Source organism: Kosakonia sp. BYX6 (genome assembly GCF_038449125.1).
In the GTDB taxonomy this organism is placed as follows: domain Bacteria; phylum Pseudomonadota; class Gammaproteobacteria; order Enterobacterales; family Enterobacteriaceae; genus Kosakonia; species Kosakonia calanthes.
On sequence record NZ_CP151800.1, the window covers coordinates 2801687 to 2917029 of the forward strand.

At 54.6% G+C, this 115343-nt stretch carries 111 protein-coding genes, 2 tRNA genes, 1 other RNA gene and 1 pseudogene (2 of these 115 running past the window's edge); 42 read left to right on the forward strand and 73 right to left on the reverse strand.

The window, feature by feature from the left end; all coding sequences use genetic code 11:
- Both potC and potD read left to right on the forward strand, forming a co-directional pair.
- On the forward strand, positions 1–239 hold the end of the coding sequence (potC, locus tag AAEY27_RS13165; RefSeq protein ID WP_342321037.1) for a spermidine/putrescine ABC transporter permease PotC. The gene continues 553 nt to the left of window position 1, outside the view; 239 of the gene's 792 nt are visible here — the last part of the coding sequence; its start codon lies beyond the left edge, outside the window; it ends in the stop codon at positions 237–239.
- On the forward strand, positions 236–1285 hold the full coding sequence (potD, locus tag AAEY27_RS13170; protein WP_342321038.1) for a spermidine/putrescine ABC transporter substrate-binding protein PotD: 1050 nt from the start codon (positions 236–238) through the stop codon (positions 1283–1285). The genes potC and potD overlap by 4 nt, the downstream gene beginning before the upstream one ends.
- A 66-nt stretch (positions 1286–1351) precedes the next feature.
- Here potD and AAEY27_RS13175 read toward each other — a convergent pair whose 3' ends face one another.
- From AAEY27_RS13175 to AAEY27_RS13185, 3 genes are read right to left on the reverse strand one after another with little or no spacing between them, the layout of a single operon-like run.
- Entirely contained in the window at positions 1352–2704 is a 1353-nt protein-coding gene (locus tag AAEY27_RS13175) for a sensor histidine kinase (RefSeq protein WP_342321039.1), read from the reverse strand.
- On the reverse strand, positions 2673–3359 hold the full coding sequence (locus AAEY27_RS13180; protein ID WP_342321040.1) for a response regulator transcription factor: 687 nt from the start codon (positions 3357–3359) through the stop codon (positions 2673–2675). The genes AAEY27_RS13175 and AAEY27_RS13180 overlap by 32 nt, the downstream gene beginning before the upstream one ends.
- The gene (locus AAEY27_RS13185; protein WP_342321041.1) at positions 3359–4117 is read right to left on the reverse strand and encodes a MipA/OmpV family protein; all 759 of its coding nucleotides are present in this window, start codon (positions 4115–4117) and stop codon (positions 3359–3361) included. The genes AAEY27_RS13180 and AAEY27_RS13185 overlap by 1 nt, the downstream gene beginning before the upstream one ends.
- Positions 4118–4313: 196 nt before the next feature.
- Between AAEY27_RS13185 and AAEY27_RS13190 the strand changes: the two genes are divergently transcribed.
- Genes AAEY27_RS13190 through AAEY27_RS13200 form a run of 3 tightly spaced genes read left to right on the forward strand, consistent with a single transcriptional unit; the run spans position 4314 to position 7176 of the window.
- The gene (locus AAEY27_RS13190) at positions 4314–5078 is read left to right on the forward strand and encodes an alpha/beta hydrolase (protein WP_342321042.1); all 765 of its coding nucleotides are present in this window, start codon (positions 4314–4316) and stop codon (positions 5076–5078) included.
- Positions 5079–5119: 41 nt separating this feature from the next.
- Positions 5120–5794, forward strand: coding sequence for a heavy metal response regulator transcription factor (locus AAEY27_RS13195; RefSeq protein ID WP_342321043.1), 675 nt, complete (start codon positions 5120–5122; stop codon positions 5792–5794).
- Complete coding sequence (locus AAEY27_RS13200; RefSeq protein ID WP_342321044.1) at positions 5791–7176, forward strand: heavy metal sensor histidine kinase; 1386 nt, start codon at positions 5791–5793, stop codon at positions 7174–7176. The genes AAEY27_RS13195 and AAEY27_RS13200 overlap by 4 nt, the downstream gene beginning before the upstream one ends.
- Positions 7177–7411: 235 nt before the next feature.
- Here the strand turns inward: AAEY27_RS13200 and tkt are convergent, their stop codons facing one another.
- The 7 genes from tkt to pdxA all read right to left on the reverse strand — a co-directional run bounded on the left by tkt (position 7412) and on the right by pdxA (position 15091).
- Positions 7412–9412 carry a transketolase gene (tkt, locus tag AAEY27_RS13205; protein WP_342321045.1) on the reverse strand — a complete coding sequence of 667 codons (2001 nt, stop codon included), beginning with the start codon at positions 9410–9412 and terminating at the stop codon, positions 7412–7414.
- 20 nt (positions 9413–9432) lie between these two features.
- Positions 9433–10383 (reverse strand): transaldolase, encoded by a 951-nt coding sequence (tal, locus tag AAEY27_RS13210; RefSeq protein WP_342321046.1) that lies wholly within the window; start codon positions 10381–10383, stop codon positions 9433–9435.
- An 11-nt stretch (positions 10384–10394) separates the two neighbouring features.
- The gene (rpiB, locus tag AAEY27_RS13215; RefSeq protein WP_342321047.1) at positions 10395–10853 is read right to left on the reverse strand and encodes a ribose 5-phosphate isomerase B; all 459 of its coding nucleotides are present in this window, start codon (positions 10851–10853) and stop codon (positions 10395–10397) included.
- Between the two features lie 15 nt (positions 10854–10868).
- Entirely contained in the window at positions 10869–11237 is a 369-nt protein-coding gene (locus AAEY27_RS13220) for a PTS glucitol/sorbitol transporter subunit IIA (RefSeq protein ID WP_342321048.1), read from the reverse strand.
- A 1-nt stretch (position 11238) separates the two neighbouring features.
- Entirely contained in the window at positions 11239–12258 is a 1020-nt protein-coding gene (locus tag AAEY27_RS13225; RefSeq protein ID WP_342321049.1) for a 2-keto-3-deoxygluconate permease, read from the reverse strand.
- A gap of 85 nt (positions 12259–12343) precedes the next feature.
- Positions 12344–14056: a four-carbon acid sugar kinase family protein gene (locus tag AAEY27_RS13230; protein ID WP_342321050.1), complete on the reverse strand. Its 1713-nt coding sequence runs from the start codon at positions 14054–14056 to the stop codon at positions 12344–12346.
- A gap of 27 nt (positions 14057–14083) precedes the next feature.
- Positions 14084–15091, reverse strand: a complete 1008-nt coding sequence (gene pdxA / locus AAEY27_RS13235) for a 4-hydroxythreonine-4-phosphate dehydrogenase PdxA (RefSeq protein WP_342321051.1) — start codon at positions 15089–15091, stop codon at positions 14084–14086.
- A 246-nt stretch (positions 15092–15337) separates the two neighbouring features.
- Between pdxA and AAEY27_RS13240 the strand changes: the two genes are divergently transcribed.
- Together AAEY27_RS13240 and AAEY27_RS13245 are read left to right on the forward strand one after the other, a co-directional pair.
- Positions 15338–16132: a triose-phosphate isomerase gene (locus AAEY27_RS13240; protein ID WP_342321052.1), complete on the forward strand. Its 795-nt coding sequence runs from the start codon at positions 15338–15340 to the stop codon at positions 16130–16132.
- A 35-nt stretch (positions 16133–16167) separates the two neighbouring features.
- Positions 16168–17130, forward strand: a complete 963-nt coding sequence (locus AAEY27_RS13245; RefSeq protein WP_342321053.1) for a sugar-binding transcriptional regulator — start codon at positions 16168–16170, stop codon at positions 17128–17130.
- Between the two features lie 38 nt (positions 17131–17168).
- Here the strand turns inward: AAEY27_RS13245 and cobB are convergent, their stop codons facing one another.
- From cobB to lolC, 5 genes are read right to left on the reverse strand one after another with little or no spacing between them, the layout of a single operon-like run.
- Positions 17169–17996, reverse strand: coding sequence for a Sir2 family NAD+-dependent deacetylase (cobB, locus tag AAEY27_RS13250; RefSeq protein WP_342321054.1), 828 nt, complete (start codon positions 17994–17996; stop codon positions 17169–17171).
- A 15-nt stretch (positions 17997–18011) separates the two neighbouring features.
- Positions 18012–18923, reverse strand: a complete 912-nt coding sequence (gene nagK / locus AAEY27_RS13255; protein ID WP_342321056.1) for an N-acetylglucosamine kinase — start codon at positions 18921–18923, stop codon at positions 18012–18014.
- A gap of 36 nt (positions 18924–18959) precedes the next feature.
- Positions 18960–20204 carry a lipoprotein-releasing ABC transporter permease subunit LolE gene (gene lolE / locus AAEY27_RS13260; RefSeq protein WP_342321057.1) on the reverse strand — a complete coding sequence of 415 codons (1245 nt, stop codon included), beginning with the start codon at positions 20202–20204 and terminating at the stop codon, positions 18960–18962.
- Complete coding sequence (gene lolD / locus AAEY27_RS13265) at positions 20204–20905, reverse strand: lipoprotein-releasing ABC transporter ATP-binding protein LolD (RefSeq protein WP_342321058.1); 702 nt, start codon at positions 20903–20905, stop codon at positions 20204–20206. Before lolD ends, lolE begins: the two co-directional genes overlap by 1 nt.
- A complete protein-coding gene (gene lolC / locus AAEY27_RS13270) occupies positions 20898–22097 on the reverse strand; it encodes a lipoprotein-releasing ABC transporter permease subunit LolC (protein ID WP_342321059.1) in 1200 nt (399 codons plus the stop codon). Before lolC ends, lolD begins: the two co-directional genes overlap by 8 nt.
- Before the next feature lie 287 nt (positions 22098–22384).
- Between lolC and AAEY27_RS13275 the strand changes: the two genes are divergently transcribed.
- The 3 genes from AAEY27_RS13275 to ldtC all read left to right on the forward strand — a co-directional run bounded on the left by AAEY27_RS13275 (position 22385) and on the right by ldtC (position 28269).
- Positions 22385–23458, forward strand: a complete 1074-nt coding sequence (locus AAEY27_RS13275; RefSeq protein ID WP_342321060.1) for an acyltransferase family protein — start codon at positions 22385–22387, stop codon at positions 23456–23458.
- A 111-nt stretch (positions 23459–23569) separates the two neighbouring features.
- Positions 23570–27016 carry a transcription-repair coupling factor gene (gene mfd, locus AAEY27_RS13280; RefSeq protein ID WP_342321061.1) on the forward strand — a complete coding sequence of 1149 codons (3447 nt, stop codon included), beginning with the start codon at positions 23570–23572 and terminating at the stop codon, positions 27014–27016.
- A 287-nt stretch (positions 27017–27303) separates the two neighbouring features.
- Positions 27304–28269 carry a L,D-transpeptidase LdtC gene (gene ldtC / locus AAEY27_RS13285; RefSeq protein WP_342321062.1) on the forward strand — a complete coding sequence of 322 codons (966 nt, stop codon included), beginning with the start codon at positions 27304–27306 and terminating at the stop codon, positions 28267–28269.
- An 81-nt stretch (positions 28270–28350) separates the two neighbouring features.
- On the opposite strand, the gene bhsA is transcribed toward ldtC, so the two are convergent.
- Positions 28351–28608, reverse strand: coding sequence for a multiple stress resistance protein BhsA (gene bhsA / locus AAEY27_RS13290; RefSeq protein WP_342321063.1), 258 nt, complete (start codon positions 28606–28608; stop codon positions 28351–28353).
- Positions 28609–28852: 244 nt separating this feature from the next.
- Between bhsA and AAEY27_RS13295 the strand changes: the two genes are divergently transcribed.
- Positions 28853–29488: a TetR/AcrR family transcriptional regulator gene (locus AAEY27_RS13295; protein WP_342321064.1), complete on the forward strand. Its 636-nt coding sequence runs from the start codon at positions 28853–28855 to the stop codon at positions 29486–29488.
- A 515-nt stretch (positions 29489–30003) separates the two neighbouring features.
- On the opposite strand, the gene AAEY27_RS13300 is transcribed toward AAEY27_RS13295, so the two are convergent.
- The 8 genes from AAEY27_RS13300 to hinT all read right to left on the reverse strand — a co-directional run bounded on the left by AAEY27_RS13300 (position 30004) and on the right by hinT (position 36111).
- A complete protein-coding gene (locus AAEY27_RS13300) occupies positions 30004–30543 on the reverse strand; it encodes a glycine zipper 2TM domain-containing protein (RefSeq protein WP_342321065.1) in 540 nt (179 codons plus the stop codon).
- A 196-nt stretch (positions 30544–30739) separates the two neighbouring features.
- Positions 30740–32044: an NAD(P)/FAD-dependent oxidoreductase gene (locus tag AAEY27_RS13305; RefSeq protein ID WP_342321066.1), complete on the reverse strand. Its 1305-nt coding sequence runs from the start codon at positions 32042–32044 to the stop codon at positions 30740–30742.
- A gap of 259 nt (positions 32045–32303) precedes the next feature.
- Positions 32304–32846, reverse strand: a complete 543-nt coding sequence (ycfP, locus tag AAEY27_RS13310; RefSeq protein WP_342321067.1) for an alpha/beta hydrolase YcfP — start codon at positions 32844–32846, stop codon at positions 32304–32306.
- A gap of 36 nt (positions 32847–32882) precedes the next feature.
- Positions 32883–33908 (reverse strand): beta-N-acetylhexosaminidase, encoded by a 1026-nt coding sequence (gene nagZ / locus AAEY27_RS13315; RefSeq protein WP_342325574.1) that lies wholly within the window; start codon positions 33906–33908, stop codon positions 32883–32885.
- Between the two features lie 11 nt (positions 33909–33919).
- Positions 33920–34735 carry a thiamine kinase gene (thiK, locus tag AAEY27_RS13320; protein WP_342321068.1) on the reverse strand — a complete coding sequence of 272 codons (816 nt, stop codon included), beginning with the start codon at positions 34733–34735 and terminating at the stop codon, positions 33920–33922.
- Positions 34716–35366, reverse strand: coding sequence for a penicillin-binding protein activator LpoB (lpoB, locus tag AAEY27_RS13325; protein WP_342321069.1), 651 nt, complete (start codon positions 35364–35366; stop codon positions 34716–34718). The genes thiK and lpoB overlap by 20 nt, the downstream gene beginning before the upstream one ends.
- Before the next feature lie 10 nt (positions 35367–35376).
- Positions 35377–35751, reverse strand: coding sequence for a YcfL family protein (locus AAEY27_RS13330; protein ID WP_342321071.1), 375 nt, complete (start codon positions 35749–35751; stop codon positions 35377–35379).
- On the reverse strand, positions 35752–36111 hold the full coding sequence (gene hinT / locus AAEY27_RS13335) for a purine nucleoside phosphoramidase (protein WP_342321073.1): 360 nt from the start codon (positions 36109–36111) through the stop codon (positions 35752–35754).
- Positions 36112–36447: 336 nt separating this feature from the next.
- Here hinT and fhuE point away from each other — a divergent pair, with 336 nt between their 5' ends.
- Positions 36448–38640, forward strand: a complete 2193-nt coding sequence (fhuE, locus tag AAEY27_RS13340; protein ID WP_342321075.1) for a ferric-rhodotorulic acid/ferric-coprogen receptor FhuE — start codon at positions 36448–36450, stop codon at positions 38638–38640.
- Positions 38641–38837: 197 nt separating this feature from the next.
- Here the strand turns inward: fhuE and ptsG are convergent, their stop codons facing one another.
- The 14 genes from ptsG to yceD all read right to left on the reverse strand — a co-directional run bounded on the left by ptsG (position 38838) and on the right by yceD (position 51211).
- Complete coding sequence (gene ptsG / locus AAEY27_RS13345; RefSeq protein ID WP_342321076.1) at positions 38838–40271, reverse strand: PTS glucose transporter subunit IIBC; 1434 nt, start codon at positions 40269–40271, stop codon at positions 38838–38840.
- Between the two features lie 299 nt (positions 40272–40570).
- On the reverse strand, positions 40571–41365 hold the full coding sequence (locus AAEY27_RS13350; RefSeq protein WP_342321077.1) for a metal-dependent hydrolase: 795 nt from the start codon (positions 41363–41365) through the stop codon (positions 40571–40573).
- 10 nt (positions 41366–41375) lie between these two features.
- On the reverse strand, positions 41376–42380 hold the full coding sequence (holB, locus tag AAEY27_RS13355) for a DNA polymerase III subunit delta' (RefSeq protein ID WP_342321078.1): 1005 nt from the start codon (positions 42378–42380) through the stop codon (positions 41376–41378).
- Positions 42377–43018, reverse strand: a complete 642-nt coding sequence (gene tmk / locus AAEY27_RS13360; RefSeq protein ID WP_342321079.1) for a dTMP kinase — start codon at positions 43016–43018, stop codon at positions 42377–42379. Before tmk ends, holB begins: the two co-directional genes overlap by 4 nt.
- A complete protein-coding gene (gene yceG / locus AAEY27_RS13365) occupies positions 43008–44030 on the reverse strand; it encodes a cell division protein YceG (protein ID WP_342321080.1) in 1023 nt (340 codons plus the stop codon). The genes tmk and yceG overlap by 11 nt, the downstream gene beginning before the upstream one ends.
- A gap of 2 nt (positions 44031–44032) precedes the next feature.
- Positions 44033–44842, reverse strand: a complete 810-nt coding sequence (pabC, locus tag AAEY27_RS13370; RefSeq protein WP_342321081.1) for an aminodeoxychorismate lyase — start codon at positions 44840–44842, stop codon at positions 44033–44035.
- A 111-nt stretch (positions 44843–44953) separates the two neighbouring features.
- The gene (gene fabF / locus AAEY27_RS13375; protein ID WP_342321082.1) at positions 44954–46195 is read right to left on the reverse strand and encodes a beta-ketoacyl-ACP synthase II; all 1242 of its coding nucleotides are present in this window, start codon (positions 46193–46195) and stop codon (positions 44954–44956) included.
- A 91-nt stretch (positions 46196–46286) separates the two neighbouring features.
- Positions 46287–46523, reverse strand: coding sequence for an acyl carrier protein (gene acpP, locus AAEY27_RS13380; protein WP_000103754.1), 237 nt, complete (start codon positions 46521–46523; stop codon positions 46287–46289).
- 154 nt (positions 46524–46677) lie between these two features.
- Positions 46678–47412 carry a 3-oxoacyl-ACP reductase FabG gene (gene fabG, locus AAEY27_RS13385; RefSeq protein ID WP_342321084.1) on the reverse strand — a complete coding sequence of 245 codons (735 nt, stop codon included), beginning with the start codon at positions 47410–47412 and terminating at the stop codon, positions 46678–46680.
- A gap of 12 nt (positions 47413–47424) precedes the next feature.
- Entirely contained in the window at positions 47425–48354 is a 930-nt protein-coding gene (gene fabD, locus AAEY27_RS13390; RefSeq protein WP_342321086.1) for an ACP S-malonyltransferase, read from the reverse strand.
- A 17-nt stretch (positions 48355–48371) separates the two neighbouring features.
- Positions 48372–49325, reverse strand: a complete 954-nt coding sequence (locus tag AAEY27_RS13395; protein WP_342321088.1) for a beta-ketoacyl-ACP synthase III — start codon at positions 49323–49325, stop codon at positions 48372–48374.
- Positions 49326–49331: 6 nt separating this feature from the next.
- Positions 49332–50420, reverse strand: coding sequence for a phosphate acyltransferase PlsX (plsX, locus tag AAEY27_RS13400; protein ID WP_342321089.1), 1089 nt, complete (start codon positions 50418–50420; stop codon positions 49332–49334).
- Between the two features lie 79 nt (positions 50421–50499).
- Positions 50500–50673: a 50S ribosomal protein L32 gene (gene rpmF / locus AAEY27_RS13405; RefSeq protein WP_007374494.1), complete on the reverse strand. Its 174-nt coding sequence runs from the start codon at positions 50671–50673 to the stop codon at positions 50500–50502.
- Between the two features lie 16 nt (positions 50674–50689).
- Entirely contained in the window at positions 50690–51211 is a 522-nt protein-coding gene (yceD, locus tag AAEY27_RS13410; RefSeq protein ID WP_017456419.1) for a 23S rRNA accumulation protein YceD, read from the reverse strand.
- 141 nt (positions 51212–51352) lie between these two features.
- Between yceD and AAEY27_RS13415 the strand changes: the two genes are divergently transcribed.
- Complete coding sequence (locus tag AAEY27_RS13415; RefSeq protein ID WP_342321091.1) at positions 51353–51937, forward strand: Maf family protein; 585 nt, start codon at positions 51353–51355, stop codon at positions 51935–51937.
- A gap of 85 nt (positions 51938–52022) precedes the next feature.
- Positions 52023–53174: a dienelactone hydrolase family protein gene (locus AAEY27_RS13420; RefSeq protein WP_342321093.1), complete on the forward strand. Its 1152-nt coding sequence runs from the start codon at positions 52023–52025 to the stop codon at positions 53172–53174.
- 34 nt (positions 53175–53208) lie between these two features.
- Here AAEY27_RS13420 and rluC read toward each other — a convergent pair whose 3' ends face one another.
- Positions 53209–54162, reverse strand: a complete 954-nt coding sequence (rluC, locus tag AAEY27_RS13425) for a 23S rRNA pseudouridine(955/2504/2580) synthase RluC (protein WP_342321094.1) — start codon at positions 54160–54162, stop codon at positions 53209–53211.
- Between the two features lie 573 nt (positions 54163–54735).
- On the opposite strand from rluC, the gene rne reads away from it, so the two are divergent.
- A complete protein-coding gene (rne, locus tag AAEY27_RS13430) occupies positions 54736–57915 on the forward strand; it encodes a ribonuclease E (RefSeq protein ID WP_342321095.1) in 3180 nt (1059 codons plus the stop codon).
- 41 nt (positions 57916–57956) lie between these two features.
- Here the strand turns inward: rne and AAEY27_RS13435 are convergent, their stop codons facing one another.
- On the reverse strand, positions 57957–58895 hold the full coding sequence (locus AAEY27_RS13435; RefSeq protein ID WP_342321096.1) for a LysR family transcriptional regulator: 939 nt from the start codon (positions 58893–58895) through the stop codon (positions 57957–57959).
- A 125-nt stretch (positions 58896–59020) separates the two neighbouring features.
- On the opposite strand from AAEY27_RS13435, the gene AAEY27_RS13440 reads away from it, so the two are divergent.
- Positions 59021–60232: an MFS transporter gene (locus AAEY27_RS13440; protein ID WP_342321097.1), complete on the forward strand. Its 1212-nt coding sequence runs from the start codon at positions 59021–59023 to the stop codon at positions 60230–60232.
- Between the two features lie 85 nt (positions 60233–60317).
- Here the strand turns inward: AAEY27_RS13440 and flgL are convergent, their stop codons facing one another.
- The 11 genes from flgL to flgB all read right to left on the reverse strand — a co-directional run bounded on the left by flgL (position 60318) and on the right by flgB (position 70240).
- Positions 60318–61286, reverse strand: coding sequence for a flagellar hook-associated protein FlgL (flgL, locus tag AAEY27_RS13445; RefSeq protein ID WP_342321098.1), 969 nt, complete (start codon positions 61284–61286; stop codon positions 60318–60320).
- Positions 61287–61300: 14 nt separating this feature from the next.
- Complete coding sequence (gene flgK, locus AAEY27_RS13450) at positions 61301–62947, reverse strand: flagellar hook-associated protein FlgK (protein ID WP_342321099.1); 1647 nt, start codon at positions 62945–62947, stop codon at positions 61301–61303.
- A gap of 76 nt (positions 62948–63023) precedes the next feature.
- Positions 63024–63983 carry a flagellar assembly peptidoglycan hydrolase FlgJ gene (gene flgJ, locus AAEY27_RS13455; RefSeq protein WP_342321101.1) on the reverse strand — a complete coding sequence of 320 codons (960 nt, stop codon included), beginning with the start codon at positions 63981–63983 and terminating at the stop codon, positions 63024–63026.
- Entirely contained in the window at positions 63983–65080 is a 1098-nt protein-coding gene (locus AAEY27_RS13460) for a flagellar basal body P-ring protein FlgI (protein ID WP_342321102.1), read from the reverse strand. The genes flgJ and AAEY27_RS13460 overlap by 1 nt, the downstream gene beginning before the upstream one ends.
- A 12-nt stretch (positions 65081–65092) precedes the next feature.
- Positions 65093–65791 (reverse strand): flagellar basal body L-ring protein FlgH, encoded by a 699-nt coding sequence (locus AAEY27_RS13465; protein WP_342321103.1) that lies wholly within the window; start codon positions 65789–65791, stop codon positions 65093–65095.
- Positions 65792–65848: 57 nt separating this feature from the next.
- The gene (gene flgG, locus AAEY27_RS13470) at positions 65849–66631 is read right to left on the reverse strand and encodes a flagellar basal-body rod protein FlgG (RefSeq protein WP_342321104.1); all 783 of its coding nucleotides are present in this window, start codon (positions 66629–66631) and stop codon (positions 65849–65851) included.
- A 15-nt stretch (positions 66632–66646) separates the two neighbouring features.
- Positions 66647–67402: a flagellar basal body rod protein FlgF gene (locus AAEY27_RS13475; protein ID WP_342321106.1), complete on the reverse strand. Its 756-nt coding sequence runs from the start codon at positions 67400–67402 to the stop codon at positions 66647–66649.
- 20 nt (positions 67403–67422) lie between these two features.
- On the reverse strand, positions 67423–68700 hold the full coding sequence (flgE, locus tag AAEY27_RS13480; protein WP_342321107.1) for a flagellar hook protein FlgE: 1278 nt from the start codon (positions 68698–68700) through the stop codon (positions 67423–67425).
- 26 nt (positions 68701–68726) lie between these two features.
- Entirely contained in the window at positions 68727–69404 is a 678-nt protein-coding gene (gene flgD / locus AAEY27_RS13485) for a flagellar hook assembly protein FlgD (protein ID WP_342321108.1), read from the reverse strand.
- Positions 69405–69414: 10 nt separating this feature from the next.
- Positions 69415–69819, reverse strand: a complete 405-nt coding sequence (flgC, locus tag AAEY27_RS13490) for a flagellar basal body rod protein FlgC (RefSeq protein ID WP_342321109.1) — start codon at positions 69817–69819, stop codon at positions 69415–69417.
- Between the two features lie 4 nt (positions 69820–69823).
- The gene (gene flgB / locus AAEY27_RS13495; RefSeq protein WP_342321111.1) at positions 69824–70240 is read right to left on the reverse strand and encodes a flagellar basal body rod protein FlgB; all 417 of its coding nucleotides are present in this window, start codon (positions 70238–70240) and stop codon (positions 69824–69826) included.
- 157 nt (positions 70241–70397) lie between these two features.
- Between flgB and flgA the strand changes: the two genes are divergently transcribed.
- The 3 genes from flgA (at position 70398) to flgN (ending at position 71872) form a co-directional block, all read left to right on the forward strand.
- On the forward strand, positions 70398–71057 hold the full coding sequence (gene flgA / locus AAEY27_RS13500; protein WP_342321112.1) for a flagellar basal body P-ring formation chaperone FlgA: 660 nt from the start codon (positions 70398–70400) through the stop codon (positions 71055–71057).
- A 94-nt stretch (positions 71058–71151) separates the two neighbouring features.
- The gene (gene flgM, locus AAEY27_RS13505) at positions 71152–71445 is read left to right on the forward strand and encodes a flagellar biosynthesis anti-sigma factor FlgM (protein ID WP_342321113.1); all 294 of its coding nucleotides are present in this window, start codon (positions 71152–71154) and stop codon (positions 71443–71445) included.
- A gap of 4 nt (positions 71446–71449) precedes the next feature.
- Complete coding sequence (gene flgN, locus AAEY27_RS13510) at positions 71450–71872, forward strand: flagella biosynthesis chaperone FlgN (protein WP_342321114.1); 423 nt, start codon at positions 71450–71452, stop codon at positions 71870–71872.
- Between the two features lie 44 nt (positions 71873–71916).
- On the opposite strand, the gene murJ is transcribed toward flgN, so the two are convergent.
- The 4 genes from murJ to rimJ all read right to left on the reverse strand — a co-directional run bounded on the left by murJ (position 71917) and on the right by rimJ (position 75730).
- Complete coding sequence (gene murJ / locus AAEY27_RS13515; RefSeq protein WP_342321117.1) at positions 71917–73452, reverse strand: murein biosynthesis integral membrane protein MurJ; 1536 nt, start codon at positions 73450–73452, stop codon at positions 71917–71919.
- Between the two features lie 106 nt (positions 73453–73558).
- Positions 73559–74482, reverse strand: a complete 924-nt coding sequence (locus AAEY27_RS13520; protein WP_342321118.1) for a Gfo/Idh/MocA family protein — start codon at positions 74480–74482, stop codon at positions 73559–73561.
- 2 nt (positions 74483–74484) lie between these two features.
- Positions 74485–75132, reverse strand: a complete 648-nt coding sequence (locus AAEY27_RS13525) for a YceH family protein (protein WP_342321119.1) — start codon at positions 75130–75132, stop codon at positions 74485–74487.
- Between the two features lie 13 nt (positions 75133–75145).
- Entirely contained in the window at positions 75146–75730 is a 585-nt protein-coding gene (rimJ, locus tag AAEY27_RS13530) for a ribosomal protein S5-alanine N-acetyltransferase (RefSeq protein WP_342321120.1), read from the reverse strand.
- 238 nt (positions 75731–75968) lie between these two features.
- Here rimJ and mdtH point away from each other — a divergent pair, with 238 nt between their 5' ends.
- The 10 genes from mdtH (at position 75969) to AAEY27_RS13580 (ending at position 83400) form a co-directional block, all read left to right on the forward strand.
- A complete protein-coding gene (gene mdtH / locus AAEY27_RS13535; RefSeq protein ID WP_342321121.1) occupies positions 75969–77177 on the forward strand; it encodes a multidrug efflux MFS transporter MdtH in 1209 nt (402 codons plus the stop codon).
- 65 nt (positions 77178–77242) lie between these two features.
- Positions 77243–77890, forward strand: a complete 648-nt coding sequence (gene grxB, locus AAEY27_RS13540; RefSeq protein ID WP_342321122.1) for a glutaredoxin 2 — start codon at positions 77243–77245, stop codon at positions 77888–77890.
- 120 nt (positions 77891–78010) lie between these two features.
- Positions 78011–78571 carry a lipoprotein gene (locus tag AAEY27_RS13545; RefSeq protein WP_342321123.1) on the forward strand — a complete coding sequence of 187 codons (561 nt, stop codon included), beginning with the start codon at positions 78011–78013 and terminating at the stop codon, positions 78569–78571.
- A 118-nt stretch (positions 78572–78689) separates the two neighbouring features.
- Positions 78690–79733 (forward strand): dihydroorotase, encoded by a 1044-nt coding sequence (gene pyrC, locus AAEY27_RS13550; RefSeq protein ID WP_342321124.1) that lies wholly within the window; start codon positions 78690–78692, stop codon positions 79731–79733.
- Between the two features lie 75 nt (positions 79734–79808).
- Entirely contained in the window at positions 79809–80054 is a 246-nt protein-coding gene (dinI, locus tag AAEY27_RS13555; protein WP_342321125.1) for a DNA damage-inducible protein I, read from the forward strand.
- Positions 80055–80329: 275 nt separating this feature from the next.
- Positions 80330–80584 carry a biofilm formation regulator BssS gene (gene bssS, locus AAEY27_RS13560; protein WP_017456389.1) on the forward strand — a complete coding sequence of 85 codons (255 nt, stop codon included), beginning with the start codon at positions 80330–80332 and terminating at the stop codon, positions 80582–80584.
- Between the two features lie 117 nt (positions 80585–80701).
- Entirely contained in the window at positions 80702–81820 is a 1119-nt protein-coding gene (gene solA / locus AAEY27_RS13565; protein ID WP_342321126.1) for an N-methyl-L-tryptophan oxidase, read from the forward strand.
- Positions 81821–81869: 49 nt separating this feature from the next.
- Entirely contained in the window at positions 81870–81986 is a 117-nt protein-coding gene (locus AAEY27_RS13570; RefSeq protein WP_342321128.1) for a YceO family protein, read from the forward strand.
- 270 nt (positions 81987–82256) lie between these two features.
- Positions 82257–82823, forward strand: a complete 567-nt coding sequence (locus AAEY27_RS13575; protein ID WP_342321129.1) for a cytochrome b — start codon at positions 82257–82259, stop codon at positions 82821–82823.
- Position 82824: 1 nt separating this feature from the next.
- Entirely contained in the window at positions 82825–83400 is a 576-nt protein-coding gene (locus AAEY27_RS13580) for a YceI family protein (protein WP_342321130.1), read from the forward strand.
- A 35-nt stretch (positions 83401–83435) separates the two neighbouring features.
- Here the strand turns inward: AAEY27_RS13580 and AAEY27_RS13585 are convergent, their stop codons facing one another.
- Positions 83436–84485 (reverse strand): rhodanese-related sulfurtransferase, encoded by a 1050-nt coding sequence (locus AAEY27_RS13585; RefSeq protein WP_342321131.1) that lies wholly within the window; start codon positions 84483–84485, stop codon positions 83436–83438.
- A 218-nt stretch (positions 84486–84703) separates the two neighbouring features.
- On the opposite strand from AAEY27_RS13585, the gene AAEY27_RS13590 reads away from it, so the two are divergent.
- The 3 genes from AAEY27_RS13590 (at position 84704) to AAEY27_RS13600 (ending at position 88036) form a co-directional block, all read left to right on the forward strand.
- The gene (locus tag AAEY27_RS13590) at positions 84704–85624 is read left to right on the forward strand and encodes a Kdo(2)-lipid IV(A) acyltransferase (RefSeq protein WP_342321133.1); all 921 of its coding nucleotides are present in this window, start codon (positions 84704–84706) and stop codon (positions 85622–85624) included.
- A 199-nt stretch (positions 85625–85823) separates the two neighbouring features.
- Positions 85824–87560 (forward strand): enoyl-CoA hydratase-related protein, encoded by a 1737-nt coding sequence (locus AAEY27_RS13595; RefSeq protein ID WP_342321134.1) that lies wholly within the window; start codon positions 85824–85826, stop codon positions 87558–87560.
- An 86-nt stretch (positions 87561–87646) separates the two neighbouring features.
- Positions 87647–88036 carry a MysB family protein gene (locus AAEY27_RS13600; protein ID WP_342321135.1) on the forward strand — a complete coding sequence of 130 codons (390 nt, stop codon included), beginning with the start codon at positions 87647–87649 and terminating at the stop codon, positions 88034–88036.
- Here AAEY27_RS13600 and AAEY27_RS13605 read toward each other — a convergent pair whose 3' ends face one another.
- The 3 genes from AAEY27_RS13605 to mdoG all read right to left on the reverse strand — a co-directional run bounded on the left by AAEY27_RS13605 (position 88037) and on the right by mdoG (position 92393).
- Entirely contained in the window at positions 88037–88264 is a 228-nt protein-coding gene (locus tag AAEY27_RS13605) for a YceK/YidQ family lipoprotein (RefSeq protein WP_342321136.1), read from the reverse strand. It lies immediately after the preceding gene.
- A 72-nt stretch (positions 88265–88336) separates the two neighbouring features.
- A complete protein-coding gene (gene mdoH, locus AAEY27_RS13610) occupies positions 88337–90865 on the reverse strand; it encodes a glucans biosynthesis glucosyltransferase MdoH (RefSeq protein ID WP_342321137.1) in 2529 nt (842 codons plus the stop codon).
- Positions 90858–92393: a glucans biosynthesis protein MdoG gene (gene mdoG / locus AAEY27_RS13615; RefSeq protein ID WP_342325575.1), complete on the reverse strand. Its 1536-nt coding sequence runs from the start codon at positions 92391–92393 to the stop codon at positions 90858–90860. Before mdoG ends, mdoH begins: the two co-directional genes overlap by 8 nt.
- A gap of 273 nt (positions 92394–92666) precedes the next feature.
- Between mdoG and mdoC the strand changes: the two genes are divergently transcribed.
- The gene (mdoC, locus tag AAEY27_RS13620) at positions 92667–93815 is read left to right on the forward strand and encodes a glucans biosynthesis protein MdoC (protein ID WP_342321138.1); all 1149 of its coding nucleotides are present in this window, start codon (positions 92667–92669) and stop codon (positions 93813–93815) included.
- A gap of 20 nt (positions 93816–93835) precedes the next feature.
- Here the strand turns inward: mdoC and AAEY27_RS13625 are convergent, their stop codons facing one another.
- The 5 genes from AAEY27_RS13625 to csgB form a co-directional block, all read right to left on the reverse strand.
- Complete coding sequence (locus tag AAEY27_RS13625; RefSeq protein WP_425294633.1) at positions 93836–95329, reverse strand: phospholipase D family protein; 1494 nt, start codon at positions 95327–95329, stop codon at positions 93836–93838.
- On the reverse strand, positions 95262–95804 hold the full coding sequence (ymdB, locus tag AAEY27_RS13630; RefSeq protein WP_342321140.1) for an O-acetyl-ADP-ribose deacetylase: 543 nt from the start codon (positions 95802–95804) through the stop codon (positions 95262–95264). The genes AAEY27_RS13625 and ymdB overlap by 68 nt, the downstream gene beginning before the upstream one ends.
- Before the next feature lie 113 nt (positions 95805–95917).
- Positions 95918–96241: a curli assembly chaperone CsgC gene (gene csgC / locus AAEY27_RS13635; protein WP_342321141.1), complete on the reverse strand. Its 324-nt coding sequence runs from the start codon at positions 96239–96241 to the stop codon at positions 95918–95920.
- Between the two features lie 53 nt (positions 96242–96294).
- Positions 96295–96732, reverse strand: a complete 438-nt coding sequence (gene csgA, locus AAEY27_RS13640) for a curli major subunit CsgA (protein ID WP_342321142.1) — start codon at positions 96730–96732, stop codon at positions 96295–96297.
- Between the two features lie 39 nt (positions 96733–96771).
- Positions 96772–97212 (reverse strand): curli minor subunit CsgB, encoded by a 441-nt coding sequence (gene csgB, locus AAEY27_RS13645; RefSeq protein WP_342321143.1) that lies wholly within the window; start codon positions 97210–97212, stop codon positions 96772–96774.
- A 426-nt stretch (positions 97213–97638) separates the two neighbouring features.
- Between csgB and csgD the strand changes: the two genes are divergently transcribed.
- Genes csgD through csgG form a run of 4 tightly spaced genes read left to right on the forward strand, consistent with a single transcriptional unit; the run spans position 97639 to position 99969 of the window.
- A complete protein-coding gene (gene csgD / locus AAEY27_RS13650) occupies positions 97639–98289 on the forward strand; it encodes a biofilm master transcriptional regulator CsgD (protein WP_342321145.1) in 651 nt (216 codons plus the stop codon).
- Between the two features lie 4 nt (positions 98290–98293).
- Positions 98294–98683 carry a curli production assembly/transport protein CsgE gene (csgE, locus tag AAEY27_RS13655; RefSeq protein WP_342321147.1) on the forward strand — a complete coding sequence of 130 codons (390 nt, stop codon included), beginning with the start codon at positions 98294–98296 and terminating at the stop codon, positions 98681–98683.
- A gap of 27 nt (positions 98684–98710) precedes the next feature.
- Positions 98711–99124: a curli production assembly/transport protein CsgF gene (csgF, locus tag AAEY27_RS13660; RefSeq protein WP_342321148.1), complete on the forward strand. Its 414-nt coding sequence runs from the start codon at positions 98711–98713 to the stop codon at positions 99122–99124.
- 11 nt (positions 99125–99135) lie between these two features.
- Positions 99136–99969, forward strand: coding sequence for a curli production assembly/transport protein CsgG (csgG, locus tag AAEY27_RS13665; RefSeq protein ID WP_342321149.1), 834 nt, complete (start codon positions 99136–99138; stop codon positions 99967–99969).
- A gap of 25 nt (positions 99970–99994) precedes the next feature.
- On the opposite strand, the gene AAEY27_RS13670 is transcribed toward csgG, so the two are convergent.
- The 4 genes from AAEY27_RS13670 to ghrA form a co-directional block, all read right to left on the reverse strand.
- Entirely contained in the window at positions 99995–100477 is a 483-nt protein-coding gene (locus AAEY27_RS13670; RefSeq protein WP_342321150.1) for a DUF1097 domain-containing protein, read from the reverse strand.
- A 102-nt stretch (positions 100478–100579) separates the two neighbouring features.
- Positions 100580–101134 (reverse strand): TorD/DmsD family molecular chaperone, encoded by a 555-nt coding sequence (locus AAEY27_RS13675; RefSeq protein ID WP_342321152.1) that lies wholly within the window; start codon positions 101132–101134, stop codon positions 100580–100582.
- Between the two features lie 19 nt (positions 101135–101153).
- On the reverse strand, positions 101154–101891 hold the full coding sequence (locus AAEY27_RS13680; RefSeq protein ID WP_342321153.1) for a phosphatase: 738 nt from the start codon (positions 101889–101891) through the stop codon (positions 101154–101156).
- 83 nt (positions 101892–101974) lie between these two features.
- On the reverse strand, positions 101975–102913 hold the full coding sequence (ghrA, locus tag AAEY27_RS13685) for a glyoxylate/hydroxypyruvate reductase GhrA (RefSeq protein ID WP_342321154.1): 939 nt from the start codon (positions 102911–102913) through the stop codon (positions 101975–101977).
- Positions 102914–103153: 240 nt separating this feature from the next.
- Here ghrA and AAEY27_RS13690 point away from each other — a divergent pair.
- From AAEY27_RS13690 to AAEY27_RS13700, 3 genes are all read left to right on the forward strand, one after another.
- A tRNA-Ser gene (locus AAEY27_RS13690) sits at positions 103154–103241 on the forward strand.
- A gap of 385 nt (positions 103242–103626) precedes the next feature.
- A tRNA-Ser gene (locus tag AAEY27_RS13695) sits at positions 103627–103714 on the forward strand.
- 45 nt (positions 103715–103759) lie between these two features.
- Positions 103760–103896: non-coding RNA, RtT sRNA (locus AAEY27_RS13700), on the forward strand.
- 320 nt (positions 103897–104216) lie between these two features.
- On the opposite strand, the gene phoH is transcribed toward AAEY27_RS13700, so the two are convergent.
- The 5 genes from phoH to putP form a co-directional block, all read right to left on the reverse strand.
- A complete protein-coding gene (gene phoH, locus AAEY27_RS13705) occupies positions 104217–105005 on the reverse strand; it encodes a phosphate starvation-inducible protein PhoH (RefSeq protein WP_342325577.1) in 789 nt (262 codons plus the stop codon).
- Positions 105006–105543: 538 nt separating this feature from the next.
- Positions 105544–106827, reverse strand: a complete 1284-nt coding sequence (gene efeB / locus AAEY27_RS13710; RefSeq protein WP_342321155.1) for an iron uptake transporter deferrochelatase/peroxidase subunit — start codon at positions 106825–106827, stop codon at positions 105544–105546.
- Positions 106828–106831: 4 nt separating this feature from the next.
- Positions 106832–107959 carry an iron uptake system protein EfeO gene (gene efeO, locus AAEY27_RS13715; RefSeq protein ID WP_342321156.1) on the reverse strand — a complete coding sequence of 376 codons (1128 nt, stop codon included), beginning with the start codon at positions 107957–107959 and terminating at the stop codon, positions 106832–106834.
- A gap of 39 nt (positions 107960–107998) precedes the next feature.
- Entirely contained in the window at positions 107999–108832 is an 834-nt protein-coding gene (efeU, locus tag AAEY27_RS13720) for an iron uptake transporter permease EfeU (RefSeq protein WP_342321157.1), read from the reverse strand.
- Between the two features lie 220 nt (positions 108833–109052).
- A complete protein-coding gene (gene putP / locus AAEY27_RS13725; protein WP_342321158.1) occupies positions 109053–110561 on the reverse strand; it encodes a sodium/proline symporter PutP in 1509 nt (502 codons plus the stop codon).
- A 418-nt stretch (positions 110562–110979) separates the two neighbouring features.
- On the opposite strand from putP, the gene putA reads away from it, so the two are divergent.
- Complete coding sequence (gene putA, locus AAEY27_RS13730; protein WP_342321160.1) at positions 110980–114939, forward strand: trifunctional transcriptional regulator/proline dehydrogenase/L-glutamate gamma-semialdehyde dehydrogenase; 3960 nt, start codon at positions 110980–110982, stop codon at positions 114937–114939.
- 211 nt (positions 114940–115150) lie between these two features.
- Positions 115151–115343: pseudogene (locus AAEY27_RS22440) on the forward strand (DUF3289 family protein); it runs 571 nt beyond the window's last position.

Sequence of the window (115343 nt, forward strand, 5' to 3'; positions counted from 1 at the left end):
TCGCGGCGGGCTGGTTACTCAGTTTTACCCTGTCGATGGATGACGTGGTGGTTTCCTCCTTCGTTACCGGGCCGGGGTATGAAATTCTGCCATTGAAGATCTATTCAATGGTGAAGGTCGGCGTATCACCCGAAGTGAATGCGCTCACCACCATTCTGTTGGTTCTGTCGCTGGTCCTGGTGATCGCCAGCCAGCTTATTGCTCGTGATAAAACAAAAACTCAGGGGACGGATAGATGAAGAAAAACTGGTCACGCCACCTGCTCGCCGCCGGCGCGCTCGCCATCGGCATGAGCGCCGCGCACGCGGACGACAACAAAACGCTCTATTTCTATAACTGGACCGAGTACGTGCCGCCAGGCCTGCTTGAGCAGTTCACCAAAGAGACGGGCATCAAGGTGATTTATTCCACTTACGAGTCGAATGAAACCATGTACGCCAAGCTCAAAACCTACAAAGAAGGCGCTTACGATCTGGTGGTGCCGTCGACCTACTTCGTCGACAAAATGCGCAAAGAAGGCATGATCCAGAAGATCGATAGAACGAAGCTGACCAACTTTCACAACCTCGATCCGCAGATGCTCAACAAGCCGTTTGACCCGAGTAATGATTACTCGATTCCCTACATCTGGGGCGCCACCGCCATTGGCGTGAACAGCGAAGCTATCGATCCGAAAACCGTGACCAGTTGGGCCGACCTGTGGAAACCGGAGTACAAAGGCAGCCTGCTGCTGACCGATGATGCGCGCGAAGTGTTCCAGATGGCGCTGCGTAAACTGGGCTACTCCGGCAACACGACCGACCCGAAAGAGATTGAAGCGGCATATAAAGAGCTGCAAAAACTGATGCCAAACGTCGCGGCGTTCAACTCCGATAACCCGGCGAACCCGTATATGGAAGGCGAAGTGAACCTGGGCATGGTGTGGAACGGTTCCGCGTTTGTCGCCCGCGAGGCGGGCACGCCGCTGGAGGTGGTGTGGCCAAAAGAAGGCGGCATTTTCTGGATGGACAGCCTGTCAATTCCAGCGAACGCCAAAAACGTCGACGGCGCGCTGAAGCTGATTAACTTCCTGCTGCGCCCGGAAATCGCTAAACAAGTGGCGGAAACCATCGGTTACCCGACGCCGAACCTGGCCGCGCGTAAGCTGCTGAAACCGGAAATCGCCAACGACAAATCCCTTTACCCGGATGCTGAAACCATCAATCAAGGCGAGTGGCAAAATGACGTTGGCAGCGCCAGCGCCATTTACGAAGAGTATTACCAGAAGCTGAAAGCTGGTCGCTAAGTCCCTGCCCGGTCTTCCCTTCGTGGAGATCGAGACATTGCCGGATGGCGTTTGCGCTTATCCGGCCTACTTAGTGAGCGTGAGCTGTAATCCTGGCTTGCGGTTTTCGACCGTCAGTGTCCAACCGTGGGCGACGGCGATTTCCTGGCAGATCGCCAGCCCCAGCCCTGCGCCAATGTCCTGGCGGTGCGCGCCGCGCCAGAAGCGGGAGAAAAGCATTGGCAACTCGTCTTCCGCCACGCCAGGCCCAAAATCCCGCACCGTAATGCGCTCGGCAGTGATTTCGGTACGCACATCGGAATCCACCGGCGCATGCTGGATCGCGTTCTCCATCAGGTTCTTTAACAGCGTGAAAAGCGCCCCGCGATCCGCGAGCCAGAACGCGGGCCCATTCGGCACCCGCAGCGTCAAATTCACCTGTGCATCATCGGCGATACGCTGTAAAAACTGCACGCAATCACGCGCGACCGCCACCGCATCGACGCGGGCAAAATGGTAGCTGAGCATCTCGCTGGCTTCGGCCAGCAGCAACAACTGCTGCACCTGGCGCGCCAGATGTTCGACCTGCAACAACAGCGACGGGCGCACTTCGTTGTTGTCTTCCATCAACTCCACTTCCGCGCGGATCACCGTCAGCGGCGTTTTGAGTTCATGAGCCGCTTTAGCCAGGAAATCCTGCTGCGTCTGGTAACCTTTCTCCAGCCGCGCCAGCGCCTGGTTAAAACTGTCGATCAGCGGGAATATTTCGGTGGGCACGCCTTCGGTTTGCAACCGCGCATTCAGCGATCGAGGCGAGATAATTGCCGCTTCCGCAGACACTTTGCGTAACGGTCGTAGCGAGTAAGTCAGCGTGACCCACGCGCAGAAACCAAACACCACTAATAGCACCAGGCTAAATGACTCAATGCCATAGCGGATAAAGGGCAGCGCAAACCCGCGATGCAGAAAATCGATAATGCGAAAACTGGCGGTCATCTGGATATACCAGGTTTTGCCATCGCGGTTGTAGGCTTTGGTCACGCCATCATAGGCAATGCCGTTGACGGTAAAACCAAAGTCGCCGGTAAAAGGCGTGGTGATTTGCAACAGCGGCGGCCAGTGTTGCGCGCCGGGCGACATCAGCACCACCCGGCCATTTTCATCCAGCACCCGGTAGGCGACATCGTTCGACAAACCGGTGTAAATCCACACCGGATATTTGTCGCCATGGCTGAAGCCGACCGGCTGACCATTGCGGTCAAATTGCAGCTCTCTGGCTAACGCACGCGTGTAGTCAGAGAGATCCATCCCCGGCAGGCGCTCTTTGACGATCAGGCTAAATGAGACCAGAAACGCGATGGTTAATAACACGCCAGCGATAAACGCCAACAGGATCTTCATTGCCAGACTATTCAGCCAGTTCGTCTTCACGGATGGCATAGCCCAGCCCCCTGATATTAACAATCTGCATATGTGAACCGATGGTCGCCAGTTTGCGGCGCAGGCGATGCAACGCCACATCCAGCGCGTTCGGCGTCACCGCGTCGCTTAGCCCCCACCCGGCGGCTTCCATCTGGCTGCGGCGCACCACGTTGCCCTGTTTTTGCACCAGCGCCAGCATGATTTGCAGCTCCGCCGGCGCCAGCGCAATACTTTGCTGCCCGCAGTGCATCACCGAGGATTCCGGCGATAAAGTAAGATCGCCGCAGGCCGGTTGCAACGGCTGGCTGGCGGCGGGTCGGCGCAATAACGCGCGGGTGCGCGCGACCAGCTCCTCCATGGCAAACGGTTTAGCGAGATAATCATCCGCCCCCGCTTCCAGCCCTTGTACCCGATCGTGCAACGCATCGCGGGCGGTGAGGATCAGGCACGGAATGCCGATATCCGCCTGGCGCAGGCGCTGCAATAGCTGCAGGCCATCGCCGTCCGGCAAACCGCGATCCAGCACCATCCCCTGATATTCCACCTGGGCAATGGCCGACCAGGCGGCGCTACCGCGATCGACAATGTCCACCGCGATACCCGCGCCCATCAGCCCCTTGGCGATCAGCCACGCCAGGTGTTCGTGATCTTCAATTAACAGTATTCGGCTCATTAGAAATGATATATGTAGCTCGCAAAGATGCGGTTTTCGTTTGTCCTGTCCACCAGCGGGCTGTCCTTAATTTCTGATCCCAGCAGCGTGACTTCAACATCCAGCGTCAACGCGTGATGTTGATTAAATCGATAAACGCTGTTCAAGCCAAATTCGGTGTTAACACTGGCGTCGCCCTGGTAAGCAGGCCGCCACGAGCGGGCTTCATCATCGCGCACGCCGTAGTAGTAATCCACATAATTACGGTTGTAGCGATTAGCGACAATGCGCGGTGTCAGCGTGACCTCGCCCCACTGCCAGCTTCTTTCTGCGCCGAGGCGAATACGCTGCCCGCTACTGTTGCCGGAGATATCGTGCGTCCAGTCGGTGAAAATATTGACCACCTCATTTTGCCACTCTATTTTCGCCCCGGCCCAGAACCCACCCTTACGTTTGTCCATGCCGTCAAAGATCCAGGAATCATCCTCGTCATAGCCCGAGCCGTCGTAGTTGGCAATAAGACCGAAATTGAGCTGCTGAGTTTCACTCAGTTGCAGTTGCGGCAAGATGATCTCCGCCTGGGTGCCGGCAAAACGGAACCAGTCGTTTTTGAAATAGAGCAACGGCAGCGGGGTATATTTGCGATCGATATCGGTGTAGGGCTTTTGCGTGCTGGCAACCCCCACGCCTAATCCCCAGGCGGTGGCCTCTTCAGCTCCGGCGGCAAATGAAACAGACAACAGACTCGCGACAATAACGCGGCGTGGCACAGCGACCATGATGACGCTCCTTTTTGCGATAAAGTCGCATTATCAGGATGGTTCGCTTACAGGGAACTTACTGGGCTTGCCGGATGACAGCTAAACCCGCGCCGGTTCGTCATTTTTTTGTCATAACTGGCTCACCCTCTTGTCAGAACCTGCTCGCTACACTCACTCCCACATCGAAAGTAAAACCCTGTGAGGAGAAAAAAGCATGAACGTGAAAATCAAAGCGGTAATGAGTGTTGTCGTCGCAGCCCTGATGATGACCGGCGCCAGCTTCGCAGCGCAGGCTGCGCCGGTGAAAAATATCGTGCTGGTGCACGGTGCCTTTGTGGATGGCTCGGGGTGGAAACCGGTCTATGACATTCTTCATCGTGATGGCTACAAGGTCACGCTGGTTCAGGAACCATTAACGTCGTTTGCCGACGATGTCGCGGCCACTAAGCGGATTTTGGACCGCCAGGAGGGGCCGGTTATTTTGGTCGGCCACAGTTACGGCGGCGCGATCATTACGCAAGCCGGTAATGATCCGAAAGTGACTGGGCTGGTTTATATCGCCGCCCATGCGTTGGATGCTGGCGAAAACCGGGCAGAAGTCAGCAAAAAATACCCCAACACTGCGCATCCTTTTATCAAAACATCGGATGGCTATGTCATGCTCGATCCACAGTATTTTCCGGGCGATTTTGCCGCTGACCTGAAACCTGATCTGGCTCAGTATCAGGCGCAGGCGCAAATCCCCACCTCGCCGACCTCGCTGGCTGCTGTTGTGACAGAGGCCGCATGGAGAACCAAACCGAGTTGGTATATGGTGGCCAAATCCGACAAAATTATTAATCCAGATCTGGAACGGATGTATGCCAAACGCGCCAAAAGTCACACGGTGGAAGTGGATGGCAGCCATTCTGTTTATCAATCTCACCCCAGGGAAGTCGCCGCGCTGATCGAGCAAGCGGCCAACGGCACGCATCAATGAGTGACCGCCGCTGCGCAGGGAAACACGTCCGGGAGCCATGAATGAAAATATTGGTGATAGAAGACGAACCCAAAGCGCGTGAGTACATGCGCAGCGGATTAACCGAGTCCGGCTATGTGGTTGATGTCGCGGCAGACGGTCAGGAAGGGTTGTTTATGGCCAGGGAATATTATTACGACCTTATTCTGCTGGATGTAATGATGCCTCAGGTGAATGGCTGGGAGGTGATGGGGCAACTGGATAAACAGCTCGACACGCCGGTGATTTTTCTCACCGCCAAAAGCACCGTAGAGGACAAAATCAAAGGGCTGGAGTTAGGCGCGGATGATTATCTGGTGAAACCTTTCTCTTTTGCTGAACTGCTGGCGCGCATCCGCACCGCTTTGCGCCGTGGCGGGCTGGCAAAGCGGGAAGAACAACTGGAGGTCGGCGATCTGCGCATGAATATCGCGACACGCCGGGTGGAACGCGCAGGCGTGCGGCTGGATCTGACCAACAAAGAATTCAATTTATTACAGCTGTTTATGCTCAACGCCGGCCAGGTGCTGACCCGCACCCTGATCGCCTCACGCGTTTGGGATATGAATTTTGACAGCGATACCAATGTGGTTGATGTGGCCGTTCGTCGCCTGAGGCAAAAAGTGGATGCGCCGTTTGCCTATCCGCTGATCCATACCGTGCACGGCGTGGGCTATTGCTGTGAGGAAAAGTCATGAGAAATCTGGCCATCAGCACCCGGTTATCGCTGATGATGGGCACAGCGGTGCTGATCGTGTTGATCGGCGTGGGTACAGCGCTCTATCGCTCTCTCTGTCAACAACTCAGCAATCGTGACGACATCGCGCTAATCAACCGTCTGGATCAAATCCGCACGCTGGTGCTTGACGAAGATGTCCAACAGATGCTCAGCAAAAAGCCCCACTTGTTTACCAATATGCTGGGCAATACCGAATCATTGCTGGTGCTGCGTTTTCCTGGCCAACCGCCGTTGATTGAAGTGAACTCCGCTAAGCGCCCATTGCCAGAAATTGTTCCGGTGGTCGCCAGCAAACCCCTCACCCCTGCGGATGTACATCATCAGCCCGCGCAAAATGGTGTGCCCTTTATCTCAGCGGCCACGTTGGCGATGACCGGCAACCCTCCGCGTGAACTCGAAATTATTACCGGCAGGCTGATGACTGAGCGGACGCAAATTCAGGAAAGCTACCTGCGCCAGATTGTGCTGGTCACGCTGTGCGCCGCGCTGGCGGTGATCGTACTGAGCGCATTGTTAGCCCGGCGCAGCCTGCGGCCTTTGCAGCGCCTGGCCAGAGAAGCGTCTGCCATCGACGTGCGCCATCTGGGACATCGCATCACATTGCACAGCACGCCTTATGAATTACAGCCACTGAGTGGCGCGTTTAACGAAATGCTGGACAGGCTGGAAAACAGCTTTCAGCAACTGAGCCAGGTCAGCGCGGATATGGCCCACGATCTTCGCACACCGATCAGCAATCTGCTGGGGCAAACTGAGATCGCGCTGACGCAAAAACGGACTGAACCCTATTACATCGCGCTGCTGGGTTCCAATTTTGAAGAGCTGGTGCGCCTGTCCACGATGATCGACAAAATGTTGTTCCTCGCCAGGGCAGAGAATGCCAGCCAGGCGATTAACAAAGTCCCGCTGGCGCTGGAACACGTTTTGGATCCGCTGGCTGACTATTTTGAAGGCCCGGCAGAAGAGCGGCACATCACGTTACGCTTTTCGGCCGCAGGAACAATCATGGCCGATGCCGACCTGCTGCAACGTGCCATCGCCAATCTGTTAGCTAACGCTATCCGCTACGCGGATAGCCACAGCGAAGTCCAAATTGATGCTCGCCACCAGCCCGATGGCGTACTGCTTACGGTGACGAATCTGGAAGATCCAATTCCCACAGAACAGCAAGAAAGATTGTTTGACCGCTTCTGGCGTGCCGATAGCGCGCGCCACGCCTCGCAAAGCAGCAGCGGGCTGGGTCTTTCTATCGTTCGCAGTATTATGCAGCTCCACCAGGGACGCTGCGGCGTAAAATGCGAACAGCGCCAAACACGTTTCTGGCTGCTCTTTCCTCATTAGCCCAACGTTTATCACTCGCTTACCCAGAGGAAGGAAGACGCCATTAGATAGTGGTATAAGTTCGCATATGACCTCCTGAAATGTACGTTTGAATCGTACATGACAGGCGTACAACTGAGAACCATGATGCCGGGTTCCACTTTCACTTCGAAGGGTTCGACAACAGAACTGACGCCTGGAGAATGCGCAGTCCCGTAGGCCGGATAAGCGTTTAAGCGCCATCCGGCGATAAAGATTACAACAACGTTTTGGCGGTATCGACAATGTTGCCGACACGGAAGCCGTACAAATCAAACAACTGCTCTGCCGGCGCCGATTCACCGAAGGTGGTCATGCCGACCACCGCGCCGTTCAGGCCGGTGTACTTGTACCAGAAATCAGCGATGCCGGCTTCGATGGCAACGCGTGCGCTCACCGCTTTCGGCAGCACGGATTCACGGTACGCCGCATCCTGCTTATCGAACGTGTCGGTGGACGGCATGGAAACCACGCGCACTTTCACACCTTCGCCGGACAGACGCTCCCCGGCGGCCACCGCCAGTTCCACTTCTGAACCGGTGGCGATGAAAATCACCTGCGGCTGACCGTCGCAGTCCTTCAGCACGTACCCGCCGCGGGCGATATCCGCCAGCTGCTGTCCGGTACGCGCCTGCTGGGCCAGGTTCTGGCGCGACAGAATCAGCGCGGTCGGGCCGTCGTGGCGCTCCACACCAGATTTCCACGCCACCGCCGATTCCACCTGGTCGCACGGACGCCAGGTGCTGACGTTCGGGGTCAGGCGCAGGGACGCCACCTGCTCCACCGGCTGGTGCGTCGGGCCGTCCTCGCCCAGACCGATGGAGTCATGGGTGTAGACCAGCACCTGGCGCTGTTTCATCAGCGCCGCCATACGCACCGCGTTACGCGCGTATTCAACAAACATCAGGAAGGTGGAGGTGTACGGCAGGAAACCGCCGTGCAGGGCGATGCCGTTGGCAATCGCCGTCATGCCGAATTCGCGCACGCCGTAGTGAATGTAGTTGCCTGCGGTGTCTTCATTAATCGCTTTCGAACCGGACCACAGGGTCAGGTTGCTCGGCGCCAGGTCAGCAGAGCCGCCGAGGAACTCCGGCAGCAGCGGGCCGAAGGCTTCGATGGCGTTCTGCGAGGCCTTGCGGCTGGCGATTTTCGCCGGGTTCGCCTGCAGTTTCGCAATGAAGTCGTTCGCCTTCGCGGCGAAGTCTTCCGGCATCTCACCCTTCATGCGGCGGGTGAACTCAGCGGCTTCCTGCGGGAAGGCTTTCGCGTAAGCAGCGAATTTTTCGTTCCAGGCGGACTCTTTCGCCTGACCGGCTTCCTTCGCATCCCACTGCGCGTAGATTTCAGACGGAATCTCAAACGGCGCGTGCTGCCAGCCAAGCTGTTCACGGGTCAGCGCGATTTCCGCGTCGCCCAGCGGCGCACCGTGGGCGTCGTGGGTGCCGGCCTTGTTCGGCGAGCCGAAACCGATGATGGTTTTGCACATCAGCAGCGACGGTCTGTCGGTCACGCTGCGCGCCTCTTCCACCGCGCGTTTGATGGCGTCCGCGTCATGACCGTCCACGCCGCGCACCACGTGCCAGCCGTAGGCTTCAAAGCGTTTTGCGGTGTCGTCGGTGAACCAGCCTTCCACGTGGCCGTCGATGGAGATGCCGTTGTCGTCATAGAACGCCACCAGTTTGCCGAGCTTCAGCGTCCCGGCCAGCGAGCAGACTTCATGGGAGATGCCTTCCATCATGCAGCCGTCGCCCATAAAGGCATAGGTGAAGTGGTCAACAATGTCGTGGCCCGGGCGGTTGAACTGCGCGGCCAGGGTCTTTTCGGCAATCGCCATGCCCACGGCGTTGGCAATGCCCTGCCCCAGCGGACCGGTGGTGGTTTCCACGCCCGCGGTGTAACCGACTTCCGGGTGGCCCGGGGTTTTTGAGTGCAGCTGGCGGAAGTTTTTCAGCTCTTCAACGGGCAGGTCGTAGCCGGTGAGGTGCAGCAGGCTGTAAATCAGCATTGAGCCGTGGCCGTTGGACAGCACAAAGCGGTCGCGGTCAGCCCAGGCCGGGTTTGTCGGGTTGTGGTTCAGGAAATCACGCCACAGGACTTCGGCGATGTCAGCCATGCCCATCGGGGCACCCGGGTGACCGGATTTGGCTTTCTGTACCGCGTCCATCGAGAGCGCACGAAGCGCGTTGGCGCGCTGGCGCCGTGCATTTGCTGTGTTCATTGTTTATCCTCGCGCGCCGTTCAGAGCATCTGGCGAATCAGGTTTTCCAGCTTCAACTGGTCAACGGCAAACAAGCGGATCCCTTCGGCCAGCTTCTCCACCGCCATCGCGTCCTGGTGATGTTGCCAGAGGAATTCCGACTGGCTCATCGGGCTGGGGCGCGTTTCGCTCACGCAGCCAGGGGTAAGCTGGCGGGTCAGCGGCGCGTCGCAGGCGGCCAGTTCATCCAGCAGGGCCGGAGAAATCGTGAGGCGATCGCAGCCGGCCAGCGCCTGAATCTGCTCAATGCGGCGGAAGCTCGCGCCCATCACCACCGTTTCATAGCCGTGGGCTTTGTAATACTGGTAAATGTCGCGCACTGATTTCACGCCCGGATCGCTTTCAGCGCGGTACGGCGTTTGCGGGTCATTTTTTTGATACCAGTCGTAAATGCGCCCGACAAACGGCGAAATCAAAAACGCGCCGGCTTCGGCGCAGGCGCGGGCCTGGGCGAAGGAGAACAGCAGCGTCAGGTTACAGTTGATCCCGCTGCGCTCTAACTCTTCTGCCGCGCGGATCCCTTCCCAGGTGGCGGCCAGTTTGATCAGAATGCGCGACGGCGCAATGCCGTTTTCCTGATAAAGCTGAATCAGTTTGCGCGCACGGGTCACGCACATGCCGCGATCCCAGGCGAAACGGGCATCCACTTCGGTGGAGATACGCCCCGGCACATGGCGCAGCACTTCGCTGCCGATATCCACCGCGACCTGATCGCAGGCGTTGATCAGTTGCGTTTCAGCGCTGCCGCCCTGCCGACGCGCTTTGCCGATGGCGTCGGCGATCAGCGCCTGATATTGCGGCAATTGCGCGGCTTTGAGCACCAGCGACGGGTTGGTGGTGGCGTCCTGCGGGGCGAATTTTTTAATCGACTCGATATCCCCGGTATCCGCAACGACGACGGTCATCTCTTTTAACGCGTTTAATTGGTTCATCACAGGCTCCGTCAATCTCTGGCATGCTGGTTTTGGTAGTAATCAATGCGTTCCACTTTTGCCGCAGAGCCGCCCCCTTCATATTCCGCTTCCAGCCACGCCTGGATAATTGTTTTGCCCAGTTCCGCGCCAATCACGCGTGCGCCGAGGGTGATGATTTGCGCGTTATTACTTTTGCGCGCCCGTTCGGCGGAGAACGTGTCGTGGCATTGTGCGGCACGGATGCCCGGCACTTTATTCGCGACAATGCTCATGCCAATCCCGGTACCGCAAATCAGAATTCCCCGGTCGTGCTCACCTTGTTTAATAGCCATCGCAACGTCATGGGCAACATCCGGATAATAATTCGCGCCTTTTCGTTTATCGCTACTGTAATCGACAACAGTAATATTTTGCTGCGTCAGATAATTCACAATGGCATCGCGAAACGCATAGGCTGCATCATCTGCACCAATGGCGATTGTTTTCATAACAGTGTCCTCAAATTATTCACAGTAAATACAGATTTGATTCCCAGGGAGAATAATCTCGGGCGTCACCCCACAAAGGTGGACCGTGCCGGGTAATTCAGCGTCAATGGCGCCGTCAAAATTAAGGGTAATATGGCCAAGCTGTTTTAAATTTGCCGTTGCCACTGAGCCAACGGCGGTAATGCGATAATTTATGGCGTTAATCGTCAGGCGCTGGCCGGGTAATAACACGCCGTTGAATTTACCCGGTTGGTGTATTGCGCAATAGTCGGCAATATCCGTGGGGACCGGTTCCGCAAACAGAATTAATTTATCTTGCCGTAAATACGCGGCGACAAAATCCCCGACTTGCGTAATCACTAACTGGTACAACGGCGCGGACATCTTATTTATTCCCTTTACTGACCTGCGACGACAGCGGCAGCGTTTTTTTCTCCGGCGCGGTGTTTTCTTCCACCACCACCGGCGCGCGCGCTTTCAGTCGCTTATCAAACCAGGCCACCAGTACCGGCGCCGTTAACATGGTGATGATGCTGGCGGTCGCCAGTTGCGCGGTGGCGGCATCGACATACACCGCCAGCGACGGGTCCGCTTGCGCTACCATTGCCGGGGTCAGCGCGGAGCTGGCCGCCGTGGTGCCAAGCGCTGCGCCGAGCGCCGTTTTCTTCTTCAAAAACAAGTTGTAGAGGAAGTAGAACATGATGCCGGTACAGGCCGAAATCAGGCCAAGCACAATGCCCGACAGCCCGGCAGTAAACACCGTGTTGATGCTGGAATTCGCGCCGATGGCGAACGACATAATGATGATAATCAGCGGCTGCGCCGCGGCGCAAAGCTGCTTAAAGCGCTCATCCAGGTTGCCCCATAACATGCCGATCAACAGCGGGATCAGCATTGAGAGCAGCGCAGCGAAAGGAATGTTCGCCAGCCCGCTCACGCCAAGCACCATCATGGTGACAAACGGGCCGTCTTTGACGCAGAACACCGAGATCGCCCCGGCGTCGCTGGCATCGCCGTAGTTGCTGCACAGTGCAATGTAGAGCGAGCTGTTGGAGCTGGTCAGGCAGGCGACAAAAGCCAGCGTGGAAATGCCCAGAAACCCGGCCGGGCCAAACATCGAGCCGACTAACCACACCGCCAACGCCCCGGCGATACATTTGAGGACAAGCAGTACGGCACCTTTATAGAGCGGCAAACCGGCCTGGCGAATATTGATCGACGTGCCGCAGATCAGCAGAAATATGCCCATCATGGCGCTGGATCCGACTTTAAATAATGCCGTTGTCGGCCCACCGATAGTGAGAACTTGCGGCGCAAAGGTATTAAGCAGAATAGCGACCACCAGCGGAATAATAATGAGACCGCCGGGCACCTTATTCATTTTGTCTAAAATATTAATGTTCATAGGGTAACTCGCATACAGGGTATAAGAGTGATTAATTTACGACGCACTGCCCGAACGATGTTCGCGTCGCCTGTTTTTATAATTTTTATTGCAGTGATTCTTTATAAATATGTTCAACGATGGTGCTGATAATATCTTCCGGCCCGGTTAATCCCCCTTTCCCCACGCACACCAGCCCGGCATATTGTCCACCGATAATGCGCACCATATCGGTTTGCGGAATAACGTAGTCGATCATTTCAATCCCGGTCGCGCCTAATTCCTTCAGCACATTAACCATCGTATCGCCGCCGGTCATATATAACCCTTTGATCTCATCCGGGGCGCAATTCAATATTTCTTTGACGATGCTGCCGAGTCCTTTATTGATATTATCCGCCGCCTGGCCGTGATCGAGATTAAAGCGTTGCTCCTCTTCACGCAGATCCAATAACCGGCCAGTGAGCGCCGATTCAAACACAAACAGCGCGTTTTTATGGGTGGTCACGCACTGGTGCGCCTGGCGCACGATACGGCTGATTTCGATTTCTGCGGCGTTCTTCCTGTCCACCAGCAGTTCGGCATCCACCGGAATATGGCAAACGCGATCGTCGTGAGCAATCAAATGCCCAAGCTGCTTTTTGGTGACCGGCGTCGCGCTGCCCGCGACAATCACCACAGAACCGCGCTGGTCGCTGCGGGGCAAAGGCTGCTGCGCCAGGCGTTTGTCCTCACGCATTAATCCGCGATGCACCGCCAGCCGTTCGGTAAACGGGCCGGGATCGACCGCCAGCACATTCCAGTTCAGCGCCACCACCGCACGAGCGATCGCGTCTACGTCATCAAGGGTAATCGCGTCCACCACAATCACGCGCGCCCCGTCCTGCTGGCGATCTTGTAACTGCTGCTGGATCTGCCCGTCGCCCTGCATCACCTGCGCCAGCGCGATATGGCCGACATGGTGTTGCGTTTGATTGGCCAGCAAGCCCGGCACCCAGGATTCGGTGACTGGCGTGCGCACATCGCGCGCCACATCGGTACAAGAGAGCGCCACCGAATCGATAACCGAATAACCGCCGACCAGAATACGCCGCGATTGCGGCATCGCCGGCACCACCACTGCCACCGTTTCCTGCGGCAACAGCGCTAACATGGCGTCGATTTCGTAGCCAATTCCGCCGCGCAGGGTCGTATCGATCCGTTTGGTGAAGTAGTGCGCGCCGCGCGCTTTCAGTTGTTCCACCGCCGCACTGACGCGCTGTTGCGCTTCGGCTTTCGGTAACGGGCGGCTGTCGCTGCTCACCACCATTGCCGGGTAGTCCACTTCATTGCGGGCAAAGGAGTCGGTGTCGAAAAACGCCGCGGTTTTCAGCCCGCTGCGCGCCAGCAGCACGCCAACCGTGGTGGCGCCCGTCAGATCGTCGGCGACGATCCCCAGTTTGCCGCCTTCCCCGGCCGGGTAAACCCGTTCGATACACGCCGGTGTTACGCCGGAGACGTAAATATCTTCATGAATGTATTCGGCCAGCGGGCCGCTTTTCCCGGTGTGGTGCAAGTTAATGGTCGGAATACCGCGCTTCGGGTACAACCCGCAGCGCAGCGTGCCGCCGCAGTCGATCACCATCACGCCGATATCATCCGGTTCACCGTGTTTGAACACATCCACCGACGGCCAGCCGGTCAGTTCACACAACCGGTCAACCACCGGCGGGCGAATGCCCCCGGTGATATAGGCGATTTTTTTCGGCTGGCTGAGCGACACCTTTAACGGGCCGCCCCAGCCTTTACTGCCTTTACTAATTAACAGATAGTTTTCCATTCTCTGTCCCTCAGTAGTCATCACGCCTTAGTGCTGTTTCATTTTCCAGTAACGCGCCGCGACCAGCGTGGATTCCAGCATGCTGACAGTGCCTGCTTTACCGGTACCCGCAATATCAAACGCCGTACCGTGATCCACGGAGCTGCGCATAAACGGCAGGCCGAAGGTAATGGTGATCGAGCGTTCAAAATCGAGGGTTTTACAGGCGATATGCCCCTGATCGTGGTAGAGCGAAAGAATGGCGTCGTACTTGCCAAGCTTGCCGAGGTGGAACACGGAATCCGCCGGAACCGGGCCAATAGCATTAATACCTTCCGCTTGCGCCGCTTTCACCGCCGGGATCAGGTTATCCGCCTCTTCATGACCAAACAGACCGTTATCGGAACCATGCGGGTTCAGCGCGGCTACCGCAATGCGCGGGTTCTTGATATTCAGGGCGGTAAATTCATGGTTGATTTGCTGAACACAGGCCAGTACGCGCTCTTTGTTGGCGTAGTCACAGGCATCTTTCAGCGCCATATGGCGGCTCACAAAGAAGACGCGCAGGTTATGCACGTGGAACATGGTCAGGCCGTAATCGGAGCGGGTTTCGACCTGGTAAATTTCAGTGTGCCCCGGCAATTTGCAGCCCGCCAGCTTGATGGCTTCTTTATGAATCGGCGCGGTGGACACCACATCAATCAGCCCCGCCATGCCCAGTTCGATGGATTTCATCACGTAATCCAGTGACATTTTGCCCGCCAGTTGCTGCACTTTGCCCCAGGCAATACTGCCGTAGTCGTAATCGCCGGTTTCCAGCACATCCAGCGTGCCCCAGCTGAACTTCGCCTGATCCGGGTGGGTGATTTTGTTGATCGGGTAGTCGCAACCCTGGATTTTCATCGCCCGTTCAATAATCGGCACAGAGCCAATAAGAAACGGTTTGCACTCGTCGTAGACGCTTTTGTCCATCAACGTGGCAACGGTGATTTCCGGGCCGATCCCAGCGGGATCGCCAATAGTGACGGCTACAACGGGTTTTTTCTCTACAGACATCGTCGGACCTCTCGGTAATTGAAACGCTGTTCGTTCATATGTTCACTACTAAATCATATGAACATAACGTTAACCGAAGAATCGCCAATGAGGAGTGATGAAGATCACATTAAAAATCGCGGCTGATTTTTAATCGCAAAAGTGTGATCTAACATATGCTCAGTTAATGAATAAATGTTCAAATTGCACAATGTGCGGCATACCTGATCAGACAACTGACTGATTAGCAAAGAAATGGAGAAACAGATGAAACGCCTGATGATTGGCACTAGCTGGAAAATGAATAAACCGTTATCGCAAGCGATGGCCTATTGCGAGGCGCTCGCCGACCAATTACCGGCGGTTTTGCACCCGGCCATTCAACCCTTTTTTATCCCGCCGTTTACCGCGATTCATCCGGTGAGTGAATTCTTCCGCGCCCATAACCTACCTTGTTTGACCGGCGCACAGAATATGCATCAGGCGGAAAATGGTGCCTGGACTGGCGAAATCTCCGCCAGCATGATTAAAGAAACCGGCGCGACGCTGGTGGAAATGGGCCATTCCGAGCGGCGCGGCGCCTTTAATGAAACCGACGCGGCAATCAATACCAAAGTGCACACCGCCCTGCGCCACAACTTGCGCCCGCTGGTCTGTATTGGCGACAGCGCCGATGAAAAGCGCTGGGGCGTGTCGGAGGAAACGGTGTTTCGCCAGATGAAAATCGCGCTGTTTGGGTTGAGCGCCGCGCAGGCACAGCAAACATTAATTGCCTACGAGCCGATTTGGGCGATTGGTGAAAACGGCACGCCTGCCACACCTGCACAAGCGGGTGACATTCATCGGGCGCTGCGCACCGCGTTAACGGAGTTGTATGGCGCGGAAGATGGCGCAAAAATCCCGCTGTTGTATGGCGGCAGCGTTAATCTGCAAAATTGCGCGGAACTCGCCGCACAGCCCAATATTGATGGTTTATTTATTGGGCGTGCCGCCTGGGACGCCGCGGGGTATTGCGCAATTGTGCAACGCGTAGCGCAGGATTTTATCGGCAAAGCACAGTAGTATGTGGGCGTTATCAGCAATGGAAAAAGACTGCGATGGCTGAACAAGACTCTGATTATGAACTGCTAACGGAAATCGCTGTGGCGTATTACGAGCAGGAACAGACCCAAGAAGAGATCGCGCAACGGTTTGGTATCTCGCGCATTAAAGTCGGCAGGCTGCTGAAAAAAGCCCGCCATGAGGGGATCGTTGAAATCAACGTCAAATATCACCCGGTCTTTAGTTCGCAGATTGAACAACAGTTCATCCAGCATTTTGGGATCAAACGGGCATTGATTGCCCTCGATCACCACGATGAAGATGAGCAACGCCAGCAGGTTGCCGCGCTGGTCAGCAACTACCTTGCCACGATCCTGAAAAGCGATATGACGGTAACCGTTGGTCAAGGGCGCAATGTCGCGGCGGTCGCCAATCATGTCGGCATTTTCCCGGAACGCGCCTGCCGGTTTATTTGCGGAATTGGCGGCACTAAACGCGATGGTCAATTGATTGACGCCGACCACATCAGCCGTAACCTGGCGCGCAAGTTCAATGGTTTTAGCGAAACGTTGTACGCCCCGGCGTATGTTGAAACCCCGGCGCTGCGCGAAGCGTTTATTCAGAACCGGTTGATCAAAGCGACGCTCGAACAGGCGAGTAAAGCGGATGTGGCGCTGATTGGCCTGGGAGATATGAACGAAAACAGCTTTATGGTGCAACTGGGCTGGTTTACGCCACAGGAAATTATCACCGCCCGCCAGGAACAGGGTGTGGTCGGCGACCTCGCCGGTTACAGCTTTTTTAATATCCAGGGCACGCCGGTAGACACGGTGATGAACGATCGGGTGATCGGCTTAAGCCTTGAGCAGCTTCGCACCATTCCCTGCGTAATTGCGATTGCCTCGGAAAGCACCAAGGCCACCGCCATTCTCGGCGCGTTGCGCACCGGTGTGATTGACGTTCTGGCGACCAGCGCCTCGAACGCCCGCACGGTGATCAACCTGCAAAAAGCCCTGTAAGCGTCCTTCTCTCCTGCCGGAGAGAAGGCGTTTTCGTTTTACAGCCCTTTCAGCAACTTTTCGACAAACTCCGGCACCACCGCGCTTGCCAGCCCGTAATGTTTCTCTTCAAACTCGCTGCCGACCTGGCTCGGTTCCAGGTTCAGCTCAACGGTGTGCGCGCCGTGCAGTTTCGCTTCGTGTACAAACCCGGCAGCGGGGTAAACATGCCCGGAGGTGCCAATAGCGATAAACACATCCGCCATCGCCAGCGCACTGTAAATCTCGTCCATGCCGAGCGGCATTTCGCCAAACCACACCACATGCGGGCGCAGCGCGGAGGGAAACTGGCAGCAGTGGCATTTATCGTCATGCAGGACATCTTCCGTCCACTCCAGCACTTGCCCGCTCTGCGAACACCGCACTTTCAGCAATTCACCATGCATATGAATGATGTGCTGATTCCCGGCGCGTTCATGCAGGTTGTCGATATTTTGCGTGATCAACAGAAAGCGATCGCCCAACGCCTCCTCCAGCTTCGCCAGCGCCAGATGTGCGGCGTTCGGCACGATTTCCGGCTGCTGAAGTTGCCGGCGGCGCTCGTTGTAAAATTTTTGCACCAGTTGCGGATTACGGGCAAAACCTTCCGGCGTCGCCACATCTTCCACATGATGCTCTTCCCACAGCCCATCCGCCGCGCGGAAGGTACGAATACCGGACTCGGCGGAAATCCCCGCCCCTGTCAGCACTACGACTCTCGGTTTTTCCATCACGTCAGGTACCATTTTGTCGATGTCGCGGAAAAAAATGCGCTGCCGTAACCGCTCGCGCAAACGGCGCTTGTTACGGCGAAAACGGCTGAGACGATGTGAACGTCGCGATTGCATGGCATCCTCACAGAATCAGTCAGTAAGGTGAAGGAAGGCGGCACCGCGCATGCCGCCTGCGTCACCGTGTCGGGCGCGTTCAATACGTGGAACGTCACCCGCAGGTAATAAGTATGGCGCAATCCGCTCCGGCAGCAGCCGGGTTAGCGCGCTGAAATTCGACAAACCGCCGCCAATCACCAGCAGATCCGGGTCGATAATGGTCAGGATATTGCCCAGACACACCGCCAGCAAATCCGCGTAGCGCTCAACGTGCGCCAGCGCTTTTGCGTCGCCTTGCTCCCAGCGCGTGATGATCTCCGGCGCTGACAATGATTGATGATAGAAGTGTCGGTACAACCACGCAAAACCGCGCCCGGAGAGGTAATTCTCGATACAGCCGATTTTGCCGCAGCCGCAGCGGGTCAGCGGAAAATCAAAACCCATCAATCCCAGCGCATCGACCGGTAAACGGGTATGACCGAATTCGCCGGTGATAAAGCGGCGTCCATGAATCGATTTGCCGTTGACCACCAGCCCGCCGCCGACGCCGGTGCCGAGGATCAGCCCCATCACCAGCGGATACTGGCGGAACTCGTCATCCCAGGCTTCAGAAAGGGTAAAACAGTTGGCGTCATTGTCCATGCGCACATCGCGCGCCAGCAGGACGCTGAGATCGCGGCGCAGTGGCTGGCCGCTGGCAGCAGGAAGATTGGCGGCATATAAGGTGCCGTCGGCGGTTTCAGGCATGCCGGGAATGCCAACGCCGACGCTGCCTTTGACGCCGAAGCGGGCATCGGCCTCGTCGACCAGCCCGGCGATGGCGTGCAGAAACGCGTCGTAACTCTCATGCGGCGTGGCGATGCGTTTTTCCCACTGCAAACGCCGCCCGGCATCAAAGACGCCCAACGCGATTTTACTGCCGCCGATATCAAACCCGTAATTCATCGCCACTCCTTGATTGTGGCCTTGTCATGCGCGGGATTACTGCCCGCTCAACACTCTTGCCGGATCAATATTGCTCGCCCGACGCGCCGGATACCAGCTTGCCAGCAGGCTTAATAACAACGCGGTCACCAGCACATACACCACATCCAGCGGGTGTAATTCCGACGGCAGGAAATCAATAAAGTAGATATCCCCTGACAGGAACTGATGGCCGATAATTTTTTCAATCACATTGATAATGGGCGTCAGTTGCAGCGACACCACCACGCCAATCACCACGCCGCAAAGGCTGCCAAGCAACCCCGCCAGCAGACCGTACCAGACGAAAATGGCGCGGATCAGGCCATCTTTCGCCCCCAATGTCCGCAGCACGGCGATATCGCCGCTTTTATCTTTCACCGCCATTACCAGCGTCGACACGATGTTAAAACAGGCGACGCCAATCACCAGCACCATCGCCAGGTACATAATGGCGCGGATCATCTGAATGTCGCGGTACATGTAGCCATATTTGCCGATCCAGCTTTTGATATAAACATAGCTGTCGGTGACGGAGCCCGCGTCGCGCACCAGCTTATTGGCATTGAATACATCTTTCACTTTGATGGCAATACCGGTGACGCTACTGCCCATATCAAGATATTGCTGCGCGTCGGCAAGCGGGATCATCGCGTAGTTGTGATCGAGCTGACCGCTCAGTTGCAGAATACCGGTGACATGCAGTCGTACGCGTTTCGGTTGCAACAATTTGTGCGCGTCGTCGGAGTTCGGGATCATGATCGACACCCAATCGCCCTGCTTCACTTTCAGCGCATCCGCCACGCCTTTGCCGAGAATGATTTGCTGCGAACCGGCGCTAAATTGCTGCCAGGCATCGCCCTGCACAAACTTCGGCAGCGCACTCAGGTCTGTTTCCTGCGCCGGATCGACGCCTTTCACCTGGATGGCGCGCAAATTGGCCCCGCTTTCCACCAGCCCGGTAAAGTTGATATACGGTGCGGCGGCGGCAATGCCCTGCACCTTTTTCACCTTCTCAAGGGCGGAATTCCAGTTGTTCCACGGCTGGTTCACCGGCTCGATTTCACCGTGCGGCACCACCGCCAGAATGCGGTTATTCAGCTCGCGCTCAAAACCGTTCATCGCGCTTAAACCGACGATCAAGACCGCCACGCCTAATGCGATACCGACGGTCGAGATCACCGAAATCAGCGACACCATGCCGCCACGGCGGCGGCCCCGACTAAAGCGCAGACCAATCAATAACGATAGCGGCGAAGCCATTAGTCTGCCCCCATCAGGGTCACTTCAGTGTTGAGATAACCATCGCGCATTTCCAACTGCCGGTTCATACGCTTCGCCAGTTGTAAATCGTGCGTCACCACCAGGAAAGCGGTGCCCTGCGATTTGTTCAATTCGCCCAGCAGTTCAAAAATGCTGTCGGCATTGCGGGCATCGAGGTTACCGGTCGGTTCATCGGCCAGCACCAGACGCGGGTTGTTCACCAGCGCACGGGCGATAGCCACACGCTGGCGCTCACCGCCGGAAAGTTCAGAAGGACGATGGCTGGCGCGGTGTTCAAGGCCAACGGCGCGCAGCATTTCGCGTGCGCGGGTATCAATTTCCGCCGGTTTCTTTTTGCCAATCAGCAGCGGCATGGCGACGTTTTCCAGCGCGGTAAAATCGGGCAACAGATGGTGGAACTGGTAGATAAAGCCCAGTTCGCGGTTACGCAGCTCGGCTTTTGCCGTCGACGACAGTTTGCTCATCGACCGATCGCCAAAAATCACATCGCCGGAGGTTGGCGTATCCAGCCCGCCAAGCAGATGCAGCAGCGTACTTTTACCGGAGCCGGAGCTGCCGACAATCGCCATCAATTCCCCTTCCAGCATGCTAAAGCTGACATTGTGCAGCACGTCGGTTTGCACACTGCCTTCCTGATAGCGTTTGCACAGGTTGTCGCATTGCAACAGGATCTTATTCATAACGTAATGCCTCAGCGGGTTGAGTGGCGGCGGCGCGCCAGGAAGGGTAAAGCGTAGAGAGCAGCGCGATGGCCATCGCCACCAGCGCAATGCCGATCACTTGCAGCGGCTCAATCGCCACCGGCAAGGCCGCGCCGTCGAGCAGCGCGCCGATAATCGGCATCAAATTATTCAATTGACTGGCGAGCAGCGCGCCCAGCGCGGCGCCCAGCAGCGCGCCGATGATCCCGGCGCTGGCGCCTTGCACCATAAACACCGCCATAATCTGGCGCGGCGTTAAGCCCTGGGTTTGCAAAATCGCCACTTCGCCCTGTTTTTCCATCACCATCAGGCCGAGGGAGGTAATGATGTTAAACGCCGCCACGGCGACGATCAGGCTTAAGAGCAGCCCCATCATATTTTTTTCCATGCGCACCGCCTGGAACAGCTCGCCTTTGCGGTCACGCCAGTCGTGCCATTGCGTGCCTTCCGGCAGTTTTTGCTGGCTGAGAACATCGACGGTTAACGGCTCGTTAAGCCATAAACGCCAGCCGGTGATATTGCCCGCCGGGTAGCGCATCAGGCGCGAGGCATCGTCAATGTTCACCAGCATCTGGTATTCGTCGACTTCACTGTTGGCGGCAAAGGTACCGATGACGGTAAACAGGCGCTGGCTCGGCAGACGTCCCATTGGGGTGAATTGACTGGCGGATGGCACCATCAGGCGAATTTGATCGCCACGGTTAACGCCCAACTGGCCTGCCAGTTGCTCGCCAAGAATGATGTTGTATTTCCCGGCTTGCAAATCACGTTGCTTAACGTTAACCAGGAAAGGTGTGAGCGGATCGTTTTGCGCGGGGTCGATACCTAACATGACGCCCACCGCGACGCTGCGCGCGCTTTGCAGCACCACATCGCCGGAGGTCAGCGGCGCAATGCGCGACACGCCCTGCAATGCTAAGGCGCTGGCGGGAAGTTGTTGGGGATTCAGCGAACCCTTTTCCGTGGTGAGTGTGGCCTGCGGCATCAGCCCCAGGATGTTGTTTTGCAGCTCGCGTTCGAAGCCATTCATCACTGATAACACCGTTACCAGCGCCATAACACCCAGGGTGATGCCAATGGTCGACAGCCAGGAGACAAAGCGGCCGAAGCGGTCCGCTGCGCGTCCACGCATATAGCGCAGACCTATGAATAGAGTGACAGGCTGGTACATGAGATCCATCTGGTGGCTGTAAGCAGAGTCAGGAGTATATAAGCGAAAACCAAGAGCGTAAATGAGTGAAACGGTAACTATTCGTCAGCACAATGCCAAAAAGTGTCGGAAAATCAATTTACTATACCTCGCAATCAATTCTGTGAGCTGAAGCGCATTTGCACACAGCGTAGCCGCAAGCCTGCTCCTAATCCGAAAATGAATAAATACAGACACTTCCGCCTTAACATCCGCGGCTTGTCTGACCAGAATCATTCACCGGGATTATGGCAAACAGGCACAAACGCATGAAACAGAAAGCACTATGGATTAACCAGATTAAGGGGTTATGTATTTGCCTGGTGGTGATTTATCACTCAGTCATTACGTTTTACCCGCACCTTTCCGCCTTCCAGCACCCGTGGTCACAAACACTCTCTAAGTGCTGGGTTTACTTCAACCTTTATCTCGCGCCTTTTCGCATGCCGGTGTTCTTTTTTATCTCGGGATATTTGATTCGCCGTTACATCGATGATGTGCCGTGGAAAGACTCCATCGACAAGCGCATCTGGAGCATTGCTTATGTGCTGGCGCTGTGGGGCGTGTTGCAGTGGGTCGGGTTAAGCCACATCAATGATTGGCTGGCCCCGGAACGCGACCTGAGTAACTCGTCGAATGCGGCATATGCCGATGGCTGGGGCGAATTTCTGCACGGCATGATCACCGCCACCACCAGCCTTTGGTATCTCTACGCGTTGGTGGTGTATTTCACGCTGTGCAAATTGCTGAGCCGCTGGAAAGTGCCGATGCTGGCGCTGATGATTCTGGCAAGCCTGGCGATCAACTACTTGCCGCTGCCGTGGTGGGGAATGAACAGCGTCGTGCGCAACATGATTTTCTACTCGCTTGGCGCCTGGTACGGCGTGAGCGTGATGGAGTGGGTAAAAACCGTCTCGCTGCGTCGTTACGGGCTGCTGTTTGCGCTGGCGGTGATTGTGGCATTCGGGCTGTGGATGTTTAACATGCCCCTGCCGCTGTGCCTGCTGTCGATTGTCGGCATTATGCGGTTGTTCTGGGAGATGGAGCAGCGTTTTCCGCCCAGTGAAAACAGCCTGCTTAATGTGGTGGGGTCGAATACGCTGGCGATTTACACCACTCACCGTATCCTGGTGGAGGGCTTTAGCCTGGCGCTGATTAAACCACTGAACGCGGGCGCATGGCCGCCGCTGGCGGAACTGGCGCTGCTGCTGGTCTATCCGTTCGCCTCGTTACTGATCTGTACGCTGGTTGGCCTGATGGTGCGCAAACTCTCGTCCGCGCTGTTTGGCGATCTCTTTTTTACCCCGCCTACCAAGCACCTTGCAGCAGTGCAAGCGCGCTGATCCGGCGCGTCGTATTGGCTAAAAAAGCGTAATCACAGATAATATTGGTATTGCGTATCAGTGATATGCCCCCATAACGGGGGTATATTTTATAGAGATCTGACTATCCCCATGCCTGAACAATACCGTTATTCCCTGCCCAGCAAAGCAGGTGACCAGCGCCAGTTTGGTGAACTCACCGGTGCGGCCTGCGCCACCGAAGTTGCGGAAATCATTGAGCGTCACACCGGTCCTGTCGTCCTCATCGCCCCGGATATGCAAAACGCGCTGCGTTTGCAGGATGAGATTGGGCAATTTACCGATAACCTCGTGATGAACCTCGCCGACTGGGAAACCCTGCCTTACGACAGCTTTTCGCCACACCAGGAGATCATCTCTTCGCGCCTGTCGACCTTATATCAACTGCCCGCCATGCAGCGCGGCGTGTTGATTGTGCCGGTCAACACGCTGATGCAACGGGTTTGCCCGCACACCTATTTGCACGGACACGCGCTGGTGATGAAAAAAGGCCAGCGTCTCTCGCGCGATCAATTGCGCGCGCAACTGGATAGCGCCGGGTATCGCCACGTTGACCAGGTGATGGAGCATGGCGAGTACGCAACGCGCGGCGCGTTGCTCGATCTCTTTCCGATGGGCAGCTCGCAGCCTTTTCGTCTTGACTTTTTCGATGATGAAATCGACAGTTTGCGGCTGTTCGACGCTGATACCCAGCGCACGCTGGAAGAAGTCGAGGCCATTAATTTATTGCCCGCGCATGAATTCCCGACCGACAAAACCGCGATTGAACTGTTCCGCAGCCAGTGGCGCGACAAGTTTGAAGTGAAACGCGACGCGGAACATATCTACCAGCAAGTGAGTAAAGGCACCCTGCCCGCCGGGATCGAGTACTGGCAACCGCTGTTCTTTAGCGAACCGCTGCCGCCGTTGTTTAGCTATTTCCCGGCGAACACATTGCTGGTCAATACCGGCGATCTGGAAGCCAGCGCAGAACGTTTCCAGCAAGAAACACAAGCACGTTTTGAAAATCGCGGCGTCGATCCGATGCGCCCGTTGTTACCACCTGAGGCGCTCTGGCTGCGCGTGGACGAACTGTTCAGCGAGTTGAAAAAGTGGCCGCGCATTCAACTGAAAACCGAGCAAGTGGCTGATAAAGCCGGACAGGTCAACCTGGGTTACCAGAACTTGCCGGAACTGGCGGTGCAGGCGCAGCAGAAATCGCCGCTCGATAACCTGCGTAAATTCCTCGAATCCTTTAGCGGGCCGGTGGTGTTCTCCGTTGAGAGTGAAGGCCGCCGTGAAGCGCTGATCGAACTGCTGGCGCGCATCAAAGTGGCGCCAAAACGCATTATGCGTCTCGATGATGCCAGCCAGCCGGGTGCCTACCTGATGATTGGTTCGGCGGAGCACGGTTTTATCGATTCGCTGCGTAACCGGGCATTGATTTGCGAAAGTGATTTGCTCGGCGAGCGCGTCGCCCGCCGTCGCCAGGACACGCGGCGCACTATCAACCCGGAAACCTTGATTCGCAACCTGGCAGAACTGCATGACGGCCAGCCGGTGGTGCATCTGGAGCATGGCGTCGGGCGTTATGCCGGGATGACCACTCTGGAAGCGGGCGGCATTACGGCGGAATACCTGATGTTGCTGTATGCCAATGACGCAAAACTGTATGTGCCAGTTTCCTCTTTGCATTTGATCAGCCGCTATGCCGGGGGCGCGGAAGATAACGCGCCGCTGCATAAACTGGGCAGCGATGCCTGGACGCGCGCGCGGCAAAAAGCGGCGGAAAAAGTCCGCGATGTGGCGGCGGAACTGCTGGATATTTACGCCCAGCGCGCGGCGAAAGCCGGTTTCGCCTTTAAGCATGATCGCGAACAATACCAGTTGTTCTGTGATGGTTTCCCGTTTGAAACCACGCCGGACCAGGCGCAAGCCATCAACGCGGTGCTCAGCGATATGTGCCAACCGCTGGCCATGGACAGGCTGGTGTGCGGGGATGTTGGCTTCGGTAAAACCGAAGTGGCGATGCGCGCCGCCTTCCTCGCCGTGGAAAATAACAAGCAGGTGGCAGTGCTGGTGCCAACGACCCTGCTCGCCCAGCAGCACTTTGATAATTTCCGCGATCGTTTTGCCAATTGGCCGGTGCGCATTGAGATGCTGTCGCGTTTTCGCAGCGCCAAAGAGCAAGCGCAAATCATGGAACAGGCCGCCGAAGGCAAAATCGACATTCTTATCGGCACGCACAAACTGCTGCAAAGCGATGTGAAACTTAAAGATCTGGGCTTGCTGATTGTCGATGAAGAGCACCGTTTCGGTGTGCGCCATAAAGAGCGCATCAAAGCGATGCGCGCGGATGTCGATATTCTGACGCTCACCGCCACGCCGATCCCGCGCACGCTGAATATGGCGATGAGCGGCATGCGTGATCTGTCGATTATCGCCACGCCGCCGGCGCGCCGCCTGGCGGTGAAAACCTTTGTGCGTGAATACGATAGCCTGGTGGTGCGCGAGGCTATCCTGCGTGAAGTGTTGCGCGGCGGCCAGGTGTATTACCTGTATAACGACGTGGAAAATATTCAAAAAGCGGCAGACAGGCTGGCGGAACTGGTGCCGGAAGCGCGGATTGCCATCGGTCACGGACAGATGCGCGAGCGCGAGCTGGAACGGGTGATGAATGATTTCCACCATCAACGTTTTAATGTGCTGGTCTGCACCACGATTATTGAAACCGGTATTGATATTCCGACGGCGAATACCATCATCATCGAACGTGCCGATCACTTTGGTCTGGCGCAGTTGCATCAGTTGCGCGGCCGCGTTGGCCGTTCGCACCATCAGGCCTATGCCTGGCTGCTGACGCCGCATCCAAAAGCGATGACCACCGATGCGCAAAAACGCCTGGAAGCCATCGCCTCGCTGGAAGATTTGGGCGCGGGTTTTGCGCTGGCGACACACGATCTGGAGATCCGTGGCGCGGGCGAACTGCTCGGTGAAGATCAGAGCGGGCAGATGGAAACCATTGGTTTCTCGCTGTATATGGAGCTGCTGGAAAATGCCGTGGATGCGCTGAAAGAGGGGCGTGAGCCGTCGCTCGAAGATCTCACCAGCCAGCAAACAGAAGTTGAACTGCGTATGCCGTCGCTGCTGCCAGAAGATTTCATTCCTGACGTTAATACCCGCTTGTCGTTTTATAAGCGCATCGCCAGCGCGAAAGACGAAAACGCGCTGGATGAAATCAAAGTGGAGCTGATTGATCGCTTCGGTCTGCTGCCCGATGCGGCCCGCAACCTGCTGGATATCGCCCGGCTGCGCCAACAGGCGCAAAGACTCGGCATCCGTAAGCTGGAGGGGAATGACAAAGGTGGCATCATTGAGTTTAACGAGAAAAACAACGTTAACCCGGCGTGGCTGATTGGGCTGTTGCAGAAACAACCGCAACATTTCCGCCTGGATGGCCCGACGCGGTTGAAGTTTATGCAGGAACTTGCCGAGCGCAAAGCCCGCATGGAATGGGTGCGTAACTTTATGCAACAACTTGCCGAAAACGCCGTCGCCTGACGGCGTTTTTGGTTCCGGCGCTCTGTTTGCTGGATGGCGCGTAACCGCTTATCCGGCCTACATTTTGCCTCCTGCCTGCGGTGGGGTTTGTAGGCCTGATAAGGCGAAGCCGCCATCAGGCGTTGGTTGCCGCACCTGTTCGCGTAACCGCTTATCCGGCCTACATTTTGATTTCGCAACATTTACAAATACTTTGCAATGCCCAGGGTTATTCGACGTGCCTGACGACCATAATTCCATCACACAGATTTATAGCAATGGCCTTATGATTTACATGGATTATGGTAATGATAAAAACGTCGCGTTTCATTCACTGGATGGCGCTGTTCGCCGTCGTCGCTACTGTCGCCCTCACCCTGCCCGCTCGGGCAAATACCTGGCCACTGCCACCTGCGGGAAGCAAGCTGGTCGGCGAGAACCGTTTTCACGTTGTGCAAAATGACGGCGGTTCGCTGGAAGCCATCGCAAAAAAATACAATGTCGGGTTCCTCGCGCTGCTCCAGGCCAATCCCGGTGTTGATCCCTATGTCCCGCGCGCAGGCAGCGTGCTGACTATTCCGCTGCAAACCTTGCTGCCGGATGTTCCGCGCAAAGGCATCGTGATTAACCTGGCCGAGCTGCGCCTTTATTACTATCCGCCGGGTAAAAATGAAGTCACCGTTTACCCGATCGGCATTGGTCAACTGGGCGGCGACACGTTGACACCCACCATGGTGACCACCGTCTCCGATAAACGCGCAAACCCTACCTGGACGCCGACGGCGAATATCCGTGCGCGCTATAAAGCGCAGGGCATTGATTTGCCCGCCGTGATGCCCGCCGGGCCGGATAATCCGATGGGTCATCACGCCATTCGTCTTGCCGCGTTTGGCGGTGTCTATTTGCTGCACGGCACGAACGCCGATTTTGGTATCGGTATGCGTGTCAGTTCGGGCTGTATTCGCCTGCGCGATAGCGATATTTCCAGCCTCTTTGCGCAGGTCTCCCCCGGCACACCGGTGAACATCATCAATACGCCGATAAAAGTTTCTGTCGAGCCGGACGGCTCACGGCTGGTAGAAGTGCATCAGCCATTATCAAAATCGATTAATGATGACCCGAAAACACTGCCGATTGTGCTCAATGCCGCGATGCAAGCCTTCAAAGAGGATGCGCGCAGTGACGCCGAAGTGATGAACCATGTGATGGAAGTGCGCTCGGGTATGCCAGTGGATGTCACTCGTCACGAAGGAAATGCCATGCAGACGATGTAACGGTTTGCGCAAACGAAAAAGGCCTGCGGTATTCGCAGGCCTTTTTTATAGCAGTGGCATAACGTCAGAGGGTGACTGACTTTATTTATACAGAACAGCAGTACCGTGCAGTTTATCGTCGCCGGTCACCGAGGTGATGCGGTAAGAAGATGCGCCCATCTGTTCGGCTTTTTTCGCTACCTGATCTTCAACAGAAGAGAGGTTGGTGCCCGCGGTCACACCCACGGTTGCCAGTTCCTGCTGCCCGGCAGGGGCAGATTGCACTTCAACAGCGGCGAAGCTTGCGAAAGAAAGAGTACTCAGTACGGCTGCAGCTAAAAGTGTGGTTACGTTTTTCATGATGATTTACCTGTTTGCAGATGAAATATGTCGTTAGCGATTTAGTTAACGATCGATAGGCAAATCATAAGTGTGATCAATGTCACCGGTCAACGTCTTTTTGTAATGATCGTTAGGAAAAATAGTTATTGCTTAAATATCATAAGCATATGATTTAGTAATATGTGCTGTTTTGCCACTGGTCATTCACCGCATTTATTTTTATAATGATTGTTCAACAAACCAACAACCAATAAGCGGCACTATGACCAATGAAGTCAGCAGTTGTACTAAAAAAAGCCGTGGCCGACCGAAAGTGTTCGACAGGGAAGCGGCGCTCGATAAAGCCATGACGCTGTTTTGGCAGCATGGCTACGAAGCCACATCATTATCCGACCTGGTGGAAGCAACAGGCGCGAAAGCACCAACGTTGTACGCTGAGTTCACCAACAAAGAAGGGTTGTTCCGCGCCGTGCTTGATCGTTATATCGCGCGGTTCGCTAACAAGCATGAAGCGCTGTTGCATTGCGAAGATAAGCCAATAAAGGACGCGCTATTTGATTACTTCTCCGCCGTGGCGAAGTGCTTTACCAGCACCGAGACGCCCGCCGGTTGCTTTATGATCAACACTTCCGCGACGCTGGCGGCCTCTTCGCAGGCGATTGCAAAGACCATTAAATCGCGGCATGCGCAGCAGGAAGAGACACTGCATCGCTTCCTTAGCCAGCGCCAGCAAGGCGGGGAAATTCCCGCTGGCGTTGATATTGCGGCATTGTCGCAGTTTCTCGGCTGTATTTTGCAAGGCATGTCGATCAGTGCGCGTGAAGGCGCGAGTTTCGACAAATTGCTGCAAATTACCCACACGACGCTGCGGTTGTGGCCGGATTTGATCAAGCCCTGAGAAATGGATGAGACGGGAAACTGTCTCATCCTGTCTCTGTGATAGAGATTACATAATTCAATAATAGGTAAAATCTATCAGCCATCTTTCCCGCTTTGCTATCCTTAATTGTGATTATTGCTCTGCTAATCATTCAGCGGGTCGATATAAAAAAATAAGCGTCACGATGACGCGTGAGTAATGACTTCCCCTACGCGCTGAGCTGTATTGAATCATTTTTTGCGGAAAAGGGTACTTCACTGACTGATCACATGCAGAAGGAAAATGAAAATGATTTTGCTATTACCATTCATCAAAGTGTTAATAGTAATAACATTGTTATTTGGTCTGTGGGTTTTGTTGGGTGGTTCAGTACTGTTCGCGTTTGTCTCTATCCTGATTACCGGACTGCTTGTGGTACGCCAACACGATTTCATTTGACCCTGTAAAAGCCTCGCAGAGATGTGAGGCTTTTTTAATAAAAAAAGGCTCCCCAGCCTGAGCGATGAGGAGCCAACATGCAGAGTACTACTTTTTTACGCTTTGTTATTCAAAACGAGCTGACCATTGCCATCCAGCGGAATTTGCGTTCCTGGGTCTTTATCCATGCGGATTTTTCCCTGTTGGTCGCCAATTTTGTACGTCACGTCATAGCCAAGCATCTTTTCAGATTTGTCATACACTGTGCTACAACGCTGCTGGGTTGTGGTGTAGGTGTCCCTTTCCTGCATCCCACCCTGAATTTGGTTCCCGGCGTAGCCGCCGCCTAATGCGCCGACCACGGTAGCCACATCCTTCCCTCGCCCGCCACCGAACTGATGACCCAGAACCCCACCGGCAACCGCGCCGAGAACGGAACCGGTAATACGGTTTTCATCCTGAACCGGACGACGGTGCGTCAGTGTTACATTTCGACACGCCTGACGCGGTGTTTTGACGGTTTCCTTGATTGGCGTCGCGGAAACCACCTGCGCGTACTGAGGACCGCGCTCAAATACATTCAGGCTGGCAACTGCGGCAACGCCCAGTGCAGCGGCCACGCCAATACCGATACCCGCTAACATTGATTTATTCACAGGATTCTCTCCCTGGTTTGCTATTGGTAACAATTCTGCAACTTCAGAAGTAATTAAGCCAATCGGAAAGAGAGTAAAAAAGGGGATTCAGGGTGGTAAAATGGCAACATTCAGAGTTATCTTAGCCCTAATACCGCCACAGGCAGAGAGATATTCTGCTCCCTGACGATAAAACAAGCAGGGAGCAGAATACCGATCAGTGCAGTTTCAGACGCGGACGAATAATGCGGTTAATGCGTCCGACCAGCATCATCAAGCCGGTTTTGAAGTAACCGTGCAGCGCAATCTGGTGCATACGGTACAGCGAGATGTACACGAAGCGCGCGATACGGCCTTCGATCATCATTGAACCGCGCATCAGGTTACCCATCAGGCTACCCACGGTTGAGTAATTCGACAGCGACACCAGCGAGCCATGATCTTTATAGACGTAAGCCTTCAGCGGCTTGCCTTTGATCTGCGCCAGGATGTTGTGCAGGGCGAGAGTCGCCATCTGGTGCGCCGCCTGGGCGCGCGGTGGCACAAAGCCGCCTTCCGGACGTGCGCAGGACGCGCAGTCGCCAATTGCGTAGATATCGGCATCGCGCGTGGTTTGCAATGTCGGTTCAACCACCAGCTGATTGATACGGTTGGTTTCCAGCCCGCCGATCTCTTTCATAAAGTCCGGCGCTTTGATACCCGCCGCCCAGACCATCAAATCAGCGTTAATGTATTCGCCTTCTTTCGTGTGCAGGCCGCCTTCATCAGCGCTGGTCACCATTGTCTGGGTCAGCACGCGCACGCCCATTTTGGTCAGCTCGTTATGCGCAGCACCGGAAATGCGTGGCGGCAGCGCAGGCAGAATACGTTCGCCCGCTTCCACCAGCGTGACGTTCAGCGCTTCGTTCGTCAGCCCTTTGTAACCGTAGCTGTGCAGCTGTTTCACCGCGTTATGCAGCTCAGCAGAGAGTTCCACACCGGTTGCTCCGCCACCGACAATCGCGATATTCACTTTGCCGTTTGCGCCGAGGTTAGCGGAGTACTTGAGGAACAGGTTGAGCATTTCCTGGTGGAAACGACGCGCTTGATGCGGGTTGTCGAGGAAAATGCAGTGCTCTTTAACGCCCGGGGTATTGAAATCGTTGGAGGTACTGCCCAGCGCCATGATCAGTGTGTCGTACGCCAGTTTGCGTTCTGGAACCAGCAGATCGCCCTTCTCATCGCGCAACTCGGCGAGCGTCAGGGTTTTGCTTTCACGGTTGATGTCGACCACGGAACCGAGCTGGAACTGGAAATGATGATTACGTGCATGTGCCAGATAGCTCAGGGCGTCGACGCCTTCATCCAGCGAGCCGGTTGCCACTTCATGCAGCAACGGTTTCCATAAATGGCTGTGGTTACGATCGACCAGCGTGATTTTCGCCTTTTTACCGCGTCCGAGCTTTTTGCCTAACTGCGTAGCAAGTTCCAGACCGCCAGCACCACCGCCTACAATGACAATTTTTTTCAATGGTGTAGTCAACGTGACCCCCTAAAATATTAACCAATTGTTAACTAAAAGTTATAAAAATAGCCCTTAATTAACAATGGTTTACGCGCTTGCAACCTGACATTGACGACGAGAATATCACGAACGGTTCAATGGTCATACCAAAATTGATATGCATCAAGTTTTGATGCTTAAAAGTTGAGCAAGTGTAGTCGCGCCGGGGAAAAATGCCTGGCGGAGGGTGTAAAAAAATCGGGAAATCCGGCAGGTTTAGCACCTGCCGGTGAGGGCGTTAACCGAGGGTTTTAAAGGCTTTAATGCGCTGAAGATGCGGCGAGATGTTCTTGAATTTATGGGATTGTTCTTCATCCCAGACAATCTCGTAATAGTGATGCAACTCATCTGACGCGCGCTGGTTGTCCAGCGCTTCATCGTTGCGCGACAAAATCACCAGGCAGCGATCGCGATTTTTCTCGCGAAAATTTGAAACGCATTTGGTGGCGATATCCTCATACTCTTCCGGCCTGTCGATCTTGCCTTCCATATTTTCATACGGGAAAAGATTCGGGTTGAGGATCACCTGGCGGACGTCGCACAGAAAACCGATACGCTCGGCCCAGTAGCCGCCAAGACCAACGCCGCAAATCAGCGGACGTTCATCCACGTTGAGTTGCAACATCTTGTCCACTTCTTTCAGCAAGTGCTGCATGTCATGCTTCGGATGCAGCGTGCTGTAACTGATCAGCCGAACATCTGGATCGATAAACTGTAACTGCAACACTTTTTCATGGTTGCCGGGGCTCGTTGAGTCAAAACCGTGTAAATAGATAATCATTGTATCCTCACCACTTCGACGCCGCGTCCGCAGGAATTAATGAGCGGCTTTGTGTTCCTGCCAGCGTTCGTGCAGCTGTTCGAGCTGTTGATTGACAGCTTTCCAGCGCGCCGAACTTATCAATTCCTGACGAGAATATGAACCTTTATGATACAAATTCGTAACACGTTCTGCATTGATCGGCGACAGGTTATCCAACACACTTACCGCGCCTTTACGATTATTACAGACCAGGATCATATCGCAACCGGCATCCAGCGACGCTTGCCCGCGCTCGGCATAACTGCCCATGATTGCTGCGCCTTCCATCGACAAATCATCAGAAAAAATCACGCCATCGAAACCGAGTTCCTCGCGCAACACGGTTTTCAGCCACCACGGTGAACCGCTTGCCGGGCGCGGATCGGCATTGGTGTAAATCACATGGGCGGGCATGATCGCGTCGAGCTTGTTCTGCTCGATAAGCGTGCGAAAGACGCGCATATCTTTCTCACGAATTTCTGCCAGCGGGCGCGGGTCGCGCGGCGTTTCTTTGTGGGAATCGGCGGTTACCGCGCCGTGGCCGGGAAAATGTTTGCCCGTCGTTTTCATGCCCGCGCTGTGCATGCCATCGATAAAATGCGTCGCCATCGCTAACGCTTTTTGCGCATCGGCATGGTAAGAGCGCTCGCCAATCGCGGCGCTGATATGCCCGACATCCAGCACCGGCGCGAAGCTGATATCAATATCCATCGCAATCATTTCGCTGGCCATTAACCAGCCCGCATCTTGCGCCAGGCGGCCGCCCTCTTCCAGCCCATGCAGTGCAGCGAAAGATTGCGCCGCCGGCAGGCGGGTAAAGCCTTCACGAAAACGCTGCACGCGTCCGCCTTCCTGATCAACCGCCACCACCAGACGGTGATGCGACGCGCTGCGGATTTGACGCACCAGTTCGCGCAACTGCTCAGGATCGTGATAATTACGGGTAAAGAGGATCAAGCCGCCGACCAGCGGATGCGCCAGAATCTCGCGCTCTTCCGCATCCAGTTCGTACCCTTCTACATCCAACATGACGGGACCCACACTCACCTCTCTTATCCTTCAGACTGAAGCTGACGCCATATTTCATTCGCCAGCGTAATAAATTGTTGATCGCCGGTTTGCTGCCAGCGGCACTCATACCAACCCGCCATGAGCATCAGCACCCAGGGGCGCCAGCGATTGACATGCTGCCATAACCGCACCGGCTCGATGGCTGCCTGGCGCGCATAGCTGTTGACCACTTGCCGCCGTTGCGTTTCGTCTTCCGCCCAGATGGCGGCCAGTTCGAGCGCGACATCGCCATCCCCGGCATATTCCCAGTCGATCAGCCGCAACCCCGACGCGCCATACACAATATTGCCCGCGTGGACATCCATATGTAATGGCGCAAGCCGCAATGGCGCGGGTTCACCCAGCCGCCGCAACCGTTTAAGCTGCCGCAGCCAGAACGGCGTTCGCCGCGCGGGCGCGCTTTGCTGCCAGTAGCGTTCAAGCAAAGGCAGCAGCGTGATGCGCCAGCCAAACAGCGTTTGGCGGTGCAAATCATACAGCAATGCCGCCAGCACGTCGGCCTGCGGCAGCGCGGTTTTCGTCTCGCCGGGTAAATAATCAATCGCCATCCAGCCGCGCGTATAGAAACGCGGCTGCGGTGCGAGAGTCGCAGGCAAATGACGAAGTAAACGGTATTGGCGCAAGAACGGTGACGATGTTGCCTGGTGCCGCTCACGCAACACCAGCGTATGTTGCCCGTCGCTAATAAGACAGCTCCCGCCGCTTAGCCCGACGTTCTGGCTGGCAGCAGGAGTGTAGTGCGGAAAGTAGCGTGACAGTATGTCGTCACGCGTCTGTTTATTGTTGCTGAACCGCACCTTTACCCGACCAGATAATCTCGCCGGTCTGCACCAGCATTAATTGCATTTGCAGCGCCGGTGCGTTGGCATTGCCGGTGGCATTGGAGTACAGCACGTATTGCGCCCCGACATTGCGGGCGATACCGATAGCTTTACTGCGGGTTCCCAGGCTGTCTTGCGGGGAAAGCCCCAGTTGTTGTTTGGCAACCGCCAATTGTTGCGCGGTAATCAGCGTGAACTTGCCGTTATTCACCAACGCGTTGCGTACCACTTCCGTCGCTTCGCTGGTGTTAATGGAGCCGTTAGTACGGTTGTTTACGCTATCCACCAGCAGAACACTGCCTGCGTCCGCGCCGCTGGCTTGCAGCATTTTGCCCACCATCGGCTGCACTGCGCCATTCCAGTCATAATGACGTTCGCGCGGCACGGGCTGGCCATTTTGATCCTGATGTTCAATCGGCCCTGGCTGCTGTGGCAATGTGGGAACAGAAGGCACCGTCGGGACCGGTTGTTGCGGCTGCTGTGGTTGCGCCGGTTGTTCCGTACCGCCGGCCGATTCAACCGGAGCCGGTTGCTGATCGCTGATACAGCCCGCAAGGAGCACGGCAAGTGTGGTCAATAACGCGTAGCGTCCAATAGTTTTAATCAAGTGTCACCTCTTACAGGTAGAGATAAAGTCTGACGCTGTGTGCACCCAGATAATTGGCGCTGCCGTAAAGCGTCACGCCGGAATTACCCTGGATCGTCACGCTGCGCGGCTCTTCCAGGGGGTGCATTTCCAGACCTCTGGCGTCATACCAGTAAAAACGATAATGCAGGGTTACGGGCTGTTGCCTTTCGTTAAACAGCCGGGAGGACGCTGAAGGTTGGATCTCCTGCGTACTGAATGTCGGCGGCTGGGCGATAATGCCTGCTGCCAGTATGCTGGACTCCATCACTAACGTTTGATCGCTGGCGACCGGGATCGCCGGACGCGAACTGCATCCCACCAGCGTCAACGCCGCCAGTAATAAAGCGACACGCCCACTTGTCATCTAAGGACCTTTATGAGCCAGCATTGGCCCCAGTGCGCGCCCGCCCAGCAGGTGCATATGGATATGGTAAACCTCCTGCCCGCCGTGACGATTACAGTTCATGATCAAACGGTAGCCATCTTCGGCAATCCCTTCGTCACGGGCAATTTTCGCCGCGACAGTCAGCATACGTCCCATCGCTTGTTCATGCGCTTCGGTGACGTCATTGACGGTTGGGATCAGGATATTGGGTACGATAAGTACATGTGTGGGTGCTTGTGGGGAGATATCGCGAAACGCGGTGACCAGTTCGTCCTGGTACACGATATCCGCGGGAATTTCTCGGCGGATGATTTTGCTGAAAATCGTTTCTTCGGCCATGACGTTTTCCTTTTATATGCGCGGGCCAGCCCGCAGCCGTCGTCAATTACGTGCCCTAGAGTATGATCGAGATTCTCTTGTTGTTTCAACTATAACGCTGTTTTTCTTTCACCTTTCGGGCGATGCCGATGCCCGAATAGCCAACCCTTGCGCATCCCTGTTCTGAAATAGCATTTCACCAATGAATATTACATCTGTTTACATCAATGGAGTGAATGCGTATATTTCGCATTTGCATTTCCATGCGCAATTATTGCCTAACAAATGAAAACCAGGCCCGCCACGACAACGTATCGCAAGTGGGCCATCACATTCACACACCATTGAGGGTTTATCATGTCTTTCACGGAACACGCTCAGGACGGAGCGCGCGCGTTTGCCGCTGCCCCTTCCCTGCTTGCTGTTTGCATTGCCTTTGCGTTAACTCCCGCCGCCAGCTTCGCTGCAACCACCAATACTGAAGAAACGGTAGTTGTTGAAGGAACCAGCGCAGCCGACACCAGCGCCATGACAGAACAAGATTACAACGCGCAAACGACCGCTGCGGGGACGAAAATGACGCTGGTTCAGCGCGATATTCCGCAATCCGTCAGTATCACCACCCAACAGCGGATGAAAGATCAGAAGCTGGAAACCCTCGGCGACGTGTTGAAAAACACCACGGGTGTGTTTGAAAGCGTAGCGGATTCCGACCGCAGCACCTTCTATTCTCGCGGTTTTATGATTGATAACTACATGGTTGACGGCATTCCGACCATGTTTGAAGCTCGCTGGAACCTGGGCGATGCGCTGTCTGACACCGCAATGTATGAGCGTATTGAAGTGGTTCGTGGCGCGACCGGGCTGATGACCGGATCCGGCAACCCTTCGGCTTCCGTGAACATGGTGCGTAAACATGCCGATAGCCGAGAGTTCAAATCGAATGTTTCTGCGGAATATGGTAGCTGGAACAAGCAACGCTATGTTGCTGACGTCTCTTCCCCGCTGACTGAAAATGGCAATATTCGTGGTCGCGTCGTGGCCGGTTACCAGCACAACGATAGCTGGCTCGATCGTTATAGCCAAGAGAAGCGATTCTTCTATGGCGTGTTAGATGTGGATCTGACTGAATCGACTGCGTTCTCTGTGGGTTACGATTATCAGGAAACCGATGTCGATAGCCCAACCTGGGGCGGCCTGCCGCGTTGGTACACCGACGGGACCAAAACGAATCCGAGCCGCAGTGACAGCACCGCGCCAGACTGGGCGTATAACAATAAAGTCTCCAAACGTACCTTCGCCACGCTGAAACAGAATCTGGGCAGCGACTGGCTGCTGACGGTTAACGGCACGCACACTGAAATGCAGCTCGATAGCCGGACGATGTATGTTGACGGCACTATCGATAAAACAACCGGCTTGATGGTGAGCCCTTACGGCGCGTCTTACCCGTATGTCGGCGGCACGGGTTATAACACCGGCGTGCGTAAAGTTGACTCCCTCGACACCTTCGCCAACGGCTCTTACGAACTGTTTGGTCGTCAGCATGAGTTGATGATTGGCGGTAACCTGAGCAAGCAAAATAACCGTTACTTTAGTGCCTGGGAAAACGTGCTTGATACCGATTTAGGTAATTACAGCGATTTCAATGGCAACTACCCGGAAACCAACTGGAACCCGCTAAGCCTGGCGCAGGAAGATACGGTGCGTCAGCAGTCCGCTTATATGGCAACGCGCATTTCACTTGCCGATCCGCTACATCTGATCGTTGGCGCGCGTTACACCAAGTACAAACTGGATACGCTGACGCAGAATATGGAGAAGAACAACATCACGCCTTATGCGGGCCTGGTGTATGACATCAACGATACCTGGTCAACTTACGCCAGCTATACCTCCATCTTTAAACCGCAGGCTTATCGTGATGAGGAGGGGAAATACCTCTCACCGGTTACCGGTAAGAACTACGAACTGGGTGTGAAATCCGACTGGATGAACAGCCGCCTGACCGCATCCATGGCGGTGTTCCGTATCGAACAAGACAATCTTGGCCAAACGACCGGCGGCGTGGTGCCTGGCTCTAACGGTGAAAGCGCGTACGAAGCCGTTGATGGCGCAGTGAGCAAAGGCGTTGAACTGGAAGTTAACGGTGCCTTGACCGATAACTGGCAGATGACTTTCGGCGCGACCCGTTACGTGGCGGAAGACAGCGATGGCAATGCAGTGAACCCGAATCTGCCGCGTACGTCGGTGAAAGTGTTTACCAGCTACCGCCTGCCGATGCTGCAAGACCTGACAGTTGGCGGCGGCGTAAACTGGCAAAACCGTGTCTGGGCGAATGTCAGCACCGCAAACGGTACGCTGCGTTCCGAGCAGGGTAGCTACGCGCTGGTTGATCTGTTTGCCCGTTATCAGGTTACGAAACAACTCTCCGTACAGGCGAACGTCGATAATCTGTTCGATAAAACTTATGACACTAACGTCGATAGCCGCACGTATGTATTCGGCGAGCCGCGTAACTTCTCTGTCAGCGCGAACTACAGCTTCTGATAAGTCGCTATGACCCCCTTAAAGGAGCCTGATGGCTCCTTTTTTATGAGTGTTGTGCGGTGGAAATAACACCCGGTGGCGGTTTTTGGTAGGCCGGATAAGGCGAAGCCGCCATCCGGCGAGGCGCGCGGCGCGCACAACCGCAGGCAATAAAAAAGGGAGCCATCAAGGCTCCCTCAGTCTCCCCAGACTATGGCTTAGTTGTTGCGGATGTATTCATCCATTTCGGTTTTCAGGTTATCGGATTTCGTACCGAAAATGGCCTGAACACCGGAACCAGCAACAACCACACCCGCAGCACCCAGCTTCTTCAGGCCAGCCTGATCCACTTTCGCTACGTCAGCCACGCTGACACGCAGACGCGTAATACACGCATCCAGGTTGGTGATGTTTTCTTTACCGCCAAACGCGGAAACCAGAGCCGGAGCCATTTCGCTGGTTACACCAGCTTTGCTCTCTTCAGTGGTCTCTTCGCGGCCTGGGGTTTTCAGATCCAGTGCTTTAATCAGCACACGGAACACGGTGTAGTAAATCACCGCGTAGCAAATACCGATAATCGGGAACAACCACAGCTTGCTGCTGTTGCCGCTCAGCACGACGAAGTCGATCAGACCGTGCGAGAACGACGTACCGTCACGCATACCCAGCAGGATACAGATCGGGAATGCCAGACCAGCCAGAATCGCGTGGATGATGTACAGGATCGGCGCAACGAACATGAAAGAGAACTCGATTGGCTCGGTAATACCGGTCAGGAACGAGGTCAGTGCTGCGGAGATCATGATACCGCCCACTTTGGCGCGGTTTTCCGGTTTAGCAGAGTGCCAGATAGCAATAGCGGCAGCCGGCAGACCGTACATTTTGAACAGGAAGCCGCCGGACAGTTTACCTGCGGTCGGGTCGCCTGCCATGTAACGCGGAATGTCGCCGTGGAACACCTGGCCCGCAGCGTTGGTGAATTCACCAATCTGCATCTGGAAAGGTACGTTCCAGATGTGGTGCAGACCAAACGGCACCAGGCAGCGTTCAATGAAGCCGTAAATACCGAACGCGACAACCGGGTTCTGGTAAGCAGCCCACTGGGAGAATGTCTGGATAGCGGTACCAATCGGCGGCCAAATGAAGGAGAGGATCACGCCAGTGAAAATCGCCGCCAGGCCAGAAATGATGGGGACAAAGCGCTTGCCCGCGAAGAAGCCCAGATACTCAGGCAGCTTAATGCGATAGAAGCGGTTAAACATATACGCTGCAATCGCACCGGAGATGATCCCGCCCAGAACACCGGTATCCGCCAGGTGTTTCGCCGTGATTTCTTCAGCAGGTAAATGCAGAACCAGAGGCGCAACCACGGCCATGGTTTTCACCATAATGCCGTAGGCAACAACTGCAGCCAGAGCCGAAACGCCGTCGTTATTGGTGAAGCCAAGCGCAACACCGATAGCGAAGATCAGCGGCATGTTGGCAAAAACGGAACCGCCCGCTTCGGCCATCACATGGGAAACCACTTCTGGCAGCCAGCTGAAGTTTGCAGAACCGACGCCCAGCAGGATACCTGCGATAGGCAGTACGGAAACTGGCAGCATCAGCGATTTACCGACCTTCTGCAGGTTAGCAAATGCATTCTTAAACATAATTGAGAGTGCTCCTGAGTATTAGTGCTTTTTTCTACGCTTTCGCGCATTGGCGCGGGGGGAGAACCGCGCCGTGGGAAGGGCATCTAAGTGCCCCTTATTTATTACACAGAGTAAAATAAATCGGCTCGGGTTTGTTTGATGGTTATCACGTTTCAGCTAGCGTCAGTCACAAAACTCACATTGCCTTACAAAAACCGCTTCGTTTCGGATAAAAAACAACCGTCACCGCCCGTTTTATGGCGGTGAACTTTACTCTGATCGGTTATTAATTACGAGTACTAAAATAAGCTGACAGATCAGGCAGATTGCAGGCGAGACGGTGCGATATGGAACAAACGGGCGAAGTTTTGCGTGGTCTGTTGCGCAAGTTCTTCAATAGATACGCCTTTCAAAACGGCCATATATTCCGCCACATCGCGCGTCATAGCAGGCTGATTCTCTTTACCGCGGTGCGGGACCGGTGCGAGATAAGGTGAGTCGGTTTCCACCAGCAGCCGGTCGAGCGGTACATAGCGCGCTGCATCACGCAGTTGCTCGGCGTTACGGAAGGTCACAATGCCGGAAAACGAGATATAAAAGCCCATATCCAACAGCTTACCCGCTGTTTCGCGATCCTCCGTAAAGCAGTGCAGCACGCCACCGCAATCCGTCACCTTCTCTTCTTGCAGGATCGCCAGCGTGTCGGCGCGCGCATCGCGGGTATGCACGATCACCGGTTTATTCAGTTCACGCCCGATGCGGATATGGTTGCGGAAAGACGCTTGCTGACGCGGCTTGGTTTCCGGCGTATAAAAATAGTCCAGACCGGTTTCACCCATTGCCACAACGCCCTCTTCCGCCGCCAGTTGGCGCAGGGTTTCGACGTCGTACTCTTCATCCTGGTTCAGCGGATGCACACCGCAGGAAAAGACCACATTGTCGCGCTCGCCGACGAGCTCGCGCATTGAACGATAGCCCGGCAGCGTGGTGGCAACGGCCAGGCAAAACTTCACATCGCGCGCGGCAGCTTTCGCCAGCACGTCATCAACGTCTTTATGCAAAGACTGGTAATCCAGGCCATCAAGGTGGCAGTGCGAGTCGACTAAAAACATAATGTTTCTCTTAAAGATGGGATACAGGCAGCGTCACGCCGGGTTGCAGGTAACGTTCCACATTTAATAATAGATCGGTCAGCAGTAACTCGCGGTTCACACCGACAACGCTCAGCAGTTGCTCGCGGCAAGTAAATACCACGTGCAGCAGCGAATGTAAGATGTCGCTTCTCAGTTGTTGTGCAAGGCTTTGGATCAGCGCCGGGGAGTCCACATTGCTGAGCAACGTCGCACCTTGCTGCATTTTCAGCGCGTCCAAAAACAGCGAGGAGAGCCATTGCAGGCGCTCGGCGACGCGATCGTGGTTCAGTACAGAAAGCATGGCAAACCAGTCACCACTGTTCAGCGCTGCGCCGGTAGCCTGACACAACGCTTGCCGCTGTACCCAATGTTCATCCTGGAGCAAGTTTTGTGCAGCACCCGGCGAACCTGCACACAGGCGCAATGCCGTGAGGATCGCCTCTTGTGACATTGTCACTTCCCGCGCAAGCCAGCTACAAGCATAGTTTTCAGCAGGAGGCGCAAGATGATGCAAGCGACAGCGGCTGCGCAAGGTTGCCAGCAATCGCGCCGGTTCCCGGCAGGCAAGGAAAAACCAGGTTTGCGCGGGCGGTTCTTCTAACGTTTTGAGCAACGCATTGGCGGCCGCATCGGTCAATAGCGCCGCGTCCTGAATGCACACTACTTTCGCCCCACCGAGGCGCGCGTGCTCGTAAAGCTTTTCGCTTACTTCACGCACCGCGTCGATGCCGAGTGTCGATTTACCTTTCTCAGGCGCCAGAACGTAATAATCAGGATGCGTACCAGCCTGCATAAGCTGGCAGCCACGGCAGTGACCGCAACTTTTGTGCCCTTCCGGTGACTGGCACAGCAAAAAACGGCTAATGGCATACATCAGCGCATCTTCACCCATGCCCGGCAATGCATGGATCAGTAACGCGTGGTGCCCGCGTCCGCTCTGATAACTGGCGACCAGTTGCTCAAAGTCAGGTCGCAGCCACGGATACCATTTCATGCGCCTTGCTCCTGCACCCATGCAGCCACGGTCTGGCGGATATCAGCAATCACTTTTTCCAGCGATTGTGTGGCATCAATCGTGCGAATGCGCTTATCTTGTGCGGCCAGTTCCAGGTAGCGAGCGCGGGTACGGTTGAAGAAATCCAGCGATTCCTGCTCGATGCGATCCAGCTCACCGCGCGCGCGGGCACGTTTCAGGCCCACTTCCGGCGTCACATCAAGATACAGCGTTAGATCCGGTCGAAAATCGCCGAGTACGGCGTCGCGCAAGGTCGTCAGCATGTTTTGGTCGATGCCGCGCCCACCGCCCTGATACGCCTGCGTTGAGAGATCGTGGCGATCGCCAATCACCCAGCAACCACGAGCCAGCGCGGGTTTAATTACGGTTTCCACCAATTGCACACGGGCGGCGTAAAACATCAGAACTTCGGCTTTATCGGTGATCACTTCATCGCCGACGGAGCGGATATCCAGCACCAGACTGCGCAGTTTTTCAGCCAGCAGCGTACCGCCCGGCTCACGCGTAAACACCATCTCACCGACGCCAAGATCTTTCAGCGTCTCAACGATGACATCACGCGCCGTGGTTTTCCCCGCGCCTTCAAGCCCTTCAATTACGATGTATTTACTGCCCATTTTTTTCCTTAAGTACTTTCAGGTAGTCCTGCACTGACCGGTTATGGCTGGCGAGATTGGTATTAAACGTATGCCCACCTTTGCCATCAGCCACAAAATAGAGATACGGCGTTTTCGCCGGATGCGCCGCGGCTTTCAGTGAAGCCTCGCCCGGCGTAGCAATCGGCCCTGGCGGCAGACCGCTAATCACATAAGTGTTGTAATCGGTCGGCGTTTCCAGGTCGGCGCGCGACAGCTTACCATTATAACGTGCGCCCATCCCGTAGATCACCGTCGGATCGGTCTGCAACCGCATGCCAACGCGCAGCCGGTTAATAAACACCGAGGCCACCTGATCGCGTTCGCTGGCAACGGCCGTTTCTTTTTCAACAATCGAGGCCATCGTTACCAGTTGATTTTGATCTTTGTATGGCAGGCCTTCCACCCGCCCTTCCCAGGCATGTTCAACGGCTTGCACCATTTTCAGATGTGCGCGTTTAAGGAGTGCAACATCCGTGGTATTAGCGGTGTACATCCAGGTGTCCGGCCAGAACCAGCCTTCAACCCATTGCGGATGTTCCATTTTCAGGGCTTCTGCCACTGTGGCGTAATCATCATTTTTGAGGGTGTGTTTGAGATAAGGTGCGTCGCGCAACTGTTTGAGATAGTCGCTTAAGCGCATCCCTTCCACCAAACGTAACGGAAACTGCGCTTCTTTGCCGCTTTCGAGCAGTTGCAGCATTTCACGCACGGTCATTTTGGGGGTGAAACGATAAGTCCCCGCTTTGAAATGCGCGAGTTCTGGCTCCAGGCGGAGCAACCACTGGAAAACACGGGGGCGGTTAATCACGTTGTCGCGATACAGGAGTTCACCCAGTGCGACACGGCCGGTCCCTGCCGGCAGAGAAAAAATGGTCTCATCTTTAATCAGTATCTGGCTGTCGGCCAACTGGCGAACCTTCCAGGCTCCCACGCCAGCTGCAATGACCAGCACAACTAACAGAAGGAGAACAACGCGTAACATTCTTTTCATGACTAATTTATGTGCTCACAAAGGGGGGCTAAAAAGTGGTACAAATCACGCGCAGCCCAGTGCTGTTCCGCCCACTGGCGAACCGGAACAACCGGCATCAACGCGTTACAAATAATGACTTCATCCGCCTGTTCCAGCGCGTCCTGCCGCGCATTCACTTCGACAACATCAAAGCTGGAAGATGCCAACTGGCGTAAACAATACTGCCGCATAATGCCATCAACACCCGCCTGATCGAGACGAGGGGTATACACATTATTGCCCTGCCGCCAGAAGATATTGGCGGCACAACATTCAATGACCCAGCCGTCACTGTCGAGGACCAGCGCTTCATCAGCGGTGGTTTGCTCAAGCCCGGCGCGGATCAGCACTTGCTCAAGGCGATTAAGATGTTTGATACCCGCAAGCGCGGGGTTACGACCAAGGCGGATTTCACTCAACGCCAGCGTAACGCCCTCCTGCTGCCAGCGCGCATAATGCGCAGGTTTGGCAGCAACAGACACAATACGCGTTGGCGTAACACAGTTTGCGGCGCTGTAGCCACGGCCACCTGCACCGCGCGTGATGATCGCTTTGACCACGCCATCCTTTCGCCCCTGCGACAGCGAAGCCATTTCCTGGGCCAGCAGTTGCCAGTCGGTGAATGGAATGAACAAACGTTCGCAGGCGAGTTGCAGGCGTCGCAAATGGGCGGATGCAAACTGAATTTGCCCGTCGATGATTCGCGCGGTGGTAAAACAACCATCGCCAAATTGCATCGCCCGGTCATTGACCGCAAGATATTGCTGCTCTGTGCCATTTATCAAGAACATAGCGGCTCCTTATGCATGACCTGACAGTTTGGCAGGATGAAAAGCAGAGAACAAGAGGGATAAAACCGAATAGAAAAGGCCCGACGAGCGGGCCTTTATGCAGCAGGATGATCAGACTTTCTTGAAGATCAACGAGCCGTTGGTACCACCGAAGCCGAAGGAGTTACACAGAGCGTACTCCATACCGCTGACCTGGCGCGCCTCGTGCGGCACGAAATCCAGATCGCAACCTTCATCCGGGTTATCCAAGTTGATGGTTGGCGGAACAGCCTGGTCGCGCAGTGCAAGGATGGAGTAGATTGACTCTACTGCACCCGCCGCACCTAACAAGTGGCCGGTCATTGATTTGGTCGAACTGACCATGACGCTGTAAGCAGCTTCACCAAACACGGATTTAACCGCTTGCGCTTCCGCTTTATCACCTGCCGGAGTGGAGGTGCCGTGCGCGTTGACGTAGCCGATTTGACCCGGCGTAATCCCCGCGTCACGCAGTGCGTTGACCATGGCCTTCGCAGCGCCTGCGCCGTTTTCCGGCGGAGAGGTCATATGGTAAGCATCGCTGCTCATACCAAAGCCGACGATTTCAGCGTAAATCTTCGCGCCACGTTTTTTCGCATGCTCGTACTCTTCCAGCATAATGATGCCTGCACCATCGCCGAGAACAAAACCATCTCGGTCTTTATCCCACGGACGGCTCGCGGCCTGCGGATTATCGTTACGGCTGGAAAGTGCGCGCGCAGCGCCAAAACCACCAACACCCAATGGGGTACTGGCTTTTTCTGCACCGCCTGCCAGCATTGCGTCTGCATCGCCATAGGCAATGATACGCGCCGCGTGACCGATATTGTGCACGCCGGACGTACAGGCAGTGGCAATCGAAATGCTGGGGCCTTGCAGACCAAACATGATAGTCAGATGACCCGCCACCATGTTGACAATGGTTGAAGGTACGAAGAACGGGCTGATTTTACGCGGCCCACCCTTGACGAGGGAGCTGTGGTTTTCTTCGATCAGGCCGAGACCGCCGATGCCAGAACCAATCGCTGCGCCGATACGAGACGCGTTTTCTTCTGTCACTTCAAGGCCGGAATCATGCATAGCCTGAACGCCAGCTACAATTCCATATTGGATGAAATCATCCATCTTGCGCTGTTCTTTGCGCGAGATGATGTCTTCACAATTAAAATCCTTTACTAAGCCAGCAAATTTGGTTGCATAGGCGCTAGTATCGAAATGGTCGATCAGGCTGATGCCACTCTGACCGGCAAGGAGAGCTTTCCAGGTAGACTCTACGGTATTGCCGACAGGAGACAACATGCCAAGTCCGGTCACAACTACACGACGCTTAGACACGTTTGTCCTCCAGGGAGGGATGAAAAAAGAGGTTCTTGGGGTAGCTTTAGATAAAACTCAGGCGGTCGAGTGACCGCCTGGAGATGTTCACTTACGCCTGGTGGCCGTTGATATAATCAATGGCAGCCTGAACGGTGGTGATTTTCTCAGCTTCTTCGTCCGGAATCTCAGTATCAAACTCTTCTTCCAGAGCCATTACCAGCTCAACGGTGTCAAGAGAATCAGCGCCCAGGTCTTCAACGAAGGAAGCATTGTTGGTAACCTCTTCCTGCTTAACGCCCAGCTGTTCGCCGATAATTTTCTTAACGCGTTCTTCGATAGTGCTCATACTCTTAAATTTCCTATCAAAACTCGCTTTCGCGATGGTTTTCGTAGTGTATAAAATGTTGAAAAATTTGCAACTAAATCCCGGCAGTTCGTACCACGATTTTACGCTATTTTGAGGCTTTTCACCCTAATAACGCAAATAAATTTCATCGTGGTTAAACCATATACATTCCGCCATTGACGTTCAGGGTCTCACCAGTGATGTAACCCGCTTCGTCAGAGGCTAAAAATGCAACCGCGCTGGCGATTTCCTGAACGCCGCCAAGACGACCCGCAGGAACCTGCGCCAGAATACCCGCACGCTGATCATCAGACAGCGCACGCGTCATGTCCGTTTCAATAAAACCCGGAGCAACAACGTTTACAGTAATACCGCGCGACGCGACTTCACGCGCCAGCGATTTACTGAAACCGATAAGACCCGCTTTCGCCGCAGCGTAGTTGGCCTGACCAGCATTTCCCATGGTACCAACCACAGAACCGATAGTGATAATACGACCATGACGTTTTTTCATCATAGCCCGCATTACCGCTTTTGACAGACGGAAAACAGATGAAAGATTAGTGTCGATAATATCGGTCCACTCATCATCTTTCATGCGCATCAGCAGGTTGTCACGGGTGATCCCGGCGTTATTAACCAGAATATCAACCTCGCCAAATTCAGCGCGAATGTTTTCCAGAACGGATTCGATAGATGCTGCATCGGTCACATTCAACTGCAGACCTTTGCCATTCGCACCTAAATACTCACTGATCGCCTGCGCGCCACTGTCGCTGGTCGCAGTGCCGATAACCTTCGCGCCACGGGCTGCGAGAGTTTCAGCAATTGCGCGGCCAATACCGCGGCTTGCACCGGTAACCAGCGCGACTTTTCCTTCAAAACTCATGGTTTTCCTCTTTTATTGCGCAAGTGCCTCTGACATAGCCGCCGGCTCATTCAGAGCCGATGCTGTCAGGGTGTCAACAATACGTTTTGTCAGACCGGTGAGGACTTTACCCGGACCAACTTCATACAGGTGCTCAACGCCCTGTGACGCCATAAATTCCACACTCTTCGTCCACTGCACCGGGCTATAAAGCTGGCGTACCAGCGCATCGCGAATCGCTTCTGGCGTCGTTTCGCACATCACATCCACGTTATTAATAACGGGAATCTGCGGTGCGTTGAAAGTGATATTGTTCAGTTCAGCGGCCAATTTTTCCGCCGCAGGCTTCATCAGTGCGCAGTGAGATGGTACGCTCACCGGCAGCGGCAGAGCGCGTTTCGCACCAGCAGCTTTACAAGCCGCGCCCGCACGTTCAACGGCCTCTTTATGACCAGCAATAACGACCTGGCCCGGTGAATTGTAGTTTACCGGAGAAACCACTTGCCCTTCGGCAGACTCTTCACAAGCTTTCGCAATTGAGGCGTCATCAAGGCCAATAATAGCCGACATCGCGCCGGTACCTGCTGGTACCGCTTCTTGCATAAATTTCCCGCGCAGTTCAACTAAACGCACAGCATCCGCAAACGCGATCACGCCCGCGCAAACCAGTGCTGAATATTCACCCAAGCTGTGCCCTGCCATCAGCGCAGGCGTTTTACCGCCCTGCTGCTGCCATATGCGCCACAACGCAACAGACGCGGTCAACAGCGCCGGTTGGGTCTGCCAGGTTTTGTTGAGTTCTTCTGCCGGGCCTTGTTGCACCAGCGTCCAGAGATCATAGCTCAGCGCAGCTGAGGCTTCACGGAAAGTCTCTTCAATAACCGGATAGGTTGCAGCCATATCGGCCAACATGCCAACGGCTTGGGAACCTTGTCCCGGGAACACAAAAGCGAATTGCGTCATCTTCTTATCCTTAATACTTAGAAACGAACCAGCGCGGAGCCCCAGGTAAACCCGCCGCCGAATGCTTCAAGCAGGACCAGTTGCCCTGGTTTAATGCGCCCGTCGCGTACGGCCTCATCCAGTGCGCTTGGAACAGATGCCGCAGAGGTATTGCCATGGCGATCCAACGTCACCACCACATTATCCATCGACATACCAAGTTTTTTCGCCGTTGCACTGATGATGCGCAGGTTAGCCTGGTGCGGCACCAGCCAGTCCAGTTCGCTACGCTCGAGATTATTGGCCGTTAAAGTTTCATCGACGATACGCGCCAGTTCGGTGACCGCAACTTTAAACACTTCGTTACCGGCCATCGTGAGATAGGTTGGGTTATTCGGGTTTGTGCGATCGAGGTTTGGCAGCGTTAACAGTTCACCGTAGCTACCGTCAGCGTGCATATGCGTTGAGATGATGCCTGGCTCTTTAGATGCGCCCAGCACCGCAGCACCTGCTCCATCGCCAAACAGAATAATAGTACCGCGATCGTCGGGATCTAATGTGCGTGCCAGCACATCGGAACCAATCACCAGCGCGTATTTTACCGCGCCGGATTTAACGTATTGATCAGCAATGCTCAGCGCATAAGTAAAGCCCGCGCAGGCAGCGGCAACATCAAATGCCGGGCAGCCTTTGATATCGAGCATGCTCTGGATTTGGCATGCCGCGCTCGGAAAAGCGTGGGTTGCGGATGTCGTCGCAACAATGATTAAGCCAATTTGATCGTTATCGATGCCGGCCATTTCCAGCGCGCGTTTAGCGGCTTCAAAGCCCATGGTCGAGACAGTTTCGTTTGCCGCAGCAATACGACGCTCACGAATCCCTGTGCGGGTGACAATCCACTCGTCAGAGGTGTCGACCATTTTTTCTAAATCAGCGTTTGTACGAACCTGCTCTGGCAGATAACTGCCGGTACCAATAATCTTTGTATACATGTGCGCTCAGTCACTCTCGGGTAATGTACATACATTCTCGTGTTCGTCGGCCTGCGCAGACGAAGCAGAATGTATGTACACAGATTCCAGGCGAGCGGCAATCCGTTGTGGAACCTGCCGCTGCACCGCCTGCACTGCCTGTTCAATCGCGACGCTAAATGCTCGCTGATTGGCTGCACCATGGCTCTTAATCACAGTGCCGCGCAATCCTAACAGACAGGCGCCATTATACTGGTCGGGGTTGAGGTGACTGAATCGCCTTATCAGACTTTTTTGCAACCAGCGCTTCAATAAAATCAGCCACCAAGACCTTTTTTTCCCTTCACTCTGTGATTTCAGCAGTGAAAGGAACATCCTGACAACACCTTCCATTGTTTTTAATGTGACGTTTCCCGTAAATCCGTCACAAACCAATACATCCGTTTTACCAGTCAACAATTCATTCGCTTCCAGATAACCAATGTAGTTCATCGAGGAAACCGACCGTAACAGCGCCGCGGCATCGCGGATGTTATCGTGGCCTTTGGTCTCTTCTTCACCAATATTGAGCAATGCCACACGTGGATTGGCTATCTCGAGGATCTCTTCCGCCATCACTGCGCCCATCACGGCGAATTGCGCCAACATCGTGCTATCGCAATCTACATTCGCGCCGAGATCCAGCACCACGGTTTTGCCCTTCTGCTGATGCGGCAATACCGTCACCAGCGCAGGACGCTCAATGCCATCAATCGGCTTGAGCAGCATTTTCGCAAGCCCCATCAGCGCACCCGTATTTCCTGCACTGACACAGGCCTGAGCGCGCCCTTCTTTGACCAGCTCCAGCGCTATTCGCATCGATGTGCCGCGGCTATTACGGATCGCCTGGGCAGCGCGTACATCACTGGCAATAACTGACTGTGCAGGAACAATAAGCAAGCGGGAGCGTTGCTCAAAATCAGCTTTGGCGAGTAATGGCGTGATAGCGTCGGGATCGCCGACTAAAAGAAGGCTGAGTTGCGGATTAGAATTCAGTGCCTGCAAAGCTGCAGGCACTGTCACGGAGGGGCCAAAATCCCCCCCCATGACATCTAACGCCAGGGTTAGGCGTGTCAAGGTATCGTCGCAGCCTGGTTCGGTTTTCCCCCGCTTACGCGGGGAAATCCTCACTAAGCTTCACCACGCTTGCGCGTGATTACTTAGTGATAACCTTGCGACCGCGGTAAAAACCGTCGGCGGTGATGTGGTGACGCAGGTGGGTTTCACCAGAAGTTTTGTCTACAGACAGGCTGGTGACTGCGGTCAGCGCGTCATGGGAACGACGCATGCCACGTTTGGAACGGGTTGGTTTATTCTGTTGTACGGCCATGGACCTTACTCCTCAATTACTTACGCTTTAAGCTGGCTAATACGGCAAATGGATTTGGTTTCTGCGCTTCATCAGGCAGTTCACCAAAGACCATGTCCGCCTCGGACACTTCACAGTGTTCAGAATCATGCACCGGAACTACAGGCAAGGAGAGAATGATTTCATCCTCGACCAACGCCAGCAGGTCGATTTCGCCGAATTCGTTAACCTCAATCGGCTCATACGCTTCCGGCAGTGCTTCAGCCTGTTCGTCAGAACGCACAGGGCTAAAACAATACGTTGTGTAAACCTGATGAGTGAACGGTTTCCCGCAGCGCTGACATTCGAGCGATACCGTGACCTTCGCATCACCGGTTAAAACCGCGAGGCGTTGGTTATCGATAGCGAACGACATGGAGCACTCCACATCACTGTCTACACTGACAACAGACTCGGCGACGCGCTCAGCCTGATCGGGAGTATAAATACCCTCGTAATCAAGGCGTTTTTGAGCCGTACGAACCGGGTCAAGAGTCAGGGGTAATTTTACCTTTTGCATAGGGCGCGCATATTAACTTTGTAACGTCATAGAGTCAAAGAAAAAGGCAGCCTACGGTTGCCTTTTGCCAATAATTCGCACACATTGCGGCCTATAGTTTAAATTGCCTGTCATGGTTAAGCCATATTTGGTGGAAAAAATATGTCGCCTATTATTCTTGCTTCTACCTCACCTTATCGTCGCGCTTTGCTGGAAAAGCTCGGCTTATCTTTTGAATGCGCCGCCCCACAAACGGATGAAACGCCTCATGCAGGCGAAGCACCGCGTCACCTTGTGCTGCGCCTTGCTCAGGAGAAAGCGCAATCACTGGCGCAAAAATATCCACACCATTTGATTATCGGTTCTGATCAGGTCTGCGTGCTGGGCGGAGAAATTACCGGCAAACCGCATACGGAAGAAAATGCACGCCAGCAATTGATGAAAGCAAGCGGGAATATTGTGACTTTTTATACCGGTCTGGCGCTGTTTAATTCTGCAACAGGTCATTTACAAACGGAGTGCGAACCGTTTGATGTGCATTTTCGTCATTTAAATGAGCAAGAAATTGACGATTATGTCCGTAAGGAGCGCCCGCTAAATTGTGCTGGCAGTTTCAAGAGCGAAGGCTTAGGCATTGCGCTGTTTGAACGCCTTGAGGGGCGTGATCCCAACACGCTGGTTGGCTTACCACTTATTGCGCTGTGCCAGATGCTCAGACGCGAGCACTGTAACCCGTTGTTAAGCTAATGCTTTAACGATCACAGATTCTTTTTCGCGCAAATACTACATTCGTCACCAATATTAAAACTCCGTTTTAATTTAAGGAGAGGTGATGAAGATGTCCCGCAATCTTGCGCTGGTACTCGCGCTATTGGTTTCTACCGGTGCCAGTGTGCAAGGCAAGTGGCAAACCGAGGGGGTTGTCGAAGCCAACCTTCCGGCGAGCTGGCAGGCCCTGAAAGCGCAAATGTATTATCCCGATTCCTGGCTGTCCGGAAACTACACCGATTTCATACAGTGGCAAACGAACAGCCGCCAGCTGTTTCGTGCCGCCCTGCTCACACCTGATTCCACCAAACTTTTTGCGCCAGAAACCATCAGCAAAGAGGATCGCGGCAGTTACAGTGCCGAAAAAATCGCGCTCAACATCACCGATGATAATCGCATCTCCGCCTTGTTACTGATGCCGAAATCCCCAGGCCCGCACCCGGCGGTTGTGCTGCTGCACGATCACGGTTCGAAATTTGATATCGGTAAAGAGAAGCTGATCCGCCCCTGGGGCGATGCGGGAAAACTCGCCAGCGCACAGGCCTGGGCTGACAAATTTTTCAGCGGTAAATTTATTGGCGATGAACTGGCGCAGCGAGGATATGCGGTGATCGCCATTGATAGCCCAGGTTGGGGCGATCGTGGGTCGATGGTTTATGAGCAACAGCAGGCGCTGGCCAGTAACTATTTCAATCTCGGGCGTTCGCTGGCCGGTGAAGTGGCTTATGAAGATATGCGCACTGTGGATTTCATCGCGGCACATGCGGGCGTAGACAGCAAACGCATCGGCGTGCTTGGCTTTTCAATGGGCGGGTTTCGCGCCTGGCAACTGGCAGCACTGAGCGATAAAGTCGCCGCGACGGCCGTGATCGCCTGGTTCGGTACTTACAATGGGTTGATGCAGCCAGGCAATAACGTGCTGCGCGGTCAGTCCGCGTTTTATATGTTGCACCCCGGCATGCCTGCGCATATGGATATTCCGGACATCGCCAGTATTGCCGCACCGAAACCAATGCTGATTTTCAGCGGCGGTCGGGACAAACTCTTCCCGGCGGATGCGGTAAAAGAAGCCTTTGATAAAGTGCACCGGGTTTGGGCATCGCAGCAGGCGGATGACAAGTTAGTGACAAAGAGTTGGCCAGAGCTGGGGCATGTTTTTTATCAACAACAGCAGGATGACGTTTTTCCGTGGCTGGATAAATGGCTCAAGCCCTAAAAGAAAATCCCTCCTGAAAGGGAGGAATTAACGCTTATTTGGCGTTACGCAACACCTGCAAACAGTGTTTCAGCGCGTTGTCGAGCGGTGCTTCAATGCGCAGCGTCTCGCCGGTGTTGGGATGGGTAAATTTCAGCGCTGCCGCATGCAGAAACAGGCGTGACAACCCAGTTGGAGCCAGTTGCTTATCGAATTCACGATCACCGTAGCGATCGTCAAAAGCAATCGGATGCCCGGCGTGCTGTGTATGCACGCGGATCTGATGCGTGCGTCCGGTCACCGGGCTGCAACGCACCAGCGTCGCGAATTCATAGCGCTCTTCCACTTTGAACCGCGTTTCTGACGGCTTGCCTTCGCTGTTAACCCGCACAATGCGTTCACCGCTTTGCAGGATATTTTTCAGCAGTGGCGCCTGAACCACTTTTACGTGGGACTGCCACTGCCCGCGCACCAGAGCCAGGTAATCTTTCTGCATCTCTTTGCCGCGCAGTTGTTCATGCAGCGAGCGCAGTGCCGAGCGTTTTTTCGCCACTAACAACACGCCAGACGTATCGCGATCGAGGCGATGCACCAATTCAAGGAAACGAGCTTCAGGGCGTAACGCGCGCAGGCCTTCAATCACGCCAAAACTCAGGCCACTGCCGCCGTGCACTGCCGTGCCGGACGGTTTGTTCAGCACCAGGATATGATCGTCTTCGTACAAAATAACGTCGCTTAATTGGGCGACTTTTTGTAGGTGCGGCGAAACCGCGTCTTCTTCTCTTTCCGCGACACGCACCGGCGGGATACGAATTTCATCCCCGTCTTCCAGTTTATACTCTGGTTTTACGCGTTTTTTATTCACGCGCACTTCGCCTTTACGCAAAATGCGGTAGATCATGCTTTTGGGCACGCCTTTTAGCTGCGTGCGCAGGAAATTATCGATGCGTTGCCCCGCTTCGTCAGCAGTGATAGCAACAAATTTTACGGATAGTGTCTCAGTTTTCATGGGTGGCGATTCTAAATAGCCGCGATGATTAGCGCCACTCATTTTTCTATGCTTATATTTACAGTTGCACTTGGTCATTACCGTTTGACACGGTTGATTCGGCGGTTATTAAACCAATCGTCGTTCAAAGGTGAAAAAACTGTGAGTAACCGGGTGATAAATGGTAAAAGTCAGCTTGCTATAACAGGGTTCGCAAGGAATAATGTTGCCGTTTTCCGTGTTGAATCTTGTTAAAACAAGTAAATGAGCGGAATGACCAGTTTTGCCTGTCCGATCATACACGCAGCAATGGCGTAAGACGTATTGAACTTTCAGGCAGTTAGCGGGCTGCGGGTTGCAGTCCTTACCGGTAGATGGAATCTTCTCTGGAGAGTTTTTCCCAGGCTGTTCCCCTGATAATTGCGCTGTGTTTTCCACAGGAAACACAGGCAACCGACACACTGCGCCTCTTAAGCGAGCGACAACCGTGAGGTTGGCGACGTGAAATAGTCTCGAGGCCATCGGTTCTCCCCCGGAAAGGCGTTATCTTGCCCGCAGCTTAGTCGTCAATGTAAGAATAATGAGTAAGTTACGATGAAAAGAATGTTAATCAACGCAACTCAGCAAGAAGAGTTGCGTGTCGCACTTGTTGATGGGCAGCGTCTGTACGACCTGGATATTGAAAGCCCGGGCCACGAACAGAAAAAAGCCAACATCTACAAAGGTAAAATCACCCGCATTGAACCGAGTCTTGAAGCAGCATTCGTTGATTACGGCGCTGAACGTCACGGTTTCCTCCCCCTCAAAGAAATTGCTCGCGAATACTTCCCAGCGAATTACAACTCACACGGTCGCCCGAACATCAAGGATGTGCTGCGTGAAGGTCAGGAAGTCATCGTCCAGATTGATAAAGAAGAGCGTGGCAATAAAGGCGCGGCACTGACCACCTTTATCAGCCTCGCGGGCAGCTACCTGGTATTGATGCCGAACAACCCGCGCGCGGGTGGCATTTCCCGTCGTATTGAAGGCGACGACCGCACCGAGTTGAAAGAAGCGCTGTCGAGCCTCGAATTGCCAGACGGCATGGGCCTTATCGTCCGCACCGCGGGCGTGGGTAAATCCGCCGAAGCGCTGCAATGGGATCTGAGCTTCCGCCTGAAACACTGGGAAGCCATCCAGAAAGCCGCCGAAAGCCGCCCTGCTCCTTTCCTGATCCATCAGGAAAGTAACGTTATCGTTCGCGCATTCCGCGACTACCTGCGCCAGGACATTGGCGAAATCCTGATTGATAACCCGAAAGTGCTGGAGCTGGCTCGCCAGCATATCGCCGCGCTGGGCCGTCCGGATTTCAGCAGCAAAATCAAACTTTACACCGGTGAAATTCCGCTGTTCAGCCACTACCAGATCGAGTCGCAGATCGAATCCGCCTTCCAGCGTGAAGTCCGTCTGCCGTCGGGTGGCTCTATCGTTATCGATAGCACCGAAGCCTTGACCGCTATTGATATCAACTCCGCACGGGCAACGCGCGGTGGCGATATCGAAGAGACCGCGTTTAACACCAACCTGGAAGCGGCAGATGAAATCGCTCGCCAATTGCGTCTGCGCGACCTCGGCGGCCTGATCGTTATCGACTTTATCGATATGACCCCGGTACGCCACCAGCGCGCGGTGGAAAACCGCCTGCGTGAAGCGGTGCGTCAGGATCGTGCGCGCATCCAGATTAGTCACATTTCCCGCTTCGGTCTGCTGGAGATGTCCCGCCAGCGCCTGAGCCCATCGCTCGGCGAATCCAGCCATCACGTCTGCCCGCGCTGTAGCGGCACCGGCACCATCCGTGATAACGAATCCCTGTCGCTGTCGATTCTGCGCCTGATTGAAGAAGAAGCGCTGAAAGAGAACACCCAGGAAGTCCACGCCATCGTCCCTGTGCCGGTCGCGTCTTACCTGCTGAACGAAAAACGTGCGGCGGTCAGCGCCATCGAAGCCCGTCAGGGTGGCGTGCGCTGCGTGATCGTACCGAACGACCAAATGGAAACGCCGCACTACTCCGTGCTGCGCGTCCGTAAAGGTGAAGAGACCCCGACTCTCAGCTACCTGCTGCCGAAGCTGCATGAAGAAGAGATGGCGATGCCGTCTGAAGAAGAGTTTGCCGAGCGTAAGCTGCCAGAACAACCCGCGCTTGCCACCTTCGTCATGCCAGAAGTTCCGCCTACTCCGCAAACAGCGGCACCGGCTGCTACCGCACCTGCACAAAAACAGCCTGCCGCTGCGCAACCTACCGCACCGGGTCTGTTGAGCCGTTTCGTCTCTGCACTGAAAGGCCTGTTCGCAGGGGAAGAAACCCCGGCGCCGGTTGAAGTGAAAGAAGAGAAGAAAGCTGAAAAACCAGAGCGTCAGCAGGATCGTCGCAAACCGCGTCAGAGCAACCGTCGCGATCGCAACGAACGTCGTGATTCTCGCGGTGAAGGTAATGAAGCGCGTGAAGGCCGTGATAACCGCGAAGGTCGCGAAGATAACCGTCGCAACCGCCGTGAAAAACCGCAGCAGAATGCAGAAAACCGCGAACTGCGTCAGTCCACAGCGACAGAAGAGTCAGCGGATAAAGCGAAAACGCGTGATGAGCAGCAGCCATCCCGCCGCGAACGCAACCGTCGCCGTGGCGATGACAAACGTCAGGCACAGCAAGAAGTAAAAGAGCTGAACCGTGATGAGCAACCTGTGCAGGAGACTGAGCAGGAAGAGCGCGTCCAGGTGATGCCGCGTCGTAAACAGCGCCAACTGACTCAGAAAGTCCGCATCGGTGATAACCGCGCGGAAACGCAGATTGAAGAAGTCGAAGCTGTTGCTCCGACGCAAAATACACAACTGGCGAAAGTTGATCTGCCAGCCGTGGTGGAAAACGCCCCGGTTCAGGAACAGGATGAAAACGGTGAAGCGCGTGAAAACGCCATGCCGCGCCGTTCACGCCGTTCCCCGCGTCACCTCCGTGTAAGCGGTCAGCGCCGTCGCCGTTACCGTGACGAGCGTTACCCGCTGCAATCCGCTATGCCGCTGGCCGCCGCCAGTGCATCGCCGGAAATGGCGTCCGGTAAAGTGTGGGTTCGTTACCCGGTTCCGCGCGCCCTGGAAGAGCAGCAGGATGTTCAGCCGTTCACCGCTGAACAGAAGGCCGCGCCTGAGCAAGAGCTCGCACCGGCAGTGGCTGAAGCACAGCTGATCAACAATCCGCAGGCCGATGTGATTGAACCGCAAGCGCCGGTGGAGAGCAGCGAACCAGCAATGGTTGAACCGCAAGCTCCGGTAGAAAGCGCTGAACCAGCAGTGGTTGAACCGCAGGCACCGGTTGCTGAGCCAGAACCTGTTGCGGTAAAAACGACCCATCCGGAAGCGATCGCAACGCCTGTAGACGAACAACCGCAGCTGATTGCCGAGGAAGATCGTACAGTGGCTGCAGAAGTTGCAGAAGAAGTCGAACCGGCACAGGAAGAAGACGTTGCCGCCCCGGTTGTACAAGCGCAAACGCCGGCAGTTGTTGAAGAGGTCGCTCCGGTCACCCCTTCCGTTGCCGAGCCGGTTGAAGCGCCGGTCGCGATCCACACCCATGCCACCGCGCCGATGACCAAAGCACCTGCGCCAGCGTATGTGCAGGACGCGCCGCGTCACAGCGACTGGGTTCGCCCGACGTTTAACTTCGAAGGTAAGGGTTCTGCGGGCGGTCACAGCGCTACGCATTCCGCTACCGCGCCAGCGACCAAGCCGCCGGCAGCCGAGTAATACGCCGACGACGAAAAAGCCGACCTTTGGGTCGGCTTTTTTTATGCTTCTTTGCCGGGCAACCGCATGCCGCCCAGCCCCGGCATCACTTCGCGCATCAGTTGTAAAAACTTGCGTAACCGCGCGGGATAATAGCGCGCCCACGGGTAAACCAGATGTACCGGTAACGGCGCGGCCTGCCAGTGCGGCAACAACGCCACCAGTCTCCCGGATTGAATCTCCTCTTCCACCGCCCAACTGGAGATAAGCGTAACGCCCAGACCAGCAATGGCCGTATTGCGCGCAGCGTACAGGCTGTCGGTAAACAGCCTCGGCGAAATCGCCACCTGCTCCGCTTCACCCGTCTGCTGGTGTTGCAGATGAATTTCATGCTGATAAAACGTGCTCAGGGCTATCCATGGCAACGCAGAAAGTTGCTGCGGCGTGTCGATAGCCGGAAAACGCGCCAGCAGTTCTGGTGAAGCAACCAGGCTACGCGGGACTTCTGCTAACAGCACCGAAACCGTTGCCGGATCCACTTCGGCGCCAACGCGGATCGCGCAATCGATATTGGCGCTAAGAAAATCCACCGTCTTATCATTCAGCATCCACTCCACGGAAAGTTGCGGGTGGCGCTCAAGAAACCGCGTTAACGGCCCAAGCAATTGCTCCTGACCAAATGCATGTGGCGCACGCACGCGCAAAATGCCCACCGGCTCATCATCGGACTGGCTCAATTCATCTTCCAGCGCCACCCACGCGTCCGTCACCCGTTTCGCATGCTGATAGCAGCGTTCGCCATCATCGGTGAGCTTCATTGCGTGCGTAGTGCGCAGCAGAAGCTTTACGCCCAACAGCGTTTCCAGCGACTGCAAACGGCGGCTGACGGTTGCCTGTGTCGTTTCTAGCTGACGCGCCGCTGCCGAGAGCGATCCCGCCTCCACGATGCGAATATAGGTACGCATCAAATCCACCCTGTCTATACGCTCTTGCCGTTTCATAAATTATTTGCCTATACGTTTCGCGTATAACCGTTTTACCACTGCGCTGGCTACCGTGCCATGCCGCGCTGCGCAAAAATGCCCTCCACTTATTCATAAACTCAATATCTCCAGGAAAATTTACTATGAACCGTCATTCTCTTTCGCAAGGTGCAGTTGGCTGGGTCATTTTCGCCCTGGCACTCGGTGCCGGGTTTAGCGTTGCCTCCATCTACTATTCACAACCGCTGTTACCGTTAATGGGCAACGACCTGCACCTGACGGTCAACGGCATGGGGCTGGTTCCTACACTTACCCAGGCGGGTTATGCGCTGGGTATTCTCTTTCTGCTGCCGCTCGGTGACCGCTACGATCGCCGCCGCTTGATCCTGCTGAAAAGCGCGGCATTGGCGCTGTTGCTGCTGGCCTGTAGCCTGACCAGCCATCTGCCGTCGTTATTGATTGTCAGTTTGTTACTCGGTATGGCCGCCACCATGGCGCAGGATATTGTCCCGGCGGCTGCCATCCTCGCGCCGGAAGGCAAACAAGGGAAAATGGTCGGGACGGTGATGACCGGCCTGTTGATGGGGATCCTGCTTTCGCGGACGGTGAGTGGTTTTGTGGGCGCGGCCTTTGGCTGGCGCGTGATGTACCAGTTTGCCGCCGTCAGCATTGCGCTGATTGGCCTGTTGATGTGGTCAGTCTTGCCGCGTTTTGCCACCCACTCCACCCTGAGCTACCCGGCGTTGATGAAATCGGTCGCGCACCTCTGGCAGCGTTATCCGGCGCTGCGCCGCGCGGCAATGGCACAAGGTTTTTTATCCATCGCCTTTAGCGCGTTCTGGTCGACACTGGCGCTGATGCTGCTGGAGAAATATCAACTGGGCAGTGCGATTGCCGGCACATTCGGTATTGCCGGTGCGGCGGGTGCGTTGGCGGCGCCGCTGGCAGGTGGCCTGGCGGATAAAGTCGGCGCTGAAAAAGTGACGCAGCTTGGCGCAGGCCTGGTCACCGTTTCGTTCGCGCTGATGTTCTTACTGCCGGTGTTGCCGCCGCACGGCCAACTGGTGTTGATCGCCCTGTCAGCGGTCGGTTTTGACCTCGGTCTGCAATCGAGCCTCGTGGCGCACCAGAACCTGGTTTACGGTCTGGAACCGCAGGCGCGCGGTCGGTTGAATGCGCTGCTGTTTACCGGGGTGTTTATTGGTATGGCGGTCGGTTCTGCGCTGGGCAGCAAACTCTATTCCATCGCCTCATGGCAGGGTGTGGTGGTGCTGGCCACCGTTTCAGGTCTGGTGGCGCTGGTGATTCGTCTGTTCGATGCCCGGCAAGTTCAGCAAGCCGCGCAGAAAGCCTAAGTAAAAAAAATGCCCACTCCGGGGTGATGGAGCGGGCATACCGAACATGTCCCAGTTTCCGAACATGCCCAAAATTAAAACAGTATTAGCTGTTCATCTGGAACAGCGACAAACCTTGCATATCGGTGAAGGCTTTATAAGACGCCTGCAACGCAGCTTGTTGCATGGTGTAGGAGGAAATCACCGAGTTCCAGTCCACATCAATCAAGTCGCTTTTCTGCTGAGTCAGCGCCAACGAACGGTCGTCGCCCAGCGAATCCAACGTATCCAGCTCATCAAGCTGCGTCCCCAATTCAGAACGCACGCTCAGCACGTTGTTCAGGGAGTTACCCAAACCACGGCTGGTTTTATCAACGATCGCCTGCGCTGCATCTTTCGCTGTTTCATCACCGGCTACCGGCGTGTTCAGCGCGGCGATGGCGGAGTCCAGCATCTTGAAGACGTCCGTTTCCTGCGTGCCCGGCAAGCCGGTCGCGGGATCAATCGGTTCTTTGGTTGCGTTACTGGTGATGCTGTTAAATACCTGATCGCCAGTGTGAGCAATGACCATGCTACGGGAGGCGTCAACCTGCTGGGTAATTTCCTGCGAGCCGCCGCTGTACGTGCCGGTCGAATCATACGGCTGACTTTCGGTTTTGTAGCCGCCAAAAATATAGCGGCCATTACCGTCGGTGCTGTTCGCCAGGTTCAGCAACTGATCGCGGTAGCCCTGCAATTTTGTGGCAATGGAGGCACGGTCGTCATCACTGAGCGAGCCGCTGCCCGCTTCGACGATCACGCTCTGCGCGCCGGTAATCGCCGTTGTCACCTGGCTGAGAACACTCTCTTCCAGCGACACTTTCTGCGTGGCGAAAGTACGCGCCGTTGCATACTGGCTGTTCTGCGCCTGCGCCTGGGAGATCACCACCGCCTGAGACGCGGCAATCGGGTCATCAGACGGGCGATTGACACGCTGGCCGGTAGACATCTGCTCGCCGTACGCCAACCACTTGCTCTGTGCATTGGTCACGCCGCGCATGTTTTGTTCGTACATCATTTGCGTGCTGATACGCATGACTCACCCCTTACTTAGCGAATTTCAAGCAACGCGTTAAACAGCGTGCTTGCGGTCTGCAGAACCTGGGCGTTTGCCAGATAATATTGCTGGTAACGCTGCAAGTTGCCGTACTCTTCATCGAGGTTAACCCCGGAGATCGACTGCTGCTGGTTGCTCAGCTGCGTTACCACGTTAGTCTGCGTTGTGCTGCTGGTTTTCAGCGTCGAGGTTTTGTTACCCACATCGCTGACCAGCGTGGCATACGCATCGTTAAAGGTTTTATTACCGCCGACGACTTTCGCGCTTTGCAGATCCAGCATCGCCTGGCCGTTACGGTTATCGCTCGCACCATCACCGGCCACAGAGGCCATGGCAATCTTCGATTCGTCAGTCACCGCCACGCTCATATTCACGATGGCGTTGCTGACCGGGCGCACAGTAAAGCTGTCGTTGGCTTTCGCGCCTGTCGTCGCATTGATGCTCACTTTCAGACCGTCGAAATTCAGCGAACCGTCCGTTGAATCCGGCGTCACCGTAAAGGTGGTGTTGTTGGACAGACGCGTCACATTCCAGTTGGTGCCGTCGAACGCCACTTTATAGTCTGTCGCTTGTACCGCGGAACTGTCGGTCACGGACGCAGTCAGCGTCGCATCGCCGGTGTTTTTGGTATTCGAGGTCGTTGACGGCAAACCGATGGTGAAGAAATCGCCGCCCTGATCGCCGTTGGCATCGTAACCCTGCGCATGCTGCTCGTTAAACGCATCGGCGAAGGAGAGCGCCAGCTGGCCCAGCGTGTTACGCGCCTGATCCAAATCCTGCGAACGGAAGGCCAACAGACCGCCCAGAGAACCGGTAGTCACCTGCTTCTCGGGGATTTCAATGGTGCCTGCGGTTTTATCCACATAGGCGATGGTGGTGCGTGAAGGATCAGCGCTGGACTGCACCGCCGCTAACTGGCGGGCTTCGCTACCCTGCACCAGCGTGACGCCGTTCGCCATGCTGACGTTGTAGCTGCCGTCCTGGGTGCTGACTTCCACACCGACAACCTTGTTCAGCTCGCTCACCAGTTGGTCGCGCTGATCAAGCAGATCGTTCGGGGATGAACCCGCGCCCACCGCAGTCAGTTTGGAAATCTGCTGGTTGAGGCTGGCGATCTGCGTCGCATAGTTGTTGATCTGATCAACGCTTGTCGAGATGGACAGGTTGACCTGTTTATCCTGGTCACGCAGATACTGGTCAGCGACTTTGAACTGGTTTACCAGCCCGTCCGCTTTCCCCAGCAGCGCCTGACGAGACGACGGATCCGACGCGTTGCTCACCAGGGTTTGCAGGCTGGAGAAGAAACTCTGCAAGCTGGTTGACAGCGAGTTAGTGGTATCCGACAGCACGTCATCGATTTTTGACATCTGCTGGTAGCGCGTGGTCAAACCGCTGTTCTGGTTTTCCGCCGCACGCAGCTGATTGGTAATAAAGGCGTCATACTCACGCTGAACGCCAGAAACAATGACACCATTGCCCACGTAACCGCTACCGGTCAGCGTGCTGTTCGCCGTGGTCAACACCGTCGTCTGACGGGTGTAACCCGCCACGTTATAACTCGCAATGTTATTGCTGGCGGTATTCAGCGCGGCCTGGGCTGCGCTGAGCCCGCTCATGGCGCTGTTAATCAAACTGGACATGGAGGTTCCTTAATAAACTTTCAGACATGAGTCCTGTTGACGATTATCGGCAACCCTGGTGGAAACTTGAGAGTTTTCAGAACAGATTTTGTGTATCTGTGCTGTAGGCTTTACTCACTTTTTCACCCATTGATTTCAGCTGCTGGATCATGCTGGTCAGCTTACGGGCATAGTGCGGATCGGTGGCGTAGCCCGCATTCTGCAACGCCTGCGCACCCTGCTCCGCCGTCGCCGCCGAGGTGACCGCCGCATAACGCTTGTTACGCGTCAGCATGCCAACGTAATCGGACAACGCTTCCAGATACGAGCTATAAACACGGAACTTGGCTTTGACTTTCACCGCCTCGCCATTTTCATATTCCGTGGTGGTAATTTCCGTGGTTGGCCCTTTCCAGTCTGAGGTCGCTTTCACGCCGAAAATGTTGAAACTCGGTTCACCATTTTCACGCGGAATTTGGCGCTGGCCCCAGCCGGATTCCAGCGCAGCCTGCGCCAGAATCAAGTGATGCGGAACCCCGCTCTGCTGGCTGGCGAGACGCGCCGGCAACGAAAGCTGCGCCAGGAAATCTTTGCTGTCGCCGGTTAACGGCTCATCGCTGTTTTCGTCCGGCACTTTCGGTATCGCTTTACGCACCAGTTGCGTCAGCGCCTGGTTTTGATAGGTGGTCACCGTTTCCAGCGGGAACTTCATCGGCACTTGCTGCATTTGATCCGCCGGATCGACAGGTGCCTGGTCGCCCGCCATCTGTTTCACCATCATATCCGCCAGCCCAAGACCTTTACCGGCGGTCATCTGCTGGGCGATTTGTTGGTCATACATGCTGGTGTACAGCCGCGTTGAATCACTGCTGAAAATGCCGTCTTTCGGCAGGGCTTCGCGCATGCTTTTCAGCATCATTTGCACGAACATCCCTTCCACCTGGCGTGCGACCGGGCGTAAGTTTGCGCTCGGATCCTGCCCGGCTTTCGACTTCAGGTCGTTCAGTGATTGCGCGTCCCATGCCGCGCTCGTCAACAATCGGCTGTCAGTCAGCATTAGATGATCTCCAGTTTCGCACGCAGGCAACCAGCACTCTGCATCGCTTGCAGAATGGACATCAGTTCCATCGGGGAAGCGCCCAGCGCGTTAAGTGCGCGCACGACGCTGTTCAGGTTGGCGCTGGAGCGTACGCTTTGCAGCGAGCCGCCACTCTGGCGCAAGTCAATCTGCGTTTGCGGTGTGACCACGGTCTGACCGCCGCCAAACGGCGTGTTCGGCTGACTGACGGTGTTCTGCTGGTTCACCGTCACGGACAGGTTGCCCTGCGCGATAGCACAGTTATCCAGCGAGACTTCACGGTTCATGACCACAGAACCCGTACGCGAGTTGATGATCACTTTCGCGTCCTGCTGCGTCACGCCGACTTCCATATTCTGGATGTCCGCCAGTAAACGCACCTGGTTGCTGTTGCCGGAAGAGACACGAATCTGCACGGTGCGCGCATCCAGCGCCGTTGCGCTGCCATAGCCGCGGCTACGATTGATAGTGTCGGCAATTTGCTGTGCCATGCTGAAGTCTTCCTGGTTCAGTTGCAGGTTAATGGTATTTCCCGCACCGAACTGGGTCGGCAATTCGCGTTCGATGACCGCGCCGTTGGTGATGCGACCACCGTTAAGCTGGTTGACTTGCACGCTGCTGCCGCCGGCAGAAGCGCCTGCGCCGCCGACCAAAATGTTACCTTGCGCCAGCGCGTAAACCTGGCTGTCGACACCCTTCAGCGGGGTCATCAGCAGCGTACCGCCGCGCAAGCTTTTCGCGTTACCCATGGAGGAAACCACCACGTCGATGGTTTGCCCCTGGCGCGCAAACGCCGGGAATTGTGCGGTAACCATCACCGCTGCCACGTTTTTCAACTGCATGTTGGTGCCGGTCGGCACGGTAATGCCCATTTGCGACAACATGTTGTTCAGTGTCTGTGTGGTAAAGGGTGTCTGCGTTGTCTGGTCGCCTGTGCCATCCAGTCCCACGACCAGACCGTAGCCAATTAATGAGTTTTCACGTACGCCCTGTACACTGGTGAGGTCCCGGATACGGTCAGCCTGGGCGAAAGTCGCCACCAGCGCTAACACGATACCAGTCAGATATCTAAACATAATTCACCCCGGTTACATCGGCGATAAGTTGAGGAAGAAACGTTGCAGCCAGCCCATATTCTGCGCTTCGTTGATGTAGCCATTGCCGACATACTCGATGCGCGCGTCCGCCACTTGGGTGGACGGAACGGTGTTGGTCCCGCTGATGGTGCGTGGGTTCACGACACCCGAGAAGCGGATGAACTCAGTGCCCTGGTTAATGGCTATCTGTTTTTCACCCACGACATGTAAATTGCCATTGATCAGCACCTGATCGACCGTCACGGTCAACGTGCCGCTAAATGTGTTGCTGGCGTTGGCGCCGCCTTTACCTTCGAACGAGTTGCTGCCGGAAGAACTCAGGTCAGCACGTGCGTTGCCAAACAGGCCTTCGAGGTAACGCGGAGTGGTATCCACGCCGAAGCTGGTTTTGCCATCACGGCTGGCATTGGCCGATGAGCTTTTACTTGCGCTCACGTTTTCTTGCAGTACGAGCGTCAGCGTATCGCCAACATTGCGCGGACGGCGGTCTTCAAACAGGGGCTGATAGCCGTAGTTGATCGGCTGCGCAGTCTGATAAATCGATCCATTCACCAACGGTACGGGGCCTGGCATCGGTTGAGCTGTGGTGGCTCCCTGAACCAGCGGTGTGGATGGAACCCAGGCACAACCTGTCAGGGTTAATGCCACTAAAGCCATAATTGGGTAGCTGCGCACGGCGTATTTTTGCATTGCATTCATCTTCGAAATCAGGGTTCCGGTGCGGCGATTACCGCACCGGATAACGCCTTAGAGTTGCGTCAGTTTTTGCAGCATCTGATCGGTGGTCGAGACTGCTTTACTGTTAATTTCGTAAGCGCGCTGAACCTGGATCATGTTCACCAGTTCTTCCGCTACGTTCACGTTTGAGGTTTCCACATACCCCTGATACAGCAAACCTGCTCCGTTCAGCCCAGGCGTGGTGCCGTTCGGCGCGCCAGAAGACTGGGTTTCGGCGTACAGGTTTTCACCGATGCTTTCCAGACCGGTGTCGTTCATAAAGGTGGTCAGGTTTAACTGGCCAACCTGAACCGGCGCCGCAGCGCCTTGTTGCGTGACGCTGACCACACCGTCGCGACCGATGGTGATGCTCAAGCTGTTCGCCGGAATGGTGATGGCAGGCTGAACCTGGAACCCCCCTGCCGTTACCAACTGACCGTTCTGGTCAACCTGGAAGGAACCGTCGCGGGTATAGGCGGACGTCCCGTCCGGCAGCAGAACTTCAAAGAAGCCCTGGCCTTTGATGGCGACATCTTTACTGTTGTTAGTCTGAGACAGGTTGCCCTGACTGTGCAGACGTTCGGTGGCAACCGGACGAACACCGGTACCAATCTGCAAGCCGGAAGGCAGCGTCGTCTGTTCAGAAGACTGTGCGCCAGGCTGACGAATTGTCTGGTACATCAAATCTTCAAATACTGCACGCTGACGCTTAAAACCATTGGTGCTGACGTTCGCCAGGTTGTTGGCGATGACATCCATATTGGTTTGCTGGGCGTCGAGGCCGGTTTTCGCGATCCATAATGAACTGATCATAGGTAATCCTGTTTATTAGCCCAGTGACAGCAACTGGTTGGCACGCTGCGCGTTGTCATCGACGTTGCTGATAATTTTCATCTGCATTTCGAAACGACGTGCGCTGGCGATCATGTCGGTCATCGCTTCGACCGGCTTGACGTTACTGCCTTCCAGCACGCCCGACTGCACGCGAATGGTCGGATCGGCTTGCAACGTCTGGCCGCGCGTCGCTTGTGCCGCCTGGCTCAGACGGAACATCCCGTCGTCGCCACGCACCACTTCTTGCGCGTTCGCTTTCACCAGCTTCAGCTTGCCGACCGGCGCGATAGTGTTCGCCGCGTCGCCTGGGTTAAGGGCTGAAATTGTCCCGTCGGCGGCGATAGTGACTTGCGCGCCTTCCGGCACGGCAATCGGGCCGCCTTCGCCAATCACCGGATGGCCCTGAATGGTCAACTGACCGGTCGGGCTCACCTGGATATTCCCGTTACGGGTGTACCCTTCTGAACCGTCCGCCGTTTGTACCGCCAGCCAGCCGTCCTGCTGCAACGCCACGTCGAGCGGGCGCGAGGTGTAGTCCAGTTGTCCTGGCGTCATATCGGCGCCAGGCGTTGAAGCCACCACCAGCGTACGGGTGGGCAGCGAAAGCCCTTCTACCGGCACCGCGCGCAATGCGTTGAGCTGCGCGCGAAAGCCCGGCGTGGAGGCGTTCGCGAGATTGCTTGCGGTCACAGCCTGCTGATTCAGCGTCTGGCTGGCTGCGCCCATCGCGGTATATATTGCGTGATCCATTAGGCCATCCCGTCAGGCGATTAACGCAGGTTAACCAGCGTGTTAAGGATCTGATCCTGGGTTTTGATGGTCTGCGCGTTCGACTGATAGTTACGTTGCGCGACGATCATGTTGACCAGTTCTTTACTCAGATCCACGTTTGAGGCTTCCAGCGCACCGTTGGTCAGCGAACCGAAGTTGCCGGTGCCTGCGGTGCCGAGCAGCGCAACGCCGGAGGAGCTGGTCGCAGACCAAACGTTGTCACCTTCGGATTGCAGACCTTCGCTGTTGGCGAAGTTCGCCAGCACGATCTGACCCAGAAGCTGCGTTTTTTCGTTGGAGTAGCTACCGACCACGGTGCCGTCGTCGTTAATGGCGTAGCTCACCAGCGAACCCGGCGCGTAACCATCCTGATTGATAGCCACGGTGCTGCTGGTGCCGGTGTTCTGCTGCATAGAGTTCAGGAAGCTCAGGCTAAAGGTGCTGGCGGCTGAACCATTCAGGCTGGCGAGGTTGATGTCGATCTGCGGCTGGGCGTTTGCCGTCGCGTCCAGTGTCCAGGTGCGCGGCGTGGTCGCCGGCAGCACTTCGGTGTAGTTGGTCACGGAAGAGAGCGTGCCGTTGCTGCCGAAGCTCATCTGGGCGGCTTTCTCATAATTCGCGCCGGAAACGCTGGAATCCTGAGTGTAAACATCCCATGAGTTATCACCGGTTTTGACGTAGTAAACGTCGATAGCGTGGGAGTTACCCAGGCTGTCATAGGTGGTGACTGTGCCTTTTTTGTTGTAGGTATCTGAATTCGTCGGATCGAACGGGCTTACCGTCGGGGCAGAATCCGTGGAGTTCAGGTTCATCTGCATTGACGCGGTGGTGGTGGCTTTTGCCGCCATCAGCGTGTTCGGGATGGTGATAGCAGTCGGGTTCGCACCGGTCTGCACGGTCGGCGGCGTACCGGCAACCGGGTAACCTGTGACCTGCATACCCTGCATGTTCACCAGATTGCGGTTTTCGTCCAGTTTGAACTGACCGTTACGGCTGTAGTAAACCGAACCATTGCTGTCGACCAGACGGAAGAAACCGTTGCCGCTCAGCGCCACGTCCAGACCACGACCGGTGCTGGTGGTAGTACCGTCGGTAAAGTCCTGCGTAATCCCCGCAACTTTAACGCCGAGGCCAACTTTAGAACCGGCAAACATATCGGCGAAGGACGCAGATCCGGATTTAAAGCCATAGGTGGCGGAGTTGGCGATGTTGTTACCAATGACATCGAGGTTGGTGGCCGCAGCATTCAGGCCGCTGACCGCTTGTGAAAAGGCCATGACTTACTCCTGATAAGTATTAAGGCTTAAATAATCTGCCGTACTTCGTCGAGTGTGGTGGTACCGTAAGTACCCAAATCTAATGTGCTACCGCTGTCACCGCGGGTGACACCCTGTACCAGCGCGAATTGCAGCGGTTGAGCAACCAACTGCGTCGTGCCGGAGCTGGCGGAGATGGACACTTTGTAAGAGCCATCTGGTGCCGCGCTTCCATCTGTCTGCGTGCCGTCCCAACTGAAGGTGTGGACGCCAGCTGTCAAGCTGCCGATCTCAATGGTACGCACCACGGTTCCGTTTTTGTCGGTCACGGTTGCGGTCACTTTGTCAGCAGCCTGAGTCAGTTCAACACCAAACGGCGTTGTCGTTTCATTACCCACCAGTACGGTCTGTCCTGGGATCATCACGCCGTGGCCAATCAGGGTTGCTGCCTGTAGCGACTGGCTGTTGTCGATCTGCCCGGAAATCGAACCGAGGGTGGTGTTCAATTTTTCAATCCCGCTCACGGTGCTGATCTGCGCAAGCTGCGTGGTCAGTTCGTTGTTTTGCAGCGGGTTGGTCGGATCCTGGTTTTTCAGCTGTGCAACCAGCAGCGTCAAAAAGCTGCTCTGGAGGTCGGACGCGCTGTTAGTCCCGGTGGTTGTGGTACCGCCGGTCGATGAGACACCGCTGTTCGTCGGGTCATTCACGTTTACGCTAATAGACATGCGGGTCTCCTTACTGACCGAGTGTGAGGGTTTTGAGCATCATGCTCTTAACGGTGTTAAGCACTTCAACGTTGGCCTGGTAGCTGCGCGAGGCTGACATGCTGTTGACCATTTCACCGACCACATCCACGTTGGGCATTTTGACGTAGCCGCTTGCGTCAGCCAGCGGGTTACCCGGTTCGTAGACCAGTTTGTCCGGCGCCTGGCTTTCAATCACATCCGACACTTTTACGCCGCCGGTCGCCTGACCAGGCGCTGCGTCAACCTGAAAGACCACCTGCTTGGCGCGATACGGCTGACCATCTGGCCCGGTCACGCTGTCGGCGTTCGCCAGGTTACTGGCGGCGACGTTCAAGCGTTTGGACTGCGCGGTCAGCGCGGAGCCTGCGACATCAAAGATATTCAGTAATGCCATTTAATTAGTTCCCCTGTTGCAGAACGCTCATCATGCTTTTGATCTGCCCGCCCAGCACCGTCAGACCGGTCTGGTATTTGACGCTGTTGTCGGCGAACTGCGTGCGCTCACGATCCATATCGACGGTGTTGCCATCCATAGAAGGCTGATCGGGGATGCGGTACAGCAGATCGGCAGACGGTGTCGCCATCGCCTGCGCCGGAATATGGCGCGAAGAAGTCAGTGCTAACGAAACGCCGCTGGTTTCAGCACGACCACGCTCCATGACTTTTTTTAATTCGCTGGAGAAATCAATATCGCGCGCCTGAAACCCAGGGGTGTCGGCGTTGGCGATGTTGGCCGCCAGAATTTCCTGGCGCTGGGCACTCAGGTTTAGCGCTTCTTGTTGAAAACGCAGTGCGGCATCAAGTTTATCGAGCATGGCTCCCTCACTGATGACAATTATTTAGCCAACAGCTTAAATCTCCGCAGGCAAACTTATCGCCGGAATAAGGGCAAAATGCGTCGCTATTTATTGCGTTGATAGATTTGCCATGCGGTTAAAATCTCTTCATCTGATCAACAGGCAGGAATCTGCGATGAACACGTTGAAAGGCGGTTTAGCCGCGACCTTACTGTTATTAAGCCCCTTTTCTCAGGCGGCTGATTTACAAGCGCAATTGACGTCACTTTTTGCGCAACGTCTTGCTGGCTTTAGTGACGAGGTGGTGGTAAATATACGCACCCCGCAAAACCTGCTCCCCACCTGCGACCAGCCTGCGCTGAGCGTGGTTGGCAATGCGAAGTTGTGGGGGAACCTGAATGTCATGGCCAACTGCGCGGGTGCGAAGCGCTTTTTGCAGGTGGAAGTTCAGGCGACCGGTAACTATGTTGTGGCGGCACAGCCCGTTGCCCGTGGCAGCACATTGCAGCCTGGCAGCGTGGCGTTAAAGCGCGGCCGCCTCGATCAGTTACCGCCGCGAGCAATGCTGGATATTACCCAGGCGCAGGATGCGGTGAGTTTGCGCGATCTCGCGCCCGGACAGCCGATTCAGCTGTCAATGCTGCGTCAGGCGTGGCGGATTAAAGCAGGTCAGCGTGTGCAGGTTGTGGCATCAGGCGATGGCTTTAGTGTGAACGGCGAAGGTCAGGCAATGAACAATGCGGCGGTCGCGCAAAACGCCCGCGTACGCATGTCTTCAGGGCAGATTGTCAGCGGTACGGTGAACGCTGATGGGAATATTCTGATTAACCTATAATCTTCTTAAAGAATTCATGTTGCCTGCCGATAAATAAGCAACGACTAAAGATATCAGGCCCGAAACGCCGCGAAACCTCAATGAGGACAACACTATGAGCATTGATCGTACATCGCCCCTGAAGCCGGTTAACACCGTTCAACAGCGCGAAACTAACGAGACCCAGACGCAAAAAACGCGCCTGGAAAAAGCCGCAACGGCAAACAGCACTAGCGTTACGCTCAGCGGTTCTCAAACGAAGCTGATGCAAGCGGGTGCGAATGACATCAATATGGAACGCGTGGAACAGCTGAAAACCGCGATTCGTAATGGTGAACTGAAAATGGACACTGGCAAAATCGCCGATGCCCTGATTAACGAAGCGCAGAGTGACTTGCAGAGTAAATAACAGTATGAATCGACTGTCAGACATTCTCGATCAAATGACAGTTATCCTGAGCGCTCTGAAAGACGTGATGGATGCTGAGCAAAAACAGCTTTCCGTGGGTCATATTAACGGCAGCGCATTGCAGCGTATCACGGAAGAAAAAAGCTCCTTGCTCGCGACACTGGATTACCTTGAGCAACAACGTCGTAGCACCCAGAAAGCGCAACATAGCGCGAACGACGATATCGCGGATCGTTGGCAAAACATTACGCAGAAAACGCAGCATTTGCGCGACCTTAACAAGCACAACGGATGGCTGCTTGAAGGGCAAATCGCGCGTAATCAGCAGGCGCTGGAAGTCCTGAAGCCCCATCAGGAGCCAAGCCTGTACGGTGCGAATGGCCAGACCGCCTCCGCCAACCGTGGCGGCAAGAAAATCTCGATTTAACCACACATTTTTTTGCCAGGGGCTTCCCCCTGGCAAATTTGCTTTTACGCCGTCCGGCGCGCGAATTCCTTCACTTTAAAGCCCAATACTGCCAGCGTGGCGAAGTAAGCCACCACCCCCACCAGCACAACCACCATCAGGCGTAGCAAGCGATACGGCATGGTTCCCTGCGACCAGTCCGGCATCACATGCAGCATGCCGACTAATGCCGCCGCCATTACCAGCACCGCAATAATCAAACGCAGCAAAAAGCGTTGCCAGCCCGGTTGCGGCGTAAAAATATCTTGTTTGCGCAACTGCCAGTAAAGCAGACCAGCGTTAAGACAGGCCGCCAGACCAATCGACAGCGACAGCCCGGCGTGTTTCAGCGGGCCGATAAACGCGAGGTTCATCACCTGCGTCAGCAGCAGCGTGACGATGGCGATTTTGACCGGCGTCTTAATGTCCTGGCGCGAATAGAAACCCGGCGCCAGCACTTTCACCACAATCAGCCCCATCAGACCGACCGAATAAGCGATCAGCGCACGCTGCGTCATCGCAGCGTCAAAGGCGGTGAATTTACCGTACTGGAACAGCGACACGGTTAACGGTTTTGCCAGAATGCCCAGCGCTACAGCGCTCGGCAGCGCCAGCAGGAAACAGAGCCGCAGCCCCCAGTCCATCAACCGGCAATATTCATCATGGTTGCCGCTGGCAAAACTTTTCGACAGCGACGGCAGCAGAATCGTCCCCAGCGCGACGCCCAATACGCCCGACGGAAACTCCATTAAACGGTCGGCGTAATACATCCACGACACCGAGCCAGAAACCAAAAACGAGGCGAAAATGGTGTTGATGATCAGTGAAATCTGGCTGACGGATACGCCGAGGATCGCCGGCCCCATCTGTTTGATCACCCGCATGGCACCGGCATCGCGGAAGCTAATGCGCGGTAACACCAGCATGCCAATTTTCTTCAGATGCGGCAGTTGGTAGATCAGTTGCAGCACGCCCCCTACCGTCACCGCCCAGGCCAGCGCCAGCACCGGCGGGTGGAAATACGGCGCGGCAAACAGCGCGAAGCCAATCATGCTGATATTCAAAAAAGTCGGGGCGAATGCCGGAACAGAAAAACGGTTCCAGGTATTAAGAATCGCCCCCGCCAGCGAAGCCAGCGAGATCAGTAGAATATAAGGAAAGGTGATACGCAGAAGCTGCGAGGTTAAGTTGAATTTGTCTGCCGTATCGGCAAAGCCGGGCGCGGTGACGAGGATGACCCACGGCGCGGCCAGCATCCCAAGGATCGTGACAATCGCCAGCGCCAGCGTTAACAGCCCCGAGACGTAAGCGACAAACACCCGCGTCGCGTCTTCGCCTTGCTTACTTTTATATTCCGCGAGGATCGGCACAAATGCCTGGGAAAATGCCCCCTCGGCAAAGATGCGCCGCAACAAGTTGGGCAGTTTAAACGCCACAAAGAAGGCGTCGGTTGCCATGCCCGCGCCAAAAACCCTTGCCACAATGGCGTCGCGCGCAAAACCCAGCACGCGTGAAAACATCGTCATGGAGCTGACTGCCGCCAGCGATTTTAATAAGTTCATTCTGGTTTCCATAAGACACAACGCCTGCATGGCAGGCGTTGGTATACAGCGAAGCGCTTAGTCTACAGAGAAAAAGGCGAATTACTATCGCCAGATGTTACAGGAATTATTCACTCATCGCCTCGCGCCACAGCTTTTCCACTACCCGCTGGGCGAGGATCGCCTGTTCACCGGCGGTTTCAGGAACCGTCTGATTTTGCACGCATTCAATAAAATGTCGCGCGCATCCGGCGAAACCGCGCTGCTCAAGCACGCTTTGCCAGCCGGCGACCGGGCGAGACACAACGCCCTGCCCGCGCTCTTCGCGCCATTCGCGCATATCGGTGATATCGAACAGCCCGCCGTCGGTCACCGCCTGGACCCACTCGCGCTGGCTGCCCGCCCGGCGATGCATGCTGGTGGTGATTTGCAGATGTTCGACGCCGAAATGGTGCTCAGCGTAGATCATCGCGCCATCGTCATTGGTTAACAGCGTGCCGCTTTTCAGTTGCGCGGCGCCGCCCGCCAGCCAGAGCGCGGTATCCACCACATGCAGGTAATCATCAAGGAGTGTAAAGCGAAGATCGTGCGGCCCCACGCTATCGGCGCGATGTTTATCCATGCGCAATGAGGACGCCTGCGGCATCTGCTGTTTCAACTCGCGGTAAAGCGGCGAAAAACGGCGGTTAAAACCGACCATCAGCGTGAGTTTTTTACGCGCCGCGAGTTCGATTAACCGCTCTGCATCTTGCAGATTTTCCGCCAGCGGTTTGTCGACACAAACATGAACGCCCAGATTGAGCAGTTCGCTGACCACCGAATAGTGCGACGCCGTAGACGTATGCACGAACACCGCATCGCACTGCGCCGCCAGCGAAGCCAGCGAATCGGCATAAGGTATGCGCCAGGTTTCACACACGCGCAGCGCTTTTTCCCGCGTTGGCGACCAGGCCGCCGCCAGCGTCCAGCCCGTTGCCGCGCCCAGAACCGGTAACCAGGCTTTTTGCGCGATGCCGCCAAGCCCTACAACGCCAATACGTAATGTTGTCACGGTTAATCTCCCAAATGTGCGAGCAGCGAATCCAGACGCTGCTTCAGTTCTGCAACCTCGTCTTCCAGCGCGGCGACGCGCACGGCCAGCGAATCTTCTGGCGGGCTTACCGCTTCCACAACATTGACCAGCGTCTGCACATCGCCGCTGAACAGATGCATATAACGGCTTTCACGTTTGCCCGGTTCGCGCGGCAGACGCACGGTATAAGGGCCATCTTCGCGGGTTGTCAGGTGTTCAAGGGCGTTTTCCACTTCCGCCATATCGGCGAATTTGTACATGCGTTCCGCGCGACCGCGCAATTCACCCGGCGTTTGCGGCCCGCGCAACAGCAGGGTGGTGATCAGCGCCACTTCCGCCGCGCTCAGTTTTAAATCGCCAAATTCAGAATTGCAAAAACGCTGCTCGTATTTCGTTACCCGGTTACCAAAACCGCTGACGGTGCGTAAATAGTGGCGTTTAACCAGTTCATCCAGCACATCCTGGGCTTCATGCTCGCTGAGGTTCATCACCGGTTCGCGGTTGGTTTTTTGATTACAGGCGGTGACAACGCCATTAATAGAAAGCGGATACTGCTCCGGCGTCGTGACCTGTTTTTCCAGCAGACAGCCAATCACCCGTGCTTCCACGGCGGTTAATTGATACTTCATCTTTGCTCCTTCCTTAACGACCGGGGGTCCATTCTTGCGCGGTTAATGCAGTGAGTACGTGATCGCGCCACTGCCCATCAATTAATAAATAGGATTTGGCATAACCTTCTTTTTCAAAACCCAGCCGTGCGAGTAAATCACCACTGCGTTTATTGTGCGGCATATAGTTTGCCATTATGCGATGCATATGTTGCGTGCGTTGCATATAGCGAATGGCCGCCGTCAGCGCTTCGAACATTAATCCCGTTCCCTGCCATTTTTGCCCGATGGAATACCCCAAATAACAGGCGTGAAATGAGCCACGAACCACATTTGAAAAATTTGCCACGCCAATGATTTCTTTCTCGTCGGGATCCAACAGCGCAAAGTAGAAGGCCGATCCCTGCTTATGGAATTCATTGATCATGCCGAGACGCGCCTGCCAGCCGGAAGGATAACAATGGCTTTCGTCGCGTACGGGTTCCCAGGGTTTTAAAAACTGGCGATTTTCCGCGTAATAATCCGCAAGCCGCCAGGCATCGCGCTCGTGAACCAAGCGAACCACTAATCTGTCTGTCACTAAGCGTACTTTCGGCACATTACTGCGATAGCCAAACATGTCTTACCACTCCTTCGTTTCGCGACTCTTTTTAACCCCTTGCCTTAACTATACAGTTGCTCTGCCGCTCTGTGAAAACAGCAACATGGCATTTTCTGCGTTAAACGCCATTTCCGATGAAAATTCTCAATCAAAGCCTGATTTTGATAAAAAAATATTGTCACCGTGAATATGTGAAAAAGACTGGCGAAGCCGCAGAATAAGAACGTCTTATCTTTCTCAATTCCCCGGAGGGGAAATGGTGCGCATATCGCAGGCAAGGAGCCTGGGTAAATATTTCCTGCTTGTCGATAATATGCTGGTAGTACTCGGCTTTTTTGTTGTCTTTCCCCTGATATCCATTCGTTTTGTTGATCAACTTGGCTGGGCCGCATTAATGGTCGGCATTGCGCTCGGTTTGCGCCAGTTGATCCAGCAAGGTTTGGGGATTTTCGGCGGCGCGATTGCCGACCGTTTCGGTGCCAAACCGCTGATCGTCACCGGTATGCTGATGCGCGCGGGAAGCTTTATGGCAATGGGGGTTGCACACGAACCCTGGCTGCTATGGCTCTCCTGCATTCTTTCCGGGCTTAGCGGTACGTTATTTGATCCGCCGCGCTCCGCCCTGGTCGTGAAACTGGTGCGTCCGAATCAACGCGGCCGGTTTTTCTCCCTGTTGATGATGCAAGACAGCGCGGGCGCGGTGATTGGCGCGCTGCTCGGCAGCTGGTTATTGCAATATGATTTTCGTTTGGTGTGCGCGGCAGGCGCGGTGATGTTTGTGCTGTGCGCGGCGTTTAACGCCTTGTTTTTACCCGCGTGGAAACTGTCGACGGTAAAAGCGCCGGTGCGCGAAGGCATGGCGCGCGTGTTGCGCGACAAAAAATTCGTCACCTATGTTCTGACGCTGACTGGCTATTACATGCTGGCGGTGCAGGTAATGTTGATGCTGCCCATTATGGTCAATGACATTGCTGGATCACCCGCCCCTGTGAAATGGATGTACGCCATTGAAGCCTGTTTGTCGCTGTCGCTGCTCTACCCGATTGCCCGCTGGAGCGAAAAACGTTTTCGCCTGGAGCACCGCCTGATGGCCGGGCTGCTGGTGATGTCCTTCAGCCTGATGCCGATCGGTATGGTGGGCACACTGCAACAGTTGTTTACGCTTATCTGCACGTTTTATATCGGCTCGATTATCGCCGAACCGGCGCGGGAAACGTTAAGCGCGCAGTTGGCCGATGCCCGTGCGCGCGGCAGTTATATGGGCTTTAGCCGTTTGGGCCTGGCGTTCGGCGGCGCGCTCGGTTATGCCGGTGGCGGCTGGCTGTTTGACGCCGGTAAAGCCTTTAACCAACCGGAACTGCCGTGGATGATGCTGGGCGTTATCGGCCTGATAACATCGATGGCACTGCTGTGGCAGTTTGGTCAGAAACGCATTCATCCGCCGATGCTTGAGCCAGGCGCTTGATTTGCGCGTCAGTTTTCTCTCAACCATACTGGTAGTTGATGGATAAGCCAGTATGGAGGAGAAACGTGAAACTCTACATTTATGATCACTGCCCTTTCTGTGTAAAAGCCCGCATGATTTTTGGCCTGAAGAACGTCCCGGTTGAACTCAATGTGCTGCTAAGCGACGATGAGGCCACGCCGACCAAAATGATTGGTCAAAAAATGGCGCCTATTCTGCAAAAGGATGACAGCCGTTACCTGCCTGAAAGCATGGATATTGTGCATTATGTCGATAAACTCGACGGCAAACCGCTGCTCACCGGTAAGCAAAACCCGAAGGTGGAAGAGTGGCTGCGCAAGGTAAATGGCTACGCGAACAAGTTGCTGATCCCGCGTATTGCCAAATCCGCATTCGATGAATTCTCAACCCCGCAGGCGCGCGCCTACTTTGTGGCGAAAAAAGAGGCGGCAATCGGTAATTTCGCCGAGCACCTTTCGCACTCCGCGGGGCTTGTCAAAAATATCAGCGACGACCTCCGTGCGCTGGAAAAGCTGATTGTGCAACCCAACGCCGTCAATGGCGAACTCTCTGACGACGACATTCATCTCTTCCCGCTGCTGCGTAACCTCACCCTTGTCAGCGGCATCACCTGGCCCACCCGGGTTGCCGATTACCGCGATAACATGGCGAAACAGACGCAGGTTAACCTGCTGTCCTCCATGGCCATTTAACCCGCTTATGGCGGAGGCGCCTTGCTTCCGCCATCCTATTAGGTTTTTTCCGCTGGCCTTTATGCGGCGCGTGACGCATGCTACGCCGGATCGAAGTATCAGGAACACGTTGAGGAATTCATGAAGAAGATGATTTTGGCCGCTGCATTATTGGTGAGCGGCGTGCTGGTAGGATGTAACCAGTTGACCCAATATTCCATCAGTGAACAGGAAATTAACCAGGCGCTGCAAAAACGCAATGACTTCGCTAAAGATATCGGTGTGCCAGGCGTAGCGGATGCCCACATCGTCCTGAACAATCTCGCCAGCGAGATTGGGCGCGAAGAGCCTAACAAGGTGACATTGACGGGCGATGCGAACCTGGACATGACTTCCCTCTTCGGTAACCAGAAAGCCATCATCAAACTGAAGCTGAAAGCACTGCCGGTGTTCGATAAAGAGAAAGGCGCGATTTATTTGCAAGAGATGGAAGTAGTGGATGCGAAAGTCACGCCGGAAAAAATGCAGACCATTGTGCAAACCGTCATGCCTTACCTGAACCAGTCACTGCGCAATTACTTTAATCAACGCCCCGCCTATGTTCTGAAAGAGGACAGCAGTAAAGGCGAAGCGCTGGCGAAGAAATATGCCAAAGGGATTGAGGTGAAACCGGGCGAAATCATTATTCCCCTTACCGACTAAAATCCCTCAGGGCGCTGCGAGCGCCCTTTTTTCAGGAAAAGGATGCAAACGAAAACGTTTCCCCTTATGCTTGGTCTCCGGCAAAAACACCTGTTTCTCACCCAGCCGGAGCCTTCCAATGACACAATCCCAGGTTTTGAAAATCCGCCGTCCTGACGACTGGCACGTCCATTTGCGTGATGGCGACATGTTGAAAACCGTGGTGCCGTGGACCAGCGAAACCTACGCCCGCGCCATTGTCATGCCCAATCTTGCTCCCCCTGTGACCACCGTTGATGCCGCGATTGCCTACCGTCAGCGCATTCTCGATGCGGTGCCTGCCGGGCAAAATTTCACCCCACTGATGACCTGCTACCTGACTGACAGCCTGAGCGCTGATGAAGTCGAGCGCGGTTTCAACGAAAACGTCTTCATGGCCGCCAAACTTTACCCGGCCAATGCCACGACCAACTCCAGCCATGGCGTGACCAGTATTGACGCCATCATGCCCGTACTGGAGCGTATGGAAAAACTGGGAATGCCGCTGCTGGTACACGGCGAAGTGACCCATGCGGAGATCGATATTTTCGATCGCGAAGCGCGATTTATTGAAACGGTGATGGAGCCATTGCGCCAGCGTTTACCGGGCTTGAAAGTGGTGTTCGAACACATCACCACCAAAGATGCCGCCGAATATGTGCGCGACGGTAATGAACTGCTGGCGGCAACCATCACACCGCAGCACTTGATGTTTAACCGTAACCATATGCTGGTGGGCGGCGTGCGCCCGCATCTCTACTGCCTGCCGATCCTTAAGCGTAATATTCACCAGCAGGCGTTGCGTGAACTGGTTGCCAGCGGGTTTGATCGCGCGTTTCTGGGAACGGATTCCGCACCGCACGCGCGTCATCGCAAAGAAGCCAGTTGCGGCTGCGCCGGTTGTTTCAACGCGCCGACAGCGCTTGGCAGCTACGCAACGGTGTTTGAAGAGATGAACGCGTTGCAGCACTTCGAAGCTTTCTGCTCCCTGAACGGGCCGCGTTTCTATGGTTTGCCAGTGAACGACACCTTTATTGAACTGCTGCGCGAAGAGAGCGTGGTACCTGAAACTATCGCCCTGCCGGAAGATACGCTGGTGCCGTTCCTCGCGGGCGAAACTGTGCGCTGGCGCGTTAAGGGTTAAAAAAGTTTTGGCCCCCTGTTGTAATGGGTTTCATTTAACTGTATAAATATACAGCACATTACACAGGGGGCTGTTATGCGCATTGAAGTGACAATTGCCAAAACCACATCCTTACCGCCTGGCGCTATCGACGCGCTGGCTGGCGAGTTATCCCGCCGTCTGAATAACTACTATCCCGATCGCGAAAATAAAATTTCGGTTCGCTATGCCGCAGCAAATAATCTCTCCGTTCTCGGTGGCGCAAAAGAAGATAAAGACCGTATCAGCGAAATTCTGCAAGAGACATGGGAAAGCGCTGATGACTGGTTTATCACCGATTAATTTACTTTAAAGATTGTTCTTATTGCCGGGTCGCCCCGGCTTTTTTGTCTTTTTTTTCAGCAAATCATTATTAGCGAAGTCTTTAACGAAAATATGTGGTTAACCTTGCGCTGTCTTATTCAAAAAAACCAATAAACGCAAAAAACATGTTGCAAGGTGTTTATTTTTTCGATCAAAGCCCTCAGTTGTTGATATACTGAAAAAGCTTCAAATTAAAACACGCATTGAACCTCGAAAGCCGTTGTCTTATTAAACACGCCAATAAGGGGGTTGTGATGGTAAAGAATAATGAAGTCATCCAGACCCATCCACTGGTCGGATGGGACATCAGCACCGTGGATAGTTACGACGCACTGATGCTCCGGTTGCATTACCAGACCCCAAACAGAGCCGCTCAGGAAGAGACCGAAGTCGGCCAGACGTTGTGGTTAACGACCGATGTCGCCCGTCAGTTTATATCGATTCTCGAAGCGGGCATTGCCAAGATTGAATCTGGCGACTATCAGGAAGATGAGTATCGCAGGCATTAGCATTAATGCTTTACATACCTCTAAAAGGCACCCTCGCGGTGCCTTAATTATTTCTGCCCTTGTATAACGCCTCCAGCTTAATTACCCTCCTGAAAACGCATTTGCCTGGAGAACACCATGAAATACGACCTGATTATTATCGGCAGCGGTTCCGTCGGCGCGGCGGCTGGCTATTATGCCACCCGCGCCGGGCTAAATGTGCTGATGACAGATGCGCATTTACCGCCGCACCAGGAAGGAAGCCATCACGGCGATACGCGTTTAATACGTCACGCTTACGGCGAAGGTGAAAAATATGTTCCGTTGGTCTTGCGTGCCCAGACGCTTTGGGAAGAACTGGCCGCCGAAAGTGGCGAAGCGGTATTCGAACGCACGGGCGTGATCAACCTCGGTCCCGCCGATTCCGCTTTCCTTGCCAACGTTGCCCACAGCGCAGAGCAGTGGAAACTGACGGTAGAAAAACTTGATGCACCTTCTCTGATGGCCCGCTGGCCGGAAATTCGCGTTCCTGACGATTATATCGGCCTGTTTGAAACCGATTCAGGCGTGTTACGCAGCGAGCTGGCGATCAAAACCTGGATCCGCCTCGCAGAACAAGCTGGTTGCGCGCAACTGTTTAATTGCCCGGTCACCGCCCTGCATCATGGTGAAGACGGCGTCAGCATTGACACGCCGGAAGGGACTTTCCACGGCAAAAAGATACTGGTCAGCGCGGGAACCTGGGTGCAAAAGCTGCTGCCAGCGCTGCCCATTCAACCAGTACGTAAAGTCTTCGCCTGGTTCCAGGCCGATGGCCGCTACAGCACCAAAAATAATTTCCCGGCGTTTACCGGCGAAATGCCCAATGGCGATCAGTATTACGGTTTCCCGGCAGAAGAGAATGAACTGAAAATCGGTCGTCATAATGGCGGTCAATTGATCAATGACGCTCAACAGCGAACACCGTTTGGCGAAGAGCCAGGCGATGGATCCGAGTGTTTCGGTTTTCTGCGCCAGTTCCTGCCAGGCATTGGCGGCTGTCTCTATGGTGCATCCTGCACCTACGACAACTCACCGGATGAAGATTTTATTATCGATACTCTGCCCGATTACCCGGATACGCTGGTGATCACCGGTTTAAGCGGTCACGGTTTCAAATTCGCGCCGGTGCTGGGTGAAATCGCGAGCCAGTTCGCGCAGGACAAACGCACAGACGTTGATTTGCAACCCTTCGCCCTCTCCCGTTTTGCCGGATAATCCATCGGCGGCCTGGTTGCCAGGCCGCCGTCAAAATCGCGGAGAGAATATGATTCGTCTATTTCATTATTTAGTTAATAACGTGCGTGAACATTTGATGGCATATATTGCCATTTGGTTACTGATTGCGGTGATCGATATTATTTATATTGTATGGTCAAAATAATGAATACTGACAAAAGTTGACATTTATTTAAATAAATACAACATATAGACAATATTTTTGAATATTACCAACACGTCACAACCTCCGTAATTTCCTTGATAAACACCTAATTTGTCATTTTTTCCTCTAATAGACTGAATACATAAAGCCAAACTTATTCAAATAATGTGATATAGAAAAAATAACAATTCAATTCGCATTTTTTGAGTTGCATTATTATTTCGCTCCCGTCATTTTAAATTAACTTTTGATTAACCGTGATTAACAATTATGCAATTACATAATTCTCCGGCACGCTATGGCGCGGTTTCCGTGACGCTCCATTGGCTGGTTGCCATCGTGGTTTATGGCATGTTTGCCTTAGGTCTGTGGATGGTAACCCTCAGCTATTACGATGGCTGGTATCACCAGGCACCTGAGTTGCATAAAAGTATCGGCATCCTGTTAATGCTCGGGCTGGTTATTCGCGTCATCTGGCGTTTTGTCTCGCCGCCACCGCCGCCGCTCAGCAGCTATTCCCGGCTGACGCGCATTGGTGCAGTGGTTGCCCATATCGCGCTCTATCTGTTGCTGTTCGGCATTGTTTTTAGCGGCTATTTGATTTCGACCGCCGACGGCAAACCGATTAGCGTCTTCGGCCTGTTTGATATTCCCGCGACCCTCGCCGATGCCGGTTCGCAGGCAGATCTGGCAGGCACCGTTCATCTGTGGCTGGCATGGAGTGTGGTTGTGCTCTCCGTATTGCACGGCCTTGCCGCTTTTAAACACCATTTCATCGATAAAGACGCCACTCTCACGCGCATGCTGGGAAAATCGTCATCTGACTCTGGAGCATAATATGAAGAAAATCCTGCCGGGACTCGCTCTCGCCTCGCTGCTGTTCACCACCGGTTATGCCGTAGCGGCGGACTACAAAATTGATAAAGAAGGCCAACACGCTTTCGTCAATTTCCGTATCCAGCACCTGGGCTATAGCTGGTTGTACGGTACGTTTAAAGATTTCGACGGGACTTTTACGTTCGACGAAGCGAACCCGTCCGCCGATAAGGTGAATGTGACGATCAATACCAACAGCCTTGACACCAATCACGCCGAGCGCGACAAGCACCTGCGCAGCGCGGATTTCCTGAACGTGGCGAAATTCCCGCAGGCGACATTTACCTCGACGGCGGTGAAAAAAGACGGTGATGAGCTGGATATTACCGGCAACCTGACGCTGAACGGCGTGACCAAACCGGTAGAGCTAGAAGCGAAGCTGATCGGTCAGGGCGATGACCCGTGGGGTGGCGTGCGTGCGGGCTTTGAAGCGTCAGGCAAGATCAAGCTGAAAGACTTTAATATCACCACCGATCTTGGCCCGGCATCGCAAGACGTTGAGCTGATTATCTCGGTTGAAGGTGTGCGTCAGAAGTAACGAAAAAGGAGAGGATCGCCCCTCTCCTTGCTGTTTTATTCCGGGTCAGGAATGCCCAGTTTGGTATTCAGGCGACCGCGGGATTTGTTGAAAATCTTATTACCGTTTTCCCGTCCGGCGCGGCGTTTACGCTGCTCTTCTTCCGGCAACGCACGCTCTTCTTTACACAACTCGCTGCAACATCCATCAAATTTCTCGGCGCAGGTCGGACACTGAATAAACAGCAGATGACAGCCGTCATTGAGGCAATTGGTGTGCGCATCGCACGGTGTGCCGCACTGGTGGCAGTGCGCAATCACATCATTGGAGATGCGCTCGCCCATACGTTCGTCGAAAACAAAGTTTTTACCGATAAAACGCACCGGCAGCCCCTGTTCGCGGGCGCGGCGAGCGTACTCAATGATCCCACCTTCGATATGCCACACTTTGTTGAAGCCGTTATGTTTCATCCAGGCGCTCGCTTTTTCGCAGCGAATACCGCCGGTGCAATACATCACGATTTTTTTATCTCTATGCTCCTGCATCATTTCGACCGCTTTCGGTAACTGCTCGCGGAACGTATCGGCGGGGATCTCCAGCGCACCGTCAAAATGGCCCACTTCATATTCGTAGTGGTTACGCATATCAATAAAGATGGCGTCAGGATCGTCGAGCATCGCGTTCACTTCTGCCGCTTTCAGGTAATCGCCGACATCGCTGGCGTCAAAGCTTTCATCGTCAATGCCATCTGCCACAATCCGATCGCGTACTTTCATGCGCAGCACCCAGAAAGATTTGCCGTCGTCATCAATCGCGATATTCAAACGCAGCCCGTTAAGCGCCGAATCGAAGGCATAAAGTACCTCGCGGAACGCATCAAACTTGCTTTGTGGCACGCTGACCTGCGCGTTGATCCCTTCATGCGCAAGATAGATTCGCCCAAAGACACTCAGCTTCGTCAATGCCTGGTAAAGCGCATCGCGGGTAGTCTGCGGATTCACGATCGAAAAATACTTATAAAACGAGACGGTAACGCGTGGCTCGGTTTCGGCGAGCATGCGCGCTTTCAATTCATCATTGGAGATGCGGTTGTGTAACACTGGCATGGTGTACGTGTCCTGCAAGAGTAAAGAGTGAAAAACGGCGGCATCATAAAGCAAATGTTGATAATTTACATCCACACATTTTGCGCTACATTTTCACTCATTCAGATAACTACGACACGACAATTCCTGACAAAACAGGCATTCTGTGCGCCCGGGTTTTGGTTAACCCTAAGAAAAATGCAAAAATACAGGCAATTGTAGCTTTTTACAGGACGGTCATGACGCATTTACCTAAATTTTCGGCATCGCTACTGCACCCACGCTACTGGGCGCTTTGGTTCGGGATTGGCATGCTGTGGTTAGTTGTTCAACTTCCTTATCCCATTATTTACCGCCTCGGTTGCGGGCTTGGTTACCTGGCTCAGCGCCTGATGAAGCGCCGTGCGCAAATCGCGCATCGCAATCTGGAGCTCTGTTTCCCGCAAATGAGTGAAGCCGAACGCCAGAAAATGGTGGTGAAAAATTTCGAATCGGTTGGCATGGGCCTGATGGAAACCGGTATGGCCTGGTTTTGGTCCGATCGTCGCATGACCCGCTGGATGGACGTTTCGGGTTTTGAACATGTCCGTAATGTGCAGGCGCAAGGGCGCGGTATTTTACTGATTGGCGTGCATTTCTTAACGCTGGAAATCGGCGCACGCATGTTTGGCCTGAATGAACCCGGCATTGGTGTTTACCGCCCCAATGACAACCCGGTGATCGATTTGCTGCAAACCTGGGGCCGCATGCGCTCCAATAAAAGCATGATCGACAGGAAAGATCTCAAAGGTATGATCCGCGCGCTGAAAGCCGGCGATGTGGTCTGGTATGCGCCGGATCATGATTATGGCCCGCGAGCCAGCGTCTTCGCGCCCTTTTTTGCCGTGAAAGATGCCGCATCGACTTCTGGCACCTGGATGCTGGCGCGCATGTCGCAAGCTTGTATCGTTCCTTTTGTGCCGCGTCGTAAACCGAATGGTCAAGGTTATGAATTGATCATGCTGGAACCAGAATGTTCACCGCCGCTGGACGATGCGCAAACCACCGCGACCTGGATGAACAAAGTGGTCGAACACTGCATTATGATGGCCCCGGAGCAATATATGTGGCTGCATCGCCGCTTTAAAACGCGTCCCGAAGGCGTCCCCTCCCGCTATTAATCTTGTGAATAGCCCGCATCCGCATGCGGGCTTTTGTTCGGCATCCGCCTTAATCTTCGCGAAATTAAGATTTTTCAAGTTCCAATAAGAACTCCCCCACTCACAGAAGCCCTCTGTCTACTTGTCGTTTCTCACCTGTCGGAAATAATAGCGACCACATAATTCCGAGATAAAACTGTTTTTCCAGGATGGAAACGCTATGAAAATTCTTTTACTTTGCAGTGCGTTTAATGGTTTATCGCAACGTTTTTTCGTTGAACTTACCGATGCCGGACACCAGGTGGCTGTTATTGTTTTCGTCAATAATGAGGATCTTGAACAGAGGCTGAAAGACGATCCGCCCGACATTATCATCGCCCCGTTCCTGAAACGCGCCATCCCCGATCATATCTGGCAGCAATTCAAATGCTTTATCGTACATCCCGGTATTGTTGGCGATCGTGGCCCAAGCTCGCTCGACTGGGCAATTATTGAAGGATGGAATGAATGGGGCGTCACGTTGCTTGAAGCTAATGCGGAGATGGATGCAGGCGACATCTGGGCCACTCGTACCTTCCCCCTCTTGCCAATGGCAAAGAGCCAGATTTATCGACACTTCGTTACCGACGCCGCCGTTGCCTGTTTATGGGAGCTCATCGACAAACTGCACAACGGGCAGCAGAAAGGCAAGCCGCTGGATTATGCCAATGCCAGCACGCGCGGACGGGAGAGAAAGCCCCTGCCTGCTACCGCGCGTACCCTCGACTGGAACACCGATAATACCACCACACTTCTGCGTAAAATTTGGGCCAGCGACAGCCTGCCCGGCGCATCCACAGTGCTGGCTGGCGTACCGGTACGTGTGTTTAATGTCTGGCAAGCGGATGCTGATGTGACAAAACTGCGCGGACGTTCGGGCGATATTTTTGCCCGCTCCGGGGATGCCGTTTGCGTGGCAACGGTCGATGGCGCGCTGTGGATCGGCCATTTGCGCCGCACAGATGAGCATGCGAAAGCCCATGTCAAACTACCGGCCGCCGTTGCACTCGCTGAAGCGCTTCCCGCGCTTGAACCGCTGGCAACGTTACATGTCACGCATCCTGACAGTGCGTGGCTGGAGCGCCGTGACCGAATCGGCATCCTGCATTTTCCGCTGCTCAACGGCGCATTCACCACCCATGATTCGCTGGCATTATGCAAGCTATTCAAGCAAGCCACGCAGGATGAGCAACTGGACGCCATTGTTCTTGCGGGAGGAAACGATTTCTGGTCAAACGGTATTGAGCTTAATTCCATTCACGTGGCGGATAATCCTGCCGAAGAAGGTTGGGCATCCATCAACGCAATTGACGATCTCGCCGAGGCAATCCTCACCTGCCAGAACAAATTAGTCATCAGTGCGGTCAATGCCAACGCTGGCGCAGGCGGTGCCATGCTTATGCTGGCTGCCGATCGGGTCATCATGCGTTCTGGCGTTGTGATTAACCCGCATTATAAAACGATGGGGCTGTTTGGTTCCGAACTCTGGACGCTCACTTTGCCGTGGCGAGTAGGGACGGAGACCGCCCTCGCATTGACCGAAGATTGCATGCCGGTTAGCGCCAGCAAAGCAGCATCCATTGGCCTGGTCGATGGCGTTATCGATACCTCTCGCTCAGCTTTCCTTGAAACGGTTATCGCTCAGGTTTCTGAGATGATTTCACCTGCGCAACTACCCACCAACCAGCAGGAAAAATACCTGAATCGCCACGGCATGCGCCATGAACGCGCATCGGCTGAGTATCGCCAGAACGAGTTGAAAAAAATGCACGCAAACTTTTTCGCTGACGATATGCATTTTTCAGCGCGTAGAAAAGCGTTTGTGATGAAACATCCCCCCTGCAAATTACCCGATCATTTGCAGAGATATAACCTCATCTGTTCGGCTGAAGTGCTGGCAGAGTGCGAATGCCAGTAAGAAAGTGAAGGTGGAATTTGACGCTCATAACACGAGCGTCTATAGATTTCTGCATGTGCTTTTTCTGTGACCCAAGGAGCTTTGAGATGGCCGACTCTGAACTGAACTATTACTCAACACTGGCAGAAGCGATTGACGCAGCCCGCGAAGCGTTTCTCGCTAACAACCCCGATGTCGATGAAGACGACCTCAACGTACAACAGTTCAATGTACAGAAGTATGTGCTGCAGGATGGCGATATCGCATGGCAGGCAGAATTTTTTGCGGACGAAGAGCAACCCGGTGAATGTCTGCCGATGCTCAGCGGTGAAGCAGCGCAAAGTGTGTTTGATGGCGACTTCGACGAAATCGAAATCAGCCAGGAGTGGTTAGAAGAGAACACGCTGCATGAGTGGGACGAAGGTGAATTCCAACTGGAACCGCCGCTGGACACCGAAGAGGGTCAAACGGCGGCCGACGAGTGGGAAGAGCGCTGATCACTCATACGGGCCGTGATGCGCATCCAACGGTAGCAGCAGAGTGTCGAACACCAGCGAAAAGGGCAAATCAAGGACGGTAATGTAGCGCCATGAGGAATCGCGGACATCCCATTGCACACCGGGATAGTACTGATTGCCATGGCCCTGGCCAGGGATTGCCCGGCTGATAATGCTGCCGCAACCGCTCAGCAGCAACGCCATAACCACCACCAGAATCACTCTCACATGCCACCTCTTCTTCATTCAGGCAGGTAAAAAAATACCGGCGCACAGGCCGGTATTTTTCTTTATGTCGGCTTATTTCGCCTTTAACGCCAGCGGGTTCATCTTCAGCGTTTCGTAATAACTCACCCAGGACAAATACCTTTCCGGGGCCGCCCAAACGCGATAATGCAACCGGGAAAGCGTCACAGGATCGCTTAACAGCACCAGGCGACGATCGCGGTTCAGCTTCTCTGGCGTTTCGTTCAGCGCCTGCTCAACATGACGGTCGCGGGCAATTTCCAGCACGTGGCTTGCACGGTGACGCGCAGTTGCCATGGCGGTGGCCAGTGCGTTGAAGGACGGGTTAAACACTGCATGCATAAAACCGTCTTCCAGCGAACGCGAGCGGTTCAGTTCCAAGTAGTGATCGGTATCCACCAGCACTTTCGGCGGAGAATACTCTTCCGGGATCAGGAACAACTTCCAACGTTTGGTGCGCAGGCCAACCGTTGAACGGCTGGAGATAACCGACACGAACGGTGACAGGATTAGCGAAAAGACAATCGGCGCCAGCCAGAACAGGAAACGCAGATCCAGCCAGGCCATGCCAACCGCCCACACCAGCCCCAGCAGCAGCTGCGAACCGTGGCGCATAAACGCTTCCCCCCACGGCGTGGAGTCATCATCACGCTGCGGCGAATTCCACACCACTTCCCAACCGAGGAAAGCGCTCACAACGAACACGGTGTGGAACAGCATACGCACCGGCGCCAGCAGCACAGAGAACAGCACTTCCAGCAGTAACGACAGCGTGACGCGGATAAAGCCGCCGTACTCTTTTGGCCCTTTGCACCAGACCAGAATAATACTCAGCAGTTTCGGCAGGAACAACAGCACCATGGTCGAGGCGAACAGCGCGATAGCCAGCTCAGGACGCCACTGTGGCCACACCGGGAACAACTGGCGCGGTTGCAGGAAGTACTGCGGTTCCGTCAATGCGTGCACTACCTGCAAGGCAGTGGAAAGCGCGAGGAACATAAACCATAGTGGCGCGGAAAGATAGGACATCACACCGGTCAGGAACACCGCGCGATGCACCGGGTGCATGCCTTTCACCAGGAACAGGCGGAAGTTCATCAAGTTTCCGTGACACCAGCGGCGGTCGCGTTTCAGCTCATCGAGCAGGTTCGGCGGCAATTCTTCATAAGAGCCAGGCAGATCGTACGCGATCCACACGCCCCAGCCGGCGCGGCGCATCAACGCAGCTTCCACAAAGTCATGAGACAGAATGGAACCGGCGAAGGAGCCTTCACCCGGCAGCGGTGCTAACGCACAGTGCTCGATAAACGGTTGCACGCGGATAATGGCGTTATGGCCCCAATAATGCGATTCACCTAACTGCCAAAAGTGCAGACCGGCGGTGAACAGCGGCCCGTAAACGCGGGTGGCAAACTGCTGGCAACGCGCATACAGCGTGTCCATACCGGACGCGCGTGGCGAAGACTGGATGATCCCGGCATTCGGGTTCGCTTCCATCAGACGCACCAGGCCGGTCAGACAGTCGCCGCTCATCACCGAGTCCGCATCCAGCACCACCATGTAGCTGTACTGGCTGCCCCAGCGACGGCAGAAGTCATCGATGTTACCGCTTTTGCGTTTTACGCGACGGCGACGGCGACGGTAGAAGATCTGCCCTTCACCCTGTACTTCGGCAATCAGTTCCATCCAGGCTTTTTGCTCAGCAACGCAGATATCCGGGTTGTAACTATCACTCAGGATATAAACATCGAAATGCTGCTGTTGCCCGGTGGCTTTCACCGACTCCCATGTCGCGCGCAGACCGGCGAAAACGCGATCCACGTCTTCGTTACAGATAGGCATGATCAGCGCCGTGCGATGTTCCGGGTTAAGCGGTTCATCGCCAACCGTTGAGGCCGAAATGCTGTATTTATCGCGGCCAATCAACAGTTGCAGGAAACCCATTAACGCGGTCCAGAAACCGGCGGAAACCCAACAGAACAGCACCGCAAAGAGGATCAGAATGCCGGTTTGCAGCACATACGGCAGGAGTTGCATGACGGAAACCCATACATCCTGGCCCGCCATATCCGTTGGGTTGATCAGCGCCCAGCCTTGATAAGGCAGGATGGTTTTCATGTACCAGGTGGCAACGACGGTTTGCGCCAACGTCAACAGCAGCAGGATGTATCGGCGAATAGAGCCGACAGTACGCCATTTCTGCTCCTGAGCCTGCTGTTCTTTAGTCAGCCGCGCAAGGTAGCGCGGCGGGACTTCACGACCACGCAGACGATCCCAGAAACGACCAAGGGGGTTGGTGCGCCAGGGATCGGGAAACATGGAGGAACGTTTTGCTTTCGGCATCGCTTGCAGCTGCGCACGGCCTTCATCGTCTTTGATGAGCTGCCCTTCCGCCAGCGAATCCGGCCAGCTATTTTCCAGACGCGCAGTAACTGAACCCAGCGGCGTATCGTCTTCACGCTTCCAGTCCCTGTGCTCCGCATCCAGTGCTTCATGCACGCCGCGAATACTTTCCGTCGGCAGCGCCGCCTTCCGGTCATCCGGGAGCGGCAGCGCGTCGATATACTCAGTTGTCTTATTCATTGGCAGGTAGCTGATAGCTCCAGGTTTCACTCAGGGTCTGATCGGCATTGACCAACGCGGCGCGCATATCCGTGGTTTTCTTCGGATCTTTGACCTTCACGCGCAGCATCAAACGCCAACCTTGCGTCACTGGATTATAGCGAACGGTGTTTTCAACAATCTCGCCGTTATCGCCAATACTGGCTTGTGCCGTAATCGGAGTGTCCTTCGGCAGTTTTTTCATATCCTGGCCGGTGAAATCCACCACGAAGGCCAGCGTACCGTCAGGTTGACGGATCAGGTTCGACTGTTTCACATCACCGGTAGAACGGCGAGTTTGCAGAACCCAGGCATTGTCCGGCGCATGCAGCTTATCTTCGTCGCGGCTGAAGGTGATGGTGTATTTAAAGTTCATCTCCTTCCCGGCTTCCGGCAACTGATCCGGCGTCCAGTACGCGACGACGTTGTCGTTGGTTTCATCGTTGGTTGGGATTTCAACCAGCTCGACTTTACCTTTACCCCACTCGCCTTTCGGCGTGACCCACGCGCTCGGGCGCAGATCGTAACGGTCATCGATATCTTCAAAGCGCGAGAACTGACGGCCACGCTGCAACAGGCCGAAGCCCTGCGGGTTTTCCATCGCGTAGCTGCTGACAGCCAGGTGTTTCGGGTTATTCAGCGGACGCCAGATCCACTCGCCGTTACCGGCCAGCATGGAAAGACCATTGGAATCATGCAATTCAGGGCGATAGTTCGTCGCCGGAGACGGCTGCGCAGGCCCGAACAGGAACATACTGGTCAGCGGCGCAACGCCGAGTTTGCCCACTTTATCGCGCAGGTAAACTTTGGATTGCACATCCACCACGCTGTCGCGGCCAGGGATGATGACAAAACGGTACGCGCCCGTTGCACGCGGAGAATCCAGCAGCGCGTAAATGGTCAGGCGTTTGTCGGTCGGTTTTGGACGCTCAATCCAAAACTCGCGAAAGCGCGGAAACTCTTCACCCGATGGCAACGCCGTGTCGATAGCCAGACCGCGGGCGGAAAGGCCATAGACCTGGCCCGCGCCAATCACGCGGAAATAACTTGCGCCAAGCATGCTGACGATTTCGTCGTTTTTATCTTTGCTATTGATGGGGTAAAGCACTTTGAAACCGGCAAAGCCAAGGTCTTTCACGGTATCTTTATCGTGCTGGACATTGCCGAAATTGAAGAAATCCGGGCTGTATTTGATTTTGCGAACGGCGGTGGCGGTCACTTCATTGATGGTCACCGGCGTGTCGAAGTACATGCCTTGATGGTAAAACTCAAGCTTGAATGGGGTGTTGATGTTGTTCCAGTAGGCTTTATCGTGGTTGAACTGGATCTGCTGATAGTCCGCATATTTCATCTCGCGGAACACTGAGGGCAAATTGCTTTTGGGCGCTTCGTAACCTTTGCCGGCCAAGGATTGAGCCTGTTTTGCGACATCGTCAATAGAAAAGGCCCAGCCTGATGACGTATAAAGTGACAACAGTACTGCCGCACCTACCCAACGCATTTTCATCATTCGTAATTTAGGTTTCATAATAACTAAGCACTTCCCCCTTTGTGTGCTTAAATCGATCCGATCTATTTTAATGGAAACTCAGGCAATCCGACAACCAAATCCCCGCTTTGTTCTGCATGCCGGTTCATTGAATAAGCAAATGAAACTAACCCTTTATCGTTTTGCAGGCTTATCCTGGAGACAGGTTATCTGACATAGTGTAGGGTTGGTTTCGAATGTAATCATTATTTGTCTTATGGATAAGACGAAAAGTCTGAGAATGCACGGAGATATATGATCAAATCCCCCGCACAACGAGAATATTTCCTTGATTCCATCCGCGCGTGGTTAATGCTGCTTGGGATCCCATTCCACATTTCATTGATTTACTCCAGTCATATGTGGCATGTGAATAGTACCTACCCTTCATGGTGGTTAACACTGTTTAATGATGCTATTCATGCGTTTCGTATGCAGGTGTTCTTCGTTATTTCTGGTTATTTTTCCTACATGTTGTACTTACGCTACCCGCTGAAACGCTGGTGGAAAGTGCGCGTTGAGCGCGTCGGTATTCCGATGCTGACCGCTATTCCGCTGCTGACGTTGCCGCAATTTATTATGTTGCAATATGTGAAGAATAACGCCGTTAACTGGCACACGCTGTCGACTTACGACAAATTCAACACGCTGGCATGGGAGCTGATTTCCCATTTATGGTTTCTGTTGGTACTTGTTGTATTAACGACAGTCAGCATAGGGTTATTTAAAAAAATCAAAAACAGCGCCGAAACCTTGCTTGGCACTATTTCGCTCGGCAAACTTTCCCTGTGGTTCCTGCTGCTGGGCATCGCCTGGGCCGCTTTTCGCCGTCTGGTGTTTTTGCTCTATCCGGATATATTGCGCGATGCGCTGTTTAATTACGCCGTCATGCAAACCCTGTTTTACATTCCCTTTTTCATGCTGGGCGCATTGGCGTTCATTAGCCCACGGCTGAAATCGCTGTTTATCACGCCATCGCCGTGGTGCATGGTGGGTTCCGCACTGGCGTTTGTCGCTTATCTGCTGAATCAGCGTTATGGCAGTGGCGATGCCTGGATGTATGAAACAGAAGCGGTGATCACCATGTTGCTGGGCTTCTGGATGGTGAATGTTGTCTTCTCGCTGGGTCATCGGTTATTGAATTTCCAGTCCGCACGGGTGAGTTATTTCGTGAACGCGTCGCTGTTTATCTACCTGGTGCACCACCCGCTGACGCTGTTATTCGGCGCGTGGATCACACCACATATTCAGTCGAATTTGCTGGGATTCATCGCCGGGTTGGTGTTCGTGATTGGCATCGCGGTGGCGCTGTATGAAATCCATTTGCGCATTCCGCTGCTGCGTTTTCTCTTCTCCGGTAAACCGCAGGAAAAAACCGCGAAAGACCACGCGCCTGCGCGCTAATCTTTATGGCTGCTCTGGCATCAGAGCAGCCACTCCACCGGCAGCCAATAAACCAGCCGCACCAGCACGCGCTGCCAGAAACGGGTTTGCGGTTCCTTCTTCAACACAATCTCTTTACCGTCCTGCTTTTCAACCCAGTTAATTCGCCCGAAATGATCGAGCCGCAGTTGCCAGGTGATGTCGCGCTGGCTGCGCAAAAAACGGTGGTGAATGCGCTGCGCCAGCGTTTCGCTGTCGATCACAAAACCCATTTCGGTGTTCAGCATGGCCGAGCGCGGGTCGAAATTAAACGAGCCGATAAACACTTTTTCACCGTCAATGCTGAAGGTTTTGGCATGCAAGCTGGAACCGGAATTCCCTGTTAACCCGCGATCGTGAACCGGGTGCGGGCGTCCGCCGTCGCGGGTCGGTTTTAGTTCATAAAGTTCAATGCCGTGACGCAGCAACTTTTTGCGCCAGCGTGCATAACCGGCATGCACCACCGCGACGTCGTTGGCCGCCAGGGAATTGGTGAGAATGGCGATTTTTACCCCTTTGCGCGCCAGTTGCAGCAACAGCGCCACGCCCGCTCGCCCCGGGACAAAATAGGAAGAGATGATGTCGATCTGTTTGTCCGGTTTGCCCATCACGTTAAGCAGGCGCTGCGGCAACAACGTGTGGTCGTGCGCTTTCCCCTGCCCTTTGCGCGGGTCGTCACTCAGCAAACGCGTTTTCGCCCATAACAGTGGCAAATTGCCGTTTTCCAGATGTGCGGCAAATTGCGTCGACGCCAGTTTCTCCTGGTAACGCACCGCCGTGACATCCTGACGCCAGCTGTCCGGCAAGCGGATTCGCTCAGCAATTTCTTCGGGGGAAAGATCCAGCACGCTGCTTAAGGGCGAGACAGATTCGCAATCCCAGTAGCGCGCAAAATCATCGGCGACATCCTCCACAACTGGCCCAATCGCCATCACATCCAGATCCGTAAACAGCGGCTCTTCGCCGATACCAAAATAGGCATCGCCGATATTACGCCCGCCTACCAGCGTCACTACGTCATCGACCGTAAAGCTTTTGTTATGCATGCGCCGGTTCAGCCTGGCGAAATCCGTCAGGTAGCCCAACGCCCGCAGCGTACGAAAGGAGAAAGGGTTAAACAGACGCACCTGAATATTCGGGTGGTTATCGAGCTGGCGTAAAATCTCATCCATGCCAATGGTGTTGTTATCGTCCAGCAGCAGCCGAACCTGCACACCGCGATCGGCCGCCGCCAGTAGCGCTAGCATCAACAAGCGGCCCGCGGTGTCGTCTTCCCAGATGTAATACTGCACATCCAGCGTCCGTTCTGCCATTTCCGCCAGTCGGTAACGGGCGACAAACGCGTCCAGGCTGTCATCCAGCACATGCAAACCGCATAATCCAACATGCGCCTCGCAAACGGGCGCAATCGCGCGCCCGAGCCGAGAATCAGTTTGCGGGGTCATCACCTTGCTGGGTGAGTAATCGTTGATAGAGCCGTGCAGTTTCATCGTCATAGCAGACAAAGTATATCTGCCGTAACAGAGAATGGTGGGTTAGATAATCCGAAACGGTGTTAACGGCAATTTCCGCCGCTGCCGCTTTCGGGTATCCATAAACACCGGTACTGATGGCCGGAAACGCGAGAGTCGCATAACCATTCGCATCGGCAAGTTTAAGGCTATTGCGATAGGCATCTTCCAACAAGCGGGCTTCATTTTCCTCACCGCCGCGCCAGACCGGGCCGACCGTGTGGATCACCGCTTTCGCTTTTAAATTTCCTGCGGTGGTGATCACCGCATGGCCTGGCGGGCACTCGCCTTGTTGTTGGCGCACTTGCCGGCATGCTTCCAGTAGCGCTGGCCCTGCCGCGCGATGGATTGCGCCATCCACACCGCCACCGCCGAGTAATGATGAGTTTGCCGCATTCACAATGACATCAACATCGAGGGTGGTGATATCCCCCTGAAGTACCTGCATACGTTGTTCCATCGTTGCCCCCTTTCGACCCATTACCGATTTAATGGAGTAAGTGTACCCTGGCATGGAAAGAAATGGCGCGGGCAACATGCAGTGCGAAGTGAATGACAGTGTAGAGGCCAGGCTTATTTATCTGGCGACCACTGCTGCACCAGTTGCAGCGACTGCCCATCGGAAACCGTCACTGTAATGCGCACATCCGCATCCGGCGGGATATTCATTGTTAAGTGCGAAAGCGCGGTGGGTTGGTTTGCAATCAGCGACATCAAATTACGTTGCCTGCTTTGGCTCATGCCGCCGCCGCTTTGTCGTTCGGTAATGATTTGTATCTGGCAGACGCAATCCTGCGCCACCTGCACCAGCGGAGTGACGGTATAGACATCGCCATGATGAGCAGTGGTAAAGGTGATTTGGCTGGATAGCGCTGCCAGCAACAGCAAATTGTGCATAATGCCTCCAAAAAAACAGGGCCGCAGCCCTGTTTATTATCTCTGGCAGAAGATCAGTACTGATTCGCGGTGGCGTTATTACCGAAGCCGGTTTGCTGCACCGTAACAGAGGAGGCCGACGCTGTCTGGTTCACCAGCGCCGCGTTACCGCCGCCATACTGGCTCACAGAAACTTCCGAGTCGCGGCTGTTCCACTGATCGATAGTGGCATTATTACGCGAACCACTTTGCAATAAATCGATGCTGCTATCATCAGACCCCTGCCCCACATCGGCACCGTTGGCAGAGCCATGCTGCGTGATAGTGAGATCTGAGTTGCGCGCATCGGTTTGCAATGCCAGCGCCGCATTGGCGCTACCGTATTGATAAATGCTCAATTCGGAATTCGGGCCGCTACTGCCACCGCCGTGGCCATATTGCGGAACGCTGCCTGCGAATGCGCTGGCTGAAACAACCACTACTGCTAATGCCGTCACTTTGAAAAGTTTCATGGTAAACCCCCATCGGATTGATATTAAGCCGCCGGACGTTCAGCGTTGAATAACGCGGATGGCCATCTGCGACTGTCTCTGCACAACAACTGCCGTTTTTTGTGTACCAAACTGCGTAATCGCCGCCCGGTTACCCGCGCCTTTTTGCAAAATCACGGCGGTGTTTCCGTAAGCGCCTTGCGTAATGCTCGCATCGTTGGCATTCCCGGCCTGAGCGATATACGCCACGTTTTCATTCCCGGATTGATTAATCTGCGCGGAATTCCGTCCGCCATGCTGAGAAATAACGCCTAATAATTTCGAACCGCTCTGATTAATTTGCGCATTATTATTTAAGCCGCGCTGATCAATATTTGCCGCCTGATTTAATTCATTGAAAGCCAGATTATATTCAGAACTTGCCAGGTCATAACCTGCTGCGGTTGCCATGCCTGGCCCCGCCAGCATGGTTAACATCATAAAAACGATTTTATTTTTCATGCTGTCACCGCCGCAGTCTGTTAATTACGCGTTACGAAAATGAGTATGAGCGGGATAAAAATAAAATATCTCACGCGCAAGTAGGATTTTATTGACCTTATTGAGACTTCCGTATGATCAGGCTTATTCGTCATATTTTTATCATAACGAGAATCATCTCAACGAGCTGAAAGGGGCGATATTCGCGGCCAGCAGAATTTTAAATAACATTTTAATATTTATTTTTACATTCTGTTACACCATTCACACTTGCTTTAACGTTGGTAATGGTTAGATTGAACCAGCAGTATTCATCAATTCTTCTTACCTTCCCCTTTATGGGCTGAGTACTTATTCCTACATAAGCTAACAGCATCTGTCAGTGCTTCTGGTTTCCCTCGTAATACATAGGGATAGCTGCCGATAAAAAATAAGCGGGGTTTCATCATGTTTAATGAAGTCCAGAGTTCAGCCACTCCAATATTATTGTTAATTACCAAACCGTCATTGCAGGCCGCGGCCCTGTTACAGCATTTAAAACATGCGCTGTCGTTAACAGGAAAACTGCAAAATATTCAACGATCTCTCGACGATATTCCGCCGCAGAGCGTTGTTTTATTCGATATGATGGACGCGGATAAAAAGGTTATTCATCACTGGCAAAGTACATTAGCCCGTAAAAACAAGAATTTGAAATTACTGTTATTAAATACACCTACTGAATATCCATTCCATGATATTGAAAGCTGGCCAAATATTACCGGTGTCTTTTACGCATCGGACGATCAGACTCAACTGATTGATGGATTACAGGGTATTCAACGCGGGGAGTGTTATTTCTCGCAAAAACTGGCCAGTTATCTGATCACCCACGCCGGCAATTACCGCTACTACAGCACTGAATCCGCATTGCTCACGCACCGGGAAAAAGAGATCCTCAATAAGCTGCGGGTTGGCGCGTCGAATATCGAAATCGCTCGCGCACTGTTTATTAGTGAAAATACCGTAAAGACCCATCTTTATAATCTTTTCAGGAAGATAGCAGTTAAAAACCGCACGCAGGCCGTCTCATGGGCGAACGATAACCTCAGGCGTTAACACCATGAAACGCGCGCTTTGTGCTGTTGCGACAGGCTGTTTACTGCTTGTCGCCGGAACCTTACGGGCTGTCGAGGTGGAGGTTCCCGGTTTATTAACCGATCACACGGTCTCCTCGGTGGGACATGATTTTTACCGTGCATTCAGTGATAAATGGGAAAGCCGCTGGACAGGCAACTTAACCATTAATGAAAGACCAAGCGCCCGCTGGGGAAGCTGGATAACCATCGCGATTAATCAGCAGGTGGTTTACCAGACCTTTCTTTTCCCGACCCGACGCGACTTTGCAACGAATGTCGATATCGCGCTGGCGCAAACCCAGCAAGCACTCGAACGCCAGCAAATAAACCAGGCATTGCTCAGCATTGGTGATATGGCGAGCGACGAATTTTAAAAATGTAATGCTTACCCGGAGGCGATTATGCGTATCGCATATGCCGTAATTTCTTTTTTACTCATTGTCCCTGCAAGTTGGGCCGGAAATATGACATTTCAGTTTCGCAATCCTAATTTCGGCGGCAATCCTAATAACGGTTCTTTTTTATTAAATAGCGCCCAGGCGCAAAATTCCTATACCGATCCGAATTATGACGACTATGGTGTGGAAACCACCTCGGCACTGGATAACTTCACCCAGGCCATTCAGTCGCAAATACTCGGTGGCTTGCTCACCAATATTAATACGGGGAAACCAGGGCGCATGGTGACCAGCGATTTTATCGTCGATATTTCGAATAAAGACGGGCAATTGCAATTAAATGTCACCGACCGGAAAACGGGCAAGACATCCACCATTCAGGTATCGGGCTTGCAGAGCGGTTCCACCGACTTTTAAGGACAACCCTTATGCCGCGTTTATTGATTTTATTCGCCATGTGCTTATTAAGCGGTTGTTTGACCGCACCGCCGAAAGAAGCCGCGAAACCGACGCTGTTACCACGCGCGCAGAGTTATAACGATCTGACGCATTTACCGATGCCAACCGGCAGGATTTTCGTCTCGGTCTACAACATTCAGGATGAGACTGGGCAGTTTAAGCCGTATCCAGCAAGTAACTTCTCCACTGCTGTGCCGCAAAGTGCCACGGCGATGCTGGTCACTGCGCTGAAAGATTCCCGCTGGTTCGTGCCGCTGGAGCGCCAGGGTCTGCAGAACTTGCTTAATGAGCGCAAGATCATCCGCGCCGCGCAGGAAAACGGCACCGTGGCGGTAAATAACCGCAACCCGCTGCAATCACTGACCGCCGCGAATGTGATGGTGGAAGGATCGATTATTGGTTATGAGAGCAATGTCAAATCGGGCGGTATCGGCGCGCGCTACTTCGGTATTGGCGGTGACACGCAGTATCAGCTGGATCAAATTGCCGTCAACTTGCGGGTGATTAATGTCAGCACCGGCGAAATTCTCTCTTCGGTGAACACCAGCAAAACCATTCTCTCCTACGAGGTACAGGCGGGCGTGTTCCGGTTTATTGATTACCAGCGTCTGCTGGAAGGAGAAGTGGGTTTTACCGCTAACGAGCCGGTGATGTTGTGCCTGATGTCAGCCATCGAAACGGGCGTTATTCTGCTGATTAATGACGGCATTGACAGAGGGTTATGGGATTTGCAAAACAGAGCGGAGCGTAATAACGCAATACTCACCAAATACCGCGAGATGGCAACACCGCCGACATCCTGATGCCAAATAAAGCGTGGCCCTTCGGTCACGCTTTTTCGTGTTCTTTCAAGAGAGGAACCGTGCGGCGCGATGCCAGCCACAGCCCGCTGTTTTTCATGGCATAGCCAAACAGCAAACCGACCGCCAGCGAAGGCACCACCAACCGCCAATCGCCCTGCCCGGCAAACGTCGCGCAGGCACCAATAAAAGTGCCGGGAACAAATGACAACAGCAGGTTTTTCGCTTGCAGGCACATCAGAAAAGCCACTACGCCGGTCATCACATAACCGAAGATCTCCAGATGTGGAGCCAGCGCCGCACCGTGAATGATCACTTGCGCCCATGCCACGCCACTCATGACCGTGCAGGCAGAAATAATCAGCCCTTTCACGCCGCCTTGCGGGCACGCGAAATAGGCCGTACAACCGAGAAAACCCGCCCAGCTTAATAAACCGAGGGAGACGGCCACCCAGCCCCAAAGGCCAGAGAGAATGCCCGTCGTCAACGCAATTGAAAGGAGAATGTTCATGGCGCGCATCATAGCAGATGCGCACCGGTGCAATGTGATATTCAGCACACTAATTGAAGCTTAAAAATAAGCGTTACATTTTATATGTGATAAAAATCACATTTATTCATCTGATTCTTCCTGCAACTCGTCCCACATCGCCGAGATGGCATCGCGCGACAGCGGCGCCAGGGTGCGCCAAAACGGCGTAGTCGCATGCGCTTCGACCTTACCAAAGAAGGTGCCGCACCAAGGCAGCAGATAGTCGGCAAACAGGGTTTCCAGCGCTTCACTTTCATCTTCGGCAGCGTGATCTTCCAGCCACGATGCCGCCAGCAATAACGTACCGATATGATCGGCAGGCGCATTGGTGAGCGGCATGCCACGGCTGGATAAGAAGGAACGCACTTCGGCTTCCGTTGCCCCTTCTACCCACGCGCTACGAAACGGCGACACACGACACTCTTCACCGACAAACAGCGCGTTGTAATCCGCGGCCAGCGTCTGCGCATCGCAGTTTTTCTGCAAGCGTTCAAGCAGGTCATCCTGCTCAAGCGGCCAGCTTGCCGCCAGCTTCCCCTCGCGGATCATGGTGTACAGCGGCACCAGCAGCGGATCTTGCGGTTGGCGGTAAAACAGCGAGCCTAACACGCGGCAGAGGATAGAAAATTCGTTCATTCTGTTGTTCCAGTCAGTATTAAAGTTCAGCAAATTCGCTAATCGGTGCCATGCCGCGTGATTCCAGGAAGCTAAGCAGGCGGCGCGGCGACACATTAAGGATACGATCTTCCGGGAATCCTACCTCGTCGAGCACTTTACGGCATTCGGTAAAATCGCCCAGGCTGAAGGCGGTATGAGAATCCGACCCCAGCGCCACCCAGCCGCCGGCATCGCGTACCGCGGCGGCAATTGCGCGGCAGTTGGCTTCACTGCCTTTGCGCGAGTGAATAAAGGAAGAGTTATTGATCTCCAGCGCCACGTCATATTTCGCCGCCGCCGCGGCAATCGCCGGAATATCGACTTCAAATTTTGGGTTGCCAGGGTGGCTGATAATGTGGACATTGCCGCTGGCCATCGTCGCGATCATCGCTTCGGTATGCGTGGCTTTGTCTTGCGGCGCAAAAACCGGTTCGTGGAAACCGGCGATGATCAAATCCAGGGACGTTAACATCGGGCCGGTGCAGTCAATCTCACCGTCGGTGTTTTTAATATTGGCTTCGATACCGCGCAAAATGCCGACGCCATCGATAAGGCGCGGCCAGATACGCATATTGACGAAGTGCCAGTAGTGCGGGGCATCCGCCATATCCGGACCGTGATCGGTAATCGCGAAAAGCTTGATGCCCTTGCGTTTCGCCTCGGCAATATAGTCGTGAAGCGTACTGTAAGCGTGGGTGCTGGCGACGGTATGCATATGCAGGTCAACGGGATACATGGCTCACTCCGGTAGTTATTTTCGGCAAGAATAGCAGTTATCGTTATACAGTTTAATGAAAACCCGGCCACGCCGGGTTCCAATTAATAGCCGCGTTGCCTGTCCACGCGTCCGCTTACTTGCTCGCCCCGCTCCAGTTGCCCGATGGTACGGCTAATAAAAGCGATGGCTTCAGCAGGCCGGGTCACGGCCGCCACATGCGGCGTAATGGCTACGCACGGATGCGCCCACAGCGGATTGTTCGCAGGCAGCGGCTCCTGATTAAACACATCCAGCATCGCGCCCTTCACTTTGCCGCTGTCCAGCGCCTGTAACAGATCGCTCTCCACCACATGAACACCGCGCGCCAGGTTCATCACATAGCTGTTATCCGCCAGTTGCTCGAGCAGCGAATGGTTGATGATGCCCGCAGTTTCAGGCGTGTTCGGCAACAGGTTGATCAGCACGCGGGTGCCATGCAGGAAATCGCTCAATTCATTGCTTCCGGCGAAACTGGTTACGCCAGGCAGCGATTTGCGGCTGCGGCTCCAGCAGCGCAGCGGGAACCCCCACGCGTGGAGGCTTTCGGCAACTTTCGCGCCCAACACACCCGCGCCGAGAATGCCGATGGTGAAATCTTCGCGTTCATATTCATCGAGCGGCTGCCATTTCGCCTGCTGTTTTAAGGTCTGGTAATCATCGAAACGACGAAACCAGTGCAGCACCTGGCTTACGGCATATTCCTGCATTTGCAGCGCCATACCGGTGTCTTCAAGGCGAAACAGCGGGATGGATTCACCGAGCATATCCGGGTTGTTTTTTAACTGGCTGAGAATGGCGTCGACACCGGCGCCCAGCGCAAAGACGCCCTTCAGCGTGCGCCCTTTAAGCATTTCAACAGGCGGATGCCACACCAGTGCATAATCGGCGGGTGCGTTATCGCCACGCGTCCAAATACGAATGTTAGCCTGCGGTAACGCGCGGCTCAGCGCATTAACCCAGTAGTGGTTATCAAATGAGGGGTGATAAAAGATTATGTCCATGTCAACTCCAGCGAATGTTGTGTTGTTGGCGATTTTTTATGCGGCTGATTAGCATAACAAATATATTCAGCGTCACGCGCAGAAAGTGCCGTGACGAGAAAAAAAGCGATTTCAGAACGTTTAAGAAGCAGGTTGTTTGAAGTTTGCCTAAACGCGCCAATTTATTGAAAAAGAAGATTGACGGCGTTACGGGTTTTCCCTACATTAGCGCCCGTCCCGGCAACATCGGGAAGACAATGTGGTGAGGTGTCCGAGTGGCTGAAGGAGCACGCCTGGAAAGTGTGTATACGGCAACGTATCGGGGGTTCGAATCCCCCCCTCACCGCCATTATTTAAAGAAGAGCTCGCATGCAAATGCGGGCTTTTTTTTCGCATATTGCAATATGCCGGGGGGATGAGCCCCCCGACCGGGGTTCGACAACGGGCGAGCGAAGCGAGTCAATCCCCCCGATCCCCTCTTCAGCATCTGTGTCCAACGCCTGATGGCGGCTGCGCCTTATCAGGCCTACTCGGGCCTGTAGGTCGGATAAGCATTAGCGCCATCCGACACTGCTTGAACCCCGCAAATCCCCGCATAATCCACGCCAAATCCCGCCATTGCTCACACCTTAAGCGAACAATTATGAAAGCTGAAAATCTGCTTGACCGCTTCAGCGCAACTCCCTATAGTAGCGCCCCGTTGCCCACCTAAGTGGCGGGTAGCAATACAATGTGGTGAGGTGTCCGAGTGGCTGAAGGAGCACGCCTGGAAAGTGTGTATACGGCAACGTATCGGGGGTTCGAATCCCCCCCTCACCGCCATTATTTAAAGAAGAGCTCGCATGCAAATGCGGGCTTTTTTTTCGCATATTGCAATATGCCGGGGGGATGAGAATCCCCGACCGGGGTTCGACAACGGGCAACTGCCCGTTGGACAGATGACGAGCCCGCGAGGAGTCTGCCCGAAGGGCGAGCGAAGCGAGTCAATCCCCCCCTCACCGCCATTATTTCAGATGAGAGCCTGTACGAAAGTACGGGCTTTTTTCTTTTATATTCTTCCGCCAGGGGGGGATGAGAATCCCCGACCGGGGTTCGACAACGGGCAACTGCCCGTTGGACAGATGACGAGCCCGCGAGGAATCTGCCCGAAGGGCGAGCGAAGCGAGTCAATCCCCACGCCAACATTTCGCCGGATGGCGCTTACGCTTATCCGGCCTACAAGCCTGAGTAGGCCTGATAAGGCGCAGCCGCCATCAGGCAATTTTGCTGGCGATAAAAAAATAAAACCCGGTTTCCCGGGTTTTATTCTTAAGCACCAACCACCTCAATCGTACGCTTTTAACGTACGTTGACAGAGTGCGGAGCGTACGCAGTCATCTTTGTTAAAACGCACCACGCCGATCATCTCATCTTCCTCAAAACGCGCCAGCGCATCGCTCAAGCCGGATTTCACACCCGCGGGCAAATCACACTGGGTGATATCACCGTTAACAATCACGGTCACGTTCTCCCCGAGGCGCGTCAAAAACATCTTCATTTGCGCAGCAGTGACATTCTGAGCCTCGTCGAGAATGACCACTGCATTTTCAAAGGTACGTCCGCGCATATAGGCGAACGGCGCGATTTCCACCTTACCAATCTCAGGTCGCAGGCAGTATTGCATAAAGGACGCGCCCAGGCGTTTCAACAGCACGTCATAAACGGGCCGGAAGTAAGGCGCGAACTTCTCCGAAATATCACCGGGTAAGAAGCCGAGATCTTCATCGGCTTGCAGAACCGGTCGGGTGACAATAATCCTCTCCACGTCCTTATGGATCAGGGCCTCGGCAGCTTTTGCCGCGCTGATCCACGTTTTTCCGCATCCCGCTTCGCCCGTTGCGAAAATCAGTTGCTTACTCTCAATAGCATTCAGGTAGTGCTCCTGAGCTTCATTACGCGCGGCAATTGGAGATGTATCACGGCTGTCCCGCGCCATGCCAATTGCTTCAACGCCACTCATCTGCACAAGCGAGGTGACCGACTCTTCTTCACGTTGTTTATGACTGCGTGAATCACGTCTCAGCACGCGTTTCGCTTCACGACGAGCTTTGATCACTGCTTTCTGTCTTCCCATGGATAGCACCTTGAGTTGTTGGTTTACATCACGCGCGTCGAAATCGACGCCATTATGCGCACAAACGTCTGAGGGTTGGCTTCCTTGTAAGCCTTTGCTTGCCTTTGAAAATGACGTGGCAGAACGGACAGCATTATCGTCTGTCACATCGCTGGAAGGAGATAAGGAATAAGAGAAGGAAAATTCAGGGGTGAAGAAGTCACTGCCGAAGGTCACACCTTCGTGCCGGGTCTTGCGTGGTCTTTTTGTGTGTCCGCTACAGGACTTTACCATCCGCGATCTCCAGATAAACTTCATCACCGCAGGGGATAACCGCTTTTACTAATTACCTTAAAGCGTAGCATCATTGCAACATTATTTTTACTTAAAGATAACGTGCATGACCTCTGCGTCGCTGTACAGAGTTTCGTTCAGGAATATTACAGTAAAATAACAGATACTTTCTAATACGAAAAAATGATATCTGGATGGCAGAAAAGAGATGTTCTGGAACAACGGATAACAGAACATCCTGCCCGGAGCGAGCAGGATAGGATCTTTACGCATCGAGTAATGGCTGAGCAAGATAGTGGCTGTTCTCTTTCACGCCAGGCAGCACAAAGAAGTACCCACCGCCGATCGGGCGAATGTACTCCTCCAGCGCCTCTCCGTTCAGGCGCTTTTGCACGGTCAAAAAACCTTTTTCCAGGTCGTGCTGATAGCAGACAAACAGCAGGCCCATATCCAGTTGCCCAGAATTGGTCACGCCGAGCGAATAACTATAACCCCGGCGCATCATCAGGCTGGATTGCGTCTCCTGCGTACGCGGGTTCGCCAGGCGGATATGGCTGTCGAGGGCAATCACATCGCCGTCGGGATCTTTGGTGTAATCCGGGACATCGTGTTCATTCTGCATACCAAGCGGTGCGCCAGAATGTTTATCGCGCCCGAAAATCGTCTGCTGCTCTTTCAACGGGGTACGATCCCAGAACTCGACATGGAACTGGACAATGCGCACCGCCTGATAGCTACCGCCCACCGCCCAAGCTGGTTCTCCCTGTTCGCCGGTCACCCACACCACGTTGTCCATCAGCGCGTTATCGCTGCTGTCCGGGTTGGCGGTGCCGTCTTTAAAACCCAGCAGATTAACCGGCGTCTCTTTACCCTGGCTGCGCGCCGCGTGATCGGAAATAAACCCTTCCCGCTTCCAGCGCACGCTGAGCAAATCCGGCGTGTGTTTGATCAGATCGCGCAGCGCGTGAATCACCGTGTCCTGCGTGTTGGCGCAAATCTGCAACAGCAGATCGCCATGACACAGCGCCGCATCGAGGGAGTCGTTGGGGAAACGCTCCATCTTTTGCAGCTTTTTCGGTTTCAGTGCGCTTAACCCAAAGCGTTCGTCGAACAGCGACTGGCCGACAGAAACCGTGATGGTCAGGTTATCCGGCGCGATAAACGGCCCGAGGATGCCGGAATCCATTGGCGGCAGGCGCGGGTTTGGCGTATCCGGCGCCGGGCCGCCGGCGGTGAGAAACGTAATGCGCTGTGTCAGTAAGCGAAATAAACGTTCAAGGTCGGTTTTATTCGCCGCCAGTACATCAAAGGCCACCAGCATCATCGACGCCTGTTGCGGCGTCAAAATGCCGCTCTGGTGCTCGCCCAAAAAAGGCTGTTTTTCCATGCGGGAATCCGGCGAGAGCGTGCCCGGTGCGCTTTGCGGTTTTGCCGCGTGTGCGACAGGGCAACCGCCAGTCAGCGCAAGCGCGCCTCCCAGCGCGCCCATACTTTTTAATAAACGGCGCCGGGAAGGCTCACTGACGCCGTTGTCATCATGTTGTTTCATGGTATTAGTCCAGTCCCAGCACACCACGCAGCTGAGCCAGGTCTTCAGCCAGGGTGGTAATCGGCCCTTTTAACGCATTGCGATCGGCATCGGTCAACTTGTCGTAAGTTTCATAGCCCTCTTTGGTGCGGTATTTCGCCAGAATGGCATCCACTTTCTTGAAGTTGGCATCCACTTTCGCCAGCAGTTCAGCATTCTCTTTCTGTAATTGCGGACGCAGTAAATCAACGATTTTCTGGGCGCCATCGACATTCGCCTGGAAGTCCCACAGATCGGTGTGGCTATAGCGATCTTCTTCGCCGCTGATTTTGCTCGCCGCCACTTCTTCAATCAGACCGGCGGCGCCACCCACCACTTTTGACGGCGGGAAAGCCAGTTCGTTAATGCGGGTTTGCAGATCCAGCACATCACTGTTGAGCTGATCGGCATAGTGGCTCATGTCTTTAACGCTGTTGTCGCCAAACAGCGCTTTTTCAAGACGGTGGAAACCGGTGAATTTCGGATCGGCGGCTTTTTGCTCGTAATCATCTTCGCGGGCGTCGATACTGCCATCCAGATCGGAGAAGAGTTCGGCAATCGGTTCTATACGTTCGTAGTGCTGGCGCGTTGGCGCATACAGCGCTTTCGCTTTGTCGATATCGCCCGCTTTCACCGCATCGGTAAAGGCTTTGGTACCGGAAACCAACTGCGCGGTTTCAGCAACAACATAGGCTTTATAGTCAGTAATTGCCCCGCTCAGGCTCAGCAGCGCATCGCCTTTTGCCGCGTCTGCCGTGGCTTCGCCTTTAACAATCAACTTTCCTTTCGGGTTGGTGAGCAGACCGCAAGTCATATCATATTCGCCCGGTTGCAGGTTGGCGGTCAGCTTCTGGCTAAAACCAGGGGCGATGTTTTCGCGCTCTTCCACCACCATCACGCCTTTGAGGATTTCCCATTCGAGCGCTTTCTGGCTGTGGTTGAGGATAATAAATTGTGTTTTACCGGCGTTGACCGTCAGGTTCATCGGCTCACACTGTTTGTCCGTTACTGTAACTTTCACCTGCGGAACATCCGCAGCCTGAACCCCGAAAGCGCAAGAAATCAACGCCGCAATCCCAAGCTGTAATGCACTACGACGAAAATGAATAGCCATGACCCTTCCCTTACTAAGTGTGTTGTAACTATAAAGTGATTACGGTGCCGCCCGTGAAGGCTGCGCACCGGCGCGTGGCGGTATGACAAACAGCACCAGCGCCGGGATCAAATAAGCGAAATAGACGAACACTTCGCTGACGCTCGGCGTTTCCTGGTATCCCAAAATCCCTTCCAGTAAGGTGCCGGTGAGCGAATGCGTGGTTAGCACGTTGCTTAAATCAAACGCCACATCCTGGAAAAGATTCCACAGCCCGGCTTCATGGAAGGCGCGGATTGCACCTGCGGCCAGCCCGGCGGCGACAAACAAAATAAACAGACTTGTCCATTTGAAAAATGCGCCAAGATTAAGCCGCACGCCGCCCCAATAGAGCAGAAAACCGAGCACTACGGCGGTGGTTAAACCGAGCACCGCGCCAAGCGGTGGCCAGATGCCAACGTCCTGCTGGAATGCCGCCAACAGGAAGAACACCGATTCCAGTCCTTCGCGCGCCACGGCGAAAAAGACCATCAGAATCAACGCCCAACCGTGGTTATTGTTGCCGGCCAGCGCGTTATCCACCGCCTGTTCGAGTTGGACTTTGACGTTGCGCGACACTTTACGCATCCAGAACACCATCCAGGTGAGGATGACAACGGCAATCACCGCGACAATCCCTTCGAACAACTCCTGCTCTTTTTGCGGGAATTCGCCGGTAGTTTCGTTAATGGCAACGCCCAACCCCAGGCAAAGTGCGGCGGCAAGGAACACGCCAACCCACATCACGCCAATCCAACGCCCGCGCTGCGTGCGTTTCAGGTAGCTGGCGATGAGGCTGACGATCAGCGCCGCTTCAAGGCCTTCACGTAACATAATGAGAAATGGAACAAACATGGAGAACGCCCTTAATGTCATGCGCAGTCAAAAGGTGCAAAGAAAAGTAAATTGCAGTGATAGTGATTATCATTACGCAAAAAAGAAACTCAAGCGAAATATGTTGAGAATGATAACTGGATGTAACTGGGTAGCAGGCTAATCAAGGGGTTAATCGCGGAAGTGCAAAATAAAAGGAGGGAGCCATAAAAAACCCGCCGCAGCGGGTTTCTCTTGCAGATTATTCAACCGTTACGCGGGATGGCGGCGCAGAACGGTAATGCGAGTCGGCTTCGGCGAAACGCTGCTGCATTGCCGCAGACGGCGCTTTACCAAACAGGCTGAACACCACAATACCGAGGCTGCCAAACACGAAGCCCGGAATGATTTCATACAGATCCAGCCAGGCGTAATGTTTCCAGACAATCACGGTGACCGCACCAATGATCATCCCGGCCAGTGCGCCGTTGCGGGTCATGCGCGACCACATAACAGAGAACAGCACCACCGGGCCAAACGCCGCGCCGAAGCCTGCCCACGCGTAGCTCACCAGGCCCAGCACGCGGTTTTCCGGGTTTGCCGCCAGCGCAATGGCAATCAGCGCCACCAGCAGCACCATCGCACGACCCACCCACACCAGTTCGGTCTGGCTTGCGCCTTTACGCAGAAACGCTTTGTAGAAATCTTCCGTAATTGCGCTGGAACACACCAGCAACTGGCAGCTCAGCGTTGACATTACCGCCGCCAGAATCGCCGACAGCAATATTCCGGCAATCCATGGGTTAAACAGCACTTGCGCCAGTTCAATGAACACGCGCTCAGAGTTCTGGTTCACTGCACCAGCGAGTGATGGGTTGTTGTTGAAGTAAGCAATACCGAAGAAACCCACGGCCACCGCGCCAGCAAGGCAGAGGATCATCCAGGTCATGCTGATACGACGCGCATGCACGATAGTGTGGTGAGAATCCGCCGCCATAAAGCGCGCCAGAATATGCGGTTGACCAAAGTAGCCCAGCCCCCACCCCATCAGCGAAACAATGGCGACGAAATTGAGGCCTTTCAGCATGTCGACGTTTTCAATACTTTTCTGCTTGATGACGTCCAGCGAATCACCAAAACCACCAACGGAGATGATGACAATCACCGGCGTCAGGATCAGCGCGAAAATCATCAGGCTCGCCTGCACCGTGTCGGTCCAGCTGATCGCCAGGAAGCCGCCGATAAAGGTGTAAATGATGGTGGCCGCTGCCCCGGCCCACAGCGCGGTTTCATAGCTCATGCCGAAGGTGCTTTCGAACAGGCGCGCCCCGGCAACAATGCCGGACGCACAATAAATGGTGAAGAACACCAAAATGACCACCGCCGAGATAATCCGCAGCAGGCGGCTGTTATCTTCAAAACGCCCGGTGAAATAATCCGGTAACGTCAGGGCGTTATTGTTCGCCTCGGTGTGCACGCGCAAACGGCCTGCCACCAGTTTCCAGTTAATCCACGCGCCGAGCGTCAGGCCAATGGCAATCCAACTTTCGGAAATGCCGGAAATAAAAATCGCGCCAGGCAACCCCATTAATAGCCAGCCGCTCATATCGGATGCACCCGCCGAAAGTGCCGTGACAAATGGGCCAAGACTGCGGCCACCGAGAATATAATCGTCAAAGTTTTTCGTCGATCGCCACGCGACAAAACCAATCAGAATCATGCCAAAGATATAAATAAGAAATGTCACCAGCATCGGTGTGCTAATTGCCATAAAGCAGTCTCCAGGATCCTTCGTCGGCAAATATCTATTCGCCGCTTTTATCCACCGCCGGAACGTAGCGATGGTGCGTATGTATTATTAGAAGCGACCGTATCCTGCCGGAAGCCTCACTTATTCACAATTGATTTAACACAGCATTTACATCAAATTCATCCAGACTTTGATCTCGACACGCCATAGGTTGCACTGTGTCACACTTTTGACGGTTGCACCTTTGAAAAGTGTTATCCACCGCATATTTACGGCCTTACCAGCGCAATGGGCTGCGCTGCTTACCGTTACCAGTAATTAACATTTCATTCATTTCCCACCTTGCCAACCCGGTCACGCTTAACAAGGTTGCACAAAGTTGCAACATGGTAGATATTTCTGCCTAACTGCAAAACAACGTAAAAAACAGGAGCAACGCATGGGCACCACGACCATGGGGGTCAAGCTTGATGACGCCACACGCGAAAGGATCAAAGCCGCCGCTGCCACCATCGACCGCACGCCACACTGGTTGATTAAACAGGCTATTTTTAACTTCCTTGAAAAACTGGAAAGCAGTGAGGGGTTACCGGAACTGGCGGGCGCGCAATCCTCCGCCGCGCCGGAAGAAGAAAGCAGCGCCATTATCGAAGAGAGCCATCAGCCGTTTCTTGAATTTGCCGAACAGATCCTGCCGCAGTCCGTTTCCCGCGCCGCAATCACCAGCGCCTGGCGCTGGGCGGAAACCGATGCCGTGCCAATGCTGCTTGAACAAGCACGTCTGCCGCAGCCGGTGGCGGAAAGCGCCCATAAACTGGCCTACCAGTTAGCCGAAAAATTACGTAATCAAAAAACGGCGTCCGGTCGCGCGGGTATGGTGCAAAGCCTGTTGCAGGAATTCTCCCTGTCATCGCAGGAAGGCGTGGCGCTGATGTGCCTTGCGGAAGCGCTGCTGCGTATTCCCGATAAAGCCACGCGTGATGCACTGATCCGCGACAAAATCAGCAACGGCAACTGGCAGTCGCACATTGGCCGCAGCCCGTCGTTGTTTGTTAATGCCGCCACCTGGGGGCTGCTGTTTACCGGCCGCCTGGTGTCGACGCACAACGAAGCCAACCTCTCCCACGCCTTGAACCGCATTATCGGGAAAAGCGGCGAACCGCTGATCCGCAAAGGCGTGGATATGGCGATGCGCCTGATGGGCGAGCAGTTTGTGACGGGTGAAACCATCGCCGAAGCGCTGGCAAACGCCCGCAAACTGGAAGAGAAAGGGTTCCGCTACTCTTACGATATGCTCGGTGAAGCCGCACTGACCGCCGCCGACGCGCAGGCCTATATGGTCTCTTATCAGCAGGCGATCAACGCCATCGGCAAAGCATCGAATGGCCGCGGGATTTACGAAGGGCCGGGCATTTCCATCAAGCTTTCTGCCCTGCATCCGCGTTACAGCCGTGCGCAGTACGATCGCGTCATGGAAGAGCTTTATCCGCGCCTGAAATCGTTAACCCTGCTGGCCCGTCAGTACGACATCGGCATTAACATTGATGCGGAAGAAGCCGACCGCCTGGAGATCTCCCTCGATCTGCTGGAAAAACTCTGTTTCGAACCGGAACTCGAAGGCTGGAACGGCATCGGTTTTGTGATTCAGGCGTACCAAAAGCGCTGTCCGTTTGTCATTGATTACCTGATCAATCTGGCTACCCGCAGCCGTCGCCGTCTGATGATCCGCCTGGTGAAAGGCGCTTATTGGGATAGCGAAATCAAGCGCGCGCAGATGGAAGGCCTGGAAGGTTATCCGGTTTACACCCGCAAGGTGTACACCGATGTTTCCTACCTCGCCTGCGCGAAAAAATTGCTGGCTGTACCGAATCTGATTTACCCGCAATTCGCCACCCATAACGCCCACACGCTGGCGGCGATTTATCAACTGGCCGGGCAGAATTACTATCCGGGTCAGTATGAGTTCCAGTGTCTGCACGGCATGGGTGAACCGCTGTACGAGGAGGTGGTCGGTAAAGTTGCCGACGGCAAGCTGAACCGCCCATGCCGTATTTACGCCCCGGTCGGAACCCATGAAACGCTGCTGGCTTACCTGGTGCGCCGTCTGTTGGAAAACGGCGCCAACACCTCGTTCGTGAATCGCATTGCCGACAACACCCTGCCGCTTGATGAGCTGGTCGCCGATCCGGTCGCCGAAGCCGAGAAACTCGCCGCCCAGGAAGGCCAAGTGGGTCTACCGCATCCGAAAATCGCCCTGCCCCGCGCGCTGTATGGCGAAGGACGCATTAACGCCGCCGGGCTGGATCTGGCGAACGAACACCGGCTGGCCTCGCTCTCGTCGGCATTGCTGAATAGCGCGGCGCAAAAATGGTATGCCCGCCCGATCCTTGAACAAACGGTGATGGAAGGCGAAGCCGCACCGGTGGTAAACCCTGCCGAACCAAAAGATACCGTCGGGTATGTGATTGAAGCCAGTGAAGCCAACGTCAACAAAGCGCTGGATAACGCGGTGAACCACGCGCCAATCTGGTTTGCCACACCACCGCAAGAGCGTGCGGCGATCCTGCAACGCGCCGCCGTGCTGATGGAAGATAACATGCAGACGCTGATCGGCATTCTGGTGCGTGAAGCAGGCAAAACCTTCAGCAACGCCATTGCCGAAGTGCGTGAAGCGGTCGATTTCCTGCGCTACTACGCGGGCCAGGTGAGCGCCGATTTTGATAACGAAACCCATCGCCCGCTCGGGCCGGTAGTGTGTATCAGCCCGTGGAACTTCCCGCTGGCGATCTTTACCGGGCAGATTGCCGCCGCGCTGGCGGCAGGCAATAGCGTGCTGGCAAAACCGGCAGAGCAAACGCCGCTGATTGCCGCTCAGGGCGTGGAAATTCTGCTCGAAGCGGGCGTACCTGCTGGCGTGCTGCAACTGCTGCCGGGGCGCGGTGAAACCGTCGGCGCACAGTTAACGTCCGATGCGCGCGTGCGCGGCGTGATGTTTACCGGTTCCACCGATGTGGCGACGCTGCTGCAACGCAATATCGCCACGCGCCTGGATGCGCAAGGTCGGCCGACACCGCTTATCGCCGAAACCGGCGGTATGAACGCGATGATTGTCGACTCTTCCGCGCTGACCGAACAGGTGGTGATTGATGTGCTGGCTTCAGCGTTCGACAGTGCCGGGCAACGCTGTTCGGCGCTGCGCGTGCTCTGCCTGCAAGATGATATCGCCGACCACACACTGACCATGCTGCGCGGCGCGATGGCCGAATGCCGAATGGGGAATCCAGGACGTCTGACCACGGACATCGGCCCGGTTATCGACAGTGAAGCGAAAGGCAATATCGAGAACCATATTCAGGCGATGCGGGCGAAAGGCCGCACTGTCTTCCAGGCGGTGAATGAAAACGGCGAAGATGCCCGCGAATGGCGCACCGGCACCTTTGTCGCCCCGACGCTGATTGAACTGGAGAGTTTTGACGAACTGCAAAAAGAGGTCTTCGGGCCGGTGCTGCATGTTGTGCGCTACCGCCGGAATCAGCTTGATAAGCTGGTCGAGCAGATCAATGCCTCCGGTTACGGTCTGACGCTCGGCGTGCATACGCGTATCGATGAAACCATCGCCCAGGTGACGGGCAATGCGCACGTCGGCAACCTGTATGTGAACCGCAATATGGTCGGCGCCGTGGTGGGTGTACAGCCGTTTGGCGGTGAAGGTTTGTCCGGTACCGGGCCGAAAGCCGGTGGGCCACTCTATCTCTATCGCCTGTTAGGCAGCCGTCCGGAAAACGCGGTGCAGAAAACGCTGGCGCGCCAGGATGCGCAGCGCCCGGTGGATATGCAGTTGAAGTCTGTGCTGACACAGCCGCTGGAAGCACTAACCGCGTGGGCAGACAGCCGCCCGGCGCTGCAACAGCTGTGCCGCCAGTATGGCGAGCTGGCGCAAGCGGGTACGCAACGCCTGTTGCCAGGCCCAACCGGCGAGCGCAACAGTTGGACGCTGGTACCGCGCGAACGTGTGCTGTGCGTAGCCGATAACGAGCAGGATGCGCTGGCGCAACTGGCGGCGGTGATGGCATGCGGCAGCCAGGTGTTGTGGCCGGATGAAGCGCTGTTCAGGGATCTGGCGAAGCAGTTGCCGGAAGCGGTCAGCAAACGCATTCAGTTCGCCAAAGCCGAGGCATTGATGGCGCAAGCGTTCGAGGCGGTGATTTTCCACGGCGACTCCGACCAGCTTGTCCGCCTGTGCGAAAGCGTCGCCGCGCGCGATGGCGCGATCGTTTCGGTGCAAGGCTTCGCACGCGGCGAAACCAATATCCTGCTGGAACGCCTGTGGCTGGAACGTTCACTCAGCGTTAACACCGCTGCCGCAGGCGGCAACGCCAGCTTGATGACGATTGGTTAAAGCAGTATCGATAATAAAGCTTCTTTGGAATGGCACCGGATCGGGAGCCATTCCAGATTCTTTTACATTGCTGCTATGGGCATCCTGTGGGTGCCTTTTTTGTATGTGATGGTTTAGACTTCTGCGATGAGTAATTAAGGAGATTAATGACATGGAACCTTTACTCGTCTATTCAACGCAGAGAAAATTCAACGACAGCAGCTCTGATGATATGAAATACGGGGATCTTTCGGACTCATTTCTGCAAGACCATCTAAATCTTCGTGATGTATCTACAGTAGTCAACCCATATACAATGCAACTGATTTCACCTTTCAACCATCCGCAAAGCCGTTTCTATTCACCAATAGCAGGAAAGAAAATCAGCAAAAAAGAGTGCATAGAATTGATGTTCAATGATTTAA

Excerpts from the sequence above, each read along its gene's own strand:
- potD (WP_342321038.1), top strand. The coding sequence starts at position 236 with ATGAAGAAAAACTGGTCACGCCACCTGCTCGCCGCCGGCGCGCTCGCC.
- AAEY27_RS13175 (WP_342321039.1), bottom strand. The coding sequence starts at position 2,704 with ATGCCATCCGTGAAGACGAACTGGCTGAATAGTCTGGCAATGAAGATC.
- AAEY27_RS13180 (WP_342321040.1), bottom strand. The coding sequence starts at position 3,359 with ATGAGCCGAATACTGTTAATTGAAGATCACGAACACCTGGCGTGGCTG.
- AAEY27_RS13185 (WP_342321041.1), bottom strand. The coding sequence starts at position 4,117 with ATGGTCGCTGTGCCACGCCGCGTTATTGTCGCGAGTCTGTTGTCTGTT.
- AAEY27_RS13190 (WP_342321042.1), top strand. The coding sequence starts at position 4,314 with ATGAACGTGAAAATCAAAGCGGTAATGAGTGTTGTCGTCGCAGCCCTG.
- AAEY27_RS13195 (WP_342321043.1), top strand. The coding sequence starts at position 5,120 with ATGAAAATATTGGTGATAGAAGACGAACCCAAAGCGCGTGAGTACATG.
- AAEY27_RS13200 (WP_342321044.1), top strand. The coding sequence starts at position 5,791 with ATGAGAAATCTGGCCATCAGCACCCGGTTATCGCTGATGATGGGCACA.
- tkt (WP_342321045.1), bottom strand. The coding sequence starts at position 9,412 with ATGAACACAGCAAATGCACGGCGCCAGCGCGCCAACGCGCTTCGTGCG.
- tal (WP_342321046.1), bottom strand. The coding sequence starts at position 10,383 with ATGAACCAATTAAACGCGTTAAAAGAGATGACCGTCGTCGTTGCGGAT.
- rpiB (WP_342321047.1), bottom strand. The coding sequence starts at position 10,853 with ATGAAAACAATCGCCATTGGTGCAGATGATGCAGCCTATGCGTTTCGC.
- AAEY27_RS13220 (WP_342321048.1), bottom strand. The coding sequence starts at position 11,237 with ATGTCCGCGCCGTTGTACCAGTTAGTGATTACGCAAGTCGGGGATTTT.
- AAEY27_RS13225 (WP_342321049.1), bottom strand. The coding sequence starts at position 12,258 with ATGAACATTAATATTTTAGACAAAATGAATAAGGTGCCCGGCGGTCTC.
- AAEY27_RS13230 (WP_342321050.1), bottom strand. The coding sequence starts at position 14,056 with ATGGAAAACTATCTGTTAATTAGTAAAGGCAGTAAAGGCTGGGGCGGC.
- pdxA (WP_342321051.1), bottom strand. The coding sequence starts at position 15,091 with ATGTCTGTAGAGAAAAAACCCGTTGTAGCCGTCACTATTGGCGATCCC.
- AAEY27_RS13240 (WP_342321052.1), top strand. The coding sequence starts at position 15,338 with ATGAAACGCCTGATGATTGGCACTAGCTGGAAAATGAATAAACCGTTA.
- AAEY27_RS13245 (WP_342321053.1), top strand. The coding sequence starts at position 16,168 with ATGGCTGAACAAGACTCTGATTATGAACTGCTAACGGAAATCGCTGTG.
- cobB (WP_342321054.1), bottom strand. The coding sequence starts at position 17,996 with ATGCAATCGCGACGTTCACATCGTCTCAGCCGTTTTCGCCGTAACAAG.
- nagK (WP_342321056.1), bottom strand. The coding sequence starts at position 18,923 with ATGAATTACGGGTTTGATATCGGCGGCAGTAAAATCGCGTTGGGCGTC.
- lolE (WP_342321057.1), bottom strand. The coding sequence starts at position 20,204 with ATGGCTTCGCCGCTATCGTTATTGATTGGTCTGCGCTTTAGTCGGGGC.
- lolD (WP_342321058.1), bottom strand. The coding sequence starts at position 20,905 with ATGAATAAGATCCTGTTGCAATGCGACAACCTGTGCAAACGCTATCAG.
- lolC (WP_342321059.1), bottom strand. The coding sequence starts at position 22,097 with ATGTACCAGCCTGTCACTCTATTCATAGGTCTGCGCTATATGCGTGGA.
- AAEY27_RS13275 (WP_342321060.1), top strand. The coding sequence starts at position 22,385 with ATGAAACAGAAAGCACTATGGATTAACCAGATTAAGGGGTTATGTATT.
- mfd (WP_342321061.1), top strand. The coding sequence starts at position 23,570 with ATGCCTGAACAATACCGTTATTCCCTGCCCAGCAAAGCAGGTGACCAG.
- ldtC (WP_342321062.1), top strand. The coding sequence starts at position 27,304 with ATGATAAAAACGTCGCGTTTCATTCACTGGATGGCGCTGTTCGCCGTC.
- bhsA (WP_342321063.1), bottom strand. The coding sequence starts at position 28,608 with ATGAAAAACGTAACCACACTTTTAGCTGCAGCCGTACTGAGTACTCTT.
- AAEY27_RS13295 (WP_342321064.1), top strand. The coding sequence starts at position 28,853 with ATGACCAATGAAGTCAGCAGTTGTACTAAAAAAAGCCGTGGCCGACCG.
- ycfP (WP_342321067.1), bottom strand. The coding sequence starts at position 32,846 with ATGATTATCTATTTACACGGTTTTGACTCAACGAGCCCCGGCAACCAT.
- AAEY27_RS13330 (WP_342321071.1), bottom strand. The coding sequence starts at position 35,751 with ATGACAAGTGGGCGTGTCGCTTTATTACTGGCGGCGTTGACGCTGGTG.
- hinT (WP_342321073.1), bottom strand. The coding sequence starts at position 36,111 with ATGGCCGAAGAAACGATTTTCAGCAAAATCATCCGCCGAGAAATTCCC.
- fhuE (WP_342321075.1), top strand. The coding sequence starts at position 36,448 with ATGTCTTTCACGGAACACGCTCAGGACGGAGCGCGCGCGTTTGCCGCT.
- ptsG (WP_342321076.1), bottom strand. The coding sequence starts at position 40,271 with ATGTTTAAGAATGCATTTGCTAACCTGCAGAAGGTCGGTAAATCGCTG.
- AAEY27_RS13350 (WP_342321077.1), bottom strand. The coding sequence starts at position 41,365 with ATGTTTTTAGTCGACTCGCACTGCCACCTTGATGGCCTGGATTACCAG.
- holB (WP_342321078.1), bottom strand. The coding sequence starts at position 42,380 with ATGAAATGGTATCCGTGGCTGCGACCTGACTTTGAGCAACTGGTCGCC.
- tmk (WP_342321079.1), bottom strand. The coding sequence starts at position 43,018 with ATGGGCAGTAAATACATCGTAATTGAAGGGCTTGAAGGCGCGGGGAAA.
- yceG (WP_342321080.1), bottom strand. The coding sequence starts at position 44,030 with ATGAAAAGAATGTTACGCGTTGTTCTCCTTCTGTTAGTTGTGCTGGTC.
- pabC (WP_342321081.1), bottom strand. The coding sequence starts at position 44,842 with ATGTTCTTGATAAATGGCACAGAGCAGCAATATCTTGCGGTCAATGAC.
- acpP (WP_000103754.1), bottom strand. The coding sequence starts at position 46,523 with ATGAGCACTATCGAAGAACGCGTTAAGAAAATTATCGGCGAACAGCTG.
- fabG (WP_342321084.1), bottom strand. The coding sequence starts at position 47,412 with ATGAGTTTTGAAGGAAAAGTCGCGCTGGTTACCGGTGCAAGCCGCGGT.
- fabD (WP_342321086.1), bottom strand. The coding sequence starts at position 48,354 with ATGACGCAATTCGCTTTTGTGTTCCCGGGACAAGGTTCCCAAGCCGTT.
- AAEY27_RS13395 (WP_342321088.1), bottom strand. The coding sequence starts at position 49,325 with ATGTATACAAAGATTATTGGTACCGGCAGTTATCTGCCAGAGCAGGTT.
- rpmF (WP_007374494.1), bottom strand. The coding sequence starts at position 50,673 with ATGGCCGTACAACAGAATAAACCAACCCGTTCCAAACGTGGCATGCGT.
- yceD (WP_017456419.1), bottom strand. The coding sequence starts at position 51,211 with ATGCAAAAGGTAAAATTACCCCTGACTCTTGACCCGGTTCGTACGGCT.
- AAEY27_RS13415 (WP_342321091.1), top strand. The coding sequence starts at position 51,353 with ATGTCGCCTATTATTCTTGCTTCTACCTCACCTTATCGTCGCGCTTTG.
- AAEY27_RS13420 (WP_342321093.1), top strand. The coding sequence starts at position 52,023 with ATGAAGATGTCCCGCAATCTTGCGCTGGTACTCGCGCTATTGGTTTCT.
- rluC (WP_342321094.1), bottom strand. The coding sequence starts at position 54,162 with ATGAAAACTGAGACACTATCCGTAAAATTTGTTGCTATCACTGCTGAC.
- rne (WP_342321095.1), top strand. The coding sequence starts at position 54,736 with ATGAAAAGAATGTTAATCAACGCAACTCAGCAAGAAGAGTTGCGTGTC.
- AAEY27_RS13435 (WP_342321096.1), bottom strand. The coding sequence starts at position 58,895 with ATGAAACGGCAAGAGCGTATAGACAGGGTGGATTTGATGCGTACCTAT.
- AAEY27_RS13440 (WP_342321097.1), top strand. The coding sequence starts at position 59,021 with ATGAACCGTCATTCTCTTTCGCAAGGTGCAGTTGGCTGGGTCATTTTC.
- flgL (WP_342321098.1), bottom strand. The coding sequence starts at position 61,286 with ATGCGTATCAGCACGCAAATGATGTACGAACAAAACATGCGCGGCGTG.
- flgK (WP_342321099.1), bottom strand. The coding sequence starts at position 62,947 with ATGTCCAGTTTGATTAACAGCGCCATGAGCGGGCTCAGCGCAGCCCAG.
- flgJ (WP_342321101.1), bottom strand. The coding sequence starts at position 63,983 with ATGCTGACTGACAGCCGATTGTTGACGAGCGCGGCATGGGACGCGCAA.
- AAEY27_RS13460 (WP_342321102.1), bottom strand. The coding sequence starts at position 65,080 with ATGTTTAGATATCTGACTGGTATCGTGTTAGCGCTGGTGGCGACTTTC.
- AAEY27_RS13465 (WP_342321103.1), bottom strand. The coding sequence starts at position 65,791 with ATGCAAAAATACGCCGTGCGCAGCTACCCAATTATGGCTTTAGTGGCA.
- flgG (WP_342321104.1), bottom strand. The coding sequence starts at position 66,631 with ATGATCAGTTCATTATGGATCGCGAAAACCGGCCTCGACGCCCAGCAA.
- AAEY27_RS13475 (WP_342321106.1), bottom strand. The coding sequence starts at position 67,402 with ATGGATCACGCAATATATACCGCGATGGGCGCAGCCAGCCAGACGCTG.
- flgE (WP_342321107.1), bottom strand. The coding sequence starts at position 68,700 with ATGGCCTTTTCACAAGCGGTCAGCGGCCTGAATGCTGCGGCCACCAAC.
- flgD (WP_342321108.1), bottom strand. The coding sequence starts at position 69,404 with ATGTCTATTAGCGTAAACGTGAATGACCCGACGAACAGCGGTGTCTCA.
- flgC (WP_342321109.1), bottom strand. The coding sequence starts at position 69,819 with ATGGCATTACTGAATATCTTTGATGTCGCAGGCTCCGCGCTGACCGCG.
- flgB (WP_342321111.1), bottom strand. The coding sequence starts at position 70,240 with ATGCTCGATAAACTTGATGCCGCACTGCGTTTTCAACAAGAAGCGCTA.
- flgA (WP_342321112.1), top strand. The coding sequence starts at position 70,398 with ATGAACACGTTGAAAGGCGGTTTAGCCGCGACCTTACTGTTATTAAGC.
- flgM (WP_342321113.1), top strand. The coding sequence starts at position 71,152 with ATGAGCATTGATCGTACATCGCCCCTGAAGCCGGTTAACACCGTTCAA.
- flgN (WP_342321114.1), top strand. The coding sequence starts at position 71,450 with ATGAATCGACTGTCAGACATTCTCGATCAAATGACAGTTATCCTGAGC.
- murJ (WP_342321117.1), bottom strand. The coding sequence starts at position 73,452 with ATGAACTTATTAAAATCGCTGGCGGCAGTCAGCTCCATGACGATGTTT.
- AAEY27_RS13525 (WP_342321119.1), bottom strand. The coding sequence starts at position 75,132 with ATGAAGTATCAATTAACCGCCGTGGAAGCACGGGTGATTGGCTGTCTG.
- rimJ (WP_342321120.1), bottom strand. The coding sequence starts at position 75,730 with ATGTTTGGCTATCGCAGTAATGTGCCGAAAGTACGCTTAGTGACAGAC.
- mdtH (WP_342321121.1), top strand. The coding sequence starts at position 75,969 with ATGGTGCGCATATCGCAGGCAAGGAGCCTGGGTAAATATTTCCTGCTT.
- AAEY27_RS13545 (WP_342321123.1), top strand. The coding sequence starts at position 78,011 with ATGAAGAAGATGATTTTGGCCGCTGCATTATTGGTGAGCGGCGTGCTG.
- pyrC (WP_342321124.1), top strand. The coding sequence starts at position 78,690 with ATGACACAATCCCAGGTTTTGAAAATCCGCCGTCCTGACGACTGGCAC.
- dinI (WP_342321125.1), top strand. The coding sequence starts at position 79,809 with ATGCGCATTGAAGTGACAATTGCCAAAACCACATCCTTACCGCCTGGC.
- bssS (WP_017456389.1), top strand. The coding sequence starts at position 80,330 with ATGGTAAAGAATAATGAAGTCATCCAGACCCATCCACTGGTCGGATGG.
- solA (WP_342321126.1), top strand. The coding sequence starts at position 80,702 with ATGAAATACGACCTGATTATTATCGGCAGCGGTTCCGTCGGCGCGGCG.
- AAEY27_RS13570 (WP_342321128.1), top strand. The coding sequence starts at position 81,870 with ATGATTCGTCTATTTCATTATTTAGTTAATAACGTGCGTGAACATTTG.
- AAEY27_RS13575 (WP_342321129.1), top strand. The coding sequence starts at position 82,257 with ATGCAATTACATAATTCTCCGGCACGCTATGGCGCGGTTTCCGTGACG.
- AAEY27_RS13580 (WP_342321130.1), top strand. The coding sequence starts at position 82,825 with ATGAAGAAAATCCTGCCGGGACTCGCTCTCGCCTCGCTGCTGTTCACC.
- AAEY27_RS13585 (WP_342321131.1), bottom strand. The coding sequence starts at position 84,485 with ATGCCAGTGTTACACAACCGCATCTCCAATGATGAATTGAAAGCGCGC.
- AAEY27_RS13590 (WP_342321133.1), top strand. The coding sequence starts at position 84,704 with ATGACGCATTTACCTAAATTTTCGGCATCGCTACTGCACCCACGCTAC.
- AAEY27_RS13595 (WP_342321134.1), top strand. The coding sequence starts at position 85,824 with ATGAAAATTCTTTTACTTTGCAGTGCGTTTAATGGTTTATCGCAACGT.
- AAEY27_RS13600 (WP_342321135.1), top strand. The coding sequence starts at position 87,647 with ATGGCCGACTCTGAACTGAACTATTACTCAACACTGGCAGAAGCGATT.
- mdoH (WP_342321137.1), bottom strand. The coding sequence starts at position 90,865 with ATGAATAAGACAACTGAGTATATCGACGCGCTGCCGCTCCCGGATGAC.
- mdoG (WP_342325575.1), bottom strand. The coding sequence starts at position 92,393 with ATGATGAAAATGCGTTGGGTAGGTGCGGCAGTACTGTTGTCACTTTAT.
- mdoC (WP_342321138.1), top strand. The coding sequence starts at position 92,667 with ATGATCAAATCCCCCGCACAACGAGAATATTTCCTTGATTCCATCCGC.
- AAEY27_RS13625 (WP_425294633.1), bottom strand. The coding sequence starts at position 95,329 with ATGACGATGAAACTGCACGGCTCTATCAACGATTACTCACCCAGCAAG.
- ymdB (WP_342321140.1), bottom strand. The coding sequence starts at position 95,804 with ATGGAACAACGTATGCAGGTACTTCAGGGGGATATCACCACCCTCGAT.
- csgC (WP_342321141.1), bottom strand. The coding sequence starts at position 96,241 with ATGCACAATTTGCTGTTGCTGGCAGCGCTATCCAGCCAAATCACCTTT.
- csgA (WP_342321142.1), bottom strand. The coding sequence starts at position 96,732 with ATGAAACTTTTCAAAGTGACGGCATTAGCAGTAGTGGTTGTTTCAGCC.
- csgB (WP_342321143.1), bottom strand. The coding sequence starts at position 97,212 with ATGAAAAATAAAATCGTTTTTATGATGTTAACCATGCTGGCGGGGCCA.
- csgD (WP_342321145.1), top strand. The coding sequence starts at position 97,639 with ATGTTTAATGAAGTCCAGAGTTCAGCCACTCCAATATTATTGTTAATT.
- csgE (WP_342321147.1), top strand. The coding sequence starts at position 98,294 with ATGAAACGCGCGCTTTGTGCTGTTGCGACAGGCTGTTTACTGCTTGTC.
- csgF (WP_342321148.1), top strand. The coding sequence starts at position 98,711 with ATGCGTATCGCATATGCCGTAATTTCTTTTTTACTCATTGTCCCTGCA.
- csgG (WP_342321149.1), top strand. The coding sequence starts at position 99,136 with ATGCCGCGTTTATTGATTTTATTCGCCATGTGCTTATTAAGCGGTTGT.
- AAEY27_RS13670 (WP_342321150.1), bottom strand. The coding sequence starts at position 100,477 with ATGAACATTCTCCTTTCAATTGCGTTGACGACGGGCATTCTCTCTGGC.
- AAEY27_RS13675 (WP_342321152.1), bottom strand. The coding sequence starts at position 101,134 with ATGAACGAATTTTCTATCCTCTGCCGCGTGTTAGGCTCGCTGTTTTAC.
- AAEY27_RS13680 (WP_342321153.1), bottom strand. The coding sequence starts at position 101,891 with ATGTATCCCGTTGACCTGCATATGCATACCGTCGCCAGCACCCACGCT.
- ghrA (WP_342321154.1), bottom strand. The coding sequence starts at position 102,913 with ATGGACATAATCTTTTATCACCCCTCATTTGATAACCACTACTGGGTT.
- phoH (WP_342325577.1), bottom strand. The coding sequence starts at position 105,005 with ATGGGAAGACAGAAAGCAGTGATCAAAGCTCGTCGTGAAGCGAAACGC.
- efeB (WP_342321155.1), bottom strand. The coding sequence starts at position 106,827 with ATGAAACAACATGATGACAACGGCGTCAGTGAGCCTTCCCGGCGCCGT.
- efeO (WP_342321156.1), bottom strand. The coding sequence starts at position 107,959 with ATGGCTATTCATTTTCGTCGTAGTGCATTACAGCTTGGGATTGCGGCG.
- efeU (WP_342321157.1), bottom strand. The coding sequence starts at position 108,832 with ATGTTTGTTCCATTTCTCATTATGTTACGTGAAGGCCTTGAAGCGGCG.
- putP (WP_342321158.1), bottom strand. The coding sequence starts at position 110,561 with ATGGCAATTAGCACACCGATGCTGGTGACATTTCTTATTTATATCTTT.
- putA (WP_342321160.1), top strand. The coding sequence starts at position 110,980 with ATGGGCACCACGACCATGGGGGTCAAGCTTGATGACGCCACACGCGAA.